Source organism: Formosa sp. L2A11 (assembly GCF_009796865.1).
Classification (GTDB): domain Bacteria; phylum Bacteroidota; class Bacteroidia; order Flavobacteriales; family Flavobacteriaceae; genus Formosa.
The window spans coordinates 3,056,588-3,171,930 of record NZ_CP047028.1; the positions used below are offsets into that span (position 1 = coordinate 3,056,588).

103 protein-coding genes (2 of these 103 running past the window's edge) are annotated in these 115,343 nt (G+C 30.8%); 35 read left to right on the forward strand and 68 right to left on the reverse strand.

The genetic code is table 11. The features are described from left to right. From GQR95_RS13505 to GQR95_RS13520, 4 genes are all read left to right on the forward strand, one after another. Positions 1-340, forward strand: partial view of a hypothetical protein gene (locus GQR95_RS13505; RefSeq protein WP_159023655.1) — the 3' portion only. It extends 284 nt beyond the left edge of the window; 340 of the gene's 624 nt are visible here — the last part of the coding sequence; its start codon lies beyond the left edge, outside the window; it ends in the stop codon at positions 338-340. A gap of 279 nt (positions 341-619) precedes the next feature. Beyond that, positions 620-1,240: a hypothetical protein gene (locus tag GQR95_RS13510; RefSeq protein WP_159023656.1), complete on the forward strand. Its 621-nt coding sequence runs from the start codon at positions 620-622 to the stop codon at positions 1,238-1,240. 86 nt (positions 1,241-1,326) lie between these two features. Beyond that, entirely contained in the window at positions 1,327-1,701 is a 375-nt protein-coding gene (locus tag GQR95_RS13515) for a hypothetical protein (protein WP_233265935.1), read from the forward strand. A gap of 79 nt (positions 1,702-1,780) precedes the next feature. Then, positions 1,781-4,156, forward strand: coding sequence for a leucine-rich repeat domain-containing protein (locus GQR95_RS13520; RefSeq protein ID WP_159023657.1), 2,376 nt, complete (start codon positions 1,781-1,783; stop codon positions 4,154-4,156). An 87-nt stretch (positions 4,157-4,243) separates the two neighbouring features. On the opposite strand, the gene GQR95_RS13525 is transcribed toward GQR95_RS13520, so the two are convergent. The 13 genes from GQR95_RS13525 to GQR95_RS13585 form a co-directional block, all read right to left on the reverse strand. Further along, positions 4,244-4,675: a hypothetical protein gene (locus tag GQR95_RS13525; protein ID WP_159023658.1), complete on the reverse strand. Its 432-nt coding sequence runs from the start codon at positions 4,673-4,675 to the stop codon at positions 4,244-4,246. Between the two features lie 17 nt (positions 4,676-4,692). Beyond that, positions 4,693-5,202 carry an endonuclease V gene (locus tag GQR95_RS13530; RefSeq protein WP_159023659.1) on the reverse strand — a complete coding sequence of 170 codons (510 nt, stop codon included), beginning with the start codon at positions 5,200-5,202 and terminating at the stop codon, positions 4,693-4,695. Positions 5,203-5,215: 13 nt separating this feature from the next. Continuing rightward, a complete protein-coding gene (locus GQR95_RS13535; protein WP_159023660.1) occupies positions 5,216-5,671 on the reverse strand; it encodes a hypothetical protein in 456 nt (151 codons plus the stop codon). Positions 5,672-5,686: 15 nt separating this feature from the next. After that, on the reverse strand, positions 5,687-6,343 hold the full coding sequence (locus GQR95_RS13540) for a suppressor of fused domain protein (RefSeq protein WP_159023661.1): 657 nt from the start codon (positions 6,341-6,343) through the stop codon (positions 5,687-5,689). A 40-nt stretch (positions 6,344-6,383) separates the two neighbouring features. Further along, positions 6,384-6,989 carry an SMI1/KNR4 family protein gene (locus GQR95_RS13545; protein WP_159023662.1) on the reverse strand — a complete coding sequence of 202 codons (606 nt, stop codon included), beginning with the start codon at positions 6,987-6,989 and terminating at the stop codon, positions 6,384-6,386. A 19-nt stretch (positions 6,990-7,008) separates the two neighbouring features. Further along, positions 7,009-7,176 carry a hypothetical protein gene (locus tag GQR95_RS13550; protein ID WP_159023663.1) on the reverse strand — a complete coding sequence of 56 codons (168 nt, stop codon included), beginning with the start codon at positions 7,174-7,176 and terminating at the stop codon, positions 7,009-7,011. Further along, entirely contained in the window at positions 7,173-7,415 is a 243-nt protein-coding gene (locus GQR95_RS13555; RefSeq protein WP_159023664.1) for a hypothetical protein, read from the reverse strand. Before GQR95_RS13555 ends, GQR95_RS13550 begins: the two co-directional genes overlap by 4 nt. Positions 7,416-7,433: 18 nt before the next feature. Then, a complete protein-coding gene (locus GQR95_RS13560; protein WP_159023665.1) occupies positions 7,434-8,189 on the reverse strand; it encodes a DUF2314 domain-containing protein in 756 nt (251 codons plus the stop codon). A 225-nt stretch (positions 8,190-8,414) separates the two neighbouring features. After that, entirely contained in the window at positions 8,415-9,575 is a 1,161-nt protein-coding gene (locus GQR95_RS13565) for a hypothetical protein (RefSeq protein ID WP_159023666.1), read from the reverse strand. A gap of 276 nt (positions 9,576-9,851) precedes the next feature. Next, positions 9,852-11,108 carry a hypothetical protein gene (locus GQR95_RS13570; protein WP_159023667.1) on the reverse strand — a complete coding sequence of 419 codons (1,257 nt, stop codon included), beginning with the start codon at positions 11,106-11,108 and terminating at the stop codon, positions 9,852-9,854. Between the two features lie 56 nt (positions 11,109-11,164). Beyond that, a complete protein-coding gene (locus GQR95_RS13575; RefSeq protein WP_159023668.1) occupies positions 11,165-11,806 on the reverse strand; it encodes a hypothetical protein in 642 nt (213 codons plus the stop codon). Between the two features lie 136 nt (positions 11,807-11,942). Then, positions 11,943-12,479 carry an HD domain-containing protein gene (locus GQR95_RS13580; protein WP_159023669.1) on the reverse strand — a complete coding sequence of 179 codons (537 nt, stop codon included), beginning with the start codon at positions 12,477-12,479 and terminating at the stop codon, positions 11,943-11,945. 21 nt (positions 12,480-12,500) lie between these two features. Continuing rightward, positions 12,501-13,406, reverse strand: coding sequence for a hypothetical protein (locus GQR95_RS13585; protein ID WP_159023670.1), 906 nt, complete (start codon positions 13,404-13,406; stop codon positions 12,501-12,503). A gap of 183 nt (positions 13,407-13,589) precedes the next feature. Between GQR95_RS13585 and GQR95_RS13590 the strand changes: the two genes are divergently transcribed. The 9 genes from GQR95_RS13590 to GQR95_RS13630 all read left to right on the forward strand — a co-directional run bounded on the left by GQR95_RS13590 (position 13,590) and on the right by GQR95_RS13630 (position 25,249). Beyond that, entirely contained in the window at positions 13,590-13,940 is a 351-nt protein-coding gene (locus GQR95_RS13590) for a hypothetical protein (protein ID WP_159023671.1), read from the forward strand. A gap of 2 nt (positions 13,941-13,942) precedes the next feature. Then, positions 13,943-14,815, forward strand: a complete 873-nt coding sequence (locus GQR95_RS13595) for a hypothetical protein (protein ID WP_159023672.1) — start codon at positions 13,943-13,945, stop codon at positions 14,813-14,815. Continuing rightward, entirely contained in the window at positions 14,816-15,949 is a 1,134-nt protein-coding gene (locus GQR95_RS13600) for an adenylosuccinate synthetase (protein WP_159023673.1), read from the forward strand. It begins immediately after the preceding gene. 126 nt (positions 15,950-16,075) lie between these two features. After that, complete coding sequence (locus GQR95_RS13605) at positions 16,076-17,137, forward strand: SMI1/KNR4 family protein (RefSeq protein ID WP_159023674.1); 1,062 nt, start codon at positions 16,076-16,078, stop codon at positions 17,135-17,137. Between the two features lie 84 nt (positions 17,138-17,221). Continuing rightward, positions 17,222-19,705 carry a hypothetical protein gene (locus tag GQR95_RS13610; RefSeq protein ID WP_159023675.1) on the forward strand — a complete coding sequence of 828 codons (2,484 nt, stop codon included), beginning with the start codon at positions 17,222-17,224 and terminating at the stop codon, positions 19,703-19,705. A 3-nt stretch (positions 19,706-19,708) separates the two neighbouring features. Next, positions 19,709-20,368, forward strand: a complete 660-nt coding sequence (locus GQR95_RS13615; RefSeq protein WP_159023676.1) for a DUF1266 domain-containing protein — start codon at positions 19,709-19,711, stop codon at positions 20,366-20,368. Beyond that, positions 20,365-22,614, forward strand: coding sequence for a hypothetical protein (locus GQR95_RS13620; protein WP_159023677.1), 2,250 nt, complete (start codon positions 20,365-20,367; stop codon positions 22,612-22,614). The genes GQR95_RS13615 and GQR95_RS13620 overlap by 4 nt, the downstream gene beginning before the upstream one ends. A gap of 26 nt (positions 22,615-22,640) precedes the next feature. Next, positions 22,641-24,617, forward strand: a complete 1,977-nt coding sequence (locus GQR95_RS13625) for a tetratricopeptide repeat protein (RefSeq protein ID WP_233265936.1) — start codon at positions 22,641-22,643, stop codon at positions 24,615-24,617. Further along, positions 24,614-25,249, forward strand: coding sequence for a response regulator transcription factor (locus GQR95_RS13630; RefSeq protein WP_159023678.1), 636 nt, complete (start codon positions 24,614-24,616; stop codon positions 25,247-25,249). The genes GQR95_RS13625 and GQR95_RS13630 overlap by 4 nt, the downstream gene beginning before the upstream one ends. Positions 25,250-25,316: 67 nt before the next feature. Here the strand turns inward: GQR95_RS13630 and GQR95_RS13635 are convergent, their stop codons facing one another. Further along, entirely contained in the window at positions 25,317-26,312 is a 996-nt protein-coding gene (locus GQR95_RS13635; protein ID WP_159023679.1) for a hypothetical protein, read from the reverse strand. A 152-nt stretch (positions 26,313-26,464) separates the two neighbouring features. Between GQR95_RS13635 and GQR95_RS13640 the strand changes: the two genes are divergently transcribed. After that, the gene (locus GQR95_RS13640) at positions 26,465-26,860 is read left to right on the forward strand and encodes a hypothetical protein (protein WP_159023680.1); all 396 of its coding nucleotides are present in this window, start codon (positions 26,465-26,467) and stop codon (positions 26,858-26,860) included. Between the two features lie 156 nt (positions 26,861-27,016). Here the strand turns inward: GQR95_RS13640 and GQR95_RS13645 are convergent, their stop codons facing one another. The 14 genes from GQR95_RS13645 to GQR95_RS13710 all read right to left on the reverse strand — a co-directional run bounded on the left by GQR95_RS13645 (position 27,017) and on the right by GQR95_RS13710 (position 48,161). Next, entirely contained in the window at positions 27,017-27,418 is a 402-nt protein-coding gene (locus GQR95_RS13645; RefSeq protein ID WP_159023681.1) for a hypothetical protein, read from the reverse strand. Between the two features lie 13 nt (positions 27,419-27,431). After that, positions 27,432-28,121 carry a hypothetical protein gene (locus GQR95_RS13650; RefSeq protein WP_159023682.1) on the reverse strand — a complete coding sequence of 230 codons (690 nt, stop codon included), beginning with the start codon at positions 28,119-28,121 and terminating at the stop codon, positions 27,432-27,434. 109 nt (positions 28,122-28,230) lie between these two features. After that, complete coding sequence (locus GQR95_RS13655; protein WP_159023683.1) at positions 28,231-29,118, reverse strand: ChaN family lipoprotein; 888 nt, start codon at positions 29,116-29,118, stop codon at positions 28,231-28,233. A gap of 36 nt (positions 29,119-29,154) precedes the next feature. Beyond that, on the reverse strand, positions 29,155-30,603 hold the full coding sequence (locus tag GQR95_RS13660; RefSeq protein WP_159023684.1) for a pitrilysin family protein: 1,449 nt from the start codon (positions 30,601-30,603) through the stop codon (positions 29,155-29,157). A 9-nt stretch (positions 30,604-30,612) separates the two neighbouring features. After that, positions 30,613-31,929, reverse strand: a complete 1,317-nt coding sequence (locus tag GQR95_RS13665) for a pitrilysin family protein (RefSeq protein WP_159023685.1) — start codon at positions 31,927-31,929, stop codon at positions 30,613-30,615. 63 nt (positions 31,930-31,992) lie between these two features. Continuing rightward, the gene (locus tag GQR95_RS13670) at positions 31,993-33,531 is read right to left on the reverse strand and encodes a DUF6850 family outer membrane beta-barrel protein (RefSeq protein WP_159023686.1); all 1,539 of its coding nucleotides are present in this window, start codon (positions 33,529-33,531) and stop codon (positions 31,993-31,995) included. A 28-nt stretch (positions 33,532-33,559) separates the two neighbouring features. After that, positions 33,560-34,804 carry a DUF4876 domain-containing protein gene (locus GQR95_RS13675; protein ID WP_159023687.1) on the reverse strand — a complete coding sequence of 415 codons (1,245 nt, stop codon included), beginning with the start codon at positions 34,802-34,804 and terminating at the stop codon, positions 33,560-33,562. A gap of 1 nt (position 34,805) precedes the next feature. Next, positions 34,806-37,733 carry a TonB-dependent siderophore receptor gene (locus GQR95_RS13680; protein WP_159023688.1) on the reverse strand — a complete coding sequence of 976 codons (2,928 nt, stop codon included), beginning with the start codon at positions 37,731-37,733 and terminating at the stop codon, positions 34,806-34,808. 199 nt (positions 37,734-37,932) lie between these two features. Beyond that, positions 37,933-39,105, reverse strand: coding sequence for a FecR family protein (locus tag GQR95_RS13685; protein ID WP_159023689.1), 1,173 nt, complete (start codon positions 39,103-39,105; stop codon positions 37,933-37,935). Positions 39,106-39,235: 130 nt separating this feature from the next. Further along, positions 39,236-39,796, reverse strand: a complete 561-nt coding sequence (locus GQR95_RS13690; protein ID WP_233265937.1) for an RNA polymerase sigma-70 factor — start codon at positions 39,794-39,796, stop codon at positions 39,236-39,238. A 268-nt stretch (positions 39,797-40,064) separates the two neighbouring features. Next, positions 40,065-41,690 carry a metallophosphoesterase gene (locus GQR95_RS13695; protein WP_159023690.1) on the reverse strand — a complete coding sequence of 542 codons (1,626 nt, stop codon included), beginning with the start codon at positions 41,688-41,690 and terminating at the stop codon, positions 40,065-40,067. Between the two features lie 282 nt (positions 41,691-41,972). Beyond that, positions 41,973-43,499 carry a RagB/SusD family nutrient uptake outer membrane protein gene (locus GQR95_RS13700; RefSeq protein WP_159023691.1) on the reverse strand — a complete coding sequence of 509 codons (1,527 nt, stop codon included), beginning with the start codon at positions 43,497-43,499 and terminating at the stop codon, positions 41,973-41,975. A gap of 24 nt (positions 43,500-43,523) precedes the next feature. Continuing rightward, complete coding sequence (locus tag GQR95_RS13705; RefSeq protein ID WP_159023692.1) at positions 43,524-46,811, reverse strand: SusC/RagA family TonB-linked outer membrane protein; 3,288 nt, start codon at positions 46,809-46,811, stop codon at positions 43,524-43,526. A gap of 165 nt (positions 46,812-46,976) precedes the next feature. After that, positions 46,977-48,161 carry a FecR family protein gene (locus GQR95_RS13710; RefSeq protein ID WP_159023693.1) on the reverse strand — a complete coding sequence of 395 codons (1,185 nt, stop codon included), beginning with the start codon at positions 48,159-48,161 and terminating at the stop codon, positions 46,977-46,979. A gap of 225 nt (positions 48,162-48,386) precedes the next feature. Between GQR95_RS13710 and GQR95_RS13715 the strand changes: the two genes are divergently transcribed. Beyond that, a complete protein-coding gene (locus tag GQR95_RS13715; protein ID WP_159023694.1) occupies positions 48,387-49,037 on the forward strand; it encodes an RNA polymerase sigma factor in 651 nt (216 codons plus the stop codon). A 219-nt stretch (positions 49,038-49,256) separates the two neighbouring features. Further along, the gene (locus GQR95_RS13720; RefSeq protein ID WP_159023695.1) at positions 49,257-50,954 is read left to right on the forward strand and encodes a hypothetical protein; all 1,698 of its coding nucleotides are present in this window, start codon (positions 49,257-49,259) and stop codon (positions 50,952-50,954) included. 94 nt (positions 50,955-51,048) lie between these two features. On the opposite strand, the gene GQR95_RS13725 is transcribed toward GQR95_RS13720, so the two are convergent. Together GQR95_RS13725 and GQR95_RS13730 are read right to left on the reverse strand one after the other, a co-directional pair. Beyond that, positions 51,049-52,638, reverse strand: coding sequence for a 4Fe-4S dicluster domain-containing protein (locus GQR95_RS13725; RefSeq protein ID WP_159023696.1), 1,590 nt, complete (start codon positions 52,636-52,638; stop codon positions 51,049-51,051). A gap of 1 nt (position 52,639) precedes the next feature. Continuing rightward, entirely contained in the window at positions 52,640-53,944 is a 1,305-nt protein-coding gene (locus GQR95_RS13730) for an NAD(P)/FAD-dependent oxidoreductase (RefSeq protein WP_159023697.1), read from the reverse strand. Positions 53,945-54,252: 308 nt separating this feature from the next. Here GQR95_RS13730 and GQR95_RS13735 point away from each other — a divergent pair, with 308 nt between their 5' ends. The 5 genes from GQR95_RS13735 (at position 54,253) to GQR95_RS13755 (ending at position 56,889) form a co-directional block, all read left to right on the forward strand. Next, complete coding sequence (locus tag GQR95_RS13735; protein WP_159023698.1) at positions 54,253-54,717, forward strand: hypothetical protein; 465 nt, start codon at positions 54,253-54,255, stop codon at positions 54,715-54,717. Between the two features lie 11 nt (positions 54,718-54,728). Continuing rightward, a complete protein-coding gene (locus GQR95_RS13740) occupies positions 54,729-55,193 on the forward strand; it encodes a hypothetical protein (protein WP_159023699.1) in 465 nt (154 codons plus the stop codon). A 130-nt stretch (positions 55,194-55,323) separates the two neighbouring features. Continuing rightward, positions 55,324-55,518 carry a helix-turn-helix transcriptional regulator gene (locus GQR95_RS13745; protein WP_159023700.1) on the forward strand — a complete coding sequence of 65 codons (195 nt, stop codon included), beginning with the start codon at positions 55,324-55,326 and terminating at the stop codon, positions 55,516-55,518. 116 nt (positions 55,519-55,634) lie between these two features. After that, positions 55,635-56,651: a glycoside hydrolase gene (locus GQR95_RS13750; protein ID WP_159023701.1), complete on the forward strand. Its 1,017-nt coding sequence runs from the start codon at positions 55,635-55,637 to the stop codon at positions 56,649-56,651. 70 nt (positions 56,652-56,721) lie between these two features. Further along, positions 56,722-56,889, forward strand: coding sequence for a hypothetical protein (locus tag GQR95_RS13755; RefSeq protein WP_159023702.1), 168 nt, complete (start codon positions 56,722-56,724; stop codon positions 56,887-56,889). Here the strand turns inward: GQR95_RS13755 and GQR95_RS13760 are convergent, their stop codons facing one another. The 13 genes from GQR95_RS13760 to GQR95_RS13820 all read right to left on the reverse strand — a co-directional run bounded on the left by GQR95_RS13760 (position 56,890) and on the right by GQR95_RS13820 (position 69,864). Next, positions 56,890-57,750: an NAD(P)H-binding protein gene (locus tag GQR95_RS13760; protein WP_159023703.1), complete on the reverse strand. Its 861-nt coding sequence runs from the start codon at positions 57,748-57,750 to the stop codon at positions 56,890-56,892. A 104-nt stretch (positions 57,751-57,854) separates the two neighbouring features. Further along, on the reverse strand, positions 57,855-58,520 hold the full coding sequence (locus GQR95_RS13765; protein WP_159023704.1) for an aspartate/glutamate racemase family protein: 666 nt from the start codon (positions 58,518-58,520) through the stop codon (positions 57,855-57,857). Positions 58,521-58,523: 3 nt separating this feature from the next. Continuing rightward, positions 58,524-59,525, reverse strand: a complete 1,002-nt coding sequence (locus GQR95_RS13770) for an L-histidine N(alpha)-methyltransferase (RefSeq protein ID WP_159023705.1) — start codon at positions 59,523-59,525, stop codon at positions 58,524-58,526. Next, entirely contained in the window at positions 59,526-60,674 is a 1,149-nt protein-coding gene (gene egtB, locus GQR95_RS13775) for an ergothioneine biosynthesis protein EgtB (RefSeq protein WP_159023706.1), read from the reverse strand. Positions 60,675-60,824: 150 nt separating this feature from the next. Further along, positions 60,825-61,019, reverse strand: coding sequence for a hypothetical protein (locus GQR95_RS13780; protein ID WP_159023707.1), 195 nt, complete (start codon positions 61,017-61,019; stop codon positions 60,825-60,827). Between the two features lie 179 nt (positions 61,020-61,198). After that, entirely contained in the window at positions 61,199-61,648 is a 450-nt protein-coding gene (locus tag GQR95_RS13785) for a MoaF C-terminal domain-containing protein (RefSeq protein ID WP_159023708.1), read from the reverse strand. 98 nt (positions 61,649-61,746) lie between these two features. Next, positions 61,747-62,610, reverse strand: a complete 864-nt coding sequence (locus tag GQR95_RS13790) for a helix-turn-helix domain-containing protein (protein ID WP_159023709.1) — start codon at positions 62,608-62,610, stop codon at positions 61,747-61,749. Between the two features lie 192 nt (positions 62,611-62,802). Beyond that, the gene (locus GQR95_RS13795) at positions 62,803-64,026 is read right to left on the reverse strand and encodes a glycosyltransferase (RefSeq protein WP_159023710.1); all 1,224 of its coding nucleotides are present in this window, start codon (positions 64,024-64,026) and stop codon (positions 62,803-62,805) included. 837 nt (positions 64,027-64,863) lie between these two features. Next, entirely contained in the window at positions 64,864-65,580 is a 717-nt protein-coding gene (locus tag GQR95_RS13800; protein WP_159023711.1) for a LytTR family DNA-binding domain-containing protein, read from the reverse strand. A gap of 9 nt (positions 65,581-65,589) precedes the next feature. Continuing rightward, positions 65,590-65,907, reverse strand: coding sequence for an Hpt domain-containing protein (locus GQR95_RS13805; RefSeq protein ID WP_159023712.1), 318 nt, complete (start codon positions 65,905-65,907; stop codon positions 65,590-65,592). Next, positions 65,894-67,888, reverse strand: coding sequence for a PAS domain S-box protein (locus tag GQR95_RS13810; protein WP_159023713.1), 1,995 nt, complete (start codon positions 67,886-67,888; stop codon positions 65,894-65,896). The genes GQR95_RS13805 and GQR95_RS13810 overlap by 14 nt, the downstream gene beginning before the upstream one ends. 331 nt (positions 67,889-68,219) lie before the next feature. Then, the gene (locus GQR95_RS13815; protein WP_159023714.1) at positions 68,220-68,636 is read right to left on the reverse strand and encodes a response regulator; all 417 of its coding nucleotides are present in this window, start codon (positions 68,634-68,636) and stop codon (positions 68,220-68,222) included. A 310-nt stretch (positions 68,637-68,946) separates the two neighbouring features. After that, a complete protein-coding gene (locus GQR95_RS13820) occupies positions 68,947-69,864 on the reverse strand; it encodes a helix-turn-helix transcriptional regulator (RefSeq protein WP_159023715.1) in 918 nt (305 codons plus the stop codon). Between the two features lie 145 nt (positions 69,865-70,009). Here GQR95_RS13820 and GQR95_RS13825 point away from each other — a divergent pair, with 145 nt between their 5' ends. Next, entirely contained in the window at positions 70,010-71,377 is a 1,368-nt protein-coding gene (locus GQR95_RS13825; RefSeq protein ID WP_159023716.1) for an MATE family efflux transporter, read from the forward strand. A gap of 134 nt (positions 71,378-71,511) precedes the next feature. Here GQR95_RS13825 and GQR95_RS13830 read toward each other — a convergent pair whose 3' ends face one another. Next, positions 71,512-74,139 carry a glucosidase gene (locus GQR95_RS13830; protein WP_370514496.1) on the reverse strand — a complete coding sequence of 876 codons (2,628 nt, stop codon included), beginning with the start codon at positions 74,137-74,139 and terminating at the stop codon, positions 71,512-71,514. Positions 74,140-74,576: 437 nt separating this feature from the next. Here GQR95_RS13830 and GQR95_RS13835 point away from each other — a divergent pair, with 437 nt between their 5' ends. Further along, a complete protein-coding gene (locus tag GQR95_RS13835; RefSeq protein WP_159023717.1) occupies positions 74,577-75,404 on the forward strand; it encodes a GIN domain-containing protein in 828 nt (275 codons plus the stop codon). A 91-nt stretch (positions 75,405-75,495) separates the two neighbouring features. On the opposite strand, the gene GQR95_RS13840 is transcribed toward GQR95_RS13835, so the two are convergent. After that, positions 75,496-76,002, reverse strand: a complete 507-nt coding sequence (locus GQR95_RS13840; RefSeq protein WP_159023718.1) for a DUF4920 domain-containing protein — start codon at positions 76,000-76,002, stop codon at positions 75,496-75,498. Between the two features lie 508 nt (positions 76,003-76,510). Between GQR95_RS13840 and GQR95_RS13845 the strand changes: the two genes are divergently transcribed. The 3 genes from GQR95_RS13845 to GQR95_RS13855 all read left to right on the forward strand — a co-directional run bounded on the left by GQR95_RS13845 (position 76,511) and on the right by GQR95_RS13855 (position 80,844). Beyond that, entirely contained in the window at positions 76,511-77,296 is a 786-nt protein-coding gene (locus GQR95_RS13845) for a hypothetical protein (protein WP_159023719.1), read from the forward strand. 329 nt (positions 77,297-77,625) lie between these two features. Beyond that, on the forward strand, positions 77,626-78,822 hold the full coding sequence (locus GQR95_RS13850; protein WP_159023720.1) for a dipeptidase: 1,197 nt from the start codon (positions 77,626-77,628) through the stop codon (positions 78,820-78,822). A 693-nt stretch (positions 78,823-79,515) separates the two neighbouring features. Beyond that, entirely contained in the window at positions 79,516-80,844 is a 1,329-nt protein-coding gene (locus tag GQR95_RS13855; RefSeq protein ID WP_199269595.1) for a sodium:proton antiporter, read from the forward strand. A gap of 369 nt (positions 80,845-81,213) precedes the next feature. Here the strand turns inward: GQR95_RS13855 and GQR95_RS13860 are convergent, their stop codons facing one another. After that, a complete protein-coding gene (locus GQR95_RS13860; RefSeq protein WP_159023721.1) occupies positions 81,214-82,875 on the reverse strand; it encodes a M20/M25/M40 family metallo-hydrolase in 1,662 nt (553 codons plus the stop codon). Between the two features lie 562 nt (positions 82,876-83,437). Here GQR95_RS13860 and GQR95_RS13865 point away from each other — a divergent pair. Continuing rightward, the gene (locus GQR95_RS13865) at positions 83,438-84,979 is read left to right on the forward strand and encodes a DUF1566 domain-containing protein (RefSeq protein ID WP_159023722.1); all 1,542 of its coding nucleotides are present in this window, start codon (positions 83,438-83,440) and stop codon (positions 84,977-84,979) included. A gap of 288 nt (positions 84,980-85,267) precedes the next feature. Here GQR95_RS13865 and GQR95_RS13870 read toward each other — a convergent pair whose 3' ends face one another. Then, positions 85,268-86,200: a toxin-antitoxin system YwqK family antitoxin gene (locus tag GQR95_RS13870; RefSeq protein ID WP_159023723.1), complete on the reverse strand. Its 933-nt coding sequence runs from the start codon at positions 86,198-86,200 to the stop codon at positions 85,268-85,270. Between the two features lie 489 nt (positions 86,201-86,689). Continuing rightward, positions 86,690-87,208, reverse strand: a complete 519-nt coding sequence (locus tag GQR95_RS13875; RefSeq protein ID WP_159023724.1) for a MarR family winged helix-turn-helix transcriptional regulator — start codon at positions 87,206-87,208, stop codon at positions 86,690-86,692. A gap of 121 nt (positions 87,209-87,329) precedes the next feature. On the opposite strand from GQR95_RS13875, the gene GQR95_RS13880 reads away from it, so the two are divergent. From GQR95_RS13880 to GQR95_RS13890, 3 genes are all read left to right on the forward strand, one after another. Further along, positions 87,330-87,707: a RidA family protein gene (locus GQR95_RS13880; protein WP_159023725.1), complete on the forward strand. Its 378-nt coding sequence runs from the start codon at positions 87,330-87,332 to the stop codon at positions 87,705-87,707. Positions 87,708-87,789: 82 nt separating this feature from the next. Further along, positions 87,790-88,542, forward strand: a complete 753-nt coding sequence (locus GQR95_RS13885; protein WP_159023726.1) for a peptidase E — start codon at positions 87,790-87,792, stop codon at positions 88,540-88,542. Then, positions 88,542-89,840, forward strand: a complete 1,299-nt coding sequence (locus tag GQR95_RS13890; RefSeq protein ID WP_159023727.1) for a M20/M25/M40 family metallo-hydrolase — start codon at positions 88,542-88,544, stop codon at positions 89,838-89,840. Before GQR95_RS13885 ends, GQR95_RS13890 begins: the two co-directional genes overlap by 1 nt. Before the next feature lie 72 nt (positions 89,841-89,912). On the opposite strand, the gene hemG is transcribed toward GQR95_RS13890, so the two are convergent. Both hemG and GQR95_RS13900 read right to left on the reverse strand, forming a co-directional pair. Next, complete coding sequence (gene hemG, locus GQR95_RS13895; protein WP_159023728.1) at positions 89,913-90,464, reverse strand: menaquinone-dependent protoporphyrinogen IX dehydrogenase; 552 nt, start codon at positions 90,462-90,464, stop codon at positions 89,913-89,915. A gap of 154 nt (positions 90,465-90,618) precedes the next feature. After that, entirely contained in the window at positions 90,619-91,272 is a 654-nt protein-coding gene (locus GQR95_RS13900; protein WP_159023729.1) for a metal-dependent transcriptional regulator, read from the reverse strand. A 104-nt stretch (positions 91,273-91,376) separates the two neighbouring features. On the opposite strand from GQR95_RS13900, the gene GQR95_RS13905 reads away from it, so the two are divergent. Together GQR95_RS13905 and GQR95_RS13910 are read left to right on the forward strand one after the other, a co-directional pair. Beyond that, the gene (locus GQR95_RS13905) at positions 91,377-93,731 is read left to right on the forward strand and encodes a TonB-dependent receptor (RefSeq protein WP_159023730.1); all 2,355 of its coding nucleotides are present in this window, start codon (positions 91,377-91,379) and stop codon (positions 93,729-93,731) included. A gap of 11 nt (positions 93,732-93,742) precedes the next feature. Beyond that, positions 93,743-94,219, forward strand: a complete 477-nt coding sequence (locus GQR95_RS13910) for a thioredoxin family protein (RefSeq protein WP_159023731.1) — start codon at positions 93,743-93,745, stop codon at positions 94,217-94,219. A gap of 42 nt (positions 94,220-94,261) precedes the next feature. Here the strand turns inward: GQR95_RS13910 and GQR95_RS13915 are convergent, their stop codons facing one another. The 5 genes from GQR95_RS13915 to GQR95_RS13935 all read right to left on the reverse strand — a co-directional run bounded on the left by GQR95_RS13915 (position 94,262) and on the right by GQR95_RS13935 (position 100,025). After that, a complete protein-coding gene (locus GQR95_RS13915; protein ID WP_159023732.1) occupies positions 94,262-95,302 on the reverse strand; it encodes an aryl-sulfate sulfotransferase in 1,041 nt (346 codons plus the stop codon). Positions 95,303-95,395: 93 nt separating this feature from the next. Continuing rightward, entirely contained in the window at positions 95,396-96,643 is a 1,248-nt protein-coding gene (locus GQR95_RS13920; RefSeq protein WP_199269596.1) for a DUF1566 domain-containing protein, read from the reverse strand. 126 nt (positions 96,644-96,769) lie between these two features. Then, positions 96,770-97,957 (reverse strand): DUF1566 domain-containing protein, encoded by a 1,188-nt coding sequence (locus GQR95_RS13925; protein WP_199269597.1) that lies wholly within the window; start codon positions 97,955-97,957, stop codon positions 96,770-96,772. Positions 97,958-98,202: 245 nt separating this feature from the next. Then, on the reverse strand, positions 98,203-98,919 hold the full coding sequence (locus GQR95_RS13930; RefSeq protein ID WP_159023733.1) for a LytTR family DNA-binding domain-containing protein: 717 nt from the start codon (positions 98,917-98,919) through the stop codon (positions 98,203-98,205). After that, a complete protein-coding gene (locus GQR95_RS13935; protein WP_159023734.1) occupies positions 98,916-100,025 on the reverse strand; it encodes a sensor histidine kinase in 1,110 nt (369 codons plus the stop codon). Before GQR95_RS13935 ends, GQR95_RS13930 begins: the two co-directional genes overlap by 4 nt. A gap of 213 nt (positions 100,026-100,238) precedes the next feature. Here GQR95_RS13935 and GQR95_RS13940 point away from each other — a divergent pair, with 213 nt between their 5' ends. Then, positions 100,239-102,623, forward strand: a complete 2,385-nt coding sequence (locus GQR95_RS13940; protein ID WP_159023735.1) for a prolyl oligopeptidase family serine peptidase — start codon at positions 100,239-100,241, stop codon at positions 102,621-102,623. A 240-nt stretch (positions 102,624-102,863) separates the two neighbouring features. Here GQR95_RS13940 and GQR95_RS13945 read toward each other — a convergent pair whose 3' ends face one another. The 10 genes from GQR95_RS13945 to GQR95_RS13990 form a co-directional block, all read right to left on the reverse strand. Beyond that, positions 102,864-103,376, reverse strand: coding sequence for a hypothetical protein (locus GQR95_RS13945; protein ID WP_159023736.1), 513 nt, complete (start codon positions 103,374-103,376; stop codon positions 102,864-102,866). A 12-nt stretch (positions 103,377-103,388) separates the two neighbouring features. After that, positions 103,389-103,697 carry a hypothetical protein gene (locus tag GQR95_RS13950; RefSeq protein ID WP_159023737.1) on the reverse strand — a complete coding sequence of 103 codons (309 nt, stop codon included), beginning with the start codon at positions 103,695-103,697 and terminating at the stop codon, positions 103,389-103,391. A gap of 487 nt (positions 103,698-104,184) precedes the next feature. After that, positions 104,185-104,379 carry a hypothetical protein gene (locus GQR95_RS13955; RefSeq protein WP_159023738.1) on the reverse strand — a complete coding sequence of 65 codons (195 nt, stop codon included), beginning with the start codon at positions 104,377-104,379 and terminating at the stop codon, positions 104,185-104,187. Positions 104,380-104,567: 188 nt separating this feature from the next. Next, positions 104,568-106,205, reverse strand: coding sequence for a CRTAC1 family protein (locus tag GQR95_RS13960; protein WP_199269598.1), 1,638 nt, complete (start codon positions 106,203-106,205; stop codon positions 104,568-104,570). Continuing rightward, positions 106,202-106,864 carry a DUF6796 family protein gene (locus GQR95_RS13965; protein WP_159023739.1) on the reverse strand — a complete coding sequence of 221 codons (663 nt, stop codon included), beginning with the start codon at positions 106,862-106,864 and terminating at the stop codon, positions 106,202-106,204. Before GQR95_RS13965 ends, GQR95_RS13960 begins: the two co-directional genes overlap by 4 nt. A gap of 166 nt (positions 106,865-107,030) precedes the next feature. Next, entirely contained in the window at positions 107,031-107,486 is a 456-nt protein-coding gene (locus tag GQR95_RS13970; protein ID WP_159023740.1) for a DUF6789 family protein, read from the reverse strand. Positions 107,487-107,509: 23 nt separating this feature from the next. Next, entirely contained in the window at positions 107,510-108,112 is a 603-nt protein-coding gene (locus tag GQR95_RS13975; protein WP_199269599.1) for a YceI family protein, read from the reverse strand. 85 nt (positions 108,113-108,197) lie between these two features. Further along, positions 108,198-108,746, reverse strand: coding sequence for an RNA polymerase sigma factor (locus GQR95_RS13980; protein WP_159023741.1), 549 nt, complete (start codon positions 108,744-108,746; stop codon positions 108,198-108,200). Between the two features lie 226 nt (positions 108,747-108,972). Further along, positions 108,973-109,371 (reverse strand): ACT domain-containing protein, encoded by a 399-nt coding sequence (locus tag GQR95_RS13985; protein ID WP_159023742.1) that lies wholly within the window; start codon positions 109,369-109,371, stop codon positions 108,973-108,975. Positions 109,372-109,436: 65 nt separating this feature from the next. Further along, complete coding sequence (locus tag GQR95_RS13990) at positions 109,437-109,865, reverse strand: NAD(P)H-binding protein (protein WP_159023743.1); 429 nt, start codon at positions 109,863-109,865, stop codon at positions 109,437-109,439. A gap of 370 nt (positions 109,866-110,235) precedes the next feature. Here GQR95_RS13990 and GQR95_RS13995 point away from each other — a divergent pair, with 370 nt between their 5' ends. Next, positions 110,236-111,813, forward strand: a complete 1,578-nt coding sequence (locus GQR95_RS13995) for an IS1182 family transposase (protein ID WP_159023744.1) — start codon at positions 110,236-110,238, stop codon at positions 111,811-111,813. 91 nt (positions 111,814-111,904) lie between these two features. Here the strand turns inward: GQR95_RS13995 and GQR95_RS14000 are convergent, their stop codons facing one another. The 3 genes from GQR95_RS14000 to GQR95_RS14010 all read right to left on the reverse strand — a co-directional run bounded on the left by GQR95_RS14000 (position 111,905) and on the right by GQR95_RS14010 (position 114,620). Beyond that, positions 111,905-112,114 (reverse strand): hypothetical protein, encoded by a 210-nt coding sequence (locus GQR95_RS14000; RefSeq protein ID WP_159023745.1) that lies wholly within the window; start codon positions 112,112-112,114, stop codon positions 111,905-111,907. Beyond that, a complete protein-coding gene (locus GQR95_RS14005; protein ID WP_159023746.1) occupies positions 112,071-112,676 on the reverse strand; it encodes a hypothetical protein in 606 nt (201 codons plus the stop codon). Before GQR95_RS14005 ends, GQR95_RS14000 begins: the two co-directional genes overlap by 44 nt. A gap of 264 nt (positions 112,677-112,940) precedes the next feature. Continuing rightward, on the reverse strand, positions 112,941-114,620 hold the full coding sequence (locus GQR95_RS14010; RefSeq protein ID WP_159023747.1) for a glycoside hydrolase family 2 TIM barrel-domain containing protein: 1,680 nt from the start codon (positions 114,618-114,620) through the stop codon (positions 112,941-112,943). Positions 114,621-115,033: 413 nt separating this feature from the next. Between GQR95_RS14010 and GQR95_RS14015 the strand changes: the two genes are divergently transcribed. Beyond that, positions 115,034-115,343: the 5' portion of a hypothetical protein gene (locus GQR95_RS14015; protein ID WP_159023748.1), read on the forward strand. 293 nt of this gene lie beyond the right edge of the window; 310 of the gene's 603 nt are visible here — the first part of the coding sequence; it begins with the start codon at positions 115,034-115,036; its stop codon lies beyond the right edge, outside the window.

The following is a 115,343-nucleotide window of genomic DNA, read 5'->3' on the forward strand; positions in this document are numbered from 1 at the left end:
CCAAAACTTAGACGATTTAGAATCTACTTTAGAATATGCTGAAGCGTTAGACAATAAAGCACTTATTTCTATTGGGTCTTATTTTGCTAGTGAACGCGTTTTTAGCAAAGTAGAAATGAAGAAAGCCCACGATATGCTAGAGTCAGAAGATTTATTTGTGTCTACATCAAAATATGGTGAGTTAATGATTATTTCACAACACGCAGATAAAGAGACTAAAGATCAATTTGGATACCTACATAAGTACAATTGGAATGATGACGAGAACCCTAACGAGCGTATAGCAGATCTTGTATATTCAGTAAAAAACGGTGCAATTGTGGGACACATCCCTTTATAAACTGATAAACAGAATTAACACGTATATACAGGTCTTTATCGTTAGTTATATATAGCTAACGATAAAGATTTTTTTAAATTCAATAGAAAGTAAACTTCTACTCCCACAACTCTACTTCTCTCCTCTAAAACATTTCAACTCTTATAAAAAGCTTTTTAATGATTAAAAGTAAAAACAAGCCATATTAATTAACTATAAAACACATAAATGGCGGAATTCAGTGAGAGAGGATTTTGTATCCTTCTATAAATTTGCATTGCATAACAAATACATAGTAAAATGAGCGATACAATTTACGGAGAGGAAAAATCTAGAGAAGAAATAGAAAAAATGGTTGAGCAAACTAAAAATCAGAAAATCTACCCCATTTTAAAACCAGCAAACTGGGTAGGACTTAAAGCAGGTGCATTAAGTACAAGCCTAATAGGTACCGAAGAAGATGGAGATTTAGAAGTGGTTATTGGTTATGGAATGAACACTCCAGATAATTTTGTGTTTTTAACGCACAATCATTTAAAAACCATGGATGGTCAGCAAATTACAAAAGAAGCTTTTGAAAACTTAGAAAACTACGACACAGAATTTGAGTATTCTAGAACTTTAGATAATAAAGTTTTAACCTCTAGCGGATATGATTTTTCTAGTGAAAGAATCTTATCTAAATCACACATGCAAAAAGCGCATGCTATGTTAGAAGCAGACGAGCTATTGGTTTCTATACCAAGACGCACTTGCATGATGGTTGTTTCTAAAGCAGCAGATAACGAACTACTTAATACATTTATACACTTACACAAAAATGCTTGGAACGACGATAGTTATAAGAATGCTCCAATTGCAAATATTCTTTTTGTAGTAAAAGATGGTGAAATCGTGGGTCACGCATCATTAGGACAATAACCTAAAAACACACTTAAACACACGTCTTTTCGTTAGGTATTTGCTAGTAGTTAACGCTAAAGAAAAAATAATTAAAAAAATAAGACTTGAAATATCTAGACTTTAATATCAATTGCAGAGTACAAAACTTAATGGTTGATGTTTTTGAATTAATAAGTGCATCTAAAGAAACTGAACTTAAAATTAGTGAACTTTTAGACACACAAAGCATCTTTGAACTCGTTTTTGAAATTGTAAAAGACACGGGGTTTTATAATCTAGATGAAAATTTTAGATTAATAAAAGCCTTAAATATAGATACCGATGAGGAAACCCTAGATGATGCCCTATACAACACTTGGGTAACTATGACAGATAATTTAAACACTGCAAAAACTCAAGAAGAGTTTAATGCCAAGTTTGCTTTATTTGTTCCTATTGTTCTAAGAAAAATGGAAATGATTAACCACATTGCTGTTTAAGAACACATATAAACCATCCCATCACTTTAATAAAAACCAGAAAGTAGTGCAAACTACTTGAACGCTCTTAATTTAAAATATGGAATTCAATAAGAATTATATAACTACATATTATACAGACATAAAAAATGTCAAAAATTATCCTGAAGCATTTTTATACGAACTTTTTTTAATAGGAAAAATATCCAGAGATAATGATCTTGTTGCAGAGATTTCTGAAACCTTAAAAGAATACGGTACAATACAAATTAATAACGCATTTAAAATGCGTAATAAACTACCAGAAAACGGACAAGATGCTACACGAATAATAAAATCCTTTCTTCAATACGGAACTAAAGACCCATTGTTTCCTATTGGAAAATTATATACAATGATGGATTTTGCAATATTTTCTATTGATGAGGAATCTATTGCAAAGAAATTAGAAAAGCAACCAGACCTAATTTTACGTTTACAAGGCATTACAGAACTACATATTGAAGGTGTTTTTAATAAAGATATTCCTGAAGAGTTTTGCTATATCTCTTCTCTTAAAACTTTAGAAATAAAAGGAGATTATAAAAATTTACCTACTTCTATGGGCAATTTACAGCAGTTAGAAAACCTAACGCTAAATCTTGCTAATTTAGAATCTTTCCCTAGTAGTTTCTGGAATTTAAAAGCATTAAAAGAATTAGACCTAAAAAATATAGTTACAGATTGTCAAAGATTTTTTCAACTAAATAAACTTAAAAAGTTAGTTAAAATCTATTTATTAAATGTTAATTTAAAAGACACCTCTCTACTTAAGCTTCCTACAAGTCTAACCGAAATTAGTTTTATTAGATTAGATAATATCTCTAAATTACCTAATAGTATTGCAACGCTTAAAAATCTTGAAAAACTAAACGTTTACAAGTGTCCTAGACTAAAAGAATTACCTGAGGGATTAGAACACTTAGATAATCTCTCTGTAATGAGTTTTGAAGAGGTTCCGTTAATCAAAGAAATAAAAGATAACCAAATATTTACAGTAAACTGTAGCTATATTTCTTTAGATGACGATATAAAAGTAATAAGTAATGGCGCGCCTCTTTTTAATTCAGAATTATTAATTAGAGATGCTAAACTACTAAACTATGTCTTAACAAATCCTAAAAACTTTTGCAGTCTTAAAAGCTTACAAATTCATTATATAAATGATTTTTCTGAAGTAACAGAAGGTTTGGGGCAATTAAAAAACTTAGAATCTATTGATATACATCAAGGAAGCAATACTAATATTTTATGGCAAAACATAGATAAATGTACCAACTTAAAATATTTAAAATTATACAATGTTAATATAGAAACGTTTCCTGATGGATTAAAAAACTTAAAAAACATTGAGTATTTAAATTTTAGAACGTGTAGAAACCTTACACTTAACGGTAATAATTTACCTGCTAAGCTAAAGGAATTGCATATATCTGAAATTGAAGAATTTATTCCAGGGAAACATATATTAGAAATTGACGAGGCTAATTTTGGAAATCTTAAATTACAAAATCCTAAAGAATTATTTAGCACATTAATTACTAAAAAATTACATGTTGTATTTTTAAATCAAGGCGCACAAGGTCTAGAAGATCTAACACAATATTTACCAAAACCAGAAGCTTTAATAGAATTAAAAGCGTACACGAACACCTGTAATTTTAAAAGAATACTAAAACACTGTACACAATTAAAAAGATTACATTTAGAAAATAAAGAAGAGAACTCTTCTCCTGTATACGCTTATCCTGCACCACAATTAGAGTATTTAAGATTACATTTTTATAAGGCAGAAAATTTAGAAGATTTATTAAGTAATATGCCAAACTTAGAAACAATAGATTTAGCACATTACGATATTTCTGAAACGTTTCCAGAAGTATCATTACCTCGATTAAAAGTTTTAAATTTAAGTTACACTTCTTTTGAAACACTAGAAACCTTAAACGCACCAATGTTAAATACTCTAAGAATTGAATTGAGTTATAAATTCGGAATGGAGGGATATTCTAAATTAAATCAATTTAAAAAGTTAAAAAAATTGAGTTTTATAGGTATTAGTCACGATGTAAAAACTGTACCAAAAAGCATTACGGAATTAAAACTTACAGAATTTTTAATTGGTCATAAAATTGATATTTTACCAGAATATTTAAAAAGAATAACAACCTTAGAAACGTTATCTCTTGGTGGTAATGATTTTATTAACATACCAAACTGGATTTCAGCCTTACCTAGATTAACTCGCTTAGATATTGATGGTTGCCAATTCGAAAATGCTGTTCCGGAGAGTTTTAGAAGACTAAAACTAAAAGAACTTAAATATTATATTGGGAAATTTAATGGTGGAAATATGCCAGCAGAAAAATACAAATACTTAATAACACCCGGTTATACAAAATTAAGAAAAGCTTTTAGCACACAAGATGCTGATTAATTTTAAACGTATTATACCATAAAAAAAAGCCCAATTACAAATTTGTAATTGGGCTTTTTTTATAAGGAATATTCTATAAATTAAAATTTATTCTGAATAGGCTTTAATTAATTTGTATAAAGTCATTTTGGTATTAAACAAACCACCATCATCATGACGAAAAATATAAAGTGTTTTACCATCGTGTATATCCACAAATAACAAATCTCCTTCTGAATTTTTTCCAATAGAGATGCTTGCAGATAACATTCCCGTTTGCCATTTTTTTCCTTTTTGGTCGTACATTGTAGGTCCGAAAATATCATTTAATGTAGTAGCATAAGCTCTTAAGGCACGAGCTTCACTCACTTCCATACCATCAATATTTGTTAAGGAAATCATCTTCTCAAAACTATATAGTTTGAAATCTTCATCTTCTACAGTAACTGTTCTCGGTTTTTCTGAAATAAAATCTCTATAATTTTTTCTAAACAAGTTTTTAGCAAGTTCAATGCTTTCTATAATAAAATCTGTACTCATAATTATATTTTTTAATATTAGTTCTTAGTATTTTCTTTTGTTTTTGTATCTACAATTTGTAGTAATGTTGGCATTCGGTATTTACCGTGCATACGTTCTATAGCGTTACAAACCTCATCTCTATCCGTACCAATAGAGGTGACATACAATGGTTTTTTACTTTCGCCACGAAACACTTCTTTAAACACAGCTGTTTTAGACACAAACTCAGATTTTGCGATACCTACAACCGGAATTTTATGCTCTAAAGCTTGGTACAAATAGCCTCCTAAGCCCAAGTGTTTTTCTTCTAGAATCACGTAACCATCTACAATAATTAAGTCTATTTCTTCTAGATTCACTTGTTTAAGTAGACTTAAAATACATGGCAATTCGCGCTTATAAAAGGAACCAGGTTCGTACGGTTCTACACCTTCAATAATATCCGTGTAAATTTGCGTTGGAGCTTCATCTTCCCAATCGTTAAAGCTTACCGCAATTGTTTTCGCTTTGCCATCGTAATAATAAGTATCAAAAGCAAGTTTCATAATCTTAGTATTTTTATTTTCCTATTTGATGTTCGTAATAACCCAATGCTTCAGCTCTCACAAAATCAGTGTAACTCGGGTTTTCTGCAATAGATTTTAATACATCTATATATTTTTTACGCTCCTCGCCTACCAAACCATTAATAAATCTATTCAATAAAAGTGTAGATGTTATTGTACCGTTTTCTGTATTGAATTTCAGCAATTCTGTATTATAAATTTTGTAATCTGGTTGATTTATAGCTTCTATAAAATGAATGAAAGAAAAGTTTTCGTCTAGTTCTGGATCTTGACGTTTTAAGAAGTCAAAAAGCACTTGAATAAGCTGTTGTTTTTGTGAATCTGTAAAACTATTTACATCGGGTAATTCATCACCTATAGCATCAAAAAATTCACTAATTTCATAATCTTCCATATCGCCATTAACTTGGAAGTTTTTAATTTGTGTAATAGCATTTTCTAAATTCATTATAAACCATTTAAATTATTTTCGTTCTAAATCTGTGATTAATAAAGGATTTGTTTGCTTTAATTCCTTAATTAATTGCTCAACTGCAGTTGTTGTAGGATCTGATTTTAAGTGCTCTACTTCATCTTCTGTAATACCTACAAGTTGTAAAAATGTGACTTCGCCGTGTGGAGTTTCAATCTTTCCTAATTCAGGATCTACTGCAAATACAAAACCAAAAATTTTAGTGTCTGTATTGAGTCTAATTGGACCCTTTGCAGCTATAAAATGATTCTCTTCAAACCATTTACCACTGCTAAAAACATAACGTGCCAAATTATTCATAATCTGAATCGCCCAAGTTGGCTCATCCTTATCTTCTTTAAAGGGTTTTAATCTAAAGGTAAACTCAAATCCCCATTTACTGAATTCTTCTTCTGTTTTTTCTTCATCATAATACAATTCAGACATGCCATAACTCACGATATGCTTATGATTTTCTTGATGATTAGAATCGTAAATACTAGCGCCATCTATAGGGTCTGTACCACCTAAACTAAAATGAAGTCCGCATAAAGGACCATAATGTTTTGGCTCGGTATCTGCATATAGGTTTTCTAAAGCTTTGTCTATAGCTAACCAGCCTACAGCATCTTCTTCTGTAAATTTATTTTTATAAGTTGCTTTGTCCATTTTAACTTAATTAATCTTAATGTTAATTCAAAAAATAAGCTTATTCTAAAATCTCTTCATCAATAAAATTAAAATCAGTTTCTATTAGCATTTTTAAATAGGCATCAAAACTGTCTGCAATCACTTTAAATTCATCTGGATCGTGAAGAAATCTTATAACCTGACCTTTTGCACCTTTTTCTGATGGACTAAAGTCTATAAATAACTGAGAGGTTCCGCAGTTATTCATACAATCTGAAAAATGAAGCCAATTCATATTGTTTGCATTATTGGTGATTTTCTCATCTATTTTTACACCTTCATATGCTCTATTTATATAATCTGAATAATAGTTTATAGCATTATTTCTGTTTTCAAAAATCTGTTTAGATGATAATAGATAGTACGGATATTCAGAAACATCGGAGCCCAACAGAAAAAAAGTAATCTTTTCTTCTCCATACGCTCTCCAATATGTGCCATCTACGTATTGTAGTAAATTAATTAAAGCACTTGGAATACTAGGATAAATTGCTTTAAGTTTATCTAGATCTTCTTGTGTTGCACCGTGTTTTATGTATTCAAAATAATCCCAAATTTCTTTACCTTTTGCATTATAATAGGCGCTTTTAAGTCCTGAGATATATGTATTTACTATGTTTTTCATTTTAAACGCTATTAGTATTTTACTTATTCTTAGTTATAAATTCTAATGACTTAGAGTTTAATACATGGTTATAAGTTCCATTCTGTAACTCTAACGTATTTATATTAAAGTCTGAAATTTTGGCTCTATAGATTTTAATACGTCCTCCATTTCCTTTATTTAGCCATTCTGAAAGGTTTCTTTTCATCGTGTTTTGGTTATCCCAAACAATAAGTTACCTAAAGATTTTTCGAGAACTCCAAATTCATTAAAGCCTGTTGAATTTAAATTTTGATTATCTGAACAACGAAAAATAAGATCTCCATCTTTAATATTTTCATTAAAAACAAAATCCATTTTTGTAGATTCTTGTTTGTTTATATAAACCCAAGAAAATACAAAAATGGATAATATGCCTATAATAAGGATTGTTAACTTAATTTTCATGTAAAAATTTTAAGTTCCCTATTTTAATACAGGAATAAGATGTTTCCAGTTTAAGGCTGTTGCAAAATCTAACGCTGTTTTTCCTGTATTGGTTTTAGCCGTTTTATCTGCTCCTAATTCTAATAAAATTTCTACTGCTATTTTATTTCCTGCAATAGTTTCGGTGTGTAATCTAGTCACCCCATTTTCATCTATAGCTGTTACAGCATCTAGGTTGGCTTCAAAATAATCTCGAGCAGGTTTTTCCATAACTTTACTCATTGGATGCTCTATAAGATTTTCTTCATTTTCTTCCTGCTTATAAGCTACTAAAATATTATTAGGGTCTCCAAAATCTAATCCCCAAGCCTCATCGTGTTGCTTTCTTGCTTCCTCCGTCATATCAGAACGTAGAACTTGAATGGTATATCCACCGTAAGTTTTACGGTCTATGGCTAGCATCCAATCTGATATTTCAGAGACTTTTCTAGTTACCGTATCGCCTTCCGCAACATTGGTTAATAGGTTAGGTGAATTCATTAAAACACCCGTAATATTTTCCCCATCAAAAGCTATTTCGCTAATCCACATATGTTCTACAGTAGGTTCAGCATTAGCTTCATCCATTTGCTGAAAAGGAATCTTTACCAACGATAAATCATGTGCAGGAACCATACGTTTTGCTTCCCAATATATTTCTCTCCAGAAATAGTTAAACGTGTCTTGTGCTTTAAGATAAGCAGCTTTCATTTTTTCGTTTTGTTCTGCGTAAATTATATTATTTTCTTGACTCATAATTTATTTATTTTTTAATGACTGATTTGCTTTAAACAAAAAGTTGTCTTAACTTTTAATAACCTTCCTCTTTTGGATCTTTATTAATCATTTCTTTGTGATGTGTCTTCTAAAAAACATTAAAGAATAATAGATTTTAATCCCCAATTAACACGAACAAAGATGAAATTTTAGATGATTTTTTATATAACGGATTTCAGTGATATTTAATTTTCTGAACTATTTCTACAACTCTGCTTTACGTTCCTGAAGTCTTTTTACAAGCAAATCGATATTTTTTAATTTGGCTTCATACTCATTTTTAATTTCCTTTTGTGAAGCCTCTACAGTTTTGTTAGAATTGAAATCTAATTGCTCTACAGTATCGTTAAGATTAGAAAATTTATCGTTTTTAGCTATTGAATTTTGCTCAGGTTTAGATTTGAATAATATAACATTCGGGTTAGAATTATTTTTTAAATCTGCTACAGAAATAGTTTCTAAAACACCAGACTGAGCTAAGACTAACGCATCTCCTTTAAGTGCGTGATTATTTACTTTAAGGTTTAAGTTTTCTGAAGACGGTGTACGATACACAATACCTTCTATAGATTCATTATTTTCTAAAAGCGAACTTTTAGAAGCATTTGTATTTAAAGTCTCTAGAGTAATTGTATCCATTAACTCCATATTGTCTTTAAAAATGTGTTTCGGATAAATAGTGTGTAAAATTTTATCTCCAATAACGTTGGCCCAATTTCCTTCTGAAGCATCTAATGATGATGGATCTATAATTACAGTATATTTGACTTTAGATTTTTTAACGTAAGGTTTAAAATGGTCGTCTACCATAGTAAACTGGCTTTTATAAAAGGTCACTAAATCCAGTGTGAATTTTGCATCTATTTTAGTTTTTATTTTAGAGATATTGTCTGATATTTCTCTAACAGCACCATAAGCCTTAGCTTCTTTATTAGAATCTGTAAAAGAAGAAAACATCGTATTATCTTTATTTTCGAGAACTACAGCAACATCTGAAATGCTTTCAGAATACGCAGCATCTTGGTAATTATCTGGATTTACAAAATACGCATCAGATAATTGTTTTCCGCTAATAACAAATGTTTTAGATTGATCTGCGACTAAGAGTTTTGTGATTTGTATAGGATCTTCAATCGTAATTTTTGTATTACTGGTTGTTAATGCCTCATCTACACCATTTTTTTGCACTCTTGGTTCATTCAAAGTATATATAATCTCTAATTTTAAAAGATTTTTAGATAAATTATATGTCGTCTCATTTTTTTCTAAAGCAGAATGTTCTTGATATAAAGCTGTATAACTTTTTTTATTACAAGAAGAAAGCATGACTAATAATAGTGCGAAATAAATTAGATTATTTTTCATTTTGAATGTGTTTATTGTACACTACAAACTTAGATCTAATGCCATCTTTACACATCCCTGAAAACGGGGTAAATACACGTCCTGTATTCAGGTTATTTTACTTTTATAGCTTTAAAAACAAAAAATAAGCACGTTTTCACAAACGTGCTTTTCTAACTAAATACGACTATAAATTAAATTCGTTTTTATCTTATAAACAAATAGATAACAGATGTTTATATTAAAATATAATTGTTTTCTGGTCACTAAATATGCTATGCAATAATTAGATTTTTTTTACCATCTCATTATTGGCTCATCTTTCCATAAAACCAACCTGAATTCTTCATAATGTTTACCTGTTCCTATGGTGTGCGTATCTCTAAATCCTTTATCTAATTGTAATTTATGAAGCATGCCTAAAGCAGAACCAACCCATAATGTTTTTTCGTTATCTGAAATGGTAATACCAGTAATAGTAGATCCTAAAAAGTATTTCCAAATGCAATTTCCTTTAGCATCTACTGCTTTTATATACCCATAAACGTCGCCCAAAATATAGTATTTAGAAGTTGCTACACCACAATAGACTCTCATGCCGTCATCTATAGTTGTATAATCTTCACTTTCTTCATAAGCAGTAATACTTATGTCTTTAAGGTTTGAAGTATCTACTCCAATAGTAACGCCATTATAAAAATGACATGAATTTGTAATTAATTGATCGTCGTTTTTAGAAAACAAACAAAAATCTGGGTAAGAAGATTGCGGGCCAATGTCTCCAATTTGTGTTCCATTAGCATCTAAAATTCTATGATCGTAACATTGGTCTCCAACAACAATATAATTATTATCGTTAGAAAGTGTTGCATTCTCCATGTCTATACTAGAATCCCATTCATCGTCTTCAAGATCGAGAACCGGATGAATCATGTGTTCTGCATCGTTAGAAATAATATAAATACCGTCTGACGATACTAATAAAATTTTAAGTCCGTCGTTAAAAGGAATTAATTCTGTAATCCCGATATTCTTGGTTTTATCTAAATTAAAAATTGCAATAATATCGCCTTCCCAACCTTGAGTAGTTACAATGGTATTATTTGACGCCATAGCAAAAACATTGCGCTGTTTAGATTTCCCGACAGCATCAATAGAAGTATCGAGTTTAATTGTAACATTGTCTTTAAGAATATAGGCTTGTCTTTTTTGATACGCTGTTCCTACTAAAAACACAATTTTTTGTTCGTCTATAAAATTAAGTTGCACTATACTTTGTCCTTTTTTATCTAAATACTTGATAAACGGAATGTGTGCAGGCGGAAAATTAGTTCTAAACTCAGCAACAGTATCGTTTTGATTAGCAGCCTTTAAAAATTGATACACGGCATCTGCTAAATGACTTCTTTTATCTTCGGGTTCTTTGCCTTCCCAGTTTTCCCAACCGTTAGTTTCTCCAAAATTCACCATTTCATTTACATCAGAAGCATATTTACTTCCTAATGTATTCCACTCTTTTTTAATGGCTTCTATGTTCTTCTCTGTAAATTTCATTGGTAATATATTAAAAATTGTATGAGGTAAAATTAAATTTTAAGTCCTTTATTTAATTAATTAAAAACAATAGCTGTTTTATTATCAATGCTATACTTAGCCGCTTTTATAAGTGTTACACAAACTAATTTTTCTATCCAAAAATCACCTTGCTTTTCTATAGTTCTATCAACTTCGGCTATATTTGTAACCGTATTATTAGCATCTAATTTTATATCTAAATATTTTGTAAGGTCTTTTAATTCTTCTAAAAGAATGTAAGACGAACCTATCATTGCTCCTGGTACAGGCGTTTTATCGGTATCGAAAAGAACCTCTTGTAATACTACAGGAATATAAAAACCTTCTGAGTCTGAATGTATTAAAAGATGGCTAGACATATAAGAATAGTAGTCTTCTAAAATAGCATCTTTTGTGGGATTTTCTTCTGGAGAAAAAGGTATTGGAGTCCAATTTTCATTTCCTTCATTCTCCCAAACATGTGCTAAAAAACGTCTTAAATGATGTAAAAAACTATACGGAAAACTACCAACAGATAAAGGCTTTACTTTTAAAACATTAGGCTCTTGGTAAGGTTCAAAATTATTTGAAACCAATATCTTATTTATATTTTCAAAAATAATTTTATAAGCTTCATAACCTTCGGGCTCGTTCTCTATAAAATCTGCTAAAATGCCACCTGAAATTGATAATCCCATAATTATACTTGAGTTTGTTTTACACTACAAACTTATAACTAATGTTATTTTCTAGCATCCCTGAAAATAGTGAAAAACATATATACTGTATTTAGATTGTATTGAGATTACAATAGAAGAAAACACAAATTATACTTTAATTTGCGTACTTTATATATTCATTAATTTTATTTTGAAGCCTATTATTAAGGTATTCATTTTTATTTTCAAGTTGTTTATTTATCAAAATAGCTTCTTCCCAATATGCTGTGATTTTATCTGTACACCAAGTACTTGGTGGCTGTTGTAAATTGGTAATTCTATCTGCTAGTTTTACCAAACCAACTTCTTTTTCTAAAAAATTTATCCGGTTTAAACTATCAAGCATACGTTCTCTTTTCGTTAAAATAGAAGAATCTTTAGTTAATGCCAGCACGCATTCTGCTGTATGAGTCCCAAATATATTTTCAAGATCTACAAAACGGGTATCGGTATCTTCAATAGTATCGTGTAAAAGTGCTAATTGTAACGCAAAAGCCAAATCAAAATCCGGACACGCTTTATGCGCCATTAAAACTTCCATTGCCACATTAGAAAGATGTAAAACATAATTGGCTTTGCTGCCTGGTACGTTTTGATTGTAATGCTTTTCTGCAGCAAATTGTATTGCTTTTTGATATAATTCTTGAATCATTTTTTTAGCTTAAATACGTTTTTATAACCATTCTGCATCAATATCCATTGCTATAAACTCATCATAAGCACGATCTTTGGCATAACATAATGTTGCTTTTTTAAAATTTGGAAATTGTTTGGCATCATCTGCACATTCTATATCCCAATCGTCCTCACCGCCTCCTGAAAATGGTGATAAATTCATATAAATATCATTTCCTCCATCTTGGTAAATTTCTGTTATTTCTGAAGCCAAACGCTTCGGAATCGGTAACGCTTTAAAATACTGTACAACTTCTGCAATAGGTCCGTAACCTTCTTTATCAATATCTATTTCCCTTGTTTTATACCATTTTGCAAATTCGTATAGATCAAATTTAGGTTGTAACACATTTTTATTATACATCAAATCCTCTATAACAGACAATTTAAATCCAAAATCCACAAATGTAATCTCCTCCTCTTCAAGTGGTTTAATTATATATTTATCTACAGGAATACCTGCCGCTCGTTCATAAGGTTTATAAACACTTAATTCTATAGCACTAATAACTCCTTCATTAACATCAAACCAAGCGCTCATATTATCCTGTACCAAAGCGCCACAATCGTCACCTTCAAACAGTTTTACACATTCAGATTTATGTGTTTTATAATACGCAGTAATTTCTTCATTATTGAAATAAAACGTTCCAGAGAATTTCTCTTTCGGACTAAAATCGTAAGCATCAGGTTCTAATTCTAAAGTTAGAGAATCTATAAGTTCTCCGTTTTCAGAATGTCCTAAAATACCTAAATCATCCCAAGTAAAAATCGTGTTATATTTCATTTTTTCAGATCTAAAACGATCACCTAAACTACGTTTAAGAATATCTATAGAAACTGGAAACGTAATAAAACCCGAATTAATTTCAAGTCCTTTTGAAGATAAATGCAATGTTATCATAAAGTCTATTTTAAAACACCAAAGATAATAACTTCGTTACACGTTTTTTTACCCTTTTTTCAGGGATAATAGTGAAACTGGAAATATTTATTAAACAGTTTTATTTAAGAAAAAATAAAATCCCCCTATTCAGGGATTAAAATAACAACTTGTAATAGTTAACTTTGTAGCAAACCTTTTTTTATGGAAGATAATGTTAAAAGTGCTGCTTTTTTAGAATCATTAAAGCGTAACAACGAAAAAATAAGAGACGATCGTGCAAGTGCCATCGCAGAAGATGCACAATTAATGTACAAACGTGAAACCGAAGATTTAGCCTTGTCTTTAAAACGCCTAAAACGCGAACAAGAAAACATGCTAGATATGAGTCCTACAGACGCAAATAGTTTGGTATTAGCTTCAGATTTTGACGCTAGAGATTATGTAGCTAAAGACTTAGAAATGTCTGTTAAAATTAGAAATTTAGAAATTAAATTAGAATTAGCCAAAAAGCGCTACACACACTTATTTGGTGGAATAATAAACGAAATGTAATTATGGGAGGAGGAAGATTTAGTAACGACGCCTATAAGCGTTTACGTAAAATGAAAGACTATAGTAACAAGTCTAGAGAGGAAATATTTACATCTCGTAATATAGATCCAGAAATGGATCCTAAAAAAGCACTTGTTAGAGAATCTAGAGACTCTGCAGAACATCCTGAAACGGTATCTATTATTGTGGCACTAGATGTTACCGGAAGTATGGGTTTTGTACCCGAACATATTGTAAAAGAAGCTTTACCAGACCTTATTGGTTCTTTAATGGAAGCAGGAATTGAAGATCCCCAAGTTTTATTTTTAGGCATTGGAGATTTTATTTACGATAGTGCACCTTTACAAGTCGGACAATTTGAGTCTTCTGCAGAATTGTTAGACCGTTGGTTAACGCGCGTCTATTTAGAAGGCGGCGGTGGCGGAAACAATCAAGAAGGTTATAACTTGGCACACTTATTTGCTGCACGACATACCACTATTGATTGTTGGGAAAAAAGAAAACAAAAAGGGTTCTTATTCACTATTGGTGATGAGCCCGTTTTCCCTACCATTCCAGCAGAAATTATTAAAAGATACACCTGTACAGATGAAGCAGAAACCATTACTACAGAAGCTATAATAGCAGAAGCTCAAGAAAAGTATAATGTGTTTCACATGCATTTAGAACATAATGAATGGGCAAAACAAGACCGCAGAAAAGGAAACTGGAAAGCACTTTTAGGAGATAACTATATAGAAATTCCAGATTTTAAAACTGTAGCAAAACGTATTGCAGACGTGGTTATTCAAAACCATAAACCAAGCACAACAACTCCTACAAGTACAAATACAACTTCTGGTAATACAGAAACAGAAGTAGAAAATATGCTATAAATGCCAAAATGTAGTCTGGTTATAGATTTAGGGTTCGGTGATGCCGGAAAAGGGTTAACAACAGATTTTCTGGCATCGCAACATCCTAAAAAAAGTGTTGTGGTTCGGTTTTCGGGTGGCCATCAAATTGGGCATACCGTAAGTACAGACGCACTTACACATACATTTAGCAACTTTGGTTCGGGGACGTTATTAGGCGTTCCTACATATTATTCAGAGCACACTACCCTATTCCCTCCTGCCATTTTAGGCGAAGGAGATTTCTTAAAAACATATAAACCAAAACTGTATTTTCATCCGTTAGCGATGATTACTACATTCTACGATATTGCTTATAATAGAGCAATAGAAAAACAACAAAATCACGGCTCTTGTGGCTTGGGTTTTGGAACAACTATTGAAAGAAACAAAGCCGAAGTTTACTTTTACGCGAACGACTTACAGTTTCAATGGGTTGCAAAACAGCGTTTAGAAAGTATAAAATTGTACTACGAAACGAAGTTAAAAAGTCAGCCAAAACCAGTACAAGAATATTATAAAAACGAATTGAAAGATTACAACGAAGACTATTTTATAGAGAGTTGTTTAGCTATTCAAAAGTTTTATAGTTTGGCTTCACTTTCAGAATTAGCAACAACATTCGAGCATTTTATTTTTGAAGGTAGCCAAGGTATTTTACTAGATACCCAACACGGATTTCATCCGCATACCACGTGGAGTTACACAACTTCTAAAAACGCCATTCAGCTTATAAAAACACATTTAAAAAACACTTCTAAAATAGATGTTTTTTATGTGTCGCGTTGTTACCAAACTAGACATGGCAACGGCCCAATGTCTAATTTAGAAACGGTAACACTTCAGAATAATAAAAATGAAGCGAACGTAACTAACGAGTTTCAGGGTGAATTTAGAGCCACAGTTTTAAACCCAGAATTACTCAATTACGCCTTAAGTTGTGATGCTATTCATCATCAAGATTTAAAAATACAGAAACATTTAATGATTAGCTGTCTGGACCAACTTCCTAGTTTCTCTCACACAGAATTACTTCAAAAATTAGATACAAATTTCAAAACTATTTACGGAAGTTACGGGCCAAAACGTCAGAATATTAAAAGTATTTCAGAATAATTTCAGCAAAATAAAAGGCATTCATTTTTTTACAGGTTGTATTCCGTAGTTTCCAAAATCATTAGTTTCAGTGATAAAGATTTCGCTGTTGCAAGGTACCTTAGCCTTAATAATTAATTGATTATAATGAAACAGATAGTAGCGTATACAGATTGTGTAAAAGATATGAAATGGGACGATTTCAATTTTAATTCTATTGAAATAAAAACACTTCCGCCTCTTGAAGACCCAGAATATTACAAAAATAGTTTTACTTTTAAAGACGCTTTACTAGAAGCTGTTCATGATTTTTCAGGACACAAAATTTTAAAATTAATTCTTGTTTCTCCCGATATTAAGGTAAGTACTAAATTTTACGTTTTTGCTTATCTTGAAGGTAAAAACATCTTGACTTTAGAGATTAAAAATACGCCTATATTTAACACCTGGTTTAATAATATAGATGGTAAAAAGAAAGAAGAGCAAGTAACATCTAAAGTATATTCCTTTGGAAGTAATCAATTTAGCTGTCAGCCCACTACAAATTTCAAAGAAGATTATATCTATAAAAATACAGGCGATTTTATTTCAAAATTCATTCCTAATGCATTTATTGCCGAAGAATTGGCAAAAGAAAAAGTCGATTTTTTAGCACCTTTTATTCAGTTAGAAGCTAAAATTAATCTTGAAGATTTAAAGCAATCTTTTAAAGCTTTAGTTGCAGAAAAAGGATTAACATGTATGCCTCCAAAAAATAACGATGCCATATACACCAAATTTGAAAAAGAAGCTGGTTTTCCCTTTCCTTCAATAGTAAAAGCATATTTAACAATACATAATGGTTGTGAAAACACTGCTTTTATGGGTATTGAAAATATTTATGAAGAATGGAAACAATGGAAAGATATCTATGATGATTGGACGCAAGAAGAATTATTAGACACCTACACGACTAACCTAAACAAAGCATTATTAATGTACACAACGCCGTATTGGATTCCATTTTTTAATTTACAGAATGGTAATTTCTTAGCCTTCGATTTTGCTCCAAACACAAAAGGAACTTCGGGCCAGATTATTCGTTATGGTGCCGACCAAGAGATTGGTTATATCGAGGCCGATTCTATACATACGTTTATAAAAAGTTTGATGGGAAATCAAGGAGAAATTGAAGATAGCGAGTGGTATGGCGAACGTGTAATATGTTAATTACATACACCTATTTTATTAAACACTCCCCTTACCTGAAAAAGGAATAATATATTTGAATATAATTTGAATCCACTTAGTACAATGTCTGCGATTTTTAAAGAGAAAATAGTACCAAAATTAAAGATTGAATCTTTAGACGCTTCCGAAACAAACGCATTAATTCAGGTTTTAGAATTAATAGACTGCAAAGAAACAACCGCTTATACACAAGCAAAAAACAATATAGATGGTAAAATTACAACGCCACTATTTACAAAAACACTAGCCCAACAACTCTACCATAATCCAGAGATTTATGCAAGCGAAAAAGAGGGATTAGAATATGTTGGTTCGTGGCTACCTTTATTAGAACAGGGATTTTTTCCTGATGAAAAAAGTAGTCTAAAATTAAAAGCGTTTCTTAGTTTTAGTCTTAGTTTTTTTCAGTCTGAAGCCATTTCAGAACCATTAAGAACTCAAGTTTTTCTAGTTTTAAAAACATTGGTGCAAAGTAAATCTGAAGCTTCTCTTACAATAACCAAATTTTTAATTCATACGGCTTTAGATATTCGCGATACACTTGGTTCTGATTTTATTATTCAGAATTGTATCTCGCACAATATTTTAAACACAACATATAATGTATCTAATTCCGATAACGAATTTATAGCATTTCCTTTTAAAATTAACAACGACTTTGTACAACATTTTTATGAAGGCGATTGGTATAAATTGGTAATAGATCTTCACCAAATATTGCCCGTAGGAAAAATAGAACATCCTGCTGCTTATAATTTAATGTTACCTTGGTTTAGTACAGATTTAGCAGCATTTTATAATGAAAATTTAGAATTTGCTGTTGCTGCACAAAATGCAATTAAAGACCGTTTAATTTTTGTAGAAGAAAAAAGTTTAGAGTTATTAAATATACAAACCGCAGATGGTTTATTCCCATTAATTACAGCTTTTGGAACAAAAAAATGGGATTCAGCAGATGTATTACTTTTTAATAATAGAGATAAAAACATTCCGCAAGAACAATTAGATGCTTCATTTATAAGATTTCTAGATTGGTTAGAAGCAGAAGGCGGAAGTCATTTTTATACACAAGCATTTCAAGTATATGGAAAGCACATTTTAAGCGATAATACCGCAAAATTACCTCTTAAATTTTTATCTTTTTGGTTTAAAAAATGTCATCCAAAAACGCGTATTTTAAATCAAGTAGAGTTATATAACACCTTGTTTTCAAGTCTACTTAAAGAGCTTCCAAACGGAAAACTACCGGTAATGCGTATAGGAAGTCACGATTTTCAAGTCACTGGAGAATATAATATTAAAGACGTATTCCAAATTACAAATAACATAAAAGAATGGCTTGGAGATTTTATGCCATTAGGAATTAAAGATCCTTTAAATCAATTTATAGTCCTTTCTTTTTACGATGCACGCAAGGCACTAGCAACAATAAAAGACGAAACGCACAGAGAAGCCCTACAACTCTATTTATTAGAAATGGCTTACGCTACTAGAAAAGCTTCCGAAGACATAAAAAAAAGTACTTTACCATTAATTGTACACACGCTTACAACCATATGTACAGCGCCCGGAAATTATATTCGTGTTAACGAGATTTGGGCTTTAAAAAATATTGATCATTCTGTTTTAGAACTTTGCGAAGATTTTGCAGCAGGACATTATGTAAATGTAAATAGACCGTTAGATCTAAACCTAATACAAACTTGGTTTAATTATTTAGGCGATTTCTATTACAGCTTAAGAGAAGAAGCGTCTTGGATTTCACAAGTTTTAAATACGCAAGGTCCACGCACTGCAAACTACTTTAATTGTTTAGAAGAAAATGTAACATTCTTTTTAGATAGAGCCATCTTCCGTATTGTTAGTATTCATAAAAAATGCAGGCTTAGAGAATCTACCAACGGTATGTTAAGTATTATTTCTAATCAAATAGAAGTGTTTTTAATGGAGTTTCTTAATGCTTTAAATGAAGACAAACTAGCCAAACAAACCGTAAAATATCTTTATGATTATAGCAGAAGTCCGATTGCCGGTCTGGACGAACAAAAAGAGCTATTAAATGCTATAGATAAATTTTATCATTTCCACTTTGTGCAAGAACCACAAACAGAAACAAATGCACTTCTAGAACTATTAAAAACAGATGATATTGCACTAGAATCTATTAAAATAGATGAAAAACATATTGGAAAGGTACTACATAATCTTCAAAATTATAAAACTGTAGGTATTTGCGACATACAACTTCTAGAGGTTTTAGATGAAAAAATATCTGATTTTAAAGCCTTATTGGCAGAAGACGAATTACAAACAGAAGCCAAATTCCATCAGGCACTTTATATGACCTTGCTAGATAAAAATTTAGCACCAGGAACCGTATTAGAACCCTACGGAAACCTTTGCCGAAAATTATTTGTTCACTTAACAAAAGGCTCTAAAATGGCAAGTTCTTACACATTAGGACTAAAAGCTATGGCTAAATCTGGTGCCTATCCAGAAACTTTAACAACCACTTTATTGCAAGTGATAGAAGATTTAAATGCTTAGATAATGATACAAGAGATAACACCCACAATACAAGATCGGTTAAACCTATCTGCATTAATACTAAAAAAGAATTATCCAAAAGCAAATATATCAAGTTGGTTTGGTTTTAATATAAATAACGATTTAGAAGTAAAACACGTAAAAAGACTCTTAAAACTACACGGTGTAAAATCTGGTTTACATTTACGAAATGCTTTACAACGCTACGAAAATGGAGAAATAGCTTCTAATAGTTTTGAAAAATTGGCAGCAGAATTTCGTACCGATACCACTAGTCGTTTTGATGCAAAGTGTAATGCTCAAGAAAACTTTAGAATTAAAAACACGTATAAGATAGTCTGGAAACACCGTTTTAATTTAAAACAAGAAAAACTATTAGGATACGAAATGGCCTATTCTATTTTTTTAATGCGCTTAGGAGGTGTACTCGGTTTTATAAGTACAGAAGAAATGGAATTACGCTTAGAAGATATAAACGAACGTGTAAAAACAACCTTTACTAGCTGGGGAGAATTTCATAGAAATGTTTGTTTGGGAGACGAGTTTATATTAGGTGTAGCAGAACCTGACACGAGCATATTTCCGGTATCAGACACCATTTGGGGATGCTACCAACGATTGAATATAGAACATGCCGATAGGTTTAAAGAATGGAAATTATGAGTTTATCAATACAAGAAGTTATACAACATATTGAACTTGCAGAAAACGTTTACAAGGCACAACGTTTAGACCAAATGGAGATGCATTTATCTGCTATTCAAGAAAATTATGATGAATTAACAGAATATCCAGATTATAATGCGCGTTATTTTCGAATTTTCATGTTATATATTGGTGCTTTTGAAGAGGTAAACGTACAAATTCTACAAGAATACTTACAAGCTTTAGTAGACATACAACATGTAGAAGCATCTGATTATGAATACATCACGAGTTACTACACAGATTGTTCGGAATCTGTGTTTGAAGATGCATTAGTAAAATATCCGTACAACGAAATGCTGCATTTAAATTATGCTTTAAAACTACAAGCAGAAGCACGTTATACAGAAGCTATTGCCATTCTTAAATACAGTCTTGAATGTTACCCTGCAATGACGGAAGCACGGTTATTACTTTGGGAAATAGAAACGGCTAAGTTAAAAGAACTATATGCTGTAAAAGAAGAAGCAGACTGTAATGAATTGTTAGATTTAGCATCTGAAACTCATAATTTAAAAATTTTAAAAGCGCTACAAGTAGATGACCGTTTAGATGAATCAAGAAAAAAACATGCCTTCATACAATTTGCTTTATGGAAAAATAAATCAGCCGTAATAAAAGAAAAGTGCTTTACAGAATGGAATGTTTTCGAAATAACAGACAAAACACGTCAATTATTAGCAGATTTTGGGAAAGCTTTTTTATACTATGATTTGATTTCTCTAGTAACAAAAACACCAAGAAAACCAGTTTTTCCAGAAGAAGATTTTACAAATTTTGAAGAATATAAAGTATATATGCATGCGCTCGCAAATTCCGGTTGGCAACATGCACAACGACAGTATTTGCTTTTAGCTACTACGGCACACTTTCATACAAAAGACAGAAATATGCTTAAAAAGTGTCTTGATGAAGGTTTAGCTATAAATAATAAGAACCCTTTATTATTAGTAATAAAAGCCAAATCTTTTTATTTTGAAGACAACTACCAAGAAGCTTCAAAGGCTTATAACGAAGCCTTTATAAACGGCCTAAGTACAAGTAATTATTTACATTATTTACTTGAAGTTAATAATAGAATAAAAAGTTGGCAAGGTATTTTAACCATTGTAAACCAAATTCATGCTAATCAAGCTCCTATTTTAAAAAGTTTATACTTTCAAGCTCGCGCTTTAGCGATGCTACATCGTTTTGATGAGGCACTAAATATTATAAACGATGCGCTTGAAGATTACGAATTAGCGTCCTATTCCTTTGCGCCATTACTGCTTTACTGGAGAATGATTATTAATCAGAGAAACCATAATTATGCCGAATTTTTAAAAGATGTAAATGCAGAAATTGAATATTACAAAGTAGGTGATGACGATTATTGTAAAACCATGAATGTGTGTGTAGAAGCCCTTTTTGAAATGGGTGAATACAAAGAATGTTCCAAATATGCTATTTACAACCACAGCCAAGGAAAATTAAATCCAGTGCTTTATTCTATTCTTCAATGGATATGTTTTTACGATAAAAGTATTCAAAAGCCTGAAAATTTAGCAACCGTTTCTGAAAACGATTTGATTCCAAACCCAACTACATTAATAGCTTTTAGAAATAATGCATTAATTCACTGGATTTTAGGAAACCACATCGAAGCTATAGAAAATTTAGAACTTACTGCAGAACATTCTACCAATAAGGCATTTTATCTTAAATTAGCTTTAACATGCGCTCAAGACTCATCATACATCTCCAAAAGTATGGCCATTTGCGAAAAAATTAGAACAGAACTCCCAGAAGCAAGAGATTGGAATACAGATTATACTTATGGAAATATATTACTTATAGAAGAAAAATATGAAGAAGCACTATACACCTATAAAGACTTATTAAAAAGCTATCCTGAAGCTTCGTTCTTTAAATTTCCAAAAGATGATGACAATGTCTTGTTAAAGATGATAAAAAATGGCGAAAGAAAATGCGGAGATTATAGCGCATACATAAAATATAATGCCATGTATTTAGGTAACGATAATCCATCTAAAAGTGCGTTAAAAGAACATTTAGAAATTGCGAAATCACAAAGTAAAGAAGACCTATTTTTACGTCATAATTTATTAGAAAACATGTCTAGATTAGGAATAAAGCTATCTGATACTGAAATACAAGCATTAAAAGAAATGAAATCTAAAATAAGAGAGACGTATTTCGTATAAAGGTGTTAAGTTTACATTATTTATAGATGAAGCAATTTAGAAGATATACAATTTTAACTTTATTCCTTTTTTTAGGAATATGTAATGTGACTCTGGCGCAAACACCAAAGAATACAACACTTCTAGATTCTTTTACTAAAGTTTATCAAAAAAATGTACAAACCAATCCGCAAACAGCAAAAAAAGCTGCTTTAAAATGGCTTGAAGAAAGTAAAAAACTTAAAATAGATTTACAAGAAGTAAGAGCACTTTATGCTTTAGGGAATTTAAGTAATATTACAGGCGATTATACAAGCACTATAAAGCATGTAAATAAAACGATAGCATTACTAAAAAAGCTTGAATTAGAGAAAGGTATGGCTGCCTGCTATAACATTTTAGCTTCTGCACATAAAAATTTAGGAGAATATCCCAAAGCTATTGATAATTATATGCAAAGCTTAAGTTTCTCTGAAAAAACAAACAATAAAGAAGAAGAAGCAAACGCATATCAAAATATTGCAACGTTGTATTTACTTCAAAAAGATTATAAGAAATCTGCAGAAAATTTAGATCGTGCAGCAAATCTTTTTAGAGAACTACAAGATGATGATGGAGTACTTACCACACTTTTTAATTTTGCAAATATTTTAAAAGAAGAAGGTAAATTCGATCAAGCAAGAAAGCACTATAAAACGGTTTTAGAATACAGAGAAAAAGAAGGAAACAAGGCCGTTATAGCTTATGTAAACATTAACCTTTCGCAAATGTTATTGCAAGAAGGACGCTATCAAGAAGGTGTAGATGCTTTAAGAAAAACATTATCTCTTTTAGAAACCCTTCAATTTAAATCTGATATTGCTATTGTATTAAACGATTTGGGTTTATGCGAAACTAAATTAGGTCATAAAAAATCTGCAATAAATTATTTTCAGCGCGCTTTATCTATTGGAGAAAAACAATCTTTATTAAGGTACAATTCAGACATTTACAAAAACCTATCTCAACTTTATGAAGATGAAGGAGATTTTAAAAAAGCTTTAGAATATTATCAAAAAGCAGTTACAACCGTCGCAGACCAGAACTCGTTAGATAAAGAAAAGTATGTTGCTAAAATACAAGAGCGTTACGAAACGCAATTAAAAGAAGCCAGAATACAACTTTTAGAAAAAGAAAAAAAATTAAACGAATCTGAATTACAAAAAGTAGAACTTAAAGTAAAGCGCCAACGTCTTTTTAGAAATGTTTTAATAGCGGGATTTATATTTGTTTTACTCACTTTAATAGTCTTAAGATTGTCTTATATTAAGCGTTTACGTGTGCAAAAAGAATTGAATTTGCAGCAGGAAGAAAATGCAAAACAGAAAATTAATCAAATGATAAACGATCATAAATTATCTGTTATAGAGCGTTATCAAGAAGGCCAAGATGAAGAACGCTCAAGACTAGCAAGAGAAATTCATGATGGAATTGGTAGTGATTTGGCTGGTATAAAAATAGCTTTTGAGCATTATATAGAAAACCACCAAGATAAATCGCAATCTAAAAGAATTTCTAAAGCTATTGGTAATGCGTGTATAGATGTGCGTAGTTTGTCGCATCAATTACATCCGCTTTCTTTTTCTAAAATAGGATTTACAAGTTTTTTAAGTGATTTTATAGATCAGATTACACAAAAAACACAAATAGATATTCAAACTTTTTTCTTTCCAGAAGAAGAAATAGATCAATTACCAGAAGTGCTTTTAGCAGATGCTTACCGTATTGTACAAGAATTAATTAATAACATTCTAAAACACGCCGAAGCCACGAATGCAGATGTACAATTAACACGGCATCAAGACCATTTAAACATTGTTATTAATGATAATGGTAAAGGGTTTCAAAAAAATAAAAAATCAGGAATAGGACTTCGTAATATTAAAGAACGACTTCACAAAGTACAAGGTTCTTTAGAGATTGATAGCAGTCCGGGGCACGGTACATCAATTACGATAGATATTCCTATAAATAAAGAATTGTGAAGAAAACAAATATTATTATTGCAGACGATCACTTAATGTTTCTTGAAGGCATAAACACCATATTAGGTGATATGGAAGAGATTGGACAAGTGCATTTAGCTACCGAAGGAAACCAAGTGATTAGATTATTAAATCAGTTTGAAATAGGCTTAATTATTAGTGACATTAGCATGCCTAAAATGGATGGTATTGAACTACTTACAGAGATTAAGAAAAAACATAGTGACGTAAAAATTATTATGTTAAGCATGTTAGATAATCACAGAACAGTACATAAAGTAATACAAAAAGGAGCCGATGGTTTTGTTCCAAAATTTACAAGTAAAGAAGAATTACAAAAAGCAGTACGTACTGTTTTAGATAATGAACAATATTTCTCGGAGGTGATTAAACAGCGTTATATGGAAAGTGTTTTTGAACGTAAGAAATATAAAAATATAGAATTATCGCCTCGTGAAAAAGAGGTTTTATCCCTTTTAGGAGATGAGTTAACTTCTAAAGAAATTTCAGAAAAATTATTTATTTCGGTAAACACCGTAGAAACACATAGAAAAAATATTCTTTTAAAAACAGGCTCTAAAACCACTACCGGAGCCGTAAAATATGCTATAGAATCTGGTTTATTTGATTAATATGAAAATGGCTTGAATAGTAATATTCAAGCCGTTTTACTTATATTAAAAGTATAATAGAATTATTTTATTTAGTTCGAATGCCCTCGGCTTCTATAGTACCTATAATTTTCCTTAGTTCTTCACGGTACGACGTGCTATCATTCTCATTGGTTAATAACTCTCCGCGATAAATAAATTTGGTATCTAAATCAAAATATACAACATAAAGTCCTGTTTGTGGATTTTTCCACTTCCCTTTTCCATCATTAACAATTCTCTTATCTTCGAGATATTGTACCCAAGCTCCTCTAGACAAAGTGGATTTATCCATATAAATCTTGCTGTATTCGGTGGCTTTAAAATACGGATATGGTTTCTCTAATTTAGCATGTATGTTGTTTAAAATCATGGCCTTTAAACTTTCAAAGCCTGCTGCTTTTACGGATAACACCATAGGTTTCTGAAATCTTTTACTATCTTTAATATCTAACGGAATTATAATAAAACCATCGGGATGACTAGCCATTTTAATGAGTAAACGAAATTGATACCCTGTATTTAATGTTTCAAAAGATTGATTTAATCGATCTATAAAACGAGTCACAACATCTTCTAGTTCACTTGGTTCTAAATCTCTATTAAAATTTAAATCTATTTCTTCTGTAGAAAACGTTATTTCAGGAATTTCATTTTTAAAATCGGCTATAACAGCCTGTCTCGTTTCGTATTGTTCTACTGCATTTTTATATAAATCGTTAAAAGTCTTTGAGTCTGATTTTGCATACATTGGTAAAGTATCATTTACCAATATATGTTTTACATTAAGATGTGTATAAAATTCAATTTCAGGAATTTCTTTATTATAGATAAGAACACCATACATATTAGGATCCATAGTTGCGGCATTAAAAAATCGAGTTAAATGACTAAACGCAAGTTTCCCATTATATTCTCGCTGTAAATATGTTTCTATATTAGCAGAAGCTTTCCCTTTAGAAACGCCACCAAATAACCGTGTACATCCCGTTGCAAAAAAGAGTACGATAAGTAAACAAACACCTGTAATAATTATTATTTTCATAAATTATTCTTTTAAATATCTAAATTTATAATTACATGAGAATAATCATATCACGGAATTCAGTGAATTTGCACATTCACTTAAAAGAGTTCTTTTTTTAACAATAACTTCTATTACCTTTGGGTTATAAATTTCACAAAAACACTTACCCCATGGGACTAAAAGAAAAAAAAGCAGCAAAATCTATTGAAGATAATTACTTAGGAAATTATCAAAAAGAAATTAATGAAATTGTAGGTAAAGAATTACCTATTAACATTAACTGGGATACTTTTGAAATGGACTTTATAAAATTTGTACCAAGTGTATGTTTACAACGTCTTACAGATGGTTTAAAAACAGTTTGTAAAGATGAAATGGGAAAAGAAGCAGTAGCTGAAGGTATAAATTCTATTGAAGTATATTGTATTCCAAATGAAGGTGCTAAAGACAAAAAAGAATTAAAACTAGAAGATGGTGTGTTTTCATTAACTGCATGTTGGGGAGGTCACCACAGTGGTTATTACACAGATTTAGTAATTCGTGAATATTTAGAAAACAACTTATAGAACACGAATTTAAACTCACACTATTTATCTATAAAAAAGGGAAAACTTAATACGTTTTCCCTTTTTTATGCTTTAATATTATTATACAATTGAAAATAAGAAAAGCCTTTAAGAATTTAATCTTAAAGGCTTTTATATGATACTTTTTAATGGGCTTTAATTCAGTTTTACATCATTTAAAACAACACCTGTTAATATCGCACTAAAGTAATAATCTTGAGACTGTACGTTGTTCTCTGAAAATGACTGACTATAATTATGAATTATAGCATTATCAAATACAAAACTAACAACAGGTTGCTCTTGGTTTTGATAATAAATTTTCAAACTTCCAGACCACTCACCTGGTTTATGAGATAACCATTCTAAAAATAGCGTACTCATCTCATTTCTCATGGCACCAGATAAATTTACATCTAGACCTCTTTCTTGTTCTTCGTTTGGATAGTATGTTGAAGAAAAGCTATAATCACACTGCGAAAGCTTAAATAGCTCTTCTGTATGTTCGTCTTTTTTAATTCTTAATTCTATACGCTGAATTACATTTAATTCTTTCATAATATTCTTGTTTTTACAATTGCTCTTCTATTTGTGCTTGTAATTCTTTTACTTTAGGAAAGCTCTTTAAACCTTTAGATATGTCTACAGTTATAGAAATTACTTCGTTTTCTAAAGTCGTTTTATTTTCCGTACCTAAATTGAAATTAACAGTTTCAATAACTTCTGTAAACGCTTCTTTAGCTAAATTATCTGCAGCTATATTAGAAAGCGTTTCTTTTAATATAGACAATACTTTTGAAACATAATATTTATCTAAATCTTCTGAAATGCCTTCATATACATAAGAAATAGTAATTTCTTTTTCTAAAGCATCTTTTAGTTCTAACTCTAAAGCTTTAACGTCTTTTTTAAGCTGAAGTACAGTTGGTATTTCACTAGCATGTGGTGTAAAAGGAATTTTTCCGTCAGATAAAAGGTAACCATATTTATCAATATTACTAATAGATATAGATGAAATAGAACCCGACTCTATATATTGAAATTGAGATTTACGATCGTACATGTCGCACAATAAAATCATGTTTTTTTCTTTGTCATGTGTCACAAAAAAACCAGATGCACTACTTGAATAAGTACTTATAGAAACTTGTGGCATTTGTGGTCTATCTTCTTTTCGTTCTATATCAGCAATTTCTTGAAGTATTTTTAAAATAGCATTAGTATCTAATACAGGTAATTGTAACATTGTTTTAAAATCCATAATTATATTTTTTATACATACAAAGTTGAGCCAATACAATTACTTTTTTATAACCGTTTTCAGGGATATTGGATACACTACTTAAATTTAACATAGAAATTGATGATATTTAGCTTTGTGTTTGTGTCATATTATCTACAACAACTATAATATAATTTGCAATTTCAGCTTTATCTTCTTTAGTCATCTTGTTCCACTCAGATTGTAAAACCGTTGTAATAGACTTAATATTTAAACCCAGTCTAATTTTATTAATCCACCAAATTATACCTTGATTGTAGTTTGAATGATACGAGCCTTCAAAGTGTAATAATAAATCTCCTTCGTTAAAGTTTTTAAGAGAAAAATGTGCCATGGTTGCATCTTTAGAAGCCTGAGCTGTTTGCATGTTTAACATATTTGGCGGTACATGTCCGCCCATATTACTGGCCATTTCTGCATAGGCTTTAACTGTAGGATCGAAATATGTTTTTAAATCTGGACCAATTAACTCAAGTGCTTCTGGGCTTAAGTCGTCTAAGGCATCAATTCCCTTTTTATTAATTAAAGACGCATATCTTCTAGGAATATTAGTTGCTATAAAACGTAATTGGTTCACTTTAGCAAATTCGACTAATGGTTTATAATCTGTTTTATAATTACTCCACATTTGCGTCATTTCAGGAATCATTTTAGCTTCAGTATACAATCCTTTTAAATACTCGTTTAATACTAATTGGTTTCCACTTTCAAACATTTCTGCTCCTAAGAATAAGTTTTTCCCTTTTATTTCAAATAAGCTTTTACTTACCTCTAATTGCAACCAATGTGAAATTGGATTAAAATGATATTCGCCAAAAAACACCATATCGCTTTTTGCAAGATCTTTAACCATATTATCATAATTTACTATTTCTCCTGTATTTTTAAATAATTGATATACTGGTTTATTTTGTGCATTTATGGAGTTTACTATAGATAGTAGTAAGATTATTATAAATGTTATTATATGTTTCATGCCTTTTTTATTTTAAGTTTAAAATATGGTATTCTATTAAAATTCTATTCTATTTCCATTTTGGTCGTAATACATAACGTCTCCAAATTTTTCAAGCGTTCCTTTTAATTCTGAAGCTTTACCTGAAATAGTGATAACACACTTAAACGGATCGATATATTTTTGAGACATATTCATAATATCGAGAATAGAAACTTCGTAAAATTTTTCTACTTTATTTTGTAAATAATTGTCTGGTAAATTATATAAATCTTTCTGCATTGCAAAAGTGATATAGGGAATTGGAGAAATGGGATTTAAAGATCTTGTGTACTCTCCTATTAGACTATTTTTTGCAACTTTTAAGTCTGAAGCACTAACTTTTTCATTTCTAAGGCGTAACATTTCTAAAATAATATTTTCTATAGCATACGCTGTTTGGTTGTTTCTTACACTTGTATATATTGCACCTGTTCCGCCATCTGCAGAACTACCAACAGAAGATTTTATATAGTAGCAAAGTCCTTTATCTTCTCTTAAATTTTTATTTAGATATGACAGTTGACTTGCACCAAAAATATTATTTAAAACTTGAAGCTTAATATCGTCTTCAAAATACGTGTAAGCATCTCCTAAATGCCATTTAAAAGTTATTTTAGATTGTACCGCATTGGGAACATCTTTTACTATTATTTTTCTACTTTTAATTGTAGACACTTTTTTAGTTATGGGACTTTTTTCTATATAAGATTCTCCAGATTTCCATGTTCCAAAATAACGGTTCATTAAGGCTTTACATTCTGCTTCCGAAAAATTTCCTACCACAACAATTAATGCATTATTAGATACAATTCTATCATTTTTATAATCTTCGACATCTTTAATAGTTAAACCTTGGTATTTAGGTTTTACTTTTTGTTTAGTTTCTACACTATTTTTTTTAGATCCAAAAAGCAATGAATCCTGTATAGCATCTATAGAAAACTCTTCTATCGGCTCTCTATACACTCCTTTTTTATTTTTACCGTTCTCCTGTTCTACTTTATACTTTTCGTTTATATATTGTTTAGAAATTATGGGATGTAATAAAGCATCTGTATAGATTTCTAGTAGTATGTCTATATCTTGTTTCAAACCTTTAATTGTGCCACCATACATATTCGCATTTAACATAGCTGCATGGTAATTAACAATAGAATCTATCTCTTGATTAGGATACTTTTCTGATCGTTTATTTGAATATGCCGTGTTTAAAATGTTTTTTTCTGCTAAACGAGTTTCTTCATTAAAACCTGGTAATGCAATATTTACAGATATAGTGAATTTTGGATAATCTTGAACCGGCGCTAAATATACACGAAGGCCATTTTTTAATGTTATTGGTATTAATTTACCTACGTTTAATGTTTCTGGAGTATTTGCCTCTGGAGGTACAGAACGATCTACTTGAGCACGAGTAGAAAAACTGTAACAAATAATTAAAATAAATAGATATATAGTTTTCATTATATTGAATTATTCTGGGTGATACGCAATTATTACACGATTATTTTTAGCTAAATATTTTTTAGCTACACGTAGAATATCATCACTTGTTACGTTATTAAAATTTTCTAAAAGATTCTTGATATCTGAAGTTTTATTGTACAAATGATAATAATTAGTAACCTTGTCGGCAAAGGTTTCTGCATGATAAAAGTAATCTACATAAGCAGATATAAATTGACTTTTCACCTCTTGTAGCACAATAGAATCTATTGGTTTTGTTTTTAATAATTCTAATTGTTCATCAATTTTTCCTAGTAAATACGTTTCACTATTCTTTGTTGTAACACTGGCATTAATACTTAATGTCCCCGCTTTTTCCCAAAAATCTGAAGTAGCACTTATATGCTTAATTATGGCATCATCTTCAAGGTTTAGGTTTTTATTTAACAAAGAATAATTACGATTACCAGATAAAATAGAAGTAATTATTTGCATAACAGGAGCATCTGGATCGCTTTGAGACATTAACGGATATCCTATTAATATAGATTCATCTTTTAATCCTTTTATACGCATGTCTGTATGCTTTACAAGACCAGAAGATTTTTTAAATGTTTTAGGTCGTTTTATCTTTTTACCTTTTGGAATATTTTTAAAGTATAGACTTATCCATTTCTTAGTCTCTTCAATATTAATATTTCCTGAAACTACTAAACACGCATTATTTGGAATATAAAAGGTTTTAAAAAAGGCATCGAAATCGGTTTTAGAAGCCTTGTTTAAATCGTCCATAGTACCAATCATATTATGTCCATAAGTAGTATAGTTATACATATTAGACATCATATCGAAATACGAGTTTCCTAACGGTTTACTGTCGTAGCGCATCCGTCTTTCTTCTTTTACTATTTCACGCTCCCGGTTAATTCCTTCTTGTGTAATTATAGGATGCATCATGCGTTCCGATTCTACCCAAAGTCCCAATTTAAATTCGTGAGCAGGAAGTAATTGGTAATAATATGTTACATCGTAATTTGTGTAAGCATTGCAATAGCCGCCAGCATTAAATATAATATTCTCTAACTCGCCTTGTGGTATGTTTTTGGTTCCATGAAATAAAAGATGTTCGTAAAAATGAGCATAACCTGTATGTCCAAATTCCTCATTTTTAGATCCTACATGATATTTTGTTCCCACAATTACATTAGGTTCATTTACATCTTTATGAAGAATAACATGTAAACCATTAGCTAAATTATATTCTTCTAAATGAATATTATCCATATTCTGACCCCAAGTAAATAAGGAAATACAAAAAATGATAATGCTGAAAATTTGTTTCATTTTTAAAAATTTAAAATACTTTATATGTATAAATAATGTTTAACTAAATTTGATTGTGTTGTATTAAAAATACAATTTAAGACCTGCAACTAAACTTAGATAATCGTCACTATTAGAATAATAATTTTCGTTACTAACTGGTAATTTTGTTGCTTTTGTATATGCTGTATTTAGTGAACATTCTAGTTTATTTTTGTTTCTTAATTTTACATCAATACCCAACTTTGTATTAAAATTAAAAGTATCAATCTCTGAGAAATAGGCCATTTTATTCCCTATCCAGTCTACATAAATATTATTTGCAGCAAAAGGATCGTGTTCTAAATCTAGTACTAAATGATATGAAGCAGATAGGTTTGCAAAAAAAGCTGATGTATTAGAAATACTTTTATTAAAGCCAACAGAAACTTTTGGATCTAAATATTGAAAATCAAACTTGTAGGCATAATTTAAATCTAACTGACTCTTATTATAATAGTTTAGACCTAAGCTTATTTTATTTAATAATTTATTATAAAATAAAATATCAGCCCCGGCTTTAACATTATAACTTGTTGTTGTAAAGTTTTTATAATAAAAGGCACCAGTATCTTGCCAAACTTTACCGTTTCCTTTTAAATATTCTGCATCTAAATGAACCGAAAGTAATTTATCTTCTTGATATTTATTGTAAAAAACTTGTACTCGTTCTTTAATAAAACTATACTTAGTAAGCTCTTCATTCTCTTCAATCTTAACAATGTTTTTATCTGTCCAACGTTCTAAACCATACTCCGTATTACTTGCTACAGACACATCCCAACCATCTTGTTTAGTAAACCAATACAATTGCAATTCGGGAACATTTCTTTTACTTTCAAAACCAGTCTCAATATTTTTTATGTAAGAACCTAAACCTGTACTTAAATAATAATTCGCGGTTGTTGCCGTATTGTTTTCAGGAAATTTATTTCCCAATTCAGAATCTGTTTTATAAAACTCGTTACTTAACGCTAAACTAAAAGTGTGTTTTATATTGTATTTATAACTTAGAGCGACTTTAGCTTGTACTTTTAAGGCTGTTAACTCATTTCTTGTATCTGTTTTTCTGAAATAAAAACTTGTATCGTAATTTAAATAAGCTCCCAACGTAAATCTAGAATTTAATGTATTGGCTGCACTTACTTCGAAATTATAATCTTGATGATTCCATATACCCGTGGTTTCTTGAAATAAATAGTATGGCGAACTATTTTCTGTTATACCATAAGTTAAGTTATTTTCTATATCTTCTTTTCTCGTGTTTAAATATTCTAAACTACCAAACAATGTCCAATTTGTATTTTCTAAAGACTGTAGTGATGCTGTTTCTAGATATAAACCATTCTGTTTTTTATAATCTTGAGGGTTTCTTAATGCGCCTTCAGAATATAAATAGTTTACTTCTCCATAAGAAAATGCTTTAAGGTTAGATTGATTTAATAATGAGGGTATTTCAAAATACCTCTGCTCAAAAAGCTCGAAATGAAAATCTCTCTCAATAACAGATAAATTATTTACATTAGGTACTGTTTGAGAAAAGACATTCAACACACAAAAAAACAAAGAGAATGTAAGACACATTCTCTCTATTTTTAAATGGTTTGTTTTTTTAGTTGTTGTAACCATATTTATCTGGAAAATCTATAGCTTCAAAATCTACAGTTGAATTGTTTGTATCTATTAAAATAGTTCTACCAAAACGATCGGAAGCTACTTCGTCAATTTTTCTTCTTGAACTTAATCCTGTATAAGAAATTGCTCCATCTGCATTAACATAAGTAAATCCAGCATCTAAAGCACTTGGAATACGTTTAAATTCTGAAGCTCCAGAATTATCTAAAATATCTACTGCATCGATAACTTCATCTACAGAGATTTTCATTAATTTATAAGTTGATGTAGATCCAGTTTCTGTATAATCTACAATATCTGAATCTGAAAAAGAAGCTTCGTTACTTACTAAAACAACACTTGCAGATGAAGTAATTAATCTAAAGAAATTTGTTTCATCAAACATATAAATATTAGTCATGTTTGGTACTGCAGGATTATCTAATTCAAAAAATGAATTTCCTAATCGGCCTTGAGCTTCTAGCCAATCTATTGAGTAATGTTCTAAAGTCGCATCTGTATTATCTAACTGCGTATCTGGTGTAAAACTTCCTTCTTTATAATTTACAGCGTTTAAAGCAATAACAATACTTTTTCCTGGTAGTACAGCATAATCTTCTCCTGTTCCTGGAATTTGGCTCATTACATCTGTATACACATAATCACTATCTGTTAAAACACTAGATAATGCAGTGTCTCCAGACATTCCGGTATCTCCAAAAATATTTGCAATGTACATACCATCTGCATATAAAGTTTCTGAAGAATTATTAAAAATTTCGACAAAAGAATCTTTAAATAAAGTAATATAACCTGATCCTGCAGAATACACTTCTTTAATAACTAAACCTCCATTAGAATTTACAGCATTTACCTCTACATTTGCTACGGCTGTTTCCTGAATGGTAACAGAGACATTATTTGCTGTTCCACTTAATGTATAATCGTCTGTAACATTGCTTGCTATAACAGCATAGGTTCCTATAGCAATATTATCAAATAATGCAGAACCATTAGCATCTGTGGTTAAACTTAAAGTTGCATTATCTACAGTATTTGTAATACTAACATCTATACCTTCTAGAGAAATATCGTTTAGTTCACTTGCTAATTCTAATTGTACTTGTAAGTTTCCTAAATTAGCGACACTATCATCATCACTACAACTCATTACTACTGTTGTTAATAAAAAAATTGCTAATAATTTTGTTAATCCTACGCGTTTTAAAATTGTTTCTTTCATGTTATTGATTTGATTTATTATTAATTAGTATTGTGATATTAAATCCTACAGATAATTTATTATTGAGTTTTCTTCGGTTTCCTAAATAATTGTAAGTTGGATTATACCAAGGCGCATTATTAGCGTAAAAGCTAAACGAATGTCCTTGTTTTGTTTCTTTTCGTATTTGTAAATTAAAATTGCTATAAAAAGGAGTTCCTACTGTGGTATATGTGTTTTCATCTTTCTTTAAATCTGCAAATTCTGGATTTGTTCTGTTCTCTTCCGGAATCTCAATATAATTTCCATCAGTATCATAATATGCAAACGGATATAAACTTGTACCTATATATTTAGTGCTTTCTTTAAAGTTTAATTCTGCAGAAAGCGTTAAAACAAATCTTAATGAAGGAATATGTTGTATTAAAGTAAGCGTTCCAAAACTTCTAATGGCTTTATTTAATGCGTTTTCATACACACCATATCGTACAGAATTATCGCCAATAACATATGCAGATTTATCTATACTATATCCTTTATCTGTTACAACACTTTCTAGGTAACTATATCTAAAATTAAACTCTGTATTGGTTTCTTTTATTCTTTTAGGGTTTAAAGTCACTTCTATTCCGTTAGTCGATTCGTAATAATTATTTTTCATAACATTTACTGTTCTAGGAATATTATAAACTTCTCCTGTAGGCTCTATAATAGGTTGTACACCTTCTTCTGCACTAACAACCTCATAAACGGTCTTAGGTAGCAGCAATAATTCTGGAGTTGTATTAATACCACGTCTTAAATCCTTTTTAAAATAGGTGAAATTAAAATTCATAAAATCTGGAGACCAATCAAAACCAACTTCTTTTAAATCTGAATAATTAGGTTTTAAATGCTCGTTTGTAGGCTGATAAACATACGTGGTTACCACAGCTAAACGCTCGTCTGGATTATTTGCATAATATTGAAAATTAATATAATCTATATAAGATTTCCCTGGATATAACTGAGCCATTGCAGGCGCTTTATAAGAAACACCCCAAGCTGCTCTAGCTGTAAAATTATTATGCTTAGTAGAAAAAGACATACGCGGAGACCATAAATTATAGCGTTCTAGCATATTATCGTATCTAATTCCTAAATTAAGTTGTTGTTTTGAAGATTCTCCATAACGCTTAATAACGGTTTGATGATACGCTGAAAATGTTTTAGATGCTGGTATTTTTTCAAAAGTTGTAGATCTACTCCCCGCTATATCTTGGGAATGTGCAATATTTCCTGTAGCAACTCGCCCACTTCCTGTATTATCATCGAAAGTATATTGAATACCGGTTTCAAAATTAAAATCGAAATGCTCTAAATGTAAATATTGAGAAGCATTAACCATTCCGTTAAAATTTACAGGTTGCCCTTTAATATCTCTTATTTGGTCGAATGCATTTGGAGTATATACTGTAGAATACGTACCACTTTCTAAAGATTCAATTATAGGATAAGGCCCATCAAGCACATAAGTATCGTAAAACGAATGCTGATTAACTAAACTCCCACTAAAATTATAATTAATTTTTCCTAAAACAGATGATGGAAAATCTCCAGAAAGACTTAATTGGTATGATGTACTTTTAACATCCGCTTCATTTTTATAAACCTCTTCTGGTTCGTGTCTGTTTCCATCGTCTGAATGGCCAATTCTTAACGCTGTAAAATGATTCCAATCTAAACCTTCAAAAACAGGAAGTTTCCAACGTAAACCTAGATTAAAACTTTTATAAAATAATTTTCGCTCTGTAGGTGATCCTGAAGAATATGCGAATGAAAAATCTGAGTTTAAAACCCCATAATCGTTTAATTCATATCCTTTAGCTACAGATGTTTGATAATTTGTAGATGATACATTTGCCGATACAATATAAGGAGACTTCCCTACTTTACTCTTTACTAAAACACCTCCAGAAGATAGATTTCCATATTTTGGAGAAGCTACACCTGCTATAACTTCTACAGATTCTACATTGGCTAATGTTATGCTTCTTAAATCTACACCACCTGCAACAACAGATTTTCCTCCGTCTAAAGAAGACGAGTTTTTGGTTTGCATATTAGCATCTGTACTAATTGCAGCTCCATCTATAATAATTGCTGTTCCGAATGAATTAGCATCTGAGGTTACTGCACTACGTATACTAGCTTGTTTTGGATCTGTTAAATTGACTTGCTCTGTTTTATTTCCTGGAAGTAGACTTAACACATCAGATAAATTCATGGCCTGAACTTGCTTAATAGCCTGACTTTCTATTTTATAAGTTGAAGTCCCTTCTCTACTTTCTGTCTTTTTTGCTGTTACAACAACGGCATCTAAACTTAACAAATCCTCTTTTAAGGTAATTGTAATGTTAGATAGATCTGAAATTGAAGCTAAATCTACCTCTTCAGCTTTATAGCCAATAAGACTTAATTTAATATGAAAATTTTTGTGTGGCAGTTCCATAGAAAACGCACCATCTATATTTGTAAATGTTCCGATATTTAAATCTGAAATAATAACATTTACATCGGCTAAGGGTTGCTGATTAACATCGAATACGTGTCCTTTAATGTCTACCTTATCATTAAAAACTTTTCGTGTCCGCTTTTCGTTTTTAGATTTTTCTTTTATTAAGATGATGTTATTTTCGGTTATCGTAATGTTTACATTTCCATTAGATAACGCTAAATCTAAAAGTTTATCGACCTTAATAATTCCCTTTTTCAATTGCACTTTAGGAAAAGATTCGAATAATTTTTCTGGATAAATAAACATGTAATCACTCGATTGTGCTTTAATAATTTTAAAAACCTCATCTACAGTTACGACTTTGTCTTCATTAATATTAATTTCAGCATTTTGAGAGCTCACATGGTTGGAACCAAACATTGTAGCACAAAAAAAGAATATAAATATTCGCATAATACAGTTTAAGATACCTTTCCTGAATACAGAAGAGGCACTAATTAATTTAAATTTCATTAATTTGTAAATTATTAGTTAATTAAACCTTTTTTTAATTGATTGATATTGTATTGCGGAGAGATAGTCTTGAGCTTGGCGGTTTAAACTATCTCTCCTTTTTTATTATTACACTCCTAATCTTGTTAAGACTTTAGTGTTATTTTATAATTACCGATTTTTTATTAATTTCAAAAGAATTGATAATGTTTGCGGTTTGTAAAATAGTTAGTATACTTTCTATACTATAATTCTTTTTTAACGACCCAATAAATTTTTGAGTTTCTAAATCTTTCTTCTCAAAAGTAACATCAATATCATACCATCTAGACAGCACTGTCATGATATCTTTAAGCGGTTTATTTTCGAAATTGAAAACACCTTCTTTCCATGCTATTTCGTTATAGACATCAACAGCTGTTATCGCTAATGCATTGGTTTCTATATTTAAATTAGATTGTTGGTTAGGTACTAAGTTTTTAGTTTTATGTTCAGAACTCACCTTAACTTTACCTTCTACCAAAGTGGTATACACATTTACCTCTTCTTTATATGCTTTCAGGTTAAATTCTGTACCTAGTACTTCTATAGTTTGTTGCTTATTTATAACCTGAAACGTTGCGCCATTATGTTTTGTACTTGGAGATACATCAAAATAAGCTTCTCCATAAACAAGCTCTACCAAACGTGGTTTTCCTTTTATAAAATGTACTGGATATTTTAATTCAGATTCTGAATTTAACCAGACATGAGTACCATCAGATAATGTTACTTGAAACTGTCCTCCTCTTGGAATGGTTAAATAATTGTAGGCTACTTCTTGGGGTGTCGTTTCGGTATTATTATCGTCTTGATAAACAATTTCCTCACCATTAGTTACTACATTTTGAGCCGCGTACTTTACGTCTTTTACAAGTGCTACAGTTTCGCCACTTTCTAATGTTAATATGGCCTTATCTATACCTGGTTCTATTTGATTATCAACAATTATAGGTGTATTAAGATTTTCGTTCAAACTACTATCTTTTAAAAAGTAGGTTGTTGTTAGTACACCTAATACAATAGCTGCAGCAGCTGCATAATGCCAGTAATATGTTTTTTTAGGCACAACCAATTTCGATTTTAAAATGTTCCAATCGGCTTTAGCATCAATCTTCGTTTTTAAATCTAATCGAGATTCTATAGCAGATTTATCTGTTAGTCTTGTTAGAATATCTTCTTTTTCTTCTTTTGAAAAGACATCTGAAGCATCTAACGCTTTAGGCTTTTCATCTTTTAACAACTGAGAAGCGATCTGCTTAGATAATATTATGATTTTATTAAACTTTACCATTAATTATGACTACTATTTTTACCTAAGACGACAAAATATTACGATAGGGTTAAAAAAAAATATTTTTTTTTAATCAAGATGTAAAATATTAACATTTTAGATTAATGAATATGGGATGAAATGTTCTTTTTTAATTGGAAGACTCGAAGACGAAAGCCAGTAAAACGAAGTAGTTTTTTAACAGTGGTCTTAATCGTTTATAAGCTATCTTTTTTTGAGCTTTAACCGTATTTATAGAAATATTTAAATGCTGAGCAATTTCTACATTTGTAAATTCTTTTATACTTAATCTAATGATTTGAGCACACTTATGTGGAAGTGTATTTATAGCTTCTTCTATTCTAGATGACGCCTCCTCAATCACAACTTCTTTTAAATAAAAAGAGTCTTTATTTATATTATCCATTTCTATAACAGACATATGTTCTGTTGATTTGAAGCGTTTACTTTTTAAAAAATCTAATGATTTATTTTTAACAGAAGTATACAAATAAGATTTTACAGCAATCTCGTTTTTAAATTCAATTTTATCTTCCCAAACCTTTATAAAAACATCTTGCACAACATCTTTTGCAACATCTAAATTATCGACATAATTTTCAGCAAAAAGACATAGCGAATTATATAATGTATCAAAAACATTTTTATACGACTTTAAGGACAAAGTATAAATTTCTTTTGTCTTGGGCACTGAGCTTATAATTAAATTAGGGAGTCAAATCTACTTAAAAAGTAATCAACTTAAACAGCTCTTTTATTTTTTTATGTTTTGAGAGTTTAAACGTTGTTTTTAAAAACATTTATTCATTTAAACATAGATTATTTGCTAATTTAACAAAAGATAAGATGTTAATTATTGGAGTATTAAAACTAAAATAATTTAAAATAAAAAAAACCTCAACACGATCCATAATCACGGATTGCATTGAGGTGAATCTAAAATAACAATTAAAAAAAAATTAATCTATTTTTACAGATTTAAAATATGTGGTTTTATTTGTTGTAATTTCTATAATATATACGCCTTTAGAAAGATCATTAACTTTAATCTCTTCTTTTTTACTCTTTTTTACTAATGTTCCAACATTGTTATAAAACTTCACCCTTTTTAGACGTTCATTTTTATCAATAGCAACGTTAATCATTCCATTAACAGGAATAAGAAACGACTTTAGTTCTTTTTCTACAGCCTGACGTTTAGCAAGTGTAATTCCAGTTTTATTAATACTAAAATAATCATCAATTTCACCCGTTTCTCTTACAAACTTAATATTAAGATTTTGTCCACCTTTTCCATCTGCTTCAACTTCCATAACACAAGATCCCAATTCGTTTAAAGATAAAAACATAGCTTGATGATTTAAGTCTCCTCCAGATATCTGACCTGCAGATCCTGTAGTAATATACACAGCGCCTTCTGCAGTATCTTTATCTTTTTGGTATACACCATCTCCATCTGCCTTTCCATCTCCGTGTCCAGTTGCTCCAACAGTATGTCCGCCTTTTGAAAGTTCAGCAGGATTAAATGTGTTAGAAAATCCGTGGTGACCATTTAAAAAGTAAGAACGCTCGTAAGAATGACTATGTCCGTTTAAAATAAGATCTACCCCATTAGCCTCTAACATGGGCATAAAGTTTGTTCTCATATCTATAAGTCTGTCTTCATAATCGGAATCATGAGACCCTTTAGAATATGCTGGATGATGAAATAAAGTTACAATCCAATCTTGTGTTGTATTTTGAATATCGTTTTGTGCCCATTTATACATTGGTGCACCAACCTCACGATTTGAATGATGTGAGTCTAGTATTATAAAGTGAATATTTGCATAATTAAAAGAATAATATGCTTCTGTTCCCGATGCTGTACCTCCAGATTCTCCTGCTTTAGGAAAAGTAAAAATGTCGTAATACGGACCTGATTGTGAATCTGAATCTGCGGAATATCCATCATGGTTTCCTAAACAAGACCAAGCTACAGATTTCTTGAACATCTCGCTATACACATCAAAAAAAGCTTCTTGATACTCGACATCTGTTCCTGTATTATAGGCGTTATCACCTAAAAACAACATCATATCTGTTTTGCCAGTATTTACAGAATCTTTAGCAACATAATTGTAATACTCATCACGCACTTCTCTTTGAAAAGCATTAGCTGTTCCGGGATCTCCTAAAATCCATGCGCGAACAAACTGATCTGTTCCTGATTTAGGAGCCGTAATCACATACATATTTCCAGAAACACTTTCTGATAACACTCCTGTTTGGCTACCTACATTGTAATAATATTTAGTGTTTGGTGTTAAACCAGATAAAGAGACTTCGTGCTCTGTTTTTAATTCTGCATCTGTTTCAGTCATATTTAAAGAAGCCAATGCTGTGCCATAATTTACAACCGATGCCGTTGGCACATCTGTTCTCCATTTTACAATAACAGATGTTGGCGAGCCACTCTGTAGATAAGGTCCGCGTTGTACTACAACTGCAGCAGACGTTTTAGAAACTGTTTCTGTTACAGCAGTCTGTGAAAAAGAATATACTGAGAACAGTAGCATTAATAAAAAGGTACTTTTTTTAATCATAATTTCTGAATAAATGAAAATTATATATTTTTAAGATAGACGTGATACAAAACCCTGCTATGCTTTATTATTAAGTATCAAAAAAATGCTTTGCCCCTATCTGTTTTTAGATTGGTAAAGGTTTAATAACATACCTAACATTAAATTAACCTCGCAATATTTGACTTGTTTTTTAAATTAATTTACCTAGAAAACACAAGTTCTATTTCCGTTTAGTATTAAATTAATTTGCACGTATTATTACATAATACGTGCAAATTTTAAACTCAAATATATTTGTAATTAATAAGTCGGGTTTTGTATTAGATTTTCATCTTTTAACATTTCTACTTCTGGTATTTGATGCAATATGCGATTAGATGTATAAGGAATAGAACTCGGTCCTGACCAACCTTGCCAAGACATATAACTTCTATCCATTGTTTTCTTATTTCTAAATACATCATGTGTACGGTGTCCTTCGTGAGCGAACTCTAAACGGTCTTCGTCTAAAACAACATCTAATACAGAATTATATCCCTGAAGATTACTCGCACTAAATAACTGATCTCCTGACAATCCAGCACGCTCTCTAATAACATTTACCATATCTAAAGCCATATTATCCTGACCATTTTTAGCATAAACTTCTGCTTTTATTAAATACATTTCTGCGAGTCTAAAATAAATTGGAGATGTTAACATAGGAACATCGTCTTGATACGTTAATTTTAGAGTCCAATATTCAGGCACACTAGAATTTTCTAAAACCTTATATCCGTAGTATACGTTATCTGGATCTTCAATTTTATTTCCATCGCTATCTAACTCAAACTGTGGATCGATAAAGTTAATTCTCAAGTCATTTGGATTCTTAAATAATAAATCCATGTAAGATGAAGATATCATAATCTGACCATAACCACCATCACCATGCATCATACCACCCATCATGTATCTACCTACATTATCTGTTTCTAATCTTTTAACAGCGAAAATAGTTTCAGAAACCATTTCTGGCTCATAAGTATTATATTTTACATAGTTAGTTTGGTTTAGTAATTCATATCGTCCTGAGTTTAGCACTTTATCTGCATATTCAATAGCTTTATCATTATCTTCCATAAACAAATACAACCTAGAAAGTGCAGCATAAGCAACTTCTTTAGAGACATAAATATTTATTTTACTTTCATTTAATAAACTCACAGCATCTAATAAATCTTGTTCAATAAACGCGTAAGTTTCTTTAACTGTAGCTCTTGCAAGTCCTTCATTTTCTATAGAAGAACTCGTTAATGGTACACCTAAATTAGTTTCAGGACTATCGTTAGAGTATGGCCTTCCGTATACGCGTACCAAATCGAAATAAAACATGGCACGAAGAAATGTATTTTCTCCTTTTAACTGATCTCTTTGTTCAATCTCCTCCGAAGTTAAATCTAGTAATGCATCTAAACCTTCATTAACTACATTTATAGAGTAAATAGCACGGTAAGAATATTGCCAGAAATCTTGTGAGCGTTCTGATGCTGAAGTTGGCTGATAGGTTAAAGAATAAGAAAAATCATTTCCACTCCATTGGTTAAGAATAACATCGTCGCTCATATATTCTGTAACATCGTAACGGGTTCTATCATAACCATATTTACCTTCGGCTAAACTTAAAAAGGCATAATTACCAATAACAGCATTTTCTAGTAATTCTAAAGAACCGGTAACTTGTTCTGTTGTGATTTGACTAATAGGGTCGAAATCTATAGAGTTTTCTGCACATGCTCCTAAAAACAAAGCAAATACACTGATTATAAATGTTTTAATAATTTTCATAATATTATTTTTTATTGTTTAGAATTAGAAGGTGAAATTTAAATTTAATAAGAACTTTCTTGTAGGACTATAACGTGAAGAATCTGTAAAAGGATACTCGAAACTTACATCTGAATCTCCAAAAGTATAATTCGTAATAATTGCTAAATTCTCTACTGATGCATTAACAGTAAAGGTTTTAAATACACCTAAAAAATTATTTGGAAATGTGTAACCTACAGTTACTTTCTGAATTTTCAAATAACTAGCATCTTCTAAGTAAAAAGACGATGTTCCGCTAAAATTATAAGTATCTCCATAAATTAATTGTGGTATATCTGCATGATCTCCAAGACTTTCCCATCGTGTTAAATCTTGCCATTTTGTAAGTTTGAATCTGTTTGTGCTAAAATCACTAGCATTCCAATCTACATAGTTGTAAACCGTTTGTCCTATTGCAAAATTTGTTAAAACATTTAAATGAAAGTTTTTGTACTTGAAATAGTTAGCAAAACCACCCGTCATTTTAGGATAAGCAGAAGATGTCGCTATATAACTCGCTTCAGACTGATAATTTGTAGTCGTTACTAAAGCAGGTGTATCTGTTTCGTTTCCATTAATTTTATTTCCGTCTGCATCTTCCCATCGTGTATAAATTGGAGCTCCAGTTTGCGAGTCTACACCCTGATATTCTGGAAGGTAAAAACTTCTTAAAGACTGACCTTCTCTAATAATCATACCGTCATCAATAATATCTTCTCCGCCATCTAATTCTAAAACTTCATTTCTATTAATATTAAAATTGAAATTTGTTTTCCAAGAAAATTCACCTTCAATATTGTTAGTAACTAAAGATAAATCTATTCCTCGGTTACGAATAGATCCAATATTACGCACCTGACTTGTAAATCCTGTAGTTGCTTCTAAAGGTACAGATTGTAATAAATCTTCATTTATACGGTTATAATAGTTCACCTCTAAAGACACACGGTTTAAGACACTGATATCTAAACCTAAATTGAATTTACGAGCCGTCTCCCAAGTTAAATCTGGATTAGGTAATCGCGATGGCCAAGCACCAGAATTTCCGTCGTAACTTGAAGATGTTGTAAAAGAATATGTACCCATAGACAAATAAGATTCAATATTTGCGTTTCCTGTAGTACCATAACTCATTCTTACTTTTAATAAATCAAGCCAAGAATCGGTATCTTTTAAAAAATCTTCTTTATTAACCAACCAGCTACCTCCTATTGAATAAAACGTTCCCCAACGGTCGTTTTCTCCAAATACAGAAGATGCATCACGCCTTAATGAACCTACTAAATAATATTTGTTTTTGTAATCGTAATCTAACTGTCCGAAATAGGATAAAAACCCTGATTCTTCCAAATCACCACTCACAGATCTAGCACTACCGGCAGAGCTTAAAGCCGTCATGTCTCCTACAATTCCTGTACCTACAGCATCTACAAAACGTGTTTGATCATAATTATATTCTTGTCCTAAAATGGCATTAAAATTATGGTTTCCAAAACTTTTATTAAGATGCAGGGTGTTAGACGTTATAGCTCCTAAACCATACGTATACACCCATTCCATATATCCGTCATAATTATAACCAACCCATGTCATATTAGAATAATACTTGGAATGATCTGATCCTGTTAATTCAACTCTGTTAGATGTATTAAATCTTGCCCAGTCTGTAATTTCATAATCTAATTCGAACATTAAAGTTGTGCCCCAATATTTTTTACTATTCTCAGACTCTTCTCTTTCTAACATATAATTTACACCTGTACCACGATACCAAATAGGCACTATACTATTATCCATAGCAGGAGATGGCGTCACACCATCTGGCAAAAATGCAGCATCTAAAGGCACATTTTGATAAGCTTGAGTATAAGGACTTGGCCAATTAAATTCGGATTTTTCGCCGTATTGAGCCGTCATTCTAATATTAGTCGTTAATTTATCTGAAATTTTATGACTCAGATTTCCTCTAAAATTATATTGATTATTATACGTATCTAATGCTGTTCCTTTTTCTCTGTTTAAAGAAGCACTAACATAAAACGTGGTTCGGTCTGAACCTCCAGACATAGACACTTGGGTTTGATTTAAAGATCCTGTACGTAAAAGTAAATCTGTCCAATTAGATGTGTAATCTAAAGCACTTTCTGGCACAACACTATTCCTATATTCTTCGAACGTTTTACTGGTAAAATCTGTATTCCCCTCAGACACTCTTATGTTGTATAAGTTTTCCATCGCTGTAGACCATTGCCCGTATAATCCTTCTGCATCATATACTTCTACTCTATCGTCCCAATTAGAAGTTGGTCCGAATGTACTATTAACAGACACTTTAAATTCTCCTGCTTTTCCGTCTTTAGTTGTAATAACAATAACACCATTTGCAGCACGAGATCCATAAAGTCCTGTAGCTGCAGCATCTCTTAAAATAGAAATTGATTTAACATCTTTAGGGTCGTATTGCCCACCAATAATACCATCTACAACGGTTAAAGGTGAACTATCTGCTTCTAAAGATCCCATACCTTGAATAACCATAGAAGCACTTTGCCCAGGATCTCCACTACCTCCAGATATTTGCACCCCAGGAACTCTTCCTTGTAATACATCTTGAATACTTGTAGAACTTATTGAACTTTCTAATTCCTCTTGAGAGATAATGGATACAGATGAAGATAATTCTGATTTCTTTTTTCTCCCATAACCCACAACTACAATTTCGTCTAAACCTGCAGCATCTACATTAAGAATTATTGAAAAATTGGTTTCTCCATTTAAGGTTATTTCTTTAGTTGAATATCCTAAATAAGAGACTAAAATTTTACCATTATTACTACTAACATTAAGTGTAAACTTACCGTCTATGTCTGTAGTTACACCATTACTGGTTCCTTTTTCAATAACAATAGCACCTGGTAAAGGCATATTGGCTTCATCTAAAACTTCTCCAGAAATAATAATTTGTTGTTGTTGTTTTCGTTTTGTATTCTTCTTTACCACAACAGTATTATTGGCCTCTAGCTGAATTTCAAAATCGCCTTGAGATAAACTTTTATTTAATAAGTCGTTTGCGGGTTGTACGCCCTGTTTAACATTAATTTCTGGAAGGTCTTTAAATAAACTTTCCTGATAAATGAACTTGTAATCTGTCTGTTTCATAATGAGCTCAAAAACCTGATCTACCGTTAATGTTGTTTCGGATTCAATATAGATTTCTGGATTCTGAGATAACACGTCTGTTGGCGTAAAACCAAAAATGACTGAAACATATAAAAAAAGTAATGTTCTCATAATGTTTAGCATAAGTCTCTTTATAAAACTAAAGAGAATACTGTTTAATTTAATTTTCATAAATTTGTTAATTAATTGATTAGAATTTTTAATTGATTAGGGTTTAAAAAAGGGAATAGAGTTTCTACTTTGCACGGTCTTAACTTAATTCCCTTTACTTTTTTTTTATTTCAAAATGAGGGTTTTATCATATAAATTGTAGCTTTTAATTATACTTAGGGTTTTAATTGTTTCTAATATTTGTGTAAGATTTTGTTGCTTTCCTAATACACCTTTAAACTTGATGTTTTCAAGATCTTTATTTTCAAACTGAACATCTATATCATACCATCTAGAAATTACTTTCATTATATCTTTTAAAGCATCGCCTTTAAAACTAAAGACTCCATCTCGCCATGATATTTCAGATTGCACATCTACAGTATGAACCGTTACATTATTATTTAATAAGTCTAGTGTGAGTTTTTGATTTGGAATTAAATCTTTTTGATTGTTTTTAGAATCTACCACAACCTTTCCTTCTACTAACGTGGTATAAATTTTAGATTCGTCTCTGTAAGCTTTAATATTGAATTCTGTTCCTAAAACTTCGACACTCTGATTTTTATTATAAACTTTAAACTTAGCGCCTGCATGTTTTTTACTCGAAGACACATCAAAATAAGCTTCGCCATAAACCAATTCTACTTGTCGTGTTTTACCTTCTATAAATGCGGTTGGAAATTTTAATTGAGATTCTGAATTTAGCCAGACTTCAGAACCATCTGCTAGTTTAACAAAATATTGACCACCTCTAGGAACGGTTAAATAATTGTATTTAATTTCTGGAATAGATGCGGTATCGTGATGAGATGATGCTGTATTGTAAATAATTTTTTCACCATTACTTTCTACCTGATTTGTTTTATAATTTGTCTGATCTGTTAATACAACCTCTGTACCATCTTCTAACGTTAAAATGGCCTTATTTGTACCTGCTAGAATAGATTTAGAATCTACTATTTTTTCTATAGGCTGAATAAATTCTGGTGTAGTCGTATGTTTAAGAAGCATAACACTTACAGAAATAAATAATACAACCGAAGCAGCAACCGCATAGATATTTGGCTGAAACTTTTTCTTTTTAAGAGTGTGTGTATTTAAATTAAGTTCTGTAACTATACTTTCCCAAAGTCTTTCGGTATCTGCATCTGGTTCTAAATTTTCGGACGTTGCTGCTCCTATTTCTTCTGGAGTCCAACTATTAACCAGATGTCTTTCTTCTTCAGTAGCACGATCATTAAAATAGCGTTCTAATAGTTTGGTTACCCAAATTAATTCTAACCATTTTCTTTTATTAGTGTCCTTCATTTATATAAGAGTTCTCTGCTTTTAGGCATTCATCTATATATCGTTTCCAACACTTATTTTTTTCCCTCTAAAGCCATTAACAAAATGTTACGCCTATTAAAACACACAAAACCAATTAGTTAAAAACAAAATAAAGTTAAAAAACTCTAAAAATCATGTTTATTCGCTCCCTTTGATAACATTTTATTAATCTACCTATCAAAATTTAAGCTTGAAAAACATATTATGTTTGTACATATAATGAACAACCAACACATGCATCGTTCAGATCAGGATTTACTTTTAGCTATTTATGATGATAAAGACGAAAAAGCTTTTAAAGTCTTTTATGATAAGTATGCCAAATTATTATTAAACTGGGCTACTAAGCGCACAGGAAATAGAGATCTTGCTGAAGATATTGTGCAAAATTTCTGGGTTATTTTTTGGTCTAAACCACATGCTATTAAAACAGATGAATTTGGAGTTGCAAGAAAATATTTAATACACTACTTTACTTATAGAATGCTAGATTATCTGCGTACGTCTGCTTCTAAATTTTTAGGCTCTGATTTTGCTTTAGAAACTATTGAAAACGAAGATAGTTACTTACATATTATTGAAGATATACAAGTAAAAGATATGCTAGACATGATAGACCGTGTTTTGGTAAATTTCCCAAAACTAACACAAGATATATTTAAAACTATTTGGGAACACAACAACTCTGTAAAAGAGACTTCTAAAACATTTGGAGTAAGCGAAAAGGTAGTGAGAACGCATTACAAAAAAGTACTCTGTTTAGTACAAGATCAGACAAAAGCATTTATAGGTACAAGCTCTAATTCTTTTAAAACTTTTCTTGAAATCTTAATTCTTGTAGGACTGCTTAAATAAGACTTCAGAGATTATATCGCTTTCTAGTCTAAATACATTAACTTAAAGACAACAAGTTGTTTAAATCTAAATTTGAGTTAAATATTAAATTAATACAGCACAAAACTTTATATCACATTAGTTATTTTGGCTTTTGGTGAATTTTGCTTAGCAACAGACTATTTTCTAAAAAATAATACGTTGTGTTTCGAGTAGATAATACCTCATAAAACACAACCCATGACGTTAGAGCATTTAAGTTTTTATTCATTCTTTACCAAGTATTCTCTTATGGAAGAATATGGTTTTAGTTCTGGCATAATTAATAGGTTATACAGAAAAATACTTCCTAGTATTCCAGACACAAATACCATAGAATATGTTTTACATAGTAAAGCGAATGCTGTGCCTTATGTATTATCCCTTATAGATTTTAATACTCTAACAGACAGTGCTATTTCTGAACAACTAGACCTAAGTATTAAAGCGTTATGCGCCAAAGTTGTTGCATTCGGACTAGATAATAATATAAAGGCAAAGTGTGATTATCTGGAATTAAAATCAAATCATTTTGAGCTTTTACTTCAAAATACAAACAACTTATCTGGGAGCAAAAAAGAAGATATTTTAGAATTGATAAATTCCTTGAATGCAATTGAAATTCTTATAATAGCATTAAGAAAAAACAAAAATAAGATTGGAACAAGTTTTCATCTTACATCAACCACAAGAAGAATATTAGAGTACACAGAAAGAATAAAGGAATTACTTATTTTAAAATTAAATATTTCTTCTGAAGAACATTGGAAGAAAATGCTAGTTGAATGTATTGAGTATTCAAAATATAAAGACAGCATAAGACGCTACATTAGTAGACATTCTGATTTAGTTGCTATGGAAATTGTTGAACACAATTCTAATAAAGGAGAAGAATATATTGCAGAAAGCCGTAAAGATTATTGGAGCTTTTTTTACAGATCACTTTTCGGAGGAAGCATAATCGCTGTATTCGCTTTAATAAAACTTATTATCGTCTCATATGAATTATCATCTTCTTATAATGCCTTATTATTCAGTATAAATTATGCTTTATGTTTTATAATAGTGAAAGAATTAGGTGGAATAATTGCGACAAAACAGCCTGCAATGACGGCTACTACAATTGTTAAAAATATTGATAAAGAAGGAAACTTAAAATTCGACTCGATGAAGAGTATCACTTTCATTGTAAGAAAAGTGTTTAGAAGTCAGTTTATTTCTGTGATGGGAAACTTTTTAATGGCAATCGCATTTGCGTGTATACTTATGTACTTTTTTCAGTTAATTAATGCCGATTATGTATCAAAAATAGTTAAGCCCGAATACTTAATACATAAAATACGCCCTACATATCAATTACTATTTTTTGCAGCAGTAGCTGGATTTTTTCTAGCATTGTCCGGATTAATTTCTGGTTATATAGATAATAAAGTGATCGCTTCTAAAATTGCTCATCGTATTCGTAATAATAAAAAACTCCTCTTCAAGAGCACGCGATTAGCTGCTTTTTTTGAAAAGAAAGCAGGAACATTATTCGGAAATATAAGTCTTGGTATTTTTCTTGGTTCGTCTTTTTTATTGAGTAAAATCTTACCGTTTGAGATTGATATTAGACACGTTGCCTTTAGCTCTGCAAACTTGGGCTATTCCATTATGAATTTCGATTTCAATATTAAAACCATCTTATTAGGAATCGTTGGAGCTTTACTTATTGGATTGGTAAATTTTATAGTCAGCTTTTCTATAACCTTCTATTTAGCATTAAAATCTAGAGGTGTCAACTTTAGACTACTTCCTGAAGTGTTGTTTAATATATTTAAAGACATGTGTTTTAATCCGCTACATTATTTTATTAAAATAGAAAAAGAGCCATTAACAAATCTTAATATAAACAAATAAATTATCAGTATTCAGCCTATATATGAGATTTAATTCATCTTATAAAAGGCTAAAACACTGATAATTTACATTCTAGATTAAACTAGTCTTCTTATTATTTCTTGTTCAATAAATCCATTAAATCTACATCGTTACCTAAAAGTACTTCTGTTGGATTAATACGACCTTCCATAGTATCGTTTTCTAATTTTAAAACACCTCTTGGGCAAACAGCAGAACATACACCACAACCTACACAACTAGATCGTACAATATTCTCCCCTTTTTGTGCATACGCTCTAACATCAATTCCCATTTCACAACTGTTAGAACAGTTACCACAAGAAATACATTGTCCGCCATTGGTTGTAATTCTAAATTTAGAAAATAAACGTTGTTGAAATCCTAATATTGCTGCCATCGGACAACCAAAACGACACCAAGAACGGTTTCCTAAAATAGGATAAAATCCTGTCCCGATAACTCCAGAAAATATAGAACCTATGTATAAACCATAAGCAGATCTTAATGTTGAACCTTTAATAAAAAACAACTGTTCTGTAGTTCCTGTAAAGTGCATAATCAATAATAAAGCGATAACCACAGCATAACCAATAGCTCCCATTTTAGCGTCTTTACCTAACTCTTGTCTTTTAAAATACATTACAGCAGCAAATACAACTGTTAAGAAACCAATAACTAAGGATATAAATACACCTCTAGTTAACCAGAAATCGTTTTTCTCTACTCCTAAATAAGAATACACCATAGCAACCGTCATCACCACAGAGAAAACTAATACGGTATGAATTAACCAACGTTCTAATTTCCATGCCGATACTTTTTTAGACGATAATTGTCTAAAAGAATCACCTGCAGTTTCTGCTAAACCACCACAACCACAAACCCAAGAACAATACCAACGTTTACCGTATTTGTAGGTTAAAATAGGTGTAATTACAAAGATGGATAATAACCCAAATAATAACAATGCTAAACCAATATTTCCAGTAGACAGGAAGCCTTTTACAGACCAGGCATCAAAAATATAATAGTTAAGTGGCCATACACTTTTAAGATCGTAATATGGCAAATCGTTATTCATTACATACATAAATTCAGGAATCAAAAAGGCAAAACCCAATTGAAAAAACATTACAGATCCTGTACGTAATTGCTGGTAACGGTTATGTCTGTATTTTAATATAAACTTATATCCGAAAGCTAATATGGCTACCGTATAAAGCACACCATATACAAACCACTGGCTCGCATCTCTCCCACTTAACAAATGACTTAAAGGATCGAAAAAGCCAATTAAACCAGAGTTTGCTTCTCCGTTTGCTCCTAATCCTAAATATTTTGGGAAGAAGTATAATACAATGTAAAATGATGTTAAGACTACACCAAGCATCCACCCTAGAATACCACGAGAAGAAATAGATTTAAACCAAACACCATCGTTCTTTATGCCCTCTAACTTATTAAGGTAAGCTTCTCTAGAATATAAAATAACACCACCAATTATTGCACCTAATGAGAGTGTTAAAAACAATCCCTTATTAGGAAAATCTGTATTAAATAACGCTAAGACTAATATAAATAGTCCTATTGTACCAATACCAAGTGCTATTTTTTGTTTGTTCGTAATATTTAAAGCATCGGGATTAGCCAACGACATACTATTATTTATTTTATTACTCATTTTATACAGTTTGTAATTGGTTAGTGTAAGCTTTTAGAATCTCGCTTTCAAAGTGAGAGTAGAATTCAGGATCGAAATTAGCTTCAGGGAGATTTTTCATAACATAATCCATATCACGATTTTCAGTAATCCAACGATCAAAAACTTCGTGACGCATGCGAATTCCAAAGGTGTTAATTCCTAAAAATGTATTTGTATCCTTATGATAAGCTACCGTAATACATTTTGTATCGTCTGTATGTTTCCAATGAAAATGCTGTTCGTGTTCCGATTTATTTCTATCACTAAACACCCAACCGTATGTTTGATATTCGATATCTAAAAATTTTGCAGAGTTAAACCAATGTCCTGGTTTATATTCCATTTTATTGCCGCAAATAGTTTGGGCTAAAACTTCTCCCATCATACGACCTGTGTACCAAACAGCTTCAATTGGACGTCTGTTTCCTATAGCTTCATGCTGTTCTGCACAATCGCCAATCGCGTAAATATCTGGAATATTCGTTTCTAAAAAACGATTCACTTTTACACCACGACCTATATCTATACCAGAATCTCTAATAAAATCTATATTTGGAGCCACTCCAGCAGTAAGACCAACCACATTACACGGAATTTCTTCGCCTGTTTCTTCTATAATTATAGATTTTACTTTGCCATTTTCGTCTGAAACAATTTCCTTTAAATTTGTAGAAAGTCGTAAATCTATATGATGATTTTTAATATGGCGGTTAATCATTTCGCTTTCACCACTTGGTAATACACCATTCCAAAAACTATTTTCTCTTACCAAAAAGGTAACAGGAATACTACGGCTATTAAGCATTTCTGCCATTTCAATACCAATTAAACCACCACCAACAATAACGGCTCTTTTACACACCTCTTTATTAGGTGCATGTTTTTCTAAATTTTCTAAATCTTGTTTATGATACATCCCCATAACACCTTCTAAATCCTGTCCTGGCCAGCCAAATTTATTAGGTTTACTTCCTGTAGCAATTACAAGTTTATCGTATTGTAATGTATCTCCTTCTGTAAAATGAAGTGTTTTTGTTTCTGTATCAACCTGCTTTACAAAGCCTTTCTTTAATTCTATTCTGTTTTTTTTCCAAAACCAATCTTCGTAAGGTTGTGTATGTTCAAACTTCATGTGCCCCATATACACATACATAAGTGCGGTACGCGAGAAAAAAAAATCTGTTTCTCCAGAAATTATAGTAATTTTTTTGTCAGAATTTTTTCTAATATGTCTCGCAAGCGTTACACCAGAAATTCCGTTTCCAATAATGGCAATATGTTCCATAGATTAATTGTTATCTCATGTTAGGTCGTATTTAAAGATAAGAACTTATTTGCATCACTTAATTTAGAAAGTGTTTAAATTAGAATGCTTTTGTAAGGATTAATTAAAACTATAAATCATTCATTTTTCTAATTAAATAAAGGTTGCACTACTTATAAACGCTTCAATAAGCTGCAATTAAATCTTTACTCAAACACTATAAAAGAGTTACTTACTTGAGTTTAAATTTAAATGATATCAAAAATAAATAGCAATTTTAAGTTACCAAATGTAAAGTATTGTATACATTTGTATAAAAATAATAGATTATGAAAACACAAATACTTCCAAACTGGTGCAAGAAATTAGGTTTAGCACTATTTATTATATTCGCGATTTTAGGTTCTGGAGATAGTATGATAAATGGCTTTGTTGATGGTGGTAATTCTTATCAACCAGTAGAAGAACAACTGCAACATATAGAACATAAATTACCACCTAAAAGTGAAGTATCTGTTTTCGAAGATTATTTCGGAGAAAAAACTTATCACTATTTTCAAGTCTTCTCTTTTTTAGGGATTTTAATGTACATGCTATCTAAAGAAAAAATTGAAGATGATTATATTAACACATTACGATTAGAATCTTACCAATTCACTGTACTTTTCGGAATTGTAATCTCAATACTATTATATGCTTTTTCAAAACAAATTACGCTTAACATAGATTACTTTATTCAACTATTCATGTATTTCTATTTAATTACATTCTTTATTAAAAAACGTATCTACTAAAATAATCTATTATGAAAACACAAATACTACCAAACTGGTGTAAGAAATTAGGTTTAGCAATTTTTATTATATTTTCAATCATAGGAGGAGGAGACGATTTTGCCAGTGGTTTTAATGAAGGGTATAATGCTACTCGAGATAGAGATGAAAAACTCGGAAATACAGAACATAAATTACAACCAATGCATGATGTTGTTATTTTCAAAGATTATTTCGGAAGAAAAACAATACATTATTTTTATGCAATATCGTTCTTAGGGATTTTAATGTACATGCTATCTAAAGAAAAAATTGAAGATGATTATATTAATTCATTACGTTTAGAGTCTTATAAATTCACAGCTATTTTTGGTATTATAGTCTCAATACTTTTATATGCTTTTTCTAAAGAAATTAAACTAGGATTGGATTATTTTTTATCCTTATTCATGTCTATCTATTTAATTATATTTTGCATAAAAAAACGACTTTACTGATGACTAAAATTGTACTGACAATACTCTTAACCATATTATCAAAAGAGATCAATTTCAGCTTCTTCAGTATTTTTATTCTATTAGCATTTCTCTTTTTAATTATACGCTTCTTTAAAAAACAATTTTATTAATGACAAATTTAGTTAAAGTAGAACGCGCAAGACACGATTTAACTCAGGCACAATTAGCCGACGAACTCGGTGTGTCTAGACAAACTATTCATGCCATAGAAAGAAACAAATTTAATCCTTCGGTTATATTGGCTATAAAAATGGCACGCTTTTTTAAAGTAACCGTAGAGTATCTTTTCGATATTGAAGAATAGTTAAAAAAGACTTCGAAAACATATATTTTATTTTATTCCTTAATTTAAACTTTGGGAAAACTTTAAAATTATTGTTTAATGTTTTAAACTATTTTCGGAGTTCAGAAAACTATTCTATGAAATTACTTAATTGCCTATTTTTTTTATTCCTTTTTAGTGTACTCTCTTGTCAGACACAAACACAAACTCCAAAAATTAATGGTGTAAGTTTTGTATCTTCTAGAGATTCTGTTAGCGGTAATCATGTAAAACCTCTTATTACTATTCATTCAAATTATGCTGCTGTTATGCCTTTTGGGTATATACAAGATCTAAATCATCCAGATGTTAAATATAATACGGACAGACAGTGGTATGGAGAAACACGATCTGGTGCGAAACATTATGTAGAAGAACTGCAAAAGCAAAACATAAAAGTGATGCTTAAACCTCAAATTTGGGTAAGACACGGAGAATTTACAGGAAATATTATAATGAAAAATGAAGACAACTGGAAAATTCTAGAAGCTTCGTACTCTAAATTCATTATGGCCTATGCGCAATTAGCAGAAGAATCTCAGGTTGATATGTTTTGTATTGGCACAGAATTAGAACAATTTATTACTGCAAGACCAGAGTATTGGAAAATGTTAATTCAAGATATTAAAAAAGTATATTCTGGTAAATTAACGTATGCATCTAATTGGGATGAATTTGAGAAAACACCTTTCTGGGACGATTTAGATTATATTGGTGTTAACGCCTACTTTCCGGTAAGTCCTAAGAAAACACCAAGTTTTGAAGATGCTCTTGAAGGTTTAAAACCGTATAAAAAGAACGTTGAAACCTTTTCTAAGCAACACAATAAACCCATTTTATTTACAGAATTTGGTTACAGAAGTGTAGATTATAGCGGAAAAGCGCCATGGAACAGTGATCGTGCCATGACACAAGTTAATCTTGATGCTCAAGTAAATTGCACCAAAGCATTATTTGAAACCTTTTGGGGAGAAGAATGGTTTGCAGGTGGGTTTGTTTGGAAATGGTTTATAAACCATGATGAATCTGGAGGTGAAGACGATTCTAGATTTACCCCACAAAACAAACCTGTAGAACAGGTGATTAAGTCGTATTACAATACCTTTTCTAGCTAAAACCATTCGATTAATGATTAAATTTTATTAAATTAGTTAAGTTTTAAAAAATCTCAAAAAACTCACTAATATGAATAAAGAAAGAATTGTAGGCGCAATACTATTTACAGTAGGTGTAATAATTCAATTCACTCCACTAGAAGGTGGTATTACTGGAATTATTTCTGCCATGGCAATTGGAGCTGGATTTGGAGCACTTTTAATAGGTAAAATTGATAAATCGATATTTAGATCTTAATTAATTATTGAGATTGGTTTCATAAAAATCTTTAATAATCTCTAATGTAGATTTATGAGATCTTCCAGCAGCTGTCTTATAATCTGAAGGCACATCATCTGCACCGCTTTTAATGCCTTCATAAATACCTGCAATAATAGTTCCTAGAAATTCACCTAGCGCTCCAATTCTATCCGCTTTATAGTCTTTAACCGAAACAGAATGATACACCAGTTTTGTTTGATATACTTGATTTATAAGACTTGTAAGTTCATGTTGTGTAATACCATTTCCTACTAAATTATATACATTTCCGTTATGTTTATTTCCTAAAAGCATTTTGGCATAAGCGAAACCTAACTCTGCTCTGCTTGTATAGGTACATATACCTTCTGCAGCACAATTTTTAATTTCACCGTCTTTTACATACGTATCTATATATTCCAAATCTGGTTCTATATAAATTCCATTTCTACCAATCACATAGTCTAATCCAGAGTTTATAATATCTTGTTCTGTTTGTCTGTTTGTTTGTACAATTGGGCTAAATGCATTGCCTTCTTCTGCCCCTACAATACTAGTGTATACTATTTTTTTGACATTATTTTGCTTTGCGGCTTCAATTACATTTCTATGCTGAATAATTCGTTTTTGCGGATCGTCCATACCTGAAACCAATAATACACTATCTATACCTTGTAAAGCGGCATCGAATTGCTCTCGGTTATTATAATCTCCTTCACGAACTTCTACACCCAGATGTTTTGCTTTTTCAGGTGTTCTTGCTATACCAATAACTTGATTCGTTCCAAGTTCCTTTACAAGAGTTTGTATTATGGAAGCTCCTAATTTTCCACTTGCTGATGTAACTGCTATTTTCATAAAATCCTAAACTTTTAGAATAACAAAGGTGATAAATACATGCTTAGTCTTAGAGATTAATCTTGGACTAAAAATGGTTAATGTATAACCAAATTGATTTAATCTTACTGCATAGAAAACACAGCTGCTTCTATTTGTAATTGAGCCATATCTATGAGATCCTTAGTGTTTAGAGGTTTTAAAATAGATAACTCTGTACACCCTAAAACAACTGGATATTTAGCTGAATATTTATTAATAAGTAAATGATATTTCTTAATTACCTCTGTAGTTTCTGTTTGATTGTAAACTTGTATTCTTACGGTATCTATAAAATTCATATCCGATTCTGAAGGTAACACAACCTCAATCCCATGCGATTTAAAATGAGAAGTTATATACTTTGATTGCATGGAAAATAAAGACCCAAATAATACTATTTTGGTACATTTAAGCACTTTTAACTTAGCGATAGTTAAATGTATTGGATGGAGAATATTTGCATTAATTTTTAATCGGTCTACGGTTTCATGCAGTGTGATATTAGGAATGATAATATTTTGACATTGAAACGCATCCATTCTTTTTAAATAATCTTGAGTTACAAGGTCTAATTCTGATGATGCATTTGGTAACAATGCATTTATTGAATTAAAATCGACATTATACAACAATAAAGGGCACGTACTATAACCGCCTTTTTTATTGTTATACAATGCGTTTAATTCACTTAAATAATAGGATGTCGTTCTGCTCCCTAAACCTAATACACCAAGTTGCACTTTTTCCATTTTTTAAGATCTTGAAAGAATATAATCTGCAAAATAGGCTTTGCTATCCATAATTTTGGTTTGTAAATCAAAATCTGTATTTTCAATAATTTTCGAGATCAGTGCATCATTATATTTTCTTGAAATCTCTGTGTGTATTTTTTCTCCTTTAGAGAAATTAAAAGTTTTTCCAATTGCTTTTATAGTTACTATTTGCTTTGCAGTACTTTCGATATAACTTTTAGCAACTCCAGTTTCTTCATTGTATTCTGGCTGATGTTTAAACTGATTTAAATTAAAATCCCCGCCCAATTCCGTATTAATTCTATCTAGTAAATTAAGGTTAAAAGCGGCTGTTATTCCTTTACTATCATGATAAGCTGGCAAAACAATGTCTATAGACTTCATTAAATCTACCCCTAATAATAATTTATCACCAGTGTTCAGATTGTTACCCAAATTATAAATAAATTGAGACGCTTCAGTATCTGTCATGTTCCCAATATTAGATCCTAAAAATAAAATAACTTTAGGATGCTTACTTTCTTTTAAAGCATCTAAAACCTTAAAATAATCGCCTTGTTTAGTTTTTACAGACACATTTGGTAATTCTGTATTTAAATCCTTTTTTAGAAGTTGTAATGCATTTGACGAAATGTCTATAGGAAAATAATCGAACTTATAATTTTGAGTATCTAAACATTTTAGTAATTCTTTAGTTTTTAGTCCATCTCCAGCACCAAGTTCAATTAATTCAAAATAAGTATTTGTCTGTAAATCTAATCCTTCAATTAACTCATCTGTTTTATGCTGAAAAATATTTAATTCACTACGTGTTAAATAGTATTCTGGCAGATTCATAATTTCAACAAATAATGCGTCTCCTTTTTTATCGTAAAAATATTTTGATGGCAAAGTTTTTTCATGGAGTTCTAGTCCTTGTTTTACTTCGGTTGCAAATTCACATAATGTTTTATCCTCTTTACTTTGAGATATTTCGGTATTTCTTCTAAGTGTTTTTATCATCTATTTTACTAATCTAATTCCGGTAAATTGCCATCTTTCCGAAGGGTTGAAAAAATTACGATATGTTGGTCGGCTATGGTTTGTAGAAGTTGCCGCAGAAGCACCTCTCAACACCATTTTGTTGCTCATAAACTTTCCGTTATATTCACCTAAAGCACCATTTTCTTTAACAAAATTGGGGTAAGGTAAATATGCACTATTAGTCCATTCCCAACGTTTGCCCCAATCAAATTTACTAGCAGCGATTTCCCATTCAAATTCTGTTGGTAATCGCATCCCTTTCCATTCTGCAAAGGCATTAGCTTCGTAAAAGTTAATATGAATTAAAATTGCGTTTTTATCTACTTTTTGTAATCCTCCTAGTGTGTAATAATGCCATTCATTATCAATCTTATGCCAATATAATGGCGAATTAATAACATTTTCATTGACCCAAGACCAACCATCATCCAACCATAAATTAAAATCTGAATATCCACCAGACTCCATAAATTCAAGGTATTCACCATTTGTTACTAACTTATTTTCGATTTCAAAAGCATTTAAATAGACTTTATGAACACCTAATTCGTTATCGTAACAAAAATCATTTTCTTGATAGCCAACAGTATAAAGACCAGCATCTATTTTAAAACTTCCAGATGTCTTGTTTGCATCTTTAACCAAATTGTATTTAGAATTAAAAACAGGAAATATCGGATTGTGACCAAACATATATTTTACATCTGTAATTAATAATTCCTGATGTTGTTGTTCATGATTTAAGCCTAGAACAACAATATCTATAATCTTTTTATCTGTAAGATTATCTAAGAAATCAATCATACTTTCATCTACATGTCTACGATACTCTAAAATTTTATTTGTGCTTGGTCTAGACATATTACCTCTGTTAGATTGTAAAACTCTATCGCCAGCATTATTATAGTAACTGTTAAACAAAAAATTAAAATCGGAATTAAAATCGGTGTAGTCTGTTACATAATTTTTCAAAATAAAAGTTTCAAAAAACCATGTAGTATGTGCTAAATGCCATTTGGGAGGACTTGCAAACTGAACCACTTGTATCGCATAATCTTCTATATCTAAATGATTACAGAACATTACTGTTTGATCTCTAATTGCTTTATATTTTGAACTTAGACACATTTAAATTGAGGATTGAATATTGTATTCATATAAACTTACTAAAATAACAGATTAAAAAACATTAATACAACAATAATTATTGAATAATATTTCGAATTTAATAATAAATTAACTTTAGTATATTTTAATATCTGCAAAATTAATAAGTAATTAAGCTTGTTTTAACGCTATCAATTCTTTTTCTAACGCATCTGCTTTAGCTTTAAATTTTTCCATGGCTTTTTTTAGTTGACCGACTTTCTTTAATAAATCGTCGTCTTGAATGGCTTGATAGATTGTCTTTCCTTCTGAGGCTTTAAATTTAGATGTGCCTCCGCATGTTGGGCAAATTGTTACTTGACTCATATTATTATTTTTAATACAAAGTTCTGTTTATTGTAGAATTATAGAAAGGTGAATAGTTGTTTTTAAATGGTTAATATGAAACCAAAACAGAAAAACAACTAGTTTTATATAACAGAAAAACTGATAAAGTACTCATAGACTTCATCAGTTTTCAATGTATTTATAATAAGAATTAGAAACTAGTCTTTTCGATCTAGATGATCTATAAAACCAGTTAAAAACACCGTTTTGGTAGGTCGCTCTGCTTTGTTTTTATAGCCTATAATAATAGAACTATGTATAAGCATTTTATCAAAATCGAAGACAATAGTCAAATAATCGCTTAATCCTTTTTCATGCCAATTTACCAAATACATATCTGACCCTAATTTTAGTGAACGATATGGAATATCTGCATTTCCTCGTCCTTTAGCTGATCCAGAGACCCACTCGTATTTTGCCTTACCATTATAAAACTCCATATGAATGGCAGTTCCATTTTGATATTGAAAATTTAAAATGTATCCGTCTAAAAAATGTTCTGGGTTGCCAAATTGAAAGGAATCTGCTTCTGATGTTGTAGTTTGTGCAAAACTAGTCCCAAGACTAAAGCAGACTATACATATAAATGCTATGATTTTAGTGTTCATATTTTCTGATTTTAAAGTTGAATACAAAATTGATATTAATCTTTAAAACCAAAGCGGTTAATCTTCAACCAAGAATGGTTAATGTAAGAACAACATACTTATAATCTCATTTTAAATTGTTTTGGTGTTTCTGAAGTGTGCTTTTTAAAAAATTTAGTAAAATTCGTAATCTCATCAAAACCTACAGCATGCCCTATTTCTTTTAAACTGTAGTTTGAACTTACCATAGCTCTTTTGGTTTCGAGAATTACAAACTCGTCTATAAAATGCTTAGCTGTATTTAAAGTAAATGCTTTAACCACTTGATTTAAAAACTTGGTAGAAACGCATAACATTTCTGCATAGTCTTTTACGTTTCGCGTTTTTACGTAGTGACTTTCAACACGGTTTTTAAAATTAATAAAAAGCATTTGATGTTTCTTATTAAAATGCTCTAACAAATCGTAATGCGATAAGCGTTCTAATCGTAACAAATACAATTCTAATATTTTAGCAATGATTTCTTTTTGAGCATATGTGTCTTCTTTTTGAAACTCTTCAATAATATGTTTTAGAAAAAAACGATTATAATCATATGCCTCAACTAATGGTTTAGAAATATGGTAATTATATAAATGTGAAATAAAATCTATTGAAGATTTAGAGAAATACTTCAACACAAAATTTTCTGTAAACACAATCAAATACCCATTATAATTTTTGTAATCAGTAAATGCATGTACTTGCCCTTTTGCTATTTTAATAACAGAGCCTGTGCTTACCTTATATTCTTTTAAATCTACTTGATGCTCACCTTTACCTTCTGTAACAACTAGCAAAGCAAAAAACGTAATTCTGTGTGGTTCTTGAATGTTATGATCGGGATCGTTCTCCATACGCATAAACAGTTCCGATAGACGAAGAAACTCTATATCAGTAGCGCCCTCGCTACTTTCAAAAGAAATATTTGGAATGGTATTCAATATAAATTATTACGATGTTATAGATAACCAAAACATTTGATTACTGTACTAAACTACTCATTTTTTATATAACACTTAAATTACAATCTTAAAAAAGTATATTGATACAGACTAATTCTAAGTCAAAAAAAATGCCCTCAACTTTAGTTTTTAAACTAAAGTTAAGGGCATGACCAACTATTAAATAATCAATTATAATACAACACTTTTATTTATTTGGTAATTCTGGAATTTAGGCTTTTCTTCAATAATTGTATTAAAGGTTTCTAAATATATATCTGTAATTTTACTCATAGGGAAAGCTGTTGCTGCTTTATAATTAGCTTGTCCTAATCTAATTCTGTGTGCATTATTAGTCACTATATTATCTATAGCATTGGCTAAACTTGTAATGCTTTTAGGGTTAAAAAACTCAGCTTTATAACCACCATCTTTAACAAAATGAGCTAAATCTCCTAAACCAGGCATAATAACTGCTTTTCCATGATTTCCAGCTTCGTGCAAAATTCCTAAACTCCCCTTTGGAGATGTATAAGGAAATACAACAACGGCACTTTCTTTAAATAGATCAGACATTTCATTGCCTATAATAAATCCTGTAAATCTTAGTTGCGGAACATGCTTATACTTCTCTTTAACTTTTGCTAAATATCCTGGTACATTTGGGTTATCTGTTCCTGCAATAACAATCTCTAAATCTAATCCTGTTTTATCTCTTACCAATTCTACAGCCTCAATTAAACCTTCTACTTTTTTATAAGTGCCAAACTGACCAAAAGCCATAATTTTCATAGGACCTTCTGTAGGTAAAATATAATTAGGCTCCAGAGGTAATTCAAAACTACCTTGAGGAATAAACTTAATATGCGTTGCTAAATATTTTAGTTCTAAAATTTCTAAATGCTTCTGTTCTGTGACAACTACTGTATCTGCATGAAGAACTAAACCTGTAAGTGTTGTACCGATAAATCCGTAGAATTTTTTCATGAGCTTATTAGATGCATAGCCTGAACGTTCTAAATCTACTTCTTCAAAAATATTGTGCAGTAATACAATATTAGGTATCTTTTTATATTTACAAATTAAAGGCAACATCAGTCCAAAAGCAGCAGCAATTTTATTATTACCAAACTTCTTAAAGCTTAAGTTAAACAATATTGCATCTGGTTTTGTGTTTGTTATAGCTCGTGTGACAGAGAATAAATTTGAAAAACTATTAAAAGACCAACATTTTTTTACGGTGACTTTACATCCATTCTCTATAAATTCTAGATCTTTTTCACCTCTAGTTTTATCTGTTAATAAAACAATTTCGGTGATATCTTTCTTTTGCCTGAAATGCTTGACTAGATGATAAGCGTATTGATTTAACGCTATTTTACTAGGAGGGTAAGCGGTTACTATGGCTAATTTCATGATTAATTAATTATTATATGATACAAATTTGATGATTATACCTAATAATTATGACCCAAAATAGATAGATCGCATTTTAGTATAGATGAATGGTAATTTTCTTTAGATCAAGCAGTTACATACAATTTAACTGATTACATTTTTTATTGATACAATTCTTACAAAGAGCTAAAAAAGTCAACAAAAACCTACATATCAACCTGTTAAACATATTATTAATAGAAACATTTAAAATGAGATAACCGTTACAAATAATCTCATTTATGTATTAATTTAACAACTAAACCCATTGTTTTATAAGAAATTCTAAACGTGATTATAAGACATATTTACTACAAAATATTTACCTTAATTTTAAACATAAAAAAAAGGCAAAAGACTTTCGTCTTTTGCCACACTACGGGAGTAATTAGCTATTAATTAGTTCACAAGTAGCTAGATCTTTATAAGAGAGATTCTCTTTATTGTATTACATATAAATACAGCTAAAAAACTGAAACGTAATAGGTTTATATTATTTGAAAAGCATGCTAGAATTGCTTTGTTTTAATAAAGGATAATAATTATAGTATAGAAAAACTTAACTATTTTAGATATGCCTTTTCAGAAAAAAAAGACACAAGATATTATTATCTTAAAATAGAAATGAATTATAATCGCAATTAAACAGATTACAATATCCTTTAGAAGTAGTGTAATAAAGGATTAATAATAATGAATTTTTCATGATATAATTATTTATATCACAAAAATACATCGCTATTAGTTATAATTATACAATTTTTCGGTGAGTGAGAATTAAGTGTAGACGAATGGAAGGCTTTCTTAGTTAAGCTATTACAATAAATTTAAACGCTTCATTAATTCGGGTCTGTTTGAACGACTTACAGGAATAACATCTTTTTTAATTAAGACACTATTATCTTCAATATCTATAATTTTCTGAATATTAATAACATAAGATCTATGTACTTTTAGAAAAATAGTATGAGGAAGTTTATCTTCAATTTTCTTTAATGTAGAATGTACTGTATAGTTTTTGTCTTCGGTTTTAATAAGAATATAATCGCCTTTAGCTTCAATTAAATAAATACTTGGAATCTCGATTTTAATAAGACGTCTATCTATGTTTACATACAAAACATCTCCAGAAGTAGCCACTTCTTTTTCGTCTTTAGTCGTTTTATTAACAACCGTAGCTAAGTCTGTTTTCTCTGCTTTTGTTACAGCTTTTTCAAAACGGGGTAACAAAATAGGTTTTACTAAATAATCTATAATACATTCGTATTCGAACGCATCTATAGCAAATTTAGGATCGGAAGTGGTTAAAATAATTTTAGGTGGATTCTTCAAGGTTTGTATAAAATCGAATCCTGTAAAATCGGGCATATGAATATCTAAAAAAATTAAATCAACTTCATTTTGATTTAAAAATTTTATAGACTGAATGGCATCTGAAAAATCTGCTAAAACATTAAGTCTTTTTACATTAGAGCACAATTGAACAACTATAGCTCTAGCGGTAGCTTCATCATCAATAATAATACAATTCATAAATAAGAATTACAATGTAGTTAAATAATTAGTCATGTTATTTAAAATCGCTTCAAAAGCTTCACTAAGCTCTGTTTTACCTTCTAATAAATTATTTTCGAATGCTACTGCAATACCATAACTTTTTTCTAAGCCTAAAATACTAATTTTATGTTTAAGTTTATGTACATTATCTGCAGTCATTTTAAAATTTCCTGCATTATAATTTTCATAATATATTGCCTTTTCTTTTGGAAATTCCTGTTTTATAATAGCAATTAATTTCTGTTCGAAATTTGTATCTCCTCCAGACATACTGTGTATATAAGATAAATTAGGCTCTTCCATGTTTCTCTTTTTTTAATGTAAAATAAAATGTGGTTCCTTTACCAGGTGTAGAATCTAACCATATTTTACCATCATGCAAACGCACAATTTTCTTTACTATGGACAATCCTATTCCAGAGGAGTCTTTATTGTTTTTTAAAGAATGAAATACTTTAAATATTTTATCATGAAACCGTTCTTCAATCCCAATACCGTTATCTTGTACAGCAAACTGATAAGAATCGGGAAGCTCTTTTCCTGAAATAGTTATAATTCCTTTGTCTTTATCTATAAACTTAACAGCATTACTTATTAAGTTTTGAAACACCTGTAGCAACTTTGTTTTATGTCCTAAAACAACTGGCATATTTTCAGAAATATGTACAGAGATATGTTCCGGAATATATAATATTTTAACCAAGTCTTTTAAGAGTGTACTTGTATTTATCTCTGTTTTCTCACTGTCTTCAGATCCTATACTTGAGTAATCTAGAATATCGGATATGAGTTGCTCCATTTTCTCTAAGGTTACTTCTATTAAATTAAAATTCTGAATACTTGCTGTATCTAATTTAGATACATTATCTTCTTTAATCCAGCTCACCAAAGCATCAATACTTCGCAATGGCGATTTTAAATCGTGAGAAACAATATGGGCATACTCTTGTAATTCGTTATTACTTTTAGCAAGTTCATTCAAAAGATCTTCTTTCTGAATTTCTAAATTTTTAAGAGCTGTTATATCTAAACTTACAGCAATAGAACCTATAACCCTTCCATCTATATCATAATTAGATGCTGCACTTATTAACCAGTATTTTAACTTTCCGTGTCTATTTGTAACACGTAATTCGTAAGAATCTGTTCTTCCTAATTTACGATGCTTAACCTCCTCCTCTACAAGTGGTTTATCTTCTAAAATAGGAAAAAAATCTTTAGCTTTTATACCAATAAGTTCAGATTGAGAATAACCGGACATGTCTATAAAACTTTGATTAGCCATTAAAATTTTATCGTCCAAATCGATCTCTACAAGACCTAAATTCATGTTAGAAATAACATTATAATATTTCTGCTTTTCGACCTCTAAACTCTTACTATATCTACGGTTAAGCGTTACATCTTTAAACGTCCAGAGAAAACTCTTAGATACATTGTCTTGAATAATAGGTAAATAGTTTCGTTCTATAATTTTACCATCTAGCATCTCTAACTCATCTCCAATTACAGCTTCTCTTTTGGCATCTATCTCTTGCATGCGTTGTAAAAATGCTTCTGGATTTTTAAACAGCTCACTATTTTGTTTAGAGGCTTCGTTACAGTCTATCCCAATTAAATCTGTTGGGTCTGCATCGATATTAAATAATTTGGTAAATTTTTTATTGGTTAATACAATCTTATTATTTTCATCTTCTAAAACCACACCACTATCTAAATTAAGAATTAGAGTGGCTAATCTGTTTTCAGACTCTTTAAGTTTTTCTTCTGCTTCCTTATCTTTTGTAATATCTCTAACAATAGCTTGTACCGCAAAAGGTTTTTTATCATGATAAATAATACTAGAATTAATATGTACTATTTTTTCAAGATTTAGAAACGTTTTTATCTTAATTTCAAAATCGGTTAAACTACCGTCTTCTATTAACACTTGAAATGAATTAGACACACGCTCTACATCTTCTAGATTAACCATTCTCATTAGGTTAAAATCTACTTCATCGTTTTTAAAGCCTAATAAATGTAATGCAGGATCATTCATTTTTAAAATATTGCCGGTTAAATCCATAATTATATATGCATCTACAATATTCTCGAATACACCCTGTAATTGGGAGTCTTTTTTGGTAAATGAAGTTTCTAATTCTATGTAAGATTTCTCGAGTTTCTGATTAACCTTGTATAATAAAGCTATTTTCTCTTCTAAAACAAGTTCTGCTTGTTTTCTAGCTTCTTTTTCACGAATAAGTTCACGTTGTAATATGTCAATTTTTTCCTGACTCATTACTTGCTATGTATGTTAAGATTAACTTTGGTACTATTCTCTTTTGGTTTCATCAAAAAAACAGTCATTATTTCATTAAAATATTTGGCATAAATCATCTAAAGGCACACCTGTTTATTTGCTTAAATATTGAAGTTATCTTCATAGTTCCAAAACAAAATAAACTCTTCAAAACGATATGTTTCATCTTACTTCAAGTTAAGTTTTATAATGGTTTTATCAACCCTTTTTAACCCAAATCTAATTATAAATACATCTAAAAATAAAAACACATTGAAAAGTGCAAATATACGACATAACACATTGAATGTCTTAATTTTAAATACAATATCTAATATACTTTTTTTAATTCATTGATACTCCAATATGCTAGAAGTTTTTCAATTTTAGAAACATACTCTTCGTATTTCAATGGTTTTAGAACGTAACCAGCAACGCCAATCTTGTAACACTCTAGCAAATCTTTTTGATTACTAGATGTTGTTAAGATAATAGTAGGAATATATTTTAGAACGTCGTCTTGTTTAAGAATATTTAAAAACTCGATACCATTAATTTTAGGCATATTTAAATCTAACAAAATAATATCTGGTAAGTCTTCTTTTTTGCCTAAAAGGCTTAAGGCATCTTCACCGTTATTGGCTTCGATAATTTTATGATGAAGTTTTAATGAAGAAATAGCTCTATTGAGCTTCATCACTTCAATCATGTCATCTTCTATAAGTAGTATTTTTAAAGCATGCGTCATTCTTAAAATAAATTTAGGAGGACTACAAACATAGTGTCTTTCTCACTTTTTTTAGTTTACAATCGTTTGTAAGGTATTTACTTTAGCTGAATAGACGAAAAGTGTAGATGAATGGTAATTAATATTTTTTAATGACTGAAGAAAAACAGCTCTAAGATAAGTGATAACAAAGCCTGAGAACTAAAATGAAGGTTTATTTTTATAAAAAACTAATTAAAAGACACTTAAAGGAAATATATTAATATTACATAGATTTAAAAAGTATGAAAATTTAAAATAAATACCCTTTTATAACACACAACCTTTCTTCTTATTTTATGTCTATTTTATTTAATTGTTTACGAAACTGAGCTGCTGTTGTGCCAACATTTCGTTTAAAAAACTGATTAAAATTAGCCGTCTCGTTAAAACCTAAAGCATCTGCAACCTCGAATAGTGATTTGTCTTTTTGATGCAATAGTGTTTTTGCTAGCAATACTTTATAATCTATAATTATTTTCTGAGCACTTTTACCAGTCGCTTTTTTCACACATTCTGTAAGGTAAATTGGACTAATATTAAGCATTGAAGCATATTCGTTAACTGATAAAAAATTAGGATTACTAGATTGAATTACATTTTCAAACTTAGACATAATCGCATCAAACCTATTTAAGGTTACAATACCTTCATTATTATCTGTTACCCGCTTTACTTTATAAAGTAAAATACTAAGTAACGACTTTATAACTTCTAAACTATGGATCTCGTTACTTCTAGATTCTTTATATAAAGCTTCTGCCAAGGTCGAAATAACAGAAAAATCATCTTCAGATAAATAATACAAAGGCAGTGTATGCATTTTAAAGAAAGGAAACCGATTTTGTACCTCGTATGGCTGATTTAGACCTTCTAAAATTGAAGATTTAAAATAAATAACATAGCCTTCATCTTCATCGACATCTGTATTACTCTCTCCGTAACTTATGGTCTGGAAAGGAGAAATAATGGCTAGACCGTTTGTCATTTTATAAAAAGTCTGATCTCCAATCATCATGTTTTTATTATGACGTGCAATTATTCCTATTTCAAAAAAATCTCTTTTATGTGGTTCTGAATATTCTGCTTTAGGTAAGTCTACTTTTAAATCTATACTCCCCATTTTTTTTATGTAAAACTGATTATTATAATCTGTAGTATCATCTAGATTATTAAAAAAATAAGTCTTTATATTATCGTAAATCCTCATATAATAAATAGGGTTTTCACAAAGATACAAAAACCTAAATAACAATATGTTTTACCAAAATTATAATATGCAATACAATATTATTTTAATATACCTTTGCAAATTAATTTTTACTAAAATTAAAATATAATTACGTTTTTTCACTATGTTAATAGAAGATAACTCTGTTTTAAAACAGCTTATAAAATATGTTGGACCTGCTGTTTTAGGACTCCTAATTAATGCCCTTTATAATATTGTAGACCGCATATTTGTAGGACAATTTGTGGGTGCAGAAGGCCTGTCTGCAGTGACTATGGTATTTCCCGTATTCCTCTTTCAGTTTGGTTTTGTACTTTTATTTGGGAGTGGTACAGGTGTTGTAATTTCTAAATATCTTGGAGAATCTAAGCCTGAAAAAGCAGAAATTGCGCTAGGTAATATGGTTGCAGGACTTTTAATAGTTATTGTATTATTTACATCTGCAGGATTATTATTTTATAGACCTTTATTAGAATTTTTCGGAGCTCAAGACGAACTTTTAAACTTATCTGCTCAATATTTACAAGTTATAATTTTCGGATTTCCATTGTCTTTTTTCATTGCACTAGAATTTACTTGTCGTGCAGAAGGAAACCCGCGCTTACCAGCAAAACTTGTTTTAATTTCGTCTATAATAAACATCTCTTTAGATATTGTTTTCATGAAAGGCTTAGATATGGGCGTTCGTGGTGCTGGATTGGCAACAATTATTGCACAAGGCGTAAATAGCCTGTTTTTAATTGCCTATTACTTAAGAGGAAAAAGTCTTATTAAACTGGTTTGGAAAAATATTAAATTGCAAAAAGATGTTATTTTACCTATCTTATTACTAGGCTCTTCTCCGTTTATTATGGATTGTGCAACGAGTATACAGAATGTTATTGCAAATAACTTACTTCTTAAAGCTGGAGGCACAGAAGCTGTAGCTGTAATGGGAATTATTTTTGGGGTTAATGTATTTTTTATGATGACTGCACTTGGTATAGGAGACGGCATACAACCCATTATAAGTTTTAATCTTGGAGCAAAAAAACACTTAGAAAATTACAAAACATTACTTTACACTATGGCAATAGTTGCTTCAATAGGTGTTTTTGGAGTTATTTTATTAGAATCTTTACCTAATGCAATCATCTCTGTTTTTATAAATAAGAATGAAGCTATAAGAAGTCTTGCAGAAACGGCTTTACGCATTTTTGCTCTATCTATTCCTTTTTACATGGTACAGATAATAGCAACACGTTATTTTCAGGCATTACATAAAAACAAAATTGCTATCTTTTTTGCCTTACTTAGACCTATTATTTTATTTATACCTATAGCTTATACCCTTAATTGGATGTTTGGTTTAAATGGCGTTTGGTCTTCGTTTGTATTAACAGATTGTCTTGCTGCACTAGTTGCTTTATTTTTTATAAAAAAAATATATCCTATTAATTTGAAAGCTAATGAATTGAAAACATATGTTTTACACCAAAACCATACAAATTAGCGTAATTTATTAAAGGTATTAAATCGTCTATTAGAATTATACTATATTAACATTCTAATTATTGCCTTAAATAGACACCTTTTTACAGGATTACTATTTTAAACACCTTATGCTCTAAACGAGATAACGTAAAATTAAAAATCATCTATTAAATTAGCAATAAGTGCTGTCCAGCCTGTTTGATGTGAGGCACCAACTCCCCGACCTGTATCGCCATGAAAATATTCATAAAACAATATTAACTGTTCAAAGTTTGGGTCTTTATAAGCTTCAGAATGTAAAGCATTAATGGGACGGTTTCCGTTACTATCTTTATTAAAAATTTTAATTAACCTTTTGCTTAATTCGGTAATAATTTGATCTAAAGCCTTCACATTACCACTACCAGAAGGACACTCAAAACGTATCGTATCTTTATAGTATAGATTATATTCTTTTAGAGATTTAATAAACAAATAATTTAAAGGCATCCAAATAGGTCCTCTCCAATTAGAATTCCCTCCAAAAAGGTCTGTTACAGATTCTGCGGGTTCATAATCAATGCTATAGTTTACATTATCTATTAAAATATTATATGTGTCTTTATGTATTTTTGATAACGAACGAATACCATAATCACTTAAAAACTCCGCTTCGTCTAGTAAGGTTTTTGTTAAAACAGACATGCGGTCTTTAGGCACAAGTGATAATAATAAATCGCCTCCATCTACATAATCTTGAATAACAGGATACTTTAAATTTTCTTTTCTGTGTTTTCTATACCATCTTACACTTTCGGTAAACTTAGGTAATTTCTCTAATGTTTCTCTTTTTACACAAAAAACAATAGCCATAGATAAAAGTCCGGCTATAGATCTTACTTTAATAGGCGTAGATTCTCCGTTAGGAAAAATAAGTTTATCATAAAAGAAGCCTTCCTGTTCGTCCCAATTACCAGAACTTCCTTGTGTAATTTGATTTAATGCTTCTGTTATATAAATAAAATGACTAAAATATTTAATAGCCATATCCTCAAAAGCATCATCTACCAGTGCTATTTCCAAACTCATTTCAAGCATATCTAAACAGTAAAGTGCCATCCACGATGTACCATCTACTTGCTCCAATATTCCGTCTCCAGGAATACCGTAACTTCTATCGAAAACACCTATGTTATCTAGTCCTAAAAAGCCACCTTCAAAAACATTATTATTATTAACATCTAATCTGTTTACCCACCACGTAAAATTTATGGCTAACTTATTAAACATGCGCTTTAAAAAATTAATATCGCCTTTTCCGGTTTTGGCTTTCTCTATTTTATAAAGTTCGTTTGTTGCCCAACCTTGTACTGGCGGATTAACATCGTTAAAATTCCACTCGTAAGCTGGAATCTGACCATTTGGAGCCATATAACGCTCTTTTGTAAACAATAGCAGTTGTTCTTTAGCATAATTTATATCTACTAAAGCTAAACTTAAAGCATGAAAACTAGAATCCCATGCGGCATACCATGGATATTCCCAAACATCTGGCATAGATATAATATCTTCATTTTTTAACGTTTTCCAGGCATTATTTCGTCCTTTAAAACGCTCTGCAGAGGGTTTATCTGTCTCTTTAGAATCGCCTTTTAACCATCGCTCTACATCGTAATTATAATATTGTTTAGACCATAATAAATTTGATAATGCTTGTTTTTCTATGGCTGCTAAATCTGCAGGTTTAGATTTAATAATCTGATTATAAAAGTCTGTACTTTCTTGCTTACGTTGGTTAAAAATAATATCGAAATCATCATTAAAAGGTGTCTCTAAATTACCTTTTGTAAGTCTTAATTTCACAATTTCAGAACCTCCTGCTTCAATGTCTAATAAGTATAAAGGTGAACATTTTGTCCCTTCTTGTTTTGCTGTTGCAACAGTATAATTATTACTTACAACGGCTTCATGAAATAGGTCTTTCTTGTAAGGGTGATTATTTTTTCTAGCAAAAATTTTCTCTGTATTGGTTTCGTTTTCGGTAAAAAGCAATTTATTTGCCGCTTCAAAATACAAATTGTAATGCCCTACATTAATATGGTTTATAGAAACAAAGGTATTCCCATTTTCTATTTGTTTTTTTAAAATTGGTTTTTCTGATACATCTTTAAAACTCCATAAATTACGTATCCATAAGGTTGGTAATACATGAAGTTGTGCTTTTTTATCAGAACGGTTTTCAATAGTTATTTTTATTAAAATATCTTCATTATCTGCTTTAGCATATTCTGTAAACACATCAAAATATTCATTAGTATCAAATATACCTGTATCCAGAATCTCATATTCTAAATCACGCTTCCCGCGAGCGTTATTTTCTTCGACTAGTTGATTATAAGGAAATTCATTTTGAGGATATTTATACAAATGTTTCATATAAGAATGCGTCGGTGTATTTTCTAAATAATAATACAATTCCTTTACATCTTCTCCATGATTTCCTTCCGGTCCAGAGAGTCCAAACATGCGTTCTTTAATTACGGGATCTTTACCATTCCATAAAGCAATACCAAAACATATATTACAATATCTGTCTGAAATCCCTGCAATACCATCTTCTCCCCAGCGATAAGCTCTACTACGAGCATGTTCGTGAGTAAAATAATGCCAAGCATCTCCGTTTGGACTATAATCTTCCCGAACAGTTCCCCACTGGCGTTCACTTAAATAAGATCCCCAATTTAACCAATCTTTCTTTTTAGAATAATGAGCTTCTAATCTGTCTTCTTCTTTTGTTTTCACAGCTATAAAATATCTTCTAATAATCTTTAATTCTAAAATGTATATTGTAAACTTTAGTGTGATTTACTAATAAACAGTGTATTAAAGTATTGTAATTTCAGCACAATTAATTAAATAACGAAACTTAAAATATTTTGTAAGATATCTGTTTTTATATATTAAATGTGATCTTAAAAGTATAAAACTAAACGGCTCGTTATCTACCTAAATATAGGTGATATTTTTTAATTTATTGAACATTAATAGAGAAAGAAAATGGTTTACATACACGTAAAACACACATTATTATAGAAATTTTACAGATTACTTTTTGTGTGTGCTTTTTTATAATGAAGAGATTATATTGCAATTAGGTTTGCTAGAAAAAGTAAACCCTCCGTTTTTTAATAAATTGCAAACTGTGGCGTATCTTTATTCTATAAATTAAAATAACAAAAATGAAAAAGATAACATTCTTTCTTTTGGTATTAGTAGTAAATACCGCCCTGTTTGCTCAGAAAATGGAAAGCATTAAAGGTGATAAAAATCTAGTAACTTCAACATACGCTATACAAGCTAATTTTAACGAAATAGAAATAGATAACGGCTTAGAAGTATCTATTAGTCAGTCAAACACAAATAGCTATATCTTAACAACAGATAAAAATTTACAAGATGTAATTCAATTTACTGTAGAAAACAATGTGCTAAAAATTCACACAACTAAAAAAATTACAAGTAGTAAGAAAATAGACATTAATTTAAAAGTTAAAAACTTAGAAGGTATTACATTAAAGGAAAACACAAAAATTGAAGGCAAAGCACAATTTACATCAGAAACGATGTCTATAAACGCCTACAAATCAAGCCAATTTAAACTCGATTTAAAAGCTGATGATATCACTGTTACTATGCAAGATAATGCTCGTGGAACTTTAAAAGCACACACCACAAACACAACTATTGTAATGACAGACAAAACAGACCTTGATGCAAATATTAAAGCAGAACAAACAACAGTTACATTAACAAAATCTGCAGAAATAAAGCTAGAGGGCGATAGTGATTTTGTGACTTTTAGTTTAAACGATAGCGCAGAACTTAATGCTAAAAAGATGAAAATATCTTCAGCAAGTTTACACGCCTCTAAAAATGTAAAAGTATATATAACTGTTAAGAAAAGTTTAGAACTTTATGCTCTGGATAATAGTAATATATATATTTATGGAGATCCTAAAATTGATATGAAGGAACTTTCTGGTAAAGCAAAAATTATAAAAAAATAGTAAGCATATTCCCTTAAAAATTAAGAACGTTATACGTAATTAAGCATAACGTTCTTAATTTTTTTAACCAAATAATAAACGCTATACAAATTTATTCTCTAAGTAAAACACCATCTGCTTCAAAACGATATTCTAATTTAGGAGCTGTAATAGCTGCAATTTCCTCGGCAGATTTCCCAGCATCTTCAGCATAATGTCTTAATTCTTCAACAGGCGTTTCTGTTACAAATGCAATACCGTTAACAACAACATCTCCCTTTGCTTTTAAAGGCATAAAAAAGGCATAATCTTTAAATTTAACCATAACTGGTTTTTCTCCTCCATCGACATCTAACGTCATCCAACATCCTTTTTTAGGACAAACTTCAATAATTTTTCCTTTCAATTTAGAATTAATAGTATCTCCTATTTTTAAGTCTTTATAGTGTTTCATCATGTCTTCAGAAGTTAAGACATCGGTATCATTTATTTCTTTTCCAAAAGAAGAATAAGCAATCTCTGTTGTAGTATCTTCAACACTAATTTCTACAGGCTTAGTTTCGTTTTTACAAGAAAAAATAGTTAAGCTAATTGCTAAAAGTAAAATTATTTTTTTCATTTTGGGGTTGGTTTATAATCGTTATTGTATTACAAACTTAAACTATTTAACGGAATACCTTAATTTTAATAACCACACAGCTTCTAAGCGTTCCTCTTAAAATAGTTTTAAAACATATTCTTTTTAACAAAACCCTTATAATTAAAAGTCTTTACAATAAAAAAAAATGTATAAAACAGTAAAAAAGTGTAATTACTATTTTACATGTTTAGCCAGAATAACAAATACTCTCCTAATAATTATTTACTAATTCTAAATTTACTTAATAGAAACTACATCTAAGACAACTATTTTAACAAAACAAACCGCTATACAAGTAATTTATATTAGTTTTTATTATAAAAAAATGACTCTTATACAGTACCTATGTTTCTACTAAAAACACCCTATTCTACTAAATTATACTGGTAATTTATTTTACATTTGCACCCTCTATTATTAACAATAAATAAACATATAAAACCTTTTAATCACTGTTTTATAAATTAATTAACAACACAATTTTAAAATGAAAAAAATTAGTCAAATTCTATTAACTCTTTTTGCTTTAACATTAATCACAGGATGTGATAGTGGCAATAATGATAATGATGAAACTGCTGAAGACGTATCTATAAATTCTAAATGGATTGTTAGCAATTCAAGTGAATATGCATCTTTTGAGTTTAATGCTAGTGGAAATTATATTATAGTAAAAAATTCTGAAGACGAAAAAACCACAGATGCTCAAACCATTCTTTTCGGAACTTATAATCTTATAGATGCTAGTACTGTAGTGCTTTCTGATTTTGGAACACTTTTTATATCTGATATAGATGAAGATTCTATAAATTTCTCTATTGAATTAACAAGTAACCCTGAAAGTGAAATTCAAATTGAAGCTTACAAGACAACAGAAATGGAAAATTCTACAAACACAGATTTACTTTGTAGAACTTGGCAAATGGAAACTTTTAACGGAGAAAATGTAATTGGAACAGAAGATGATTTAACGGTTATCTTCTCTAGAGCAGGTACATATTTTGTAACTTTTACCAACCCTTCAAGTGAAAATGAAGGTGGTTTAGCAAATTGGTCTTGGGATAACGATGAACAAACACAGCTTTATTATTCTTGGAATGAAGGAGAAGAATCTACGGGTGTTGTAAAAATTACGGAATTAACTTCAACTTCTTTAATAATAGATGAAGATGGAGATATATCTGTTTTAAGTCCTAAAAGCACTTATAAAACTACTAATGCATTAGATGCAACAGGTAAAAACATTATAAAAACAGGGGTATTTAAAAAATAAATACACTCTCGGCATCACTATTAAAGACCTCAAGAAACAGTTATTGTTTCTTGAGGTCTTTTTATTTAAAATCTATAATAAAGGTTAAAGACTCCTAAACAATTGATTCCTTTTTAATTACACAGAACACCTTTGGTTTATATTTGGCATATTTGTAAAATCGAGACTCTGACTGACTATTAAGCGCTTCAAAAAAATCAATCATATTATATAATAAAGTAAGTTTTATTTTATCTTTAATCGAAAAACACGGTACATATTCTCACTTTTAAGCCCCTAACCTTGTTTTAAAACGAAATATTTAACACCAAAACTATACATTATATACTATGAAATATTTAGTCATTCTAATTCTAGCTGTAACCTCTTGTAAATCTCCTACAGAGAAAAAAACAGAACCTAAAACAAAAACATATTTAGATATCCATAACGAGGCTATTGTTATAGACACTCATAACGATATTTTAATGAAAGTAGAAGATCAGGGTGTGGTATTCGATCAAGATTTAACAGGAAAAACACATAGCGATTTAGAGCGCTGGAAAAAAGGAGGATTAGATGTACAAATATTTTCTGTGTTTTGCGACGGAGATACAGAAAACGCCTATGCTGTAGCAAATAGAGAAATGGATAGTCTAGATGCTGTAGTTGCTAGAAACCCAAATAAAATTGTTAAAGTTGCTAATTCTAAAGAACTTTTAGCAGCTGTAAAAGAGCATAAAATTGCTGCCATGTTTGGTGTAGAAGGCGGACATATGATAGAAGGCGATCTTGATAAATTAGAAACACTTTATAATCGTGGCGCCAGATATTTATCGTTAACACATAACGCAGCGCCAGATTGGGCAACTAGTGCGGCAGACGAAACAACACACCCAGACTTAGAAGAAAAAGGATTAACAGATTTTGGTGTACAGGTTATAAAAAAGATGAATGCATTAGGAATGCTGATAGATGTAAGCCACTCTGGAGAACAAACCTTTTGGGATGTAATCAAGCTTACAGACAAACCTATTATAGCGTCTCACAGTTCTGTTTACAACCTTGCATCTAGTCGTCGTAATTTAAAAGACGATCAGATAAAAGCAATTGCTAAAAATGGAGGTGTAATTATGGTAAATTTTCATCCAAACTTTATAGACAATAGTTTTAAGGCTAAAGAAGAAGCCTTTCTTGAAAAACATGCAACAGAAGGAGATTCTCTTATAAAAAGCGGAATGGATTCATGGTATATGAAAGATTATCTGTATAAAAAATATGCTGCTGAAACCAATAAAATAAGACCAGCATTATCTGTATTAATAGACCATATAGACTATATTGTTAAACTAGTTGGTGTAGATTATGTTGGATTAGGATCTGATTTTGATGGTATTAATATTACGCCATTACAATTAGACGATGTAACAGGATATCCTTTAATCACTAAAGCTTTAGTAGAAAAAGGATATACAGAAGAAGATATTATTAAGATTCTTGGAAGTAATTTCTTAAGAGTTTTAGATGCGAATGAAATAAAAAAATAGCTTTAGGCTTATTATTTTAATATCTAGTTCTTTTATAAATTAATGAGAGAGGACTTAAAAAAGATTACATAATATTCGCTCACAAGTAAATATAACAGTAATTAAATATGATTTACTCATCTGGAGTAAATCATGTTTAATTAGCTTAGTAATACCTGAAATTTCGGTATTTCAAGTAAATAAAAAGACGACTTCCCTACTCTATAATAGTAATATGGCAACAATAACTTACTGCCATCTGTAAAATTTAAATATACATTATACTCTACAAAAAAATATAATGCATTTAGGAAGTCTTTTAAGCCTAAATTAAGCAAACAGTAGAAACTTTAAGACTAGTTATTATAACATAATGTAGATTATAAACTATGATAAAGAGTGTCTTTCTGTAAAATTTTACAAGCACTAAAACTTAATTAAAGGCAAGTAATAGACCAGATATTTGATATAAAACGAAACATATTCTTTAAATTTTAAACATTTAATAATTGGTAATATTAATATATTTCCTGATTTTTATCATGAATAAAAACTTATATTATACTTTAATTTGTTTAAAACTGATTATTATGTAAACATCTACTACTTTATTTATCAAAAAAATTAAAAAACAAACTAAAAAATAAAGAGGTCTTATTTAATTATTTTTTCTCTAAATTAGATTCTCTAAAACATTGTTCAAAAACTTATGTCATGTTGTTAATGCATACTAGTACAGAATTAGTACAACAAATCCCTCTTTGGCCATCAATTCCTTTCTTTATCATTTTATTAGCAATTGCCATAGGTCCACTCATAGCAGAAGACTGGTGGGAAAACAACCGAAACAAATTATTAGTCTCAATTATTCTAAGTATTCCTACAATATATTATTTAGTAAGTATGGGACTTACAGAACAACTTAAAGAACAAATTTGTGGCGATTACTTTCCTTTTATAGTATTATTAACCTCCCTATTTGTTATTACAGGAGGTGTACATCTAAGTGGAGATATAAAGGCAAAACCATGGGTTAACACCTTATTTTTAGGTATTGGATATCTTTTAGCTTCTTTTATGGGAACAACTGGTGCTGCTATGTTACTTATTCGTCCTGTAATTTCTATTAACCAACAAAGAAAATATAGCGTACATACCATCTTATTTTTTATTGCTGCGGTAGCCAACTGTGGAGGGCTTTTAACTCCGCTTGGAGATCCACCATTATTAATGCTTTATTTAAGAGGAGCAAGTTTTACTTGGTTTTTTGGTTTACTACCAGAATGGGCTTTTACAGGTTCACTCCTACTTATTATTTATTTTATAATTGACACTAAATATTATAAAAAAGAACCTAAAGCGAATCTAACCGCTGATGCTAAAGAAATTAAACCCATACGCATTACTGGTGCAATAAACTTTATTTACTTATTAGGTGTTATTTGTTCTGTTGCTTTTATTAATCACGATATAATTCCTGATATGGCAAAAGAAGATGCTCCTTTTTGGCTTAAACACCTACGCGAGTTTGTTCTTATCTTATTAACTGCAATTGCATACTTTACAACACCGCAAGCAACTCGAGACAGAAATAGATTTTCATGGGGTCCTATTATTGAAGTCGCAGTTGTGTTTGTTGGAATATTTATTACCATGACACCAACACTAATATTTCTAAGACAACACGCCCCTAATATGGGACTTACAGAAGCTTGGCAATTCTTTTATGCAACCGGTTTACTTAGTGCATTTCTAGACAACACACCTACTGCCGTAGCGTTTCATAGTGTAGCATCTAGCATACCATTAGCAGAAAACATACCAATAGTGGCTAACGTTGCAGAAGGTATCCTAAAAGCCATTGCAACTAGTGCTGTGTTTTTTGGAGCATTAACATATATAGGAAATGGTCCAAATTTTATGGTAAAATCTATAGCAGAAGATCATGGTATTAAAATGCCTAGCTTCTTTGGCTACATGATTAAATTTTCATTAGTCATTTTATTACCAATATACATTCTTACACAACTTATATTTATGTAAAAGACTAAAGAATATAATTAACTTACTTAAAAAAGGTCTTACTATATCCTTTAAAATGAATAGAATAACAGTAATAGTATGTGTAAGAAAGTAAAATAAAACCACTAATATTAATATGCTTTAATCTAAACGTGTTTTATCTTAATAATTAAAAAACACTAGATATTGAATAATTGTAATTCTTAAATATATTTAGAATAGTGGTGAAACTTAATTGTTTCAGAAAACATAAATGTATTGAGTAAATCAAAATGTAACGCATTAAAAAAAGGATTCAAAATTAAATTTTGAATCCTTTTTTTTGTGAGTGCTCTTAAACCATTATTGTAATAATATTAAATTACTAAATGGCATTTTAGTAAAAGGTATTTACTTTTTAAGATTTAAAAGAGATTTATCTCTAATAGCTTTAAATTCTGATTTCTCATTCCAAGTAGGATAGCTGTCATCATTTGCTAATTTATATCCAATTTTAAAAAACAACTTAGCATCTTCAATACAACCTTCTAAATTAGATGTTTCAGGGTTGTATTCATCTGCGGGCTTATGGTATGCCGTTTCCCAATAGTTTTTAATTTGTTGTTTAGCCCAATCTTTACCGTGCGCTCTACTGTCTTGCCAACCTTTTATAAATAATGAAGGAATACCAACCTTTGCAAAGCTAAAATGATCTGATCTGTAATACATTCCGTTTTCAGGAAAGGCTTCTTCAACAATATATCTATCTTGTTCTTTTGCAGCATCGGCAACATAATTATCTAATTCAGATTGCCCAAAACCGGTAATCGTTACATCCTTCATTCTCCCCATTGGTAATAGCAATTCATAATTTAAATTGGCAATTGTTTTTTCTGGTGGGAAAACGCCATTTTTAGCATAGTAAGCAGATCCTGTCATACCTGTTTCTTCTGCAGTAACAGCTATAAAAATAATAGATCTTTTAGGTTTCTCTTTTAAATTAGCAAATGCTTTAGCTGTTTCAAGCATTGCAGCCAATGCAGATGCATTATCCATCGCTCCGTTATAAATAGAGTCTCCGTTATGTTTAGGGCCAATTCCAAAATGGTCCCAATGTGCACTGTAAACAATACATTCATCGGCTTTTTCTGTTCCTTTTATAATGCCGACAACATTTTTACTATTCTGAAATTTTAATTCTGATTTTATAGTGAAGTTTAAATCACAATTTAAACTAACCGCCTTAAATTTATTTGAAATGGCTTGTTTTGATAATTCATCGAAATTTAAACCCGATTTTTCGAATAAGTTTTTGCAAGCTGTATCTGTAATCCACCCTTGTAAAGCACATTTAGAATGGTTATTATCTTTTGCTTGAAGCGAAATTCCGGAACTAGACGTATTTGTTAAAACTTGCCAACCATAACCTGCAGCTTTTGTAGCGTGAATAACCATAATTCCCTTTGCGCCTTGCCTTGCAGCTTCTTCGTATTTATATGCCCAACGGCCGTAATATGTCATTGAATTACCTTTAAACAATTTTGGATCTTGAGTAGCAAAACCAGGATCGTTTACAAGAACTAAAACAACTTTACCCTTTACATCAATACCTTCATAATCATTCCAATTATATTCTGGTGCAACAATACCGTAACCAGCAAAAACAATTTCAGAATTTTTAATATTTACAATACTATCAAGATAAGGAGTTCTCGCTATGTAATCTTTAGTTTTTTCTAAAACAACGTCTCCGTCTTTTGTGGCTATAGAAATCGTATCATCTGGAGTAAAATTTTGTTCTACTAAAGGAATATTCTGAAAATAACTATCGCCATAAGCACCTTTAATTCCTAATTTTTTGAATTCATCAGCAATATAATTTACCGCCTTTTCTTCGCCTATTGTAAAAGGTTTTCTTCCTTGAAATTCATCTGAAGAAAGGGTAATTAAATGTTTTTCGTAATCGGATAAATTAATTGTATGCTCTGCTTCTAAAGCATTATTTTCATTTTTACAACTTGTAAAAATCATTAAAAACACAATAAAAATGGAGAGTCTTGAAGTTAATATCATTCTTTTTATTTTGAAATATTTTACAATAATTAAAATTTATAAATCACTAAAAACCAAAATATTAAGACAAAATCATCTTGACATTTATTAATCTCTTTTTTGCAAAAATCACACCACAAAAAATGAATTATACATTTTTAATGTACGTCAATTTACATTTTTTTTAAGATAAAATGGAATATTCTAAAATAGAAAACATTATATCTAAGCTAATATAGGTTTCTTTTTATTTGCAATATTCTATAAAAAATTAAACCTTAAATAGCAAACAACATACTTATATACACTTCTTAATATAGACGTGATATTACTCTAAATCCATATTTTAAAAGTTTATTAATCTTGTCAGAATTACTAAATCCAAAATTCACATTTTAGCTTAGTACTAATAAAACATAATCCCATCGATAAAAAAACCTAGCCCGTAGATTCGTTTTTATATACTTATGTATTCATTGTATTTTCACATCAACAAACGGCATGAAATCATCTTAAAAAAACACTTTATGTATAAGAAGATAATTTTATGTATTAACCATTAATACTTTTAAAATGTAATGAGATGAAATATTCAATTAAAAAATCAGTACAAGCATTAAAACCTTTTAAATCCTTTATGTTTTTAGCTTTAATGTATGCGACTCTAGTATTTGTGAGTTGCAAAAGTGAGGTTAGCACCACTAAAGATCTTACCTACCCTATTGTAGATACAAAACAGGGATTTACTTATGATAATTATAACAAAATAACGCCTCCTAAAGAGGGCGAAGCTTTCTACGGACAAGATGCACAATACACAGGAACAGAACCTAGCTATACAGACAACGGCAATGGCGTTATTACAGATAATGTTACGGGCTTAGTTTGGACACAAGAAATGTCTAGAAAAGCAATGTCTTGGGAAGATGCATCTAAATACTGCGATACCCTTACAACTGGCGGATATACAGATTGGCGTTTACCAACTGTAAAAGAATTATGGTCTCTTAGAGATTTTTCTGAAGGATGGCCTTGGGTAGATACAGACTATTTTCATTTAGTTGGAGACGGTTCAGACCTTGGTCAGCACCACTCTTGGACAAGTAATCAATATTTAGTAAAAGACAAATATCAAAACAGACAATTAGAAGGAAATCCTGCCTTTATTGTTAACGATTGGACTGGGCATATTAAAGCCATGAGCGGAGCTAGATTTGTGCGTGCCGTACGTGGAAATAAAAATTACGGAATCAATAAATTTATTGATAACGGAGATGAAACAGTTAGCGATGAAGCTACTGGTTTAATGTGGTCTAAAAACGACAATGGTGAAGCTGCAAATTGGAAAAATGCTCTTGCGTATGCAGAAAATGCTACTGTAGCTGGCTATGACGATTGGCGTTTACCAAATGCTAAAGAATTACAAAGTATTGCAGATTATTCTGGTGTATTTCCAGCTATGGATACCACGGTATTTAATCTTAGTAAACTTAAAAATATAAAAGGTCAAACAGATTATCCGTTCTATTGGACCAGTACAAGTAATCCTTATATTAAAGCATACCATAACGAATCTGGAGAAACAGACTCTGAAGAAGATGCCTTTGTTCCTGGATATACATACGCTTGGATTTTTTCTGCTGGATATTGTGTAGATATGGAAGGAAATGATTTACATGGAGCAGGTGCTGTTGTATTCGACACAAAATCTGAAGACGTTTCAGACCACTCTGGTATAGAAGTCTTCTATCATCATGTACGTTTAGTTCGTGGTGGTAATGTAACAAAAACACCTAAAGGAAACCCTGATAGTATTAATCCAGACCGAGTAGTTTCTTTTCCTGCAGGAATTACAAATCATGGCGGACAGCCTAGAGGAGGACAACATGGAGTAGGCGGAAAACCAGGAGAAGATGGTGCACATGGCGGACCCGATTTTACGCCAGGAGTAAAATATCTTGAAACTATTGGAATAACAGTAACTTCAGAAAAATTAGTAACTATAGTTGCAGGTCCACCTGCTCCTAGTACAACAGATCTTATTGCAAATTTTGCGAAAAATGATATTGAAATCACAAAAGATCAAGCTCAAGGTTTATTAGATACTCTAAAATTACCTCAGTAAAGAATTAAATATCTAAGCTAATAAGCAGATGATATTTATATAATAGATTGTTTTTAACAACATAATGCTATTCTTTTAGGAGTAGCATTATGTTTTTTTATTACACAGATCTTGATACATTATAATGTTAATAATTTATAACCGAAAAATTAAAACAAAATAGCATTACATTCCCTTTTTAGATTGCGTTTTTAGCATCATAAAAGAACAACTAATAGTATTTGAATTACAATAGTAATTAATACAATAATTTGAGTTTTAATCGTAATAATAGTAAGCATTCTTTTTCTAAAAGGTAATCGAATCTGTTAATGTTAAAGAATCATCTTCTTGAACGTTGTACAGATTTCTATGCGTTAATGTTCCGTTTTTATACACATATTCTGTATAGGTTTTATACATGGGTTTATATTCAAAATAACGTCCCTCAAACGGTATATTATCTTTGTAAGTACAGGTTACCATTTTATTGGTTAACGGATTGAAGTTTTCGTCGCGTATAAGCTTATCATTTTTATAAGTCATATTAGCGATAAGCCTGCCTTTACTATCAAAAAGTTTTTGAATACCTTCTCTAAGTCCGTTTTTGTAATTCATATAAACGGTATTATCCAGCAAGTTTAAAACACGTAAACCATCAATACAGTTAGGACCTCTAAAAGTTCCTGAACCTAATTCTTTTCCGTTGGCTGTTCTCCAATATATCGTATCTAAATCTTTACCATAAATGGTTGTGTTTAAAATATAATATTGGTTTGGAGCAGAATACTCTACATCTTTAATAACTACTCCGTTTTTATAATAACGTCTGGTAACAGAGCCATTTTCAACACCATTATAAACTTTACCATTCTTATAATCTGCAGTATAATCTATTTTACCAGTTTCCAAATACGCTGTAGTTAAGCCGTTAAGCACGCCATTAGTGTAATTTTGGGTTAGTTCAATTTCCCCCTGTTTGTTATAAAAATTTACTTTTCCTATCCAAACATCTTCCTCTTTACTAGACGAAACTCCATCCATTTGTAAAACACCATTTATATAATAGTCTTTTATAGAAAAAAGGGAATCGTTGTTTTTACTTACTGTTCTATAAAAATGAGCTTCTGCTTGGGTGGTTGTGTCCCAATATTTGTCGTAATAAATTTTAGACTGACCGTAAACATACTGACCTATAAAAAAATATAATGCTGTTATTAAAACTAACGCTATCTGTTTCATTTTTAATGTTTTAATTATTAAAATCACACATATTAGAAATCGTTGTTTTCATAATTAATTACCTCGTAAACATCTTCGTATTTATCAATTATGTCGTCTGTGATTTATTTTTTTGAAATTCAATTTATACTAGAAACCAATTATTTGTATAAAATAAATATAATCTTCATAAAAATTAAACTTATATTAGTACTCATAATACATGCACACATGGAAAAACTTTTAGTAATAATACTACCTCTATTTTTAGTTATTATGTTTCTTTTTTGGAATCTAACTAGTGGCTACTTCAAAAAAGAATATGGTACAAAATTATGGAACCAATGGGGAACAAGACTTTTTTACTGGCAAGGTGCAATATATACTAGTAGCGGAGTTACGATCCTTGTATTATTTATTTTAAATAGATTAAATGTGCTAAATTTTTAAAATTTAAATAATACGCTTTCAATTATACACAAACTACACTCCAGCATTTAAAGTGTTTTTTTACTCTTCTTTTAATGCAGTTAACATTTTTTTTAGCAAACTTGAAAGTTGTTCCTGCTCTTCTTGTTCAAAATAGTTTACAGAATCTTTTGCCTCATCAAACCGAATTACAATAGCCTTATCTATAACTTCTATTCCTTTTTCTGTTAAAGCAGCTAATTTTATACGTCCATCATTTTTGTCTGGTGCTCTGTAAATTAATTCTAATTTGGTAAGTCTGTCTAATAAAGCTGTCATAGCACCAGATGTAATCAAAACAGATTTCATTAATTGCTTAGGCGCAAGACAATACGGAGGCCCTGAACGTCTAATTGTTGCTAAGACATCTAAATCTGTATAATGTATTTTACAATCTTTAAGCGCTTGGCTTGCTTTCTTTTCTAAAACTTTACCCAACTTTATAATACGCCCCACAATATGCATGGCCTCTAAATCAAGTTCTGGTCGCTCGGTATTCCAATCTTTAATAAGCTGATCAATAATATCTTTTTCTTCTGCCATTATAATTTGATGCTTCATTCTAATAAAAAATTAGAATTTTATCTTGATGTAAAGATAAATATTTATCTTCACATCAAGATAAACAATATTCTTTATTCTTCTATTTGACTAAAAGATATAAAATAAACCAAATTTAGAAATGAAAATTATTACCGATATAAATATGCCAAAGAGCAACGGGCACTACTCTCAATGCATAGAACACAACGGAATTTTATATCTATCGGGACAGTTACCTATACTTCAAGAAGACCGAAATATTCCTAAAACCATTGAAGAACAAACCCTTTTAGTTTTAAATAATATTGACACCATATTAAAAGTTGCAGGCAGTAATAAAAACAACATATTACAAGTAAGTATTTATGTTTCTAACATAAAACTATGGGATAAAGTAGATGAAGTTTACAGTCGTTTTTTTGAACATCATAAACCTGTAAGAAGCATCATTCCTACTCGCGAATTACATTTTGGATGCTTAATCGAAGTTGAAGTGACAGCAATATTAAATAATTAAAATACAGAATACACAAGATTCAATATCATAAAGTAAAAGTTTACCAATACAACAACTCATAAAATAAAGGTCAGTAACAAAAATGAAAAAAATCATATTCTTAATTCTCGTATTTATGTGTATAACGCCAAACATACAAGCTCAGGATCAATACATCTTTCCTTACGGAAGTGGAGCTTTTAGAAAACCGTTTTTAAAGGAAATTATAAAATTAACAGGAAAAGAACGTCCTAAAATATGCTTTTTACCAACGGCTTCTGGAGATAGTGAAAGTAAAATTATTACTTGGTACGAAAGTGTAAATGAACTTTCCATAGAACCTTATGTACAACGCGTTTGGATAAATTCTTACGATCAAAAAGAATCTTTTGAAGATGTACTACTAAGCATGGATGCAATTGTAGTTGGAGGCGGAAACACACTAAATATGATAGCCATTTGGAAAGCACAAGGCATTGATATTGCACTAAAAAAAGCTTTAGAAAAAGGAATTATTTTAGCTGGAGGTAGCGCAGGTTCTCTGTGTTGGTTTGAAAACGGTACAACAGATTCTCGTCCAAAAGAATTAAGCGAAGTAAATGGCTTAGGCTTTCTTCCTTATAGTCATTCTCCACATTATGATAGTGAAGAATATCGCAGACCACTTTATCACAAAAACATAAAAAATGGAATTTTTAATGCAGGATATGCTATGGATAATCATGCAGGAATTATTTTTAAAAATGGAAAGCCTTTTAAAGTTGTCGCTACAGATAATGAATCCTTCTGTTACTTTACATCATTAAAAGATGGAAAAGTTGTAGAAGAAAAACTTGAATCTATAATTATAGAATAATGATGACAAAATTTTTAAAAGCAGTATTAATATGCCTTGTTTTATGTTGTTTTACAGCTTATAGCCAAGATAATTTAGTTGCAAATAAATCCGCAACTAAAATCATAAATAAATTAGTAAAAAACAAATCTGTAAAGCTAGCTCTGCAAACTATAGACAACACAGATAAGCAAACTATTGCAGATATGATTTTGCTTACAGAAATCCCTGCACCACCATTTAAAGAAGCTAATCGAGCAAAAAAGTTTGCAGAAATGTTTACAGAAATAGGTGTAGATAGCGTTTGGACAGATAAAGAAGGAAATGTTTTAGCCTTACGTAAAGGACAAAAAAGAGATAAAACAATTGTATTAGATGCACACATGGATACTGTATTTCCTATAGAAACCGATGTGACTGTAAAAGTTGAAGGAAATACGTATACAGCTCCCGGAATTGGAGATAACACAAGAGGAATGGCTTTAATATTAGCCGTATTAAGAGCTATGAATACAGCGCAGATTAAAACCGATGCCGATATTGTATTTGTCGGAACTGTTGGAGAAGAAGGTCTTGGTGATCTTAGAGGTGTAAAATATTTATTTAGTGATGAATCTGATCTTAAAATTGACGCTTGGATTTCTGTAGATGGCGGAAGTCCCGGAAGAATTATTAATGGCGGCTTAGGCTCTAAAAGATATAAAGCTGTGTTTTCTGGTAAAGGCGGACATTCTTGGGGAAGTTTTGGATTAGCAAATCCGCACCACGCTCTAGGAAAAGCAATAACTATTTTTACAGAAAATGCATCAGAATATATTAGTCATGAGGGCGAAAAAACGTCTTTCAATATTGGAAGAATAGGTGGTGGAACCTCGGTGAATTCAATTCCTTTTGAATCTTGGATGGAAGTAGATATGCGTTCTTTAAGTCAAAAAAGACTATCAGAAATGGATTCTATTTTTAAAACCAGTATGAAACAAGCAGAAACACTATATAATGCAACAAATATTGAGGATAAGGTTACCCTAAAATTAATATCTATAGGAGATCGTCCTTCTGGAAAACTATCTGAGAACGAACCTTTAATTCAGCTTGCAATTGCTGCAAATGTTGCTATGGGAATTTCTCCTTTTTTAACTACAAGTTCTACAAATGGTAATATTCCAATTGCAAAAAATATACCTGCAATTACACTTAGTAAAGGCGGAAAAGGACGTAGAGCGCATTCTCTAGATGAAAATTGGACAAATTTTGAAGGTACTAAAAATATTAAAACAGCTTTTCTTATCACACTTTCTCAAGCTGGATTTGTTAAATAAACATGTGAAAAAATTTATAAAACCTGAACACTAATTTTTTTGTTTAGGTTTTATATTTTAAGAACTACTCTCCTACTCATCAAATAACGCACACTTATATTCCGCACTTATTTGTAATCCAAAACGGGCTACTTTATCCCAATCTGTAAATTCTATGGGATGGTCAGATTTTGTTGGGCCATCTGTTAATTTCATGATTAATTTAATCATTATTTTATCGAAAAACGCGTACGATTTATAATCTAATTTCCCTGCAAACACTTCTAAGAAGTCAGGTTTCCAGTTCAGTCTTTTTATAAACTTAATAACATACGGATTTGTGCTTGCTGAATTTTTATCTACTTTTCTAGCAACGAGATTAACCGAGAAGAACGCCGTTTTTATTGTATTAAGGTCCGTTTTATGCTTAGATATAAAATCAAACACTCGCTGATTATGCTTTCCATATCTAATACTTGCTCCAATTATTAAGGTATGAAACTCTAATATATTAGCATTAAAATCTTCAAGAGAATATAATCTTGTTTCTAATTGTTCTGCCTTGAAAATTGCATTTATTTTTTCACAAATCTTTTTAGTTTGTCCGTCTACAGAAAAATAAACAATTCCAATCTTGCGTTCCATAAAATCTATTTCCTTTAAAAACTACCACGAATTAAACACAGCGTATTGCTTTTTTTTCGTGATTTAAACCTTAAAGTTATGGATTATTATTCGAACAATTTTCAATTCACAAAACCTAATTACAATTGATTTAAAGTACTTAAAAAAACATGAATTAATTCCCAACATAAATATTATTAGTAGCCGTTTTAGAAAGCGAAATTTCCTTTTGGTCTGCCAATGCAGTCACACTTTCATCAAAAGCTTCAATATTTAAAACCTTAATCGCCGTACCTAAACCAATATCTTGTTTTGCTAGAAATTTTAGAAACGCAGAAGAATCATCTTTAAAACCTTTACAAACACCTTGTTCTCCTGTTTTTAATTCAGATAATTTCTTTTTAAATCGTTTAGGTAAATTTCCATCTGCATCAGGAATAGGATCTCCATGAGGATCGTATAAAGGATGTTCTAAAAATTTATCTAACTCTTCTACCAATTTAGCAGATTTTATATGTTCTAGTTGTTCTGCAACCTCATGAACCTCATCCCAATTAAAATTTAGACGGTCTACCAAAAAGCATTCCCAAAGTCTATGTTTTCTTACAATTGTTAATGCATGTGCTCTTCCTGACTCGGTTAAATGTACCCCATAATATTTTTGATAATGCACTAATTTTTTATCGGCTAACTTCTTAACCATCTCAGTAACAGAGGCTGCTTTCGTTTGTAATAATTCAGAAATACTACTTGTAGAAACGCCTCCATCTACATCTTGCTGTAAATGAAATATCGCTTTTAAATAGTTTTCTTCAGATTGTGTAAACATAATTTTCTAATAAAAATGTAAAGATACATTTTATCCTTACAGAATAAAGTTTTAGTTTTACCTAAACTTTTAATTAGTTAACCTTATAAATATATTTAAAAATCATGAAAAAAATATTTTTATTTTTATTTTTGATAAGTTTTGTCGTCTCGGCACAACAATCAAATCAGACCATTTCAGGAACTATTACTTCTGATGGTAAACCTGTTTCTTTTGCTAGTGTTTATGTAAAATCTGGAACTCAAGGTGTAGATGCCAACGAAAATGGAGAATATACATTAACTGTTCCGGAAGGAAATATTACACTTATAGTCCAGTTTCAAGGCTATCGTACTGAAACTAAAAAAATATTTGTAAAATCAGGAGTTAATCAAACCTTAGATTTTAATATTACAGAAGATGCTTTAGGTCTAAACCAAGTCGTTGTAAGTGCCACAAGAAATAGAATTAGCAAGAAAAAGGCTCCCGTTATTGTAAATGTGTTGAGTCCGAAATTATTCAGAGCGACACAATCCATTTCTTTAGCAGACGGATTAAATTACCAACCCGGAGTTCGTGTAGAAACAAATTGCCAAAACTGTGGTTTTACACAAGTTCGCCTTAACGGACTTGAAGGTCAATACACACAAATATTAGTAAATAGCCGTCCTGTTTTTAGTGCCCTTAACGGTGTGTACGGACTAGAACAAATTCCAGTAAGTATTATAGATCGTGTAGAAGTTGTGCGTAGTGGTGGTTCCGCCCTTTTTGGTTCTAACGCCATTGCAGGAACAGTTAACGTTATAACCAAAGAGCCTGTAAACAATACTTGGGATGTAAGTTCTAATTTTGGACTTATTGACGGAAAAACACCAGATCGTAGTGTAAATATTAATGCGTCTATAGTTAATGAAGATTTAACTACCGGTATTACCGTATATGGAATGTACCGCAATAGAGACTCTTACGATGCCAATGATGATGGTTTTAGTGAAATCACTAAATTAACCAACAACTCTCTTGGAGCAAAAGCGTTTATAAAACCTAACGACAATAGCAGAATTGGAGTAGACTTTACAGCTATAAAAGAATTTAGACGCGGTGGAGACCGATTAGACCTTTCTCCTCAATTTACAGATGTTACCGAACAACTAGACCACAATACCATTTTTACAGGAGTTGATTATGAGTTATTTAACGATGCACAAACAAATAACTTAAGTGCTTATGTTTCTGCACAACATACAGATCGTGATAGTTATTATGGCGGATTAGGTGGCGGACGCACGTATGCCGATTCTGTCGCAGCCAACAATGCTTTTGGTACCACTAAAGATCTTGCCCTAGTTGCTGGCGCAAAATTTACGCATCATTTTAAAAATAACGATGTTATTACCACAGGAGTTGAATATCAGCTAAACGATACAGACGATATTATCTCGGGGTATAACCGTTTAGTAGATCAAAAAGTAAACAATTACGGGCTTTATGGACAATATGAGTGGAAACCTACAGCACGTTTTACAGCATTAATAGGCGCGAGATTAGATCATGTAGATGTAGATGGATATTATACCATAGAAGACATAGAACGATCTTCTGATGTTGCAGAGACTGTATTAAGTCCGCGTTTAACTATTTTATACGACATTAACGAAGCCCTTCAATTTAGAGGTGGTTATTCTAGAGGTTTTCGTGCGCCTCAAGCCTTTAATGAAGATCTTCATATAGCTTCTGTAGGTGGCGAGCAAAGTTTCGTAATCCTTTCAGACGATCTGGAAAGTGAATTTTCTAACGCCTATACCGCTTCTTTAAATTTCACTAAAGACTTCAATAAAACGCAAACTAATTTTACTGTTGAAGGATTTTATACCACACTACAAAATCCGTTTACCATAGTAAGTACAGGAACATCCTTACCAAACGGCTCTATTTTAGAAGAATCTCGTAATGGTGAAGGCGCTCACGTAGCCGGAACTAATTTAGAATTAAGTGTTTCTCCTAGCCCAAAATTATTCTTTCAAGCAGGTGTAACGATTCAAAAATCGGTGTATAAAGAAGACCAAGTACTTTTTGAAGCAGACGGAAGTGTTGCAGGAGAAGAAGATGTTATTTTAAGTGAATTTGCACGTTCTCCAAATGTTTATGGATTCCTGAATTCTAACTGGGAAATTATTGAAGATTTAAGATTAGATGTTACTGGTAGTTATACAGGATCTATGATTGTACCACATATTGTAAGTGATTCAGGATATATTGACTTGGTAGATTCTGATACCTTTTTTGATATGACTACAAAACTTACGTATCATTTCGATCCTATTGAAAAATTTCATGTAGAAGTAAGCGGCGGTGTACAAAATGTATTTAACAGCTATCAAGATGATTTTGATTCTGGTGCGGGTCGAGATTCTACTTATATTTACGGACCAAACAGACCAAGAACAGTCTTTGTTGGATTAAAGTTTGGTGACTTTTAAACACTTTTTAAATGATGAAATGCCTGATTTTTATATTCCTTTTTTTGGGAGGCTATTCCAATGCAATCTCGCAAAACACCGCCGAGATTCATTGGAAAACCTTTCCTGAATTAGAAGTTGCTCTAAATGAAAACCCAAAACCTGTTTTCATATTTTTTTACGCCAAATGGTGTGCATATTGTAAAAAAATAGAACGAAAAATTTTCACAAAACCTGATGTTATTAACGTAATTAATTCTGAATATTACGCTGTTAAGATGGATGTAGAAACACAAGATTCTATTGTATTAGATAATACAACATTTACCAATACACAATCCCTTACCCAACGTAACGGAATACATGAAATTCCGCTTTTATTAGCTTCTAGAGAAGGGTTTCCTTTTTCCCTACCAGCAACTATTCTTTTAAATGCAGACTTTACAGTGAAAAATAGAGTTTTTGAATATTATACGTCTAGCGAATTACTTGACATGTTAGAACCTTAGAAAAGACTATAATATTTCAAAATAGAATTAAAACAAAGACAGTTAATAAGTAACATATTTACGTGCCTTAAAAATTTCTGAAGCTTTATTTGAAGTTGTATTTTCTGGCATATAATCCCAAACCTCATCTCTAGATTCTGTAACCTCTATAAACCGACCTTCAGTTCCAGAACAGATTAAAGTATTCCCAGATTCTAAACGTTGAGCTCCCGAAATATGATCGGAATAAAAATTATTTGAATACGACCAAACCACGTTATCTGATTGTGTTAACTCTAAAACTTCAGATGTATTTGTATCGGTTTCATTATTAAAAACTAAGATGTTTCCGTTATCTAAAAACGTAGCATCATGTTGTCCAGATAAAGCTCCGTTTGCAGTTAAAATTGTTGTTATTTTTTTATCATCTTCATTAATAATATATAACGTGTTATTACTTCTAGAACTTATAAGTATATTTCTATCTTTATAATCTACCGAGTTAACGTGTAAATAATCTTCTTTATCATCATCTTCAGGAAAAAGACCGCCATTATCCATGGCATTCCATTCCCAAATTACAGAATTATCGGTCTTATCAATCATAACAATTAATTCATTCCAATATTCAGAATCGTTATACGTCCTTAATTGCCAAGACAAGGCTATAATTGTATTATCGTCTATTTCTTTAAAATCATGATGAAATGTCCCTTCATCAGAAGCTTTTTCGATAGACCAAACTACATTACTATTACCGTCTAATTCTTCTATTATTCCAGCGACTAAACCTCCTGTAGAAAATGATCCAGTATTTACTTTTGGTAATTTTCCTAATCGCAATAAAGTATTGTTTTCTGACAAATAGCTACTGCCTGAAGAACTGTATGAAGATGTCCATGTTTTAACATCTGCTCCCAAAGAATCGATAAGATGAGTTGTATTATCTCCAATATAAGAATACAATACAAATCCATCTGTTATGCTACTAATTGTTTCAAGATCTGTATTTGTTTCATTACTTGTAGTTTCCTCCGATTCGCAGGCACTAACTAAAAACAAGAATACAAGGAGCAACGGTATATTAAGGTATTTGAATTTCATTAGAATATATTTTAAAAAACTAAATAAGTTAGAAGTGAGACTCTGAAACACGTTTAGAGTGACGATCACTTTATAAAATGAATTTAAATCATACTAATTGGCATCGCGTACACATCTTACAAAATTATACACTTTACGAATATCGCCTTGCGGACCAAAACTGTCTGGATAATCTTCTGTACTTCCTGCTTTAGGATCGTTACGTTGTGCACCAGCGCCATGAACATCTAACAACACATCACTTATAAGTCCTTTTGCTTCTCCAAAACAAAAATATACTGCATCTGTGTATGGTGTTGGCCCATCTTGTAAAGGTGAGCTTGTCCAATAATAACCATACTGCCCAGCATTACCGGCATAATCTGTAATTTCGGTACACGTAAATAAAACATCAATAGCAGGAGAATCTGTGGTTTGTGGCGATCTGGTATAATCTACAATACTTTGTAATTCTTTAGCGTTAGGCATTCTCCAATCGCTATGGTCTGCAAGCCTTAGAGATTCTGCGTAAGCTAAAGCATGTTCCCAATCGTAAGTTTCTCCACTATCTACTTGTTGCCACATTAAACCTGTAGCATTGTCTGTAATTGTACCATCGCCATTTTCTATAAAATCATTTACACCATAAGATGTATTTCCTCTTACCATTCTAAAATACATGGTATTTTCAGCTCCTGTTGCGACCTTATATTTAGGATAACCTTTTAATCTTCCGTCAACAAAATTGTATCCGAAAATTGCTTCATTTCCTGTCATTATTTCGCCTACATATTCTGTAACAGACCATGTTTGTCCATCAATTTCACGTTCACCAATAGATTCATCTCCTATAGGTTGATCAAAATAATCGACATCTATAAACATATCTACAGCATCGTCACCATAACATCTCCCTGTAAATTGAGCTAAAGAATACAATTCTTTAATGGTTGGTATTCTCCAATCTGTATACTCACCTAAATTAAAATCATCTATCAAAGCTAAAGCATCTGCATAAGACATTTTATCGCCCATATCTTGTTGCCACATTAAACCTGTTACATTATCTGTAACAGTGCCATCGCCATTATCTGTATAAGAAGCTTGATTTCCATTATATGTTGCATCTTGTCCGTAAAAATCATCGTCTTCATTAGGCGCTGTAATTATAGATTCGCTATCATAAAAATCGGAAACATTTGTATCTACAATCGTATATGGAAGTTCTGGAATTATAATATCGTCTACTTGTTCTTCTTGATCTTGTTCTTCATCACCACTAGATTCAGAATCATCACCGCAGGCATACATAGAAAAAATAACGAATATGCAGATTGCTGTTTTTAAATAATTGAAATTCATATTTCTTTTGTAATTATTATCAGGGTTAATTATATTTTAAAGATCTTTAATGAATTCCTAAAAAAAAGTATCAATAGAACGTGTATTACTATCAATGAAAAAGGCTTTAACTAAACACTTACTTTTTTACATTTTTATGGTACGTACACCTCTTACGTAATTATACACATAGCGCACATCGCCTTGAGGACCAAAATATTTAGGATATTGATTTTTATTTCCACTTTTAGGATCGCTTCTTTGGCATCCTGCGCCGTGTACATCCATTAGCTGATTTCGCATTTTCCCTTGACCTTCACCAAAAGCAATATATACAGCACCAGAATTTGGATTTACTCCATCTAGGTGTGTTGTACTTGTCCAAAAAAATGGATATTGTCCAGATTTACCTTCTGGATCTTTAATTTCTGTAGTAGAAAAAATAGGATTTATAGCTGGTGAATTTGTGGTTTGTGGCGATCTGGAATAATCTACTATACTTTGTAATTCTTTAGCATTTGGTAATCGCCAATCTGAATGACCAGCAAGTTCTAAATGTTCTGAATATACTAAAGATGCTTCCCAATCTCTCGCTGTACCATCGTCTGCTTTTTGCCACATTAACCCTGTTGCATAATCACTTACAGTACCATCGCCATTGTCTATAAACTTATTTTTTCCATAGTCTGTATTTCCTCTTACCATTCTAAAATACATGGTATTTTCACTATGTGTACGTTTCTTAAATGTTGGATATCCTTTTATACGGCCATCAATAAAATTAACTCCAAAAACGGTCTCGTCACCATGCATGGTTACACCCACATATTTTGTAGACGACCACGTTTGGGCATCAATTTCTCGTTCTCCAATATTGGTATTTCCTAACGGTTGATTAAAATACGTAGTGTCTATAAATAATGTATTAGACTTCGCTCCTTTAACCTGACCTGTAAACTGAATTAGAGAATATAACTCTTTAATGGTAGGCACTCTCCAGTCTGAATATCCGCCTAAATTAGATTTTTCGGATTTAGAAAAAGAGGCTTCATAAGTCATCTTTTCTCCCATATCTTTTTCCCACATTAAACCTGTTATATTATCTGTAATTGTTCCATTACCATTATCTGTATACGATGGCTGATTTCCTGTATATGTAGCATCTTGCCCATAAAAATCATCACCAACATGAGGTTCTGAAATCACACTATTATTACTATAAAATTCGGTGACACCAGTATCTACAATAGGATATGTAATTTGTGCAACCACGGAATATACCGTTACTAGGCACATACTTAAAGTTACAACTCCATTTTTTATATGATTTTTCATAATTATAAATTTAAATAGATTACAAAGGTCTACATACAAGTTGTAAAAAAAGAATACAATCAATAGAAGACAAGTTTCAATCAATGAAATCTCAAAACATTTTATATTAGGAATAAAACGAGCGTCAGCATGAACCTGTTTATGAGTCTCATCTATAATTTATTGATATTATAGCATAGTGAGATGCTAAAATAAATTCAGCATGACGACATCTAGATCTACTAAATTTTTTAGGAATATGAAATTTAGTTGAAAAAATTAGTATTCAAAAAAGTCTTAAATTTCTCTTGATAAGTATCACTGACTACGATAAATTCTTTTGGGCTATAAATAATTCGGTTCCGCTCGACGGTAACAATATGATTAAGGTTTACAATAAACGAACGATGAATTCGCATAAAATGCTCTTTAGGCAACACTTCTTCTATGTTTTTAAGTCGAAGTAAGGTTTTTACTGTTTCTCCATGTATTAATTTTAAAGCAACATATTCTTTCTGTGCTTCAATGTATTTTATGTCTTTAAAATGAATTCGGATATGTTTCTGCCCCGATTTTATAAATAGAAAATCATCTTTCTTTTTTACCTCGCTTAAAAACTGCTGTGCTTTAGTAATTGTATCTGCGGCTTTATTTGATGCCAATAAGAAATCGACATACTCTATGGGTTTCAATAAATAATCTATGGCATTTACTTTATACCCATCGATAGCATATTCACTATACGCTGTGGTGAAAATAATTTTAGGCGGATGTTCTAATGTTTTAGCTAATTCTAATCCATTTAAATCAGACATATGAATGTCTAGAAACAATAAATCTACTGGGTTTTCTTTAATAAAATTACTAACACCTAATGCATTAGTAAACTTCCCTTTTAATTCTAGAAAAGGCGTTTGGGCTATATAAGACACAATTTGTCTAAGCGCTAAAGGTTCATCGTCTACAGCAATACAAGTTATCATATTGGTATTTTTATAGTTGAAGTAAATACGTTTTCTTTCTCTGCACACGTAAAAACATAATCACTATTATAGAGTAATTTTAAACGTTTCTGGGTGTTTTCTATACCTATTCCAGATTGTTCTGCTGTTTTAAATTTTTCATGTACACTATTCTTAATTGTAAATTCAAGTTCATTTTCATGTAAAAGAAGATTAATATACACAAAAGATTTGTGTTCGTAGCTAATCCCATGTTTAAAAGCATTTTCCAGAATATTGGTAAATAATAAAGGCGGAATAGAAATATTAGGCGTGTTTTCAGGCAGATTCAATAGAATCTTTACGTCTTCGTGAAAGCGCAATTTCATTAACTCTACGTAACTTTCTATAAATTTAATTTCTTTGTCTAAAGCTATAGGTTTATCATTAGATTCATATAATAAATAGCGCATTAAAACAGATAATTTGGCAATAGATCGTTTGGCTTCTGCCGAGTCAAAATCTACTAAAGCGTGAATATTATTTAGCGTATTCATTAAAAAATGTGGGCTGACTTGGTTCCTCAAAAAAGCCAATTCATTTTTAACACTTTCTTTTTCAACTTCTGCGTTTTGTTGTTGCGTTTCTGCCCATTTTACAGCGAGTTTCATTCCGGTATCAAAACCAACTAATAAGACAGATAGTAAAATTAAATTCACATACGGCGGATATGTTCCTGCGGCGGCTTGTTTACCAAAGTCCACTTGGTGTTTAACTTTTTTATTTGAATTAGGAAATTGAAGTCCTACACGTTTAGCAGGTTGATTTACTTCTTGAGAAGGCACCGCTTTACGCATGAAAATAGAACCTAATACGGTAATTACAATAACTATAATTACAGACGCTAAATATAAAACCTTCTTATTGTTGAATAACATAAAAGGCGTTAAAATGAATCTGTTTACACAGAATATAATTAATAATGGCAAGTAATCTATCCAGACATTAAAAATCACATTCCAACGAATGGTATCACTATTTATCCATTGATAGAATAACGGTAACACAAATAACAGTATCCAAAATAAGAAAATAAAAGTAGACTCAAAAAACCGAGAACTTTGTTTATTTAAGACTAATGTATTCATTTATAAATATGTTTTATTAAAAGTAATCTGTTATAAAACAAAAATGCTGTTTCTAAGTATAGTATTCAAATATTATCAATAGAAAATGGATTTTAATCAATAAAAACTCAAAACAAAAACATTACAATTGATGAATCGCATATTTTTAAATTCTATTTCGTTGCAGTGTTACAAATGCTTATATTTAAAATCTCACTAAACACAATCTATTACATGCTTAAAAAAACACTCTTAAGTCTATTAATTATAGGTAATTTCTTAATTACAAAAGCACAAGATCACAATGCATCTCCACTTAGTATTAAACAAATTATGCAGGGAGACAACTTTATTGGTCATTTACCATCAGAAGTATATTGGTCTGAAAAAGGGAATACCATTTACTTTAATTGGAATCCAGAAAATGCATTTAGCGATTCGCTTTATGCTTTTAAAACCAACACTAAAGCCCTAAAAAAAATAGCCTTTAATGAAGCCTACGATTTACCTGCTGCTCGCGGAATTTATAACAGCAATAAATCAAAAAAAATATATAGTAAACATGGCGATGTGTTTTTAATGGATATTGCATCAGAAAAGATAACACAAATTACCAATACAGAAGCTTATGAGAGTCAAGTTGAATTTACAAACAATGAACAAGACATTGCTTATGTATTAAACAACAACCTTTTTACTTGGAATATTTCCTCTGGAGAGACCAAACAACTGACCAACTTTACCAATAAAAAAAAGGTAGAAGACAAACGTAGCGAGAAAGACGAATGGTTATACCAAGATCAACTCGGGCTGTTTGATGTTTTAAGAGAACGCAAAGCAAAAAAAGATAAAGAAAACCTTTTTAAGGATAAAGAAGATCTAAAAAAACCACTGCCTATATATACAGATGGACAATCTATTAACAGTCTTAAAATAAGTCCAAACGGAAAATATATAACCTATTTAACGGTAAAAAGAGAAACAAACAAAGGTACAATAACACCACATTACGTCACAGAATCAGGCTACACAGAAGATCAGAACACACGTTCTAAAGTCGGAGATACTCCAGATACTTACACCTTATTTGTATATGATATTGCCAATAGAAAAACCTATCCCGTAGTATTAGATAATTTGGAAGGCTTAGACTACATTCCTGAATACACTAAAGATTATCCAGATAAAGCCTATAAAAACGACAATAGAATTGGGTTTATAAGTGGTCCTGTTTGGAATGAAGACGGCAGTAAAGCCGTATTAGATATTAATACTAACGATTATAAAGACCGTTGGATTGTGTTGTTAAATTCTGAAGATGGTACTGTAACCAACTTAAACCACCAGCACAACAAAGCGTGGATTGCAGGCCCAGGAATTGGTGGTTATCGTGGTGGAGAATTGGGATGGATGCCAGACCAAAAAAGTATTTGGTTTCAATCGGAAGTCTCTGGATACTCACATCTATACGCATTAAATACAGTGTCTAAAAAAACAAAAGCATTAACTTCTGGCGATTATGAAATTTACGATCCGTTTATTTCTAACGATAAAAAACACTGGTATTTTACTGCGAATAAAAATCATCCTGGAGACCGTCAGTTTTATAGTATGTCTATTAATGGCGGAAAATTAACGCAGCTAACGACTATGGTTGGAAGAAACGATGTTACCCTTTCACCAGATGAAACACAAATGGCAATTCTATACTCCTACGCTAACAAACCAACAGAATTATATTTAAAAGACAATCCGTTATTTAGTAAAACAGAAGCAAAAGCCACGCAACTTACACATTCTACCACCAAGGATTTTAATGCTTATAACTGGAAAGTTCCTGAAATGATTACGTTTAATGCAAAGGATGGTGCAGAAGTACATGCAAGACTTTACAAACCAACTGCCAATGTAAAAAACAAAGCAGCAATAATCTTTGTGCATGGTGCAGGATATCTTCAAAACGCACATAAGTGGTGGAGCGTTTATTACCGTGAGTATATGTTTCATAATTTATTAGTCGATAATGGTTACACTGTTTTAGATATGGATTACCGAGGTAGCGCCGGTTATGGTAGTACATGGCGAACAGGAATTTACCGCCATATGGGAGGCAAAGATCTTAGCGACCAAGTTAATGGCGCACAATATTTGGTAAACGAATTAGAAATTGATAAAGATAAAGTGGGTATTTATGGTGGTTCTTATGGTGGGTTTATAACACTAATGGGAATGTTTAATGCACCTGACACGTTTAAAGCCGGAGCAGCAATACGCTCTGTTGGAGATTGGGCAGCCTATAACCACGGTTATACAGCCCGCATATTAAACACACCAGTAACAGATAGTTTGGCTTACAGAAGAAGTTCGCCTATTTACTTTGCAGATGGTTTAAAAGGCGATTTATTAATTCTTCACGGTATGGTAGACGATAATGTGCATTTTCAAGATATGGTACGTTTATCTCAACGCCTTATTGAATTAGGAAAAACAAACTGGCAAATGGCAGTATATCCAGTAGAAAGACATGGTTTTGTAGAGCCAAGTAGTTGGACAGACGAATACACTAGAATATTTAATTTATTTAATAAAAGTTTGCTAGACGTAAAAAATGAGCGCTAAATATTTAATATGCTTTTGCAGATGATAAATTAAATTACATATTAGGTAGAAAAGGCAATAATTTTATATATAAAAAGTGCGGGGTTGGCTTAGAAGTTTTTCAATACGAAAATCGGAAGAAAGCATACCCGCACTTTCTATTTGGTTAGGTTTTAAAAATAGATGGTTTTAATATAGAGATTTACAAGTTGGTTATTATTAGTCAATTTCTCTTTATCTGTAGTAAATTCGAATTGGTTTTTATTCAACCTCTTTTCTAACCCATGCATTTAACTCTTCAGGGCTTAGTTTAATCAATTTTTCAATTTTATTATCTTTTTTAATTCCTTTACCTTTATTTGCCGAATAAACTTTCATAAGACTTTTAAATCCCGCTATATTCGATTTGATTACATCTTCTTTTTCTGATGGGTTTTCAATTGCAAATTTTGTCCAACCTCCGAGAAACGATGTTAATAATTCTGGATTTTTTTCAGTTAAATCTATTTGAAACGCTTGCAAACCAATTGTAATTGTTGGCGTATCCATAATCCATTTCATAACAAATGCACGGGTATGTTCTCTTTTCGTTACATGTTCTTCAACACTAGTATTTTCAAGCCAATTAATCGCTTTTAAAACATCTTTCTCATATTTAATATAATCAGATTCCTGATCTAATTTTATGTTTTGAGGAATTTCAAAATCCTGAGCAATTAGCATTTGAGTTGTTAAAACAAAAATTGTAATTGCAATAAATTTGATGTTTTTCATAATTTTTAATTTTTAATTACCAAATCTATTACCTAGTCTAATTAATTTATTTCGCTGTATTAAATAAATTAGAGGAGAAATGGTTGGAAATATAAACATAGATATTAACCAAAAAATCTTATTGTAAATTTTATTCTTTGTCATGTCGCTAATAACAATTAGCCATGTTGAGAATAATAAAATTAGTCCAACTGTAAAAAGGATTTGAGAAAATTCCCAATGCTTAATTTTCGCAAATGCTCCCATAATGGTTAGTAAAGCATTTCCAATCACTAATATCCAAACGGTCTTAATACTTATTCTAAAATCTTGATTTTCCATAACGTTAAATACTTGTTCTAATACTGTATTATGTTTTAATTTGCCTTCGTTTTGTTAAGTCTGTCGTAAACCATTTTAACTGCAATTAAACTCAAAAAAATATTGTAGAATCTGAATATTAGTGATGTAATTTTATACATAAACACTTGATTTCAAATAGTTTACACTAACAAGAAAAGCAAACCTCTTTACCACAACTAAACATCTAACTACCAGCAAAGGTCTATTCAATAAATATATTATTTAATTAACTTTTATTATTACGGTTTTCCCGTAAAAAAGGAAATAAAATTAGAAGATTTCCAGTTAGTATTTCTGGAATTAAAAGGGGAATAGTAAATCTCTGATAAAAGTAATATGATGAATAAATTAGAATAACTATTAACCAAAATTTTAAAATAGCAGAATCAGGATTATTTAAGAAGATATTTATAGAACTACTTTAAAAGAATTAATTGGTTTTACTTGTTTTACGACAGTAATTGGCTTAGAACCGATTTAATTTTATCAGGTAAGCTTTTGTAATAATTAGAGTTGTAAAAATAGATAATGAAATAAAACACATAGGTATTCCTGTAGAGGTTTTAGGACATTCTATAATTCCTGAGACTTGCATTATTGTTCCATAAAAAGCAATTAAAAAAGCAATTGCCGTCCCTATAAAATAAATATAATTACTCAATTTTAATAGATGGGCAATTAAAGGTATTATAAAACAGAGCATTATAATAAAACACGCTGGTATATTAAGTATTTTGGGGCAAATAGAAGTGTTTACATATTCATTATAAACTAAAGGGCTTGCCCCAAAAATACTTAAAATAAAAAGGAGTATTAAAAGTGTATGTAATACTTGTTTTAAACGCACTACTATTGACTTAAATTGGTAGTTGGTATAGAATCTGAAACTTTCGGAATTGTTAAAAGTGTATTTGTTTTTGGGGCTAAAAATGTGTATTCGCTTCCACCAATATATCTTACTATAACCTGCTGCACTTGGTCTTTACCTAAACCAAAATGTAAGGTAGCCGATTGATCGCTTGTTAATCCTTCTCCAACAATAAAGTCTTCTGTTATTTTTTTACCACCTGTAGTTAAAACTTCTACTTTAGCGCCTAAATTCTTGGCATTATCATCCAATTTTACTTTAATAAAATTATTCTCACCTCCATTGTTTATATATGCTAAAACAGGAGACCCTATGTTTACCCAAACTAGGTCTAAATAACCGTCTGTATTAAAATCACTTACCAATGGTGTTATAGCATAATTAGGATTTACTATACCACTTTTTTCTTCTGTAGATACAAAAGTATGGTCTTCTTTTTGAACCAAAAATCGACCTGGTAATTTAAAAACTTTGTGAGGTGGAAAATCAATGTAATTTTCGGCTACAATCAATTCTTGTAATCCATCATTATTCATGTCTGCAAATACAGCTCCCCATGAAAATTCAAAATCCTTAATTTGCGTTTTTTTAGCTACATCTTCAAAGACAAAGTGTCCTTTATTCTCGAAAAATATCCAATCAGAATTAAAAAGACTCTTGTCTTCAATATTTCCACTTGCTAAAAAGTGAGGCACTGTTGATCCCGTATTTGAAAACATAAAATCGACTAAGCCATCATTATTATAATCTCCTACAGCTATACCCATTGGATAACCAAATGTGTTGGTCGATGGATTTTCTTTCTTTTCAAAAGTTCCATCGCCTTTATTTTTGTAAGTTCTAATTTCACCAGTATCATATGCAATAACCAAATCTAACCAAGTATCATTATCAATATCAATCAATATTCCCATAAATGTATTATGCAAATATTCTAACCCAGCTTCAATGGTTGTATTTTTAAAGGTTTGGTCTCCATTATTGATAAGTAAAAGACTTTGAGGACCGTAATTTTCACTGAAATTATTTTGTCCAACCATTTGTTTTTTTCTAATATAATTGGCTACAAAAATATCGGTAAATCCATCTTTATTAACATCTCCAAAAGTTAAACCTAATGGTGTGGCATTATCTGCTAAATCATACTCTAATGTCCTGGGTGTGAATTTTCCGTTGGTATTATAATAAATCACGATACCATCTTCTCTAGACAGAATTAAATCGGTAAATCCATTGTTATCTAAATCGGTTGAAGCCCCACTTAAAGTTGTACTATGCTCTTTTACAGGAAGTCCTACACTTTTAGATATCGAAACAAATTTTCCTGCTTTATAACTAAATATTTCATCTTGCTGATTGTATCCTCCACCTAAAAACAATTCATCTACACCATCATTATCAATATCTATTAATACAGATGCTGTAACAGGCAAAGATTCTGTACCGTTAAATTGATGTGTAAAATCGATAGGAATTTCTTTAAATGTGGGTATTAAAGAATCTGCTATTGTATTTTTATAAGGATTATTCCTATCTGTATTAAATTTAACGGCTACACTAATTATAATTAATACAATTAGGGCTAAAACACCTCCTAAAATTCTTTTTACTTTGCTCATACTGATGGTTGATTTATGTTTTTAAATTGATATAATGATAAACTAAATAATATAAAATGAACCACGTTCATTGCAATTGGGGCTATGTATTTTCCTATTTGAGGTGCTATAAAATATATAGCAAATACAAAAAGTAATAAAACTATGGGGTTAAAAATGGCCATCCATTTTTTATAGTAGGTCCCTCCTTTTAAAATGGTAATACTAAAAAATATAGAAAGTAAAAGGATTATGACTCTTAAAACCTGAACAAGAGATTCGCTAATTAAGGTATAATTGTCTAGTATTTTTTGATAGATATTGGCATCAATGTCGTTTTGAAGATGAACAATTGTGCCTAAAAAGGCTCTAGAAGTAATCCAAAAACCACCAATAGTAAAAGCAAATATACCTAAGCCAAAAACAATAGCGGCTAATTTTTTATTTCCGTGTTCTAACATTTTGTAAATATGGTAATACCCTACAAAATAGAAAGGTATGGTAAATACCGCCAAAAAATGTCCTGCTATTAAGTGGTGTCTTGATACAAACTGAAAAAACTGATAATTGTCTGCATTACCTATAATTTGCGGACTATAATGAAGAAAAAACTCTCCTATTCCAACACTAATACTTGCCAAAAGTCCAAATAAACCGGCTAAAAATATTTTATCTCTCATGTCATTATTTTTTTGCTTATAAGAACATAAAAGATCTTATCTAATTATCGTTATATTTTATATGTGTTTCGTTATAAATAACGATATGTGTAATGAAACATCTAAACGGTTCAAGTTTACACCTGAACCGTTATTATGTTTATACAATACTATATTCTTTTATGTTCTATCTTGTTTTAGTTTGGCAACTCCCACTATTACAATAAGTGTCTCCTACTGTTTTAGCAACTGCCATTCCAAAAATAATATGTCCCATTAAACCACCTATAGCCGTTAAAACCTTAGGACCTTCCATTTCTGGCATTGGCATTATCATGCCCATTAGTGCCATCATAACTTGTGCAGCTACAAAAGCAATAACACCAAATACAGCACCTTTTATCCAAACATTTTTAATTTTATGCTTAAAAATGCATAAATAGGTATAGACAAAAGCGAACATTATTCCAATTACAAAGTGCATAATCCAACCTATAAAAACGGGCATTCCTAACATTCCTGATAGCATTTTTGGTGGAGACATTTTAGGCATTCCCAGCATTGGTGCAATCATCATTACTATGGTCATTATAGTTGTACCTATAATTCCTGCTACTATTGATTTTTGAATTTTTGTATTCATAATATATTATTTATGTTATTTATTTATTTTTTACGATTTAATTCCATAGGAATATGTATTTTCACTTCATCACCAACAACCATAGTGGCAGCCCAATCTCCTGTTCCAACTCCGTAATCTGTTCTGTCAATTGTAGTATCAATAACAACTCCTAAAATAAGAGTGTTTTTCATCATTGGATGCTCCATCTCTCCTGTTATTTTCAAAGGAAGCACAACAGCTTTAGTTTGATCTTTAATTGTTAATTTTCCGTAAATTAAATACTCTTTATCAGATTTTTTCTCAAATTTAGTCGATGTAAAAGTCATTTTATTGTAAGTCTTTGCATCAAAGAAATCTGCCGATTGTAAATGCTTATCACGCTTGGCATCATCTGTATTTACACTATTAATAGCTACTGAAAAATCGGCTTTACTTCCTGTTAAATTGTTTGGATCGAAATGTATATTTCCTTCAAAATCTTTAAATTTTCCTGTTACAGCCGTAAAAAAGTGATTGATTGAAAAATTAACAGACGTATGTGCCTTGTCTACTTTCCACATTGTTGCGTCTTGAGCGTTTACTGAAAGTGTACTAAAAGCTGTAATAGCTATTACTAAAATTATTGTTCTAATTGTTGAAATCATTGTTTTTAATATGTAAAGGTTATGATAGTCAAAATGAACTATCTATACCTTTATACCAATCATCTCAAAAAATCACCCAAGTGAACTAATTTTTTTTTAATATATCTTCTTTCTCTTTAACTTTTCGTATTTGCTCAACACATTTATGCTTCTGATTTTGAGCATTATGACGTGTAGAATAGCCGTAATCTTTTTGAATTTGTTCTATGGCTTTTTCTTTAAAAAACATATCGTGAATAAGTCTATTGCAATGGTCTGTAATTTTAAGAAGATAGCCTTTTAACTTTTCTGAATATGTTTTTTCAGCTTCAATAGAGTCATTAATGGCGTCTTGGAACTCTAAAGACTGCATATCATCAATAGATAATTGGAAGTTTGTATTGCGTAGTTTTTTAAACCATAAGTTTTTACAAATGGCATAGACATAGGTGTCTATTGAAGCAGTGAGCTGAAAATTGTCTTGTCGAAGTTTTTCTACAAGCACCATCATTGCCTCTTGAAATAAGTCTTCTGCATCTGCTTGATTTCCGCTGTTGTTTTGAACAAATCTTGAAATCTTACCATAATTATCTCGGTATAATTTACCAAATGCAAAGTTATTTTCAGTCTTTAAGTCGGTTAAAACGTTATCCATATTCCATATGTCGTGTTGTTCTTAAATTACCTACAATAATTTTGTATAAGATTAGTTGCATGGCTTAAATACTAAAGTTAACAAATAAATTACAAATAGAAATTAATTTAATACAGAGACGTTTTGTTTATCTATCCCATTTCTTTGAATAGTTTCTATAACATTTATAGTGAATAATTTTTCCGTGCGTATTGCATTCAAGGTTTATAGATATGTGGTATGGCAATTATTGCTTTTCAGATAATTCCAACAGCACCTGAATGGCTTTCTCCGAGTCTTTTTTATCTACAAAAATATGGTCGTGATAATATCCCGAAATAACGTTGCAGCTCACGCCATGTTTCGCCAATGTTGTTGAAAAAACAGCAGTCAAACCTACTGCGTCAAGTGATGAATGAATCATAAGTGTAATCCAAGAGGCAATATAGTCGTAATTTAAGTTTAGCTGGTCTGCTTTTTCTTTTCTAATAACAATAGTTGTTCCTTCCTGTTCTTTAAATTCACATATCGTATCGTTGCGGTCAATAAGACTAAGATCTTGTATTGAAGAAAAGACATAGTCGCCTGTATTTAGTTTTGGCATCATGCCTTTTAATAATTCAGATAAATTTGTTTCTCCTGCCATTTTATGTAATAGGTTTTAATTTTTTTGGTAGTAGTCTATTTTAAATGTTTTGCATCTGTTTTTTATTAAAATCGTTTCAATGAAAATGAAATTAGACACGATTTGATCTGATTTCTAACATCTAATTCGGTTTGCCGGTTTGATTGTACAATTGGACTAAACGCATTTTTATTTTCGTCGCCAATAATACTTGTATACACTATTTTTTTAACGCCATTCGCTTTAGCTGCTTCAATAACATGTCTATGTTGTTGGATTCTTTTTTGAGGTTCATCCATACCCGAAAGAAGCATAACCACATCTATTCCTTTTAAAGAGGCTTCTAAATCTTGTGGTTTATTATAATCGCCTTTCCGTATTTCTACACCTAAATACTTTGCTTTTTCCGGAGTTCGGGCAAGACCTATTATATGGTCTGCTCCTATTTGGGTGCGTAATTTTTTTATAATTGACGATCCTAATTTGCAGCTTGCCGATGTCACTGCTATATTCATAGTCAACATTTTTTTTGTTTAGAATTTCAAAATTATCAATTAGGATAGTGTCATTTTCTCTTTCAGCTGATACATTATAAATATTCACTAGTTTTTCTTCCAAATTCTTATTACAAGAAAATAGACTAAACAATAATAATAAACTTAAATATTTTCTCATTTGCTTTGGCTTACCTACAACGGTTAGTATAAGAATAGTAGCCGACTGCGTGGCACTTTCCTATCAAATTACAAGAAAGTTGAAGCGGGCTGCAACCCTTGAATTTACTACTGTCTCGGCTATTGTTTTTATACATTGTGCCTGTTGCACAAGTTAAGAAAAAAGTAGTAATGCAATTGCTTAAAAAACGAACGTTTCTTATCTTTATGTATGCAGGGAAAAAAGACGTATCAAGAGAAGCTATTCAATCAATTTAGACTTAGCGAACGTGTGCCAGAAGCCAATTTCTACCGTCGGCTTCATACCGCTATAGATCTTAATTTTCTTTATAAAACTACCAAAAAATTCTATGGATCAAGCGGACAAAAAAGCATCGATCCCATTGTGTTTTTTAAACTTTGTTTAGTGGGCTATTTAGAAAATATAACTAGCCATCGCAAGCTTATTGCACATTGTAGCATGCGTTTGGATATATTGTATTTTTTAGGGTATGATATAGACGAAGAATTACCGTGGCATTCTACCATTAGCCGTACACGACAATTATTTCCAGAAGACGTTTTTGAATCTGTTTTTATAAAGGTTTTTGAACTCTGTGTATCCGCAGGTATGGTCGCTGGACACACGCAAACAATAGATTCTGCTCCTGTAAAAGCCAATGCTTCCATGGATACTTTAGAACTTAAAATTCCTGAAGCAGATTTAGAAGATCACCTACGTCAAATTCGTAACATTAGCAATCGAGACAAAAACAAACCTTTAAGGCAATCTAAAGAAAATAAAGCAGATAAAGACCAACAAACATTATCTGCATCTCACAAGGAATTACAAGCTATAAAAAGCCGTAATACCAAATGGGCAAAAGATCAAGATGCTCGCCCAGGAGCCGGTGCTAAAGGCAGTCGTTATACGAGTAACAAAACACATTATAGTCCCACAGATCCTGACGCACGTATTAGTGTAAAACCCGGTAAAGCAAGAAAACTTAATTACCTTAGTCAGCTTACTGTAGATACAGCAAACCATGTTATAAGCGATATAAAAGCGTACCATGCAGACGGTAAAGACAGTCAGCACTTACCAGATATTGTTAAGCGTGTAAAACAACGACTGTGGAAATCACAGCTGGTTTGGGAAAATTGTGTAGCCGACACAGGCTATAGTAGCGGTGAGAATTATGCGTTTCTAGAAGCTATAGGTTTAAAAAGTTTTATACCCGCTCATGGCACTTATAAAGGTGGGCCAGATGGATTTACTTATGATAAGGACAAGGATCATTACACCTGTCCAGAAGGTAAAACCATACCGTTTAAAAAGGTGTTTGTTGAAAAAAAGAACAATACCAAAAAGAAGGAATATCGCGGATCAAAACAGCTGTGCATAGACTGTCCAATCCGCACAGCATGTTTAGGAAAATCAGCTCAAGAAAAGAAATTTACAGTTACGTATTATCGAGAGGAATACGAGCGGAATATAGCCCGAGTAGAAAGTAATCAAGGACGCTATATGAAAGGAAAACGGCAAAGTACCGTAGAACCCGTATTTGGCACTCTGACTCAGTTTATGGGGTTAAACAAGGTTAATACTATTGGTATCAAGCAAGCTAATAAATGTATGCAACTCTCCGCTATTGCTTACAATCTCAAAAAATATATGAAATTTATTGAAAAACGTACTAAAAGCGATGCAAGAGTACTTGCGCTTTATTTTAGCCTCAAAAACACCCTCTATAAAGCTATTAATACGCTTTTAAGACCTTGTAAATCAACTATAATATTAACTGTATAAAAACAGAAACCGTCTCTAAAGACGGTTTTTTATTATAGTTGAACTATGTATTATAGACTTGTGCAACGATTACCATTGTTAGCAATAGTTTTTATTCCATTCTGCCATACCAAACTAATTCATCTTTCCAGTTTGTTTTATTATAATCAACTTTTTCGTTTGTATAAACTCTAAAAATATCACTAAAATCTGTCTGTTTTAGAATATTCCGAACTGAATCTAATTCAGAAGTTTTGATGTTTTTATCTGCGATTAAATTAAAATGAAAGTTGAGTTGAATTCCTTGTTCTGTGCTCGCCATATATTCGTAAGCAAAATAACTTTATATCTGTCAAATCTAAATGGCTGATATCATCTGATTTAGCAATTAACTTATCTTTTTTATATCCAACATAAATGTTTAGACCTGTAGATGAGTCTGGCTCTTTTACTAAATCCTGTTTCTTTGGTAATTCAATTGTCAGATAATTCCGCTTGAGTAGATAGTCAAATGCGCTTCTAATTCTTAAAATTGCTGGACCAAAAACGCTATCGGTATCTCGCTTAATGAAAAGCGTATCAAGATTTGTGCTTAATCTATAGTCAAATGATTTTGTTTTAATTGCGAAACTGTCAAGTCCTTTAATTGGTTCAAGATAGAGTTTCGATTGATCAATATCCCACTCATTTATATAATTCATTCCCCATTCTTTTACAATCAACGAATCTTTGTAAAATTCAAATTCATTGAGACCGTTCGGCACACTCCAATTCCCAATCAATTTTTCTTTTTCAGAGTTTGATGAGCAAGAAGAAAAAATTATAATAAGTATTAATATTCTATAAAACGGTTTCATTAAATTATTGCTAACTCCTTTTATCAAAACTAAATAATCGCTTATCAAGACTAAAAAAAGGGATAATGTTAATTTATATACTAAATATAATTCTTTAATACTAGGGATAAAAACGGGAAACCGTAAAAAACGATGTTTTAAGACAAATTATTTTGTTTGAATTATTACGACTTTCAATTAAAAAAATAACAAGGAAAAAGTTTACAAAAGCTAGAGCATCCATGAGCTTTTTTTTTGTAAGTCAAATAGTAAGCATACAATTAATTATACACGATATTTTGTGCCGTCCTGCTAACGACTGATTTCTTTAGCCCAATCCCCTCTATAAATTATTTTTTGGTCATGAATTTTAAAGGTAAACTTACCATACCTAACAGAGATTCCTGCAGATGCATTTACAACCCAACAATTATCAGGAATAGTAAATAAATTTTCAGCAGTAATTATTTTTTTATCCATTTGATCTTGAATAGGAACAGTTACTTGTGGGCCTACATCCCATCCAAGATGTGTATTATAGCTTACTATTAAATCACCAATTAATTTAAAATTTTCATTGGTTTCTATTGTTGTTTTAATGCTTCCAACTTTTGTATCGTTTAAATCTGTTTCAGGTGTAACTTCTATAGTTAATTTAGGCAAGTCTATAGCTGTTTTAGAAGCCAGAATTATAATAGATTCGTTTTTAACACTATTACCTTCTCCATCAAAAAACTCAAAAGCAAGCTCCATGGCTTCTATACCAACTGGATTAATGGTTAATTGATCTGCAAAATAACCTTCGCTTGTTATGTTTTTAGAATAGATAATTTTATCACGGTTTTTTACAACGACTTTTTTAATCGTCGCATCATTATAAAGTTCTATAGGTATGGTTGTATTGGTGTGTACTGTTTTGTTTTTAGGACTTATAATAAGCCCTTTCATATAATCTCGCATGGCAAACCAAACAGGGCGTGGTGAACCGTATTTATCGTTTACATCTTTGTAACCCCAAAATCCAAACCATTCTTCTGGTTGCTCTTTATTATGTATGCTTTTTTCGCCACCTTTCCACCAACCATCTGCATAATAGAATGGGCACATGCCTACTGCCCCAGCATCTATAAGATCTCGGTAATTAGAAACCAATCCTTCGCTTTGTTCTTTTAAGGTTCGTGAGCCAAAACTACCAAAACCTCCTTTTGGAGATACCGAATGTCCAAATTCAGTAATTATAAAGGGTTTATCTAATCCGTTTAATTCATTTAAACCTTTAATATAATCTCTAAATCCCATGGTTGCAGTTTGACCTTCGTTGTAGCCATAGCAATTGTAAGCGTATACATCATACATATCTTCATTCATCCAATCACTAATCATCGCATTTGCAGAAAGTGTTACTGGTATATTTGGATGCCCCTCATGAATCATATCTACCATCATTTTCATGAGGTCTTTAAATGCCTTTGCTGAAACTTTATGAATGTGATCTGTTTGAGGTTCGTTAATAACTAAATACGTAATTATGCAATCGTATTTTGGTGCATATTTCAATATATTTTCAAGCTGAGTTTTACAATGGTTTATAAATTTAGGGTCTCTATAATCTTCTTCTGGATTAACTTCTAAACCCATAATCAATTTTAAACCCGATTCTTGCACCAATTTTAATTGTGCTTCAGAAAACTGACTCCAAGTTCTAATTGTATTATAACCTCCTTTTTTAATGTTATCGAGATCAAATTTCATTAACTCCAAATCATCTTTCTTTTCATCTTCATAAGGATGTTGTCCTGGACGAGCTCCTATTTCGTAACCGATGGCTTTAATAAAAAACTTTTTTCCATTAAGGTAGTACCAATTGTCTTTGATTTCAATTTTTGTTGCTGTTGCTGTTGCTTCTGTAATCGTTTTCGTTTCCGATTGTGAACATCCGCAAATCAGTAAGGTCAGACTTGCAATGCATAGTAATGCTAAATTATGTTTCATGTACTTCTTATTTTTATTGTTCACAATGTGTTTATGTTTTATTAGAGGTATTGTTTTAACACTAAAGTTAACAAATAAATTACAGATAGAAAGTGTATGAGATCTTTCAGAAGTAAACAATAACAAGCAATTACTTGTAGCCATTGTGCCTGTTGCAAAAGTTAAGAAAAAAGTAGTAATGCAATTGCTTAAAAAACGAACGTTTCTTATCTTTATGTATGCAGGGAAAAAAGACATATCAAGAGAAGCTATTCAATCAATTTAGACTTAGTGAACGTGTGCCAGAAGCCAATTTCTACCGGCGGCTTCATACCGCTATAGATCTTAATTTTCTTAAAAAAACCACTCAAAAGTTCTATAGATCGAGCAGACAAAAAAGCATCGATCCCTTTATGTTTTTTTAACTTTGTTTAATGGGATATTTAGAAAATATTACCCTGCACTCTACCATTAGCCGTACACGACAATTATTTCCAGAAGACGTTTTTGAACGCTGTGTATCCGCAGGTATGGTCGCTGGACACACGCAAACAATAGATTCTGCTCCTGTAAAAGCCAATGCTTCCATGGATACTTTAGAACTTAAAATTCCTGAAGAAGATTTAGAAGATCACCTACGTCAAATTCGTAACATTAGCAATCGAGATAAGCACACCCCTTTAAGGCAATCTAAAGAAGATAAAAATCAGCAAACTTTATCTGCATCTCACAAGGAATTACAAG

Bases quoted from the DNA above. Each gene is read 5' to 3' on its own strand.
- GQR95_RS13615 (WP_159023676.1), top strand. From the start codon at position 19,709: ATGATACAAGAGATAACACCCACAATACAAGATCGGTTAAACCTATCT.
- GQR95_RS13570 (WP_159023667.1), bottom strand. From the start codon at position 11,108: ATGAAATTTACAGAGAAGAACATAGAAGCCATTAAAAAAGAGTGGAAT.
- GQR95_RS13540 (WP_159023661.1), bottom strand. From the start codon at position 6,343: ATGGACAAAGCAACTTATAAAAATAAATTTACAGAAGAAGATGCTGTA.
- GQR95_RS13925 (WP_199269597.1), bottom strand. From the start codon at position 97,957: ATGAAAAATCATATAAAAAATGGAGTTGTAACTTTAAGTATGTGCCTA.
- GQR95_RS13940 (WP_159023735.1), top strand. From the start codon at position 100,239: ATGCTTAAAAAAACACTCTTAAGTCTATTAATTATAGGTAATTTCTTA.
- GQR95_RS13960 (WP_199269598.1), bottom strand. From the start codon at position 106,205: ATGAGCAAAGTAAAAAGAATTTTAGGAGGTGTTTTAGCCCTAATTGTA.
- egtB (WP_159023706.1), bottom strand. From the start codon at position 60,674: ATGTGTCTAAGTTCAAAATATAAAGCAATTAGAGATCAAACAGTAATG.
- GQR95_RS13715 (WP_159023694.1), top strand. From the start codon at position 48,387: ATGTTTGTACATATAATGAACAACCAACACATGCATCGTTCAGATCAG.
- GQR95_RS13935 (WP_159023734.1), bottom strand. From the start codon at position 100,025: ATGAATACATTAGTCTTAAATAAACAAAGTTCTCGGTTTTTTGAGTCT.
- GQR95_RS13745 (WP_159023700.1), top strand. From the start codon at position 55,324: ATGACAAATTTAGTTAAAGTAGAACGCGCAAGACACGATTTAACTCAG.
- GQR95_RS13675 (WP_159023687.1), bottom strand. From the start codon at position 34,804: ATGAAAGAAACAATTTTAAAACGCGTAGGATTAACAAAATTATTAGCA.
- GQR95_RS13975 (WP_199269599.1), bottom strand. From the start codon at position 108,112: ATGATTTCAACAATTAGAACAATAATTTTAGTAATAGCTATTACAGCT.
- GQR95_RS13770 (WP_159023705.1), bottom strand. From the start codon at position 59,525: ATGATAAAAACACTTAGAAGAAATACCGAAATATCTCAAAGTAAAGAG.
- GQR95_RS13575 (WP_159023668.1), bottom strand. From the start codon at position 11,806: ATGGGATTATCAATTTCAGGTGGCATTTTAGCAGATTTTATAGAGAAC.
- GQR95_RS13920 (WP_199269596.1), bottom strand. From the start codon at position 96,643: ATGAATTTCAATTATTTAAAAACAGCAATCTGCATATTCGTTATTTTT.
- GQR95_RS13520 (WP_159023657.1), top strand. From the start codon at position 1,781: ATGGAATTCAATAAGAATTATATAACTACATATTATACAGACATAAAA.
- GQR95_RS13885 (WP_159023726.1), top strand. From the start codon at position 87,790: ATGAAAAAAATCATATTCTTAATTCTCGTATTTATGTGTATAACGCCA.
- GQR95_RS13845 (WP_159023719.1), top strand. From the start codon at position 76,511: ATGAAAAAAATTAGTCAAATTCTATTAACTCTTTTTGCTTTAACATTA.
- GQR95_RS13525 (WP_159023658.1), bottom strand. From the start codon at position 4,675: ATGAGTACAGATTTTATTATAGAAAGCATTGAACTTGCTAAAAACTTG.
- GQR95_RS13560 (WP_159023665.1), bottom strand. From the start codon at position 8,189: ATGAGTCAAGAAAATAATATAATTTACGCAGAACAAAACGAAAAAATG.
- GQR95_RS13820 (WP_159023715.1), bottom strand. From the start codon at position 69,864: ATGAGGATTTACGATAATATAAAGACTTATTTTTTTAATAATCTAGAT.
- GQR95_RS13780 (WP_159023707.1), bottom strand. From the start codon at position 61,019: ATGAGTCAAGTAACAATTTGCCCAACATGCGGAGGCACATCTAAATTT.
- GQR95_RS13730 (WP_159023697.1), bottom strand. From the start codon at position 53,944: ATGGAACATATTGCCATTATTGGAAACGGAATTTCTGGTGTAACGCTT.
- GQR95_RS13965 (WP_159023739.1), bottom strand. From the start codon at position 106,864: ATGAGAGATAAAATATTTTTAGCCGGTTTATTTGGACTTTTGGCAAGT.
- GQR95_RS13950 (WP_159023737.1), bottom strand. From the start codon at position 103,697: ATGGAAAATCAAGATTTTAGAATAAGTATTAAGACCGTTTGGATATTA.
- GQR95_RS13530 (WP_159023659.1), bottom strand. From the start codon at position 5,202: ATGAAACTTGCTTTTGATACTTATTATTACGATGGCAAAGCGAAAACA.
- GQR95_RS13760 (WP_159023703.1), bottom strand. From the start codon at position 57,750: ATGAAAATAGCAGTTACATCAGCAAGTGGAAAATTAGGAGCTTCCATA.
- GQR95_RS13870 (WP_159023723.1), bottom strand. From the start codon at position 86,200: ATGAAACAGATAGCGTTAGTTTTAATAACAGCATTATATTTTTTTATA.
- GQR95_RS13990 (WP_159023743.1), bottom strand. From the start codon at position 109,865: ATGAATATAGCAGTGACATCGGCAAGCTGCAAATTAGGATCGTCAATT.
- GQR95_RS13635 (WP_159023679.1), bottom strand. From the start codon at position 26,312: ATGAAAATAATAATTATTACAGGTGTTTGTTTACTTATCGTACTCTTT.
- GQR95_RS13580 (WP_159023669.1), bottom strand. From the start codon at position 12,479: ATGATTCAAGAATTATATCAAAAAGCAATACAATTTGCTGCAGAAAAG.
- GQR95_RS13535 (WP_159023660.1), bottom strand. From the start codon at position 5,671: ATGAATTTAGAAAATGCTATTACACAAATTAAAAACTTCCAAGTTAAT.
- GQR95_RS13890 (WP_159023727.1), top strand. From the start codon at position 88,542: ATGATGACAAAATTTTTAAAAGCAGTATTAATATGCCTTGTTTTATGT.
- GQR95_RS13670 (WP_159023686.1), bottom strand. From the start codon at position 33,531: ATGTGTCTTACATTCTCTTTGTTTTTTTGTGTGTTGAATGTCTTTTCT.
- GQR95_RS14000 (WP_159023745.1), bottom strand. From the start codon at position 112,114: ATGGCGAGCACAGAACAAGGAATTCAACTCAACTTTCATTTTAATTTA.
- GQR95_RS13815 (WP_159023714.1), bottom strand. From the start codon at position 68,636: ATGACGCATGCTTTAAAAATACTACTTATAGAAGATGACATGATTGAA.
- GQR95_RS13785 (WP_159023708.1), bottom strand. From the start codon at position 61,648: ATGAACACTAAAATCATAGCATTTATATGTATAGTCTGCTTTAGTCTT.
- GQR95_RS14010 (WP_159023747.1), bottom strand. From the start codon at position 114,620: ATGAAACATAATTTAGCATTACTATGCATTGCAAGTCTGACCTTACTG.
- GQR95_RS13750 (WP_159023701.1), top strand. From the start codon at position 55,635: ATGAAATTACTTAATTGCCTATTTTTTTTATTCCTTTTTAGTGTACTC.
- GQR95_RS13910 (WP_159023731.1), top strand. From the start codon at position 93,743: ATGATGAAATGCCTGATTTTTATATTCCTTTTTTTGGGAGGCTATTCC.
- GQR95_RS13875 (WP_159023724.1), bottom strand. From the start codon at position 87,208: ATGAAGCATCAAATTATAATGGCAGAAGAAAAAGATATTATTGATCAG.
- GQR95_RS13915 (WP_159023732.1), bottom strand. From the start codon at position 95,302: ATGAAATTCAAATACCTTAATATACCGTTGCTCCTTGTATTCTTGTTT.
- GQR95_RS13640 (WP_159023680.1), top strand. From the start codon at position 26,465: ATGGGACTAAAAGAAAAAAAAGCAGCAAAATCTATTGAAGATAATTAC.
- GQR95_RS13645 (WP_159023681.1), bottom strand. From the start codon at position 27,418: ATGAAAGAATTAAATGTAATTCAGCGTATAGAATTAAGAATTAAAAAA.
- hemG (WP_159023728.1), bottom strand. From the start codon at position 90,464: ATGGAACGCAAGATTGGAATTGTTTATTTTTCTGTAGACGGACAAACT.
- GQR95_RS13945 (WP_159023736.1), bottom strand. From the start codon at position 103,376: ATGAAAAACATCAAATTTATTGCAATTACAATTTTTGTTTTAACAACT.
- GQR95_RS13880 (WP_159023725.1), top strand. From the start codon at position 87,330: ATGAAAATTATTACCGATATAAATATGCCAAAGAGCAACGGGCACTAC.
- GQR95_RS13850 (WP_159023720.1), top strand. From the start codon at position 77,626: ATGAAATATTTAGTCATTCTAATTCTAGCTGTAACCTCTTGTAAATCT.
- GQR95_RS13625 (WP_233265936.1), top strand. From the start codon at position 22,641: ATGAAGCAATTTAGAAGATATACAATTTTAACTTTATTCCTTTTTTTA.
- GQR95_RS13550 (WP_159023663.1), bottom strand. From the start codon at position 7,176: ATGAAAAGAAACCTTTCAGAATGGCTAAATAAAGGAAATGGAGGACGT.
- GQR95_RS13610 (WP_159023675.1), top strand. From the start codon at position 17,222: ATGTCTGCGATTTTTAAAGAGAAAATAGTACCAAAATTAAAGATTGAA.
- GQR95_RS13695 (WP_159023690.1), bottom strand. From the start codon at position 41,690: ATGATTAAAAAAAGTACCTTTTTATTAATGCTACTGTTCTCAGTATAT.
- GQR95_RS13660 (WP_159023684.1), bottom strand. From the start codon at position 30,603: ATGAAAACTATATATCTATTTATTTTAATTATTTGTTACAGTTTTTCT.
- GQR95_RS13855 (WP_199269595.1), top strand. From the start codon at position 79,516: ATGTTGTTAATGCATACTAGTACAGAATTAGTACAACAAATCCCTCTT.
- GQR95_RS13720 (WP_159023695.1), top strand. From the start codon at position 49,257: ATGACGTTAGAGCATTTAAGTTTTTATTCATTCTTTACCAAGTATTCT.
- GQR95_RS13680 (WP_159023688.1), bottom strand. From the start codon at position 37,733: ATGCGAATATTTATATTCTTTTTTTGTGCTACAATGTTTGGTTCCAAC.
- GQR95_RS13725 (WP_159023696.1), bottom strand. From the start codon at position 52,638: ATGAGTAATAAAATAAATAATAGTATGTCGTTGGCTAATCCCGATGCT.
- GQR95_RS13835 (WP_159023717.1), top strand. From the start codon at position 74,577: ATGAAAAAGATAACATTCTTTCTTTTGGTATTAGTAGTAAATACCGCC.
- GQR95_RS13590 (WP_159023671.1), top strand. From the start codon at position 13,590: ATGGAAGATAATGTTAAAAGTGCTGCTTTTTTAGAATCATTAAAGCGT.
- GQR95_RS13620 (WP_159023677.1), top strand. From the start codon at position 20,365: ATGAGTTTATCAATACAAGAAGTTATACAACATATTGAACTTGCAGAA.
- GQR95_RS13585 (WP_159023670.1), bottom strand. From the start codon at position 13,406: ATGATAACATTGCATTTATCTTCAAAAGGACTTGAAATTAATTCGGGT.
- GQR95_RS13765 (WP_159023704.1), bottom strand. From the start codon at position 58,520: ATGGAAAAAGTGCAACTTGGTGTATTAGGTTTAGGGAGCAGAACGACA.
- GQR95_RS13795 (WP_159023710.1), bottom strand. From the start codon at position 64,026: ATGAAATTAGCCATAGTAACCGCTTACCCTCCTAGTAAAATAGCGTTA.
- GQR95_RS13970 (WP_159023740.1), bottom strand. From the start codon at position 107,486: ATGAATACAAAAATTCAAAAATCAATAGTAGCAGGAATTATAGGTACA.
- GQR95_RS13605 (WP_159023674.1), top strand. From the start codon at position 16,076: ATGAAACAGATAGTAGCGTATACAGATTGTGTAAAAGATATGAAATGG.
- GQR95_RS13905 (WP_159023730.1), top strand. From the start codon at position 91,377: ATGAAAAAAATATTTTTATTTTTATTTTTGATAAGTTTTGTCGTCTCG.
- GQR95_RS13930 (WP_159023733.1), bottom strand. From the start codon at position 98,919: ATGATAACTTGTATTGCTGTAGACGATGAACCTTTAGCGCTTAGACAA.
- GQR95_RS13685 (WP_159023689.1), bottom strand. From the start codon at position 39,105: ATGGTAAAGTTTAATAAAATCATAATATTATCTAAGCAGATCGCTTCT.
- GQR95_RS13510 (WP_159023656.1), top strand. From the start codon at position 620: ATGAGCGATACAATTTACGGAGAGGAAAAATCTAGAGAAGAAATAGAA.
- GQR95_RS13705 (WP_159023692.1), bottom strand. From the start codon at position 46,811: ATGAGAACATTACTTTTTTTATATGTTTCAGTCATTTTTGGTTTTACG.
- GQR95_RS13860 (WP_159023721.1), bottom strand. From the start codon at position 82,875: ATGATATTAACTTCAAGACTCTCCATTTTTATTGTGTTTTTAATGATT.
- GQR95_RS13665 (WP_159023685.1), bottom strand. From the start codon at position 31,929: ATGAAACAAATTTTCAGCATTATCATTTTTTGTATTTCCTTATTTACT.
- GQR95_RS13985 (WP_159023742.1), bottom strand. From the start codon at position 109,371: ATGGCAGGAGAAACAAATTTATCTGAATTATTAAAAGGCATGATGCCA.
- GQR95_RS13980 (WP_159023741.1), bottom strand. From the start codon at position 108,746: ATGGATAACGTTTTAACCGACTTAAAGACTGAAAATAACTTTGCATTT.
- GQR95_RS13545 (WP_159023662.1), bottom strand. From the start codon at position 6,989: ATGAAAAACATAGTAAATACATATATCTCAGGACTTAAAAGCGCCTAT.
- GQR95_RS13595 (WP_159023672.1), top strand. From the start codon at position 13,943: ATGGGAGGAGGAAGATTTAGTAACGACGCCTATAAGCGTTTACGTAAA.
- GQR95_RS13810 (WP_159023713.1), bottom strand. From the start codon at position 67,888: ATGAGTCAGGAAAAAATTGACATATTACAACGTGAACTTATTCGTGAA.
- GQR95_RS13565 (WP_159023666.1), bottom strand. From the start codon at position 9,575: ATGAAAAATAATCTAATTTATTTCGCACTATTATTAGTCATGCTTTCT.
- GQR95_RS13865 (WP_159023722.1), top strand. From the start codon at position 83,438: ATGAAATATTCAATTAAAAAATCAGTACAAGCATTAAAACCTTTTAAA.
- GQR95_RS13840 (WP_159023718.1), bottom strand. From the start codon at position 76,002: ATGAAAAAAATAATTTTACTTTTAGCAATTAGCTTAACTATTTTTTCT.
- GQR95_RS13735 (WP_159023698.1), top strand. From the start codon at position 54,253: ATGAAAACACAAATACTTCCAAACTGGTGCAAGAAATTAGGTTTAGCA.
- GQR95_RS13555 (WP_159023664.1), bottom strand. From the start codon at position 7,415: ATGAAAATTAAGTTAACAATCCTTATTATAGGCATATTATCCATTTTT.
- GQR95_RS13755 (WP_159023702.1), top strand. From the start codon at position 56,722: ATGAATAAAGAAAGAATTGTAGGCGCAATACTATTTACAGTAGGTGTA.
- GQR95_RS13800 (WP_159023711.1), bottom strand. From the start codon at position 65,580: ATGAATTGTATTATTATTGATGATGAAGCTACCGCTAGAGCTATAGTT.
- GQR95_RS13900 (WP_159023729.1), bottom strand. From the start codon at position 91,272: ATGTTTACACAATCTGAAGAAAACTATTTAAAAGCGATATTTCATTTA.
- GQR95_RS13805 (WP_159023712.1), bottom strand. From the start codon at position 65,907: ATGGAAGAGCCTAATTTATCTTATATACACAGTATGTCTGGAGGAGAT.
- GQR95_RS13740 (WP_159023699.1), top strand. From the start codon at position 54,729: ATGAAAACACAAATACTACCAAACTGGTGTAAGAAATTAGGTTTAGCA.
- GQR95_RS13710 (WP_159023693.1), bottom strand. From the start codon at position 48,161: ATGAAGGACACTAATAAAAGAAAATGGTTAGAATTAATTTGGGTAACC.
- GQR95_RS13600 (WP_159023673.1), top strand. From the start codon at position 14,816: ATGCCAAAATGTAGTCTGGTTATAGATTTAGGGTTCGGTGATGCCGGA.
- GQR95_RS13655 (WP_159023683.1), bottom strand. From the start codon at position 29,118: ATGAAACATATAATAACATTTATAATAATCTTACTACTATCTATAGTA.
- GQR95_RS13700 (WP_159023691.1), bottom strand. From the start codon at position 43,499: ATGAAAATTATTAAAACATTTATAATCAGTGTATTTGCTTTGTTTTTA.
- GQR95_RS13995 (WP_159023744.1), top strand. From the start codon at position 110,236: ATGCAGGGAAAAAAGACGTATCAAGAGAAGCTATTCAATCAATTTAGA.
- GQR95_RS13650 (WP_159023682.1), bottom strand. From the start codon at position 28,121: ATGGATTTTAAAACAATGTTACAATTACCTGTATTAGATACTAATGCT.
- GQR95_RS13825 (WP_159023716.1), top strand. From the start codon at position 70,010: ATGTTAATAGAAGATAACTCTGTTTTAAAACAGCTTATAAAATATGTT.